The organism is Gilliamella sp. W8145, assembly GCF_016101145.1.
Classification (GTDB): Bacteria; Pseudomonadota; Gammaproteobacteria; order Enterobacterales; family Orbaceae; genus Gilliamella; species Gilliamella apis_A.
This window is the reverse complement of the sequence record NZ_JACFRC010000001.1, coordinates 692,059-807,401: the sequence shown is the minus strand read 5'-3', so window position 1 is coordinate 807,401 and position 115,343 is coordinate 692,059. Positions and strand designations below refer to the sequence as shown.

Here is a 115,343-nt window from a genome sequence, read left to right as displayed (position 1 = left end):
AATGGCCCAACAGTAAATGCAGAAGAAGGGGGAAATGTGACCTTATCCCTGAGTGCAGGCTCGACTGAGAAATGGGAATATTTCGGTGGTTCCTTTGGAATAATCGAACCTGCTTTAAAAGTAAAGTTAAACGGACCACGTTACGATTCAAATGATAAACTATTTAGGCCATCCACTTTTAAAATATATCTTGATAGGGGTAAAACTAAGTTACTGTATGAATTTAGATTAATGCGATGGTACATTCCTCAACCAGTTGTCAATTATGCCAAGAGTACATCGTCTTTCTCTGAAGTTATTGCTGCTCAAAATAAGGCTAAAGAATATTGTAGCAATTTTGGTTTTGGTTATCGTTTAGCTGAAGTCAATGATTATGTCAATACTCTGACTCCAAAAAATGGATGGAATATTGGTATCCCCAATCGAAATGGTACATGGTATTCTCGTCAGTTAAGTTATCGAGATAATGGACAATGGATTGGTGGAATTAATAGCGAATGGGGGTGCATGGTTAATGATTGGAATGCGACAACGCAATATTCACTTCAGTGCTCAGGCTATTCGGGCAGTGATTGGGATTCCTATTATTACTTAACCGCCAGTCAAGCAAGCAATGCAACCGTATCAGCCAATAATGGCAAACCAATCATTAATCATTTGAATTTTGGTATACCGCTTGTGTATGACTTTAACCAATATGGCGATATATACCGTATTGCTTGTGTAACACCTTAGTCTTAAATTTAAAAATTAAGCAAAGTCTATTTGTTAATTTTCTATTTTTTTAACTATAAATAGAACATTCATGGCAACGGAAAAATTGACAATTATTAAATTTATTTTCAAATGAGCTTCAATTTCAATAATATTATAAATATGAAGGTTATACAAAATGTTATGAAATGTAATCATTATTTAGTTTATTAAAGTTGTTTAGTAATGCTTAATTAGTCTATATATAGGACATTGAAATGGGGTTTTGATTTTGTTATTTTGTTGCGTTTTTAAACATGAATAGGAAATAACATATGAAGAAAGCATTAGTAACACTCTCAATAGTTATGTCGTTAACTGGCTGTAAAGTCGAGCTAGCACCAATAGTAAATCTAAGTGACATTAACAGTGAATCGGCTAAAACAGTACAATCAAAATTAATTGTTGAAGTTATGTCATGTAAAAGTTATGAAGATTCAAGACAAGAGTCATCAGATGTAAAGGATGCTAAAGAAGCTATTGCTAAAGTGTTTAATAATGCTAAATATATTGAATGTTATACTGAAAAAATGGATTCAAAAGCGTTATTTGAAATTCCGATTACGGTGGGTGGTAAAAATTCAGTTGATGGTATTCAAATTACCAATACGGATATTGGCGGTGGAATGGTAATTAAAATGTCAGATAATTTAAAACATAATTTTGAACGTCAAAAAAAAGCATCATTTATTGATATAAATCCACTAATAAAAATAACCATAAATAATGACATCAATAAAGATCAAGATATTGTTGTTCATGGTATTTTGGCAAATAATAAAACTTACCTTCCTTATTCATGGTATAATATAAAAGCAAATGAAAATCAAATATTTAATCTATCTGATGTTTCGGTATCTTCGTTGATTCAAAATGGGGAAACGCTGGTATATGAAGATTTTGATAAACGTGTTGAGATAACAAAAGCAGAATAATAAATAGTCAAAAACCCTCATCAGAGGGTTTTATATTATCTTAACTGAATCAGTTTTGACGATCTTTTAGCTCAATTATTAAAATAACCATATGAAAAATATTTAATTATAATTATTTTTGCATGGTAATTAAAATAATTACTGTAACAGGTGAATATTAATAGTAGAAAATTTCCTTTATTTTTTAGCAAAAGCTTTTGATAAAACTTAAATAATCAGAGTTAGTTAACTATTTTTCATAAAATCATGAGCGCCAGCCAGAAATAATAACCACAGTTCCCAATAAAATAATACCCGCGCCAATTAAGTCAAAACTAGACAATTTAACATTATCAACCAATCTAAGCCAAATCATTGATACGATAATATAGATACCGCCATAGGTAGCATAAATACGGCCACTTGCTTCTGGATGTAATGATAGTAACCAAGCAAATAACATTAAACTTAGTATAGCTAATCCCAAAAAACAATGAGATGCTGTTTTTTTGAACCAAATATAGACACAATAGCAGCCAAAGATTTCAGCTAAAGCAGTTAAAAAGAAAAGACTAATAATTTTCAGCATAATGTAATCCTAAAAGAATCAATATAACTATTTTATCATAATGCATTGTGTTACTTGTTGGCAATTTACAGGCATGCATTTATCATTGAAAAGTAATATGCTAAAGATTATTTATTATCGATTGGGGTAATACCGACCCAAGAGGAGAAAAAATTCCTATGTATATTAATGTTACAAGAATGGGATAAGAAAACTAAACAATACCAAAAAGTTTTATTTATTCTTTATGCAGGTAAATAATTATTTAAAATTAATTGCCCAGTGATAAATAAACTGACAACAAATTAAATTCGTCTTTTTAAAAAAGCCTTATAGCAAATTATACCCCAAAAATTGAGAAGAGGGGGGTTTTTAATCACATCTAATCCAATATTGCTTGATCTTTCTGGTTAAAAATTGAATCTACATCAAATTAGGCTATAATGCCGCATCGTTTAATTTTTGTTATTAAAGATGAATATTGGTTTTATTGGCGCAGGTAAAGTGGGTTGTACTTTGGCTAAATATTTTAGTCTTTGTGGTCTGCAAATTACTGGTTTTTATAGTCGTGATTATCAACAAACACAAGCGGCAAGTGAATTTATTGGTAGTGAAGCATATTTAACTTTATCTAACTTAGTAGAGGATTGTGATTGTCTATTTTTGACAGTGCCGGATAGTCAAATTAGTTCTGTATGGCAAGAGCTTAGTCGATTGCCGATTGAGAATAAATTAGTTGGCCATTGCAGTGGTTTGCAGACATCGCAGCTATTTACTATCGATCAGATTGTTCATCCTTTAGCTTTTTCGTTACACCCTTTATCGGCAATTTATGATCGTTTTATCTGCTACAAGGACATGGCTAAGGTATCTTTCACTTTAGAAACCAATAATCCCTTAGCATTAGCTAAATTACAACAGATGTTGTCACCTTTGGTTAATGCGATAGCAATATTATCGGCAGAACATAAAGCACTTTATCATGCGGCTTGCGTTATGCTAAGTAATCATGTTATTGCCTTAGCTCAAGTTGGCAGTGATATGTTGGCTAGGTGTGGTTTAGATCACCACTTTTGTCAACAAGCGTGGCATAATTTATTTTTAGAGAATGCCAAAAATATTTGTAATGTTGGTACGTTAAATGCATTAACTGGTCCGGTTGAGCGTAATGATGCAAATACTATAAAACAACATTTACTCAACTTACCTGCTGATATAAAACCTTTATACCAACAATTATCGACAAAATTACTTAATCTTAGTCGGCAAAAACATCCTAATAGGGACTATCATCAATTAGAACTGGAGCTGTTACCTTGAAAAATACAATTCTAACTTTACAACAACGTAAACAAAATCAACAAAAGATCACCATGTTAACTGCTTATGACTACACAACGGCAAAATTGATGGACGATAGCGGTGTAGATTGTTTATTAGTTGGTGATTCATTAGGAATGGTGATGCTAGGTTATGAAAGTACGGTTTCTGTCACCATGGAAGATATGATTCATCACTCTAAAGCTGTGGCAAAAGGTGCTAAAAACGCATTGGTTGTGACGGATTTACCGTTTATGTCTTACCATGCTTCTGTCTATGATGCTGTACATAATGCTGGTCGCTTGATTCAAGAAGGCAATGCACATGCTGTAAAACTAGAAGGGGGGCGAGCATTTTGTGAACATATTAAGATGATCGCTCAAGCATCGATTCCCGTTATTGCCCATATCGGTTTGATGCCACAATCAATATTAGCATTAGGCGGTTACAAAGTACAAGGTAGGGATTACCAAGCGGCTAAAGATATTATTTTGGATGCTTTAGCGGTAGAACAAGTCGGTGCTGCAGCTATTTTACTCGAATGTGTACCTGCCGATTTGGCTAAATTTATTTCTGAACTTGTTAGCATACCAACGATCGGTATTGGTGCTGGTCATGGTTGTGATGGTCAAGTGTTAGTTTATCAAGATATGTTGTCAATGTATGACGGTGTATCATCTAAATTTGTTAAATCTTTTGCGCCAATTGGTGATCAAATGAAGAAAGCATTTGCCGATTATTGCCAAGAGGTAAAACAGCAACAATACCCAGCATCAATACATGAGTTTGCCATTGATGGTGATATTATGACTCAACTCAAATCTGAATTTTCTAAATAGCCAGAAAGGATAATAATTGTGAAAGTTGTAACAACTATTGATGAAGTTCGTCAGCAAGTTAAATCATGGCGTAAAAACGGTGCAACCATTGGTTTAGTACCAACTATGGGGTATCTGCATGAAGGTCATCAGAGCTTAATGGCTGCGGCTAAACAAGATAATCAAAAAGTGATTGTCACCATTTTTGTCAATCCAATGCAGTTTGGCCCGAAAGAAGACTTAGCCAGTTATCCTCGTGACTTAGAACGCGACAAAAACGCCTGTCAACAAATGGGGGTTGATCTGCTCTTTTGTCCATCAGCCAGTGAAATGTATGATGCCAATTTTAATAGCTATGTGAATGTTAATGGCCTAACTGATGCGCTTTGTGGCAAAAAGCGACCCGGCCATTTTAAAGGTGTTTGTACTGTGGTTACTAAGTTATTTAATATCACGCAACCTGATCGAGCCTATTTTGGTCAAAAAGATGCTCAACAACTAGCTGTTATTCAGCGTATGGTAAGTGATCTTAATGTTGACATCGAAATTATCGGTTGCCCAATTGTGCGTGAAAGTGATGGGCTAGCTAAAAGTTCTCGCAATAGCTATTTATCGCAACAAGAACGTTTAGCCGCTACCTGTTTGTATCAATCAATCGAATGTGCCCAGCAAATGATTCAAACTGGTGAAAAATCAGTACAGACCATCTTAACTGAGATGCAAAATATCATAAATGCACAGCCATTAGCTAAAATTGATTATATTGAATTTGTTGATTATGCAACATTAACCGCGGTTGATCGTTTAAATCAAGATAGTTTATGTGCTTTGGCGGTTTATATTGGTAAAACCAGATTGATTGATAACTTTATTTATCATCATTAGTATTTACTATTCTAATTGTTCATAACGTTAAGACCACTTGCTAACAAGTGGTTTTTTTATACTAATTTCATTGTTATCTGATTTAAATTTGATTTAATCAAACACTTTATTCGTCTAGTAATTTATTGTTAAATCATTTTACGGTAGAATAATCACATTTTTATGCCTTGAATTAGGATTGATAGCTTTATTATGAAAAACACGACTTATAATCCACAAGAAATCGAACAACCTATTTATCAACATTGGGAGGAAAGTGGTTACTTTAAGCCTAATGGTGACAAATCTCAGCCAAGTTATTGTATTGCTATTCCACCACCAAATGTAACTGGTAGTTTGCATATGGGACATGCTTTCCAACAAACTATTATGGATGCGCTAATTCGTTATCATCGTATGCAAGGCAATAACACGCTTTGGCAATCAGGTAGTGACCATGCCGGTATTGCAACGCAAATGGTGGTAGAACGTAAAATTGCTGCTGAAGAAAACAAAACTCGCCATGATTATGGTCGTGAAGCGTTTATCGAAAAAATTTGGCAATGGAAAGCAGAATCAGGTGGTAGCATCACTAAACAGATGCGACGTTTAGGTGATTCGGTTGATTGGGATCGCGAACGTTTTACTATGGATGAAGGGCTTTCAAATGCGGTTAAAGAAGTTTTTGTAAGACTCTACCAAGAAGATCTGATTTATCGTGGTAAACGCTTAGTTAACTGGGATCCAAAATTACGTACCGCAATTTCTGATCTTGAAGTAGAGAATCGTGAAGTAAAAGGTTCAATGTGGCATTTACGTTATCCATTAGCGGATGGTGTTAAAACTGCAGAAGGCAAAGATTATCTAGTTGTCGCTACAACTCGCCCTGAAACATTATTTGGTGATACTGGTGTTGCCGTTAATCCAGAAGATCCTCGTTATAAAGATTTGATTGGTAAATTTGTCATATTACCATTTGTTCATCGCCGAATTCCGATTGTTGGCGATGAACATGCGGATATGACAAAAGGTACTGGCTGTGTAAAGATTACTCCTGCGCATGACTTTAATGACTATGAAGTTGGGCGTCGTCATCAATTACCAATGATTAACATCTTAACTTTTGATGGTGACATTCGTGCTCAAGCTGAAGTGTTTGATACTAATGGTGAGCCAAGTACTGCACACGCAACCGATATTCCGGCACAGTTTCAAAATTTAGAACGCTTTGCTGCGCGTAAATTAGTTGTTGCAGAGTGTGAAGCTCAAGGTATTTTAGAAAAAATTGAACCGCATGACTTAACTATCCCTTATGGCGATCGTGGTGGTGTGGTAATCGAACCTATGTTAACCGACCAATGGTATGTGAGAGCAAAAGTATTAGCGCAACCAGCTATTGCGGCGGTAAAAAATGGTGATATCCAATTCGTGCCTAAACAATATGAAAATATGTATTTTTCATGGATGAATGATATTCAAGATTGGTGTATTTCGCGACAATTATGGTGGGGACACCGAATTCCAGCTTGGTATGATAATCAAGGCAATGTCTATGTTGGCCGTGATGAGGCTGAAGTTCGTCGTGAAAATAATCTTGCAGCAGATATCGAATTGTCTCAAGATGATGATGTTCTTGATACATGGTTTTCTTCAGCACTATGGACATTTTCAACTTTAGGTTGGCCGGAAAAGACTGATGATTTAGCTACTTTCCATCCAACTAATGTGCTAGTGACAGGTTTTGATATTATCTTCTTCTGGGTTGCTCGAATGATTATGATGACCATGCATTTCATTAAAGATGAACATGGTAAACCACAAGTACCGTTTAAAACGGTATATGTGACCGGGCTAATTCGAGATGAAGAAGGGCAAAAAATGTCTAAATCTAAAGGTAATGTTATCGATCCTTTAGATATGATTGATGGTATTTCACTTGCTGATTTATTAGAAAAACGTACTGGTAATATGATGCAGCCACAATTAGCGGAAAAAATTGCTAAACGTACAGAAAAACAGTTCCCGAATGGTATTGAAGCGCATGGTACTGATGCCTTACGTTTTACCTTAGCCGCGCTTGCATCTACTGGTCGTGATATTAATTGGGATTTAAAACGTTTAGAGGGTTATCGTAACTTCTGTAATAAACTATGGAATGCCAGCCGTTATGTACTGATGAATACCCAAGACCATGATTGTGGCTTTAACGGTGGAGAGTTAGATTATTCATTAGCGGATAAATGGATCTTAGCGGAATTTAACCAAACCGTGAAAACCTATCGAGAAGCATTCGATACTTACCGTTTTGATTTAGCTGCTAATATCCTATATGAATTCACTTGGAATCAGTTCTGTGACTGGTATTTAGAGTTAACTAAATCAGTATTGGCAAATGGTGAACAGAATCAGCAACGTGCTGCTCGCCATACCTTAGTAACGGTACTTGAAGCCTTACTACGTTTGGCTCATCCAATCATTCCATTTATTACTGAAGCTATTTGGCAAAGTGTCAAACCACTAATGGCAATCAAAGCTGATACCATTATGTTACAACCAATGCCAGCATTTGATAGCAAATTAGTTGATGATAAAGCGGTTGCCGATATCAATTGGATTAAAGACGCTGTCATTGCGGTTCGTAATATCCGTGCTGAAATGAATATAGCACCAAGCAAACCATTACAGCTATTGATTAGAAAAGCATCACCAGCTGTACATCGCATAATTAGTGACAACGTCACGTTTATCGAGTCATTAGCAAGATTATCAGAAATTGTCTTGTTAGATGAAGGTGAAGTAGGGCCATTATCAGTCACTAAATTGGTTGATGGTGCCGAACTCCTCATTCCAATGGCTGGGCTTATTAATAAAGAAGATGAGCTAGCTCGTCTTGAAAAAGAAATCGCTCGTATTGATGGTGAAATTGCGCGTATTGATAATAAATTATCTAATGCTAGCTTTGTAGATAAAGCGCCCGCGGCAGTCGTTGCGAAAGAGAAAGAAAAACAACAAGGTTATATTGTTGATAAAGCCAAATTGCAAGAGCAGCATGCAGCCATAAAAAGTCTTTAACAACTTGAATAAAAAACCTCTCATATGAGAGGTTTTTTTATCTAATTAAACCGTTAACTAATCTTGAAGTAATCAAAATGGCAATAGCCAATAGTATTATCTGCTTCTGTTGCGGCAAAAATTCCTACTTTAGCTCCCACCCATTTACCTTTTCCTGCAGCGAAGCTAGGTTCAATTGAAATCCAGTCTGTCTCATGATCTTTATAGTAAAATTGACAGATACCATTCAATCCAACTTCGACTTTAAGTTGACAATGCTCAGAAGATAATTGAGTGATAATTTGTTGGTATTCGTCAACTTGACCTGAATCTTTCATCCAGCCATATCGATAATAAAGCTTATACTGTCCATTATCATAACCGATCATAATTGCTGCATAACGTTCACCATAAACGATTAAACCACCCAAATCACCTGTTTGTTTAGCATTCATTCTAAGTTGAGTTTGCGCTGTAAATTGCCATGCTGAAAATTTTTGTAGTAATAAGTTTGCTGCAAAATAGAGTGTTTGCTGTTGATGACGAGTAGGTAATGGATAACAACTTAAGGTTAATCCTTGATCACTTGCTATTAGCCAATCTGGATTAGGATTAGCCTGCCATTGCCACTGTAAACCAAATTTACCATGCTGGAAATCGTCACTGGTTTGTATTCTATACTCTTCTGAGTGATGGGACACAGTTGGTTTTTTATATGATAATACCGGTTGTCCTGTAAAGTCATTATAGATACTCTCACCAATGCGAGGCCAATCATCATCACCCCAATACATTGGCTGTAAATGAACAATACGACCATATAAATGGGCATCTTGGAAATGTACAAACCAGCACTCATTGTTGGCCAATTCGATCCATCCACCTTGATGAGGGCCATTGATTGTCGTATTGCCTTGAAATAGCACATTGCGTGCAGTCCAAGGACCCGTTAAATTACGACTACGTAACACCGATTGCCAACCATTTTCAACACCGCCAGCAGGTGCAAAAATGTAATACCAACCATTGCGCTTATAAAGTTTTGGTCCTTCAAGTGTCGGTAAATCGGCAGTGCCATCGTAAATAATTTGACCTTCGCCGATTAATTTTGACCCATCGTTGGCCATTTCAAACAGCTGCAATTTATGTTTTACACCACAACGACTTTGCGCAAAGGCATGCACCAACCATGCTCGACCATCATCATCCCAAAATGGACAAGGATCAATCCAACCGAGTGCTGATTGTAAGCAGTGTGGTTTGCTCCATTCACTCCAAGGATCAGTGGTATAAGACATAAAAATACCTTCATCAGGAGTACTAAAAAACACCCAAAGTTTTTCATCATGATACCGAATCGATGGCGCCCAAACTCCTTTACCAGGTTGGACTGCATCATAACCGGGTAAGTCCAGTGCATCAAAAACATGATTGATAATTTGCCAATTTACCAAGTCTTTTGAGTGTAGAATCGGTAATGCTGGCATATGGTTAAAGCTAGATGAAACCATAAAGAAATCATCATTTACTTTGACAATATCGGGATCTGAATAATCACCGCAGATAATAGGATTATGATAATAATCTAAACTCATATAATTAACCTTTAATTGTAACTATTACTTATCGACATACTATCCTAGTCATCACTATCTTTATTTCGTTGTCTAGCAAGTAAATCACTTTGAATTTTTTCCATCATTTTGTCATCTAATTTATAAAAACGCATTAACCACCAAAGTAATAAATATGAAAATGCTGGTCCAATAGTTAAAAGACCAATAATGCCCATTGTGGCTAATGGTGTTTGTTCCTCGACACCTGCTTGATAGCCTAATAAACCTAAACAAATTCCGACTAAAGCACCAGCGATTGCCATGCCGAGTTTTAATGCAAATAAATTACCTGAGAAAGATAGACCAGTTGCTCGACGTCCAAATTTCCATTCACCATAATCAGCAGCATTGGCCATCATATTCCATTTAAATGGTTGATACATGGAGTGGAAAAAGCCAATTAGAAAGTAGAGTGGAAAAATAATTGCTAACCACACTGGTGGAACAAAAAACATCACCACGCCAATAACAAATAACGTTAAATTAATATTTTTAAAGAGTTGAATTGCAGTAAAACGTTTAGCAAAATAACCAGCAGCCATTGCTCCTAATATAGTACCAACCACGGATGTTGACACAAAGGCAGATCTCATCGCCGTACCAGCTGCTGAACTGATTCCCCCCAACATCAAGTAAGTTGCATAGTATAGTGTTGCTGAACTACGCATAACGCCAGCCATACTTGAAAAGAAGGTAATAAGAGCCACAATACACCACTGATCATTGCCTAATAAGCATTTTAAATCTTTTTTAACACTGACATTTTTATCTTCAATTGGTACTACTCTTTCTTTAGTGGTTGCAAAACAGAATACTAACATACCAACAGCAATTATGCCCATCACTGTCATGGTTAACTGAAAACCGAGTTGCTTATTTTCTTTTCCTAACCAATCGACTAAGAATAATGTACCGATTGATACCATAAGCCCTGATGCCGATGAAATAGTAAACCGATAGGATTGCGCAGATAAACGATCTTTCTCATCACGAGCAATAACACCACCTAGAGCACAATAAGGGATATTAATAAATGTATAACAAAGCATTAATAATGCATAGGTAATGTATGCATATAAAAGTTTACCTGAATAACCAAAATCTGGTGTTGTATAAGTCATAACAGCTAGTACAGCATAAGGAATAGCAAACCAAATTAACCATGGTCTAAATCGTCCCCATCTTGTTTTAGTACGATCAGCGACCATACCTGTAATCGGATCGATAATAGCATCGAAAATTCGTGTAGCGAGGAACATTATGCCAACCGCAGCAGCAGAAAGGCCATAAATATCAGTATAAAAATAGGTCAAAAACATCGTCACTGAGGAATAGACAATACCACAGGCTGCATCGCCCATCCCAAAGCCGATTTTTTCCATGACTGATAATTTTTTATTATTATCCATCATAAACTCCTTTTAGTTATCAAAATATGATTTGCATAAAACTGTCATTATTTAATTATCGGTTGCGTTAACAACTTATTGAAAAAATAACAATAAATAGAGTTTATAAAATTCATTTTCAAAACAGTATTATGATTTTGCATACCTTAATTACGTTATATGGTTAATGTGATAGATATCACAAATTTATAACGCCATTTTGGACACAAATAATGTAGGAGGTATCGATATTTGACGAGCTTTAATGGTAAGAAGAACTGAATTCTCGAGGCTTATTTTGATAGTATAGATTAATTGAGTTAAGGCATTAAATAATGTATTAAAAAAACCTCTCATGGAGAGGTTTTTTATTAATTACATTAAAATTTATAACCAACACCAAGCATCATCACCCAAGGATCAAGTTTATACTTTGCAGTTACTTTAGTATTGCCCAGATGAGTAGTGGCTTTAGTTTCAATATCAATATAACGGACTTGAGCATTGACTAGCCAATTATCGTTAAAAGTATAATCGGCACCGACTTGAGCAGCCCAACCCCAAGAACTATCCAAATCTAGGCCATGAAAACCTGCTTTTTTGGCTTCGCCACTAAGTTTTTCATCAAAAAAGAAAGTGTAATTGACACCAAGTCCTACATAAGGTTGGAGTTCATAATTACTATCAAGTGGATACCAAACTGCGCTTAATGTCGGTGGTAAATGTTTAATTTTACCTAATTTTGCACCAGCCAATCCGGTAGAATTACCTCCACCTAGTTTAACTTGATGACTAAATGGTGTAGCGCCTAATAATTCGATACCGAAATTATCAGTAACCATATATTGAAAGTTTAGCCCAAGTTGCGTGTCATTATTAGCTTTGGCTTTAAGATCGCTTTTTGCTCCACCAACTTTAACATGATCACTTTTATCTTGTGGATGAACATAGACTGGACCGCCACGAATAATGATTTGATCAGCACTATGAGCGAAAGCTGCTGAACTGGCTAATCCAAATGTGACTAGCATAGCTATTGACGTTACCTTCATTTATTATCTCCTTATGTTACTTATATCTACTGACAATTTAACCAGAAATACGAGTTTAATTATCAGACCTTGCTGAAGTAAAAATCTTAATCAATTGAAGAAATATAGCTAAAAGTAATTAGTGATATGTTATCACTATAATTAGTGTATTGATATGCTGTTGAAATAATTTTCATCTAAATAATTGTTTATTAATTGCATAATTGATTCAGAGTCAATTGGTCGATATTGAATTTGTTTAAAATAACTTTTTGTAAACGAATTTAGGGCTTTCTAAGATGGATTTTAGGCTTTTAAAACCCCGTTCCTCAAATTTTTTGCTTGGTTGAGTTTTGGACGTTTTGTTATTTGGTGGCTATTTATATATGTTGTTTCCGTTTGAATAAAGAGTGTTTAAGTGAATGCTCTTTACCAACTTCCACGGCGACCACGCAAGTGGTCACGATGTGACAGCCTACCGCCTGCGTTCGCTTTTAATGCGTCTATGTTTGTCATGCTAACTTCACTCAGTTGTCAGCACATTGTTGATATCGTTAAATTAAATACTCCAAACTTATTTGTAAGAAATAGATTTTCAGTATTGGTACTAGCTGATTTTTTGATGACGCCATAGCCATTTACCACTAATAAGTCGATAATAAAAGAAAATACTTCTAATAATCCAATCTAAAAACATACCGAACCAAACACCAATAACTCCAAATCCAAAATAGACTCCAAAAATATAACCCACAACAATCCGACACATCCACATACTAGCAATAGCGACCCACATGGTATAACTTGCATCTTTCGCACCTTTAAAACCATATGGTAAAACAAAGGATGAAGCCCAAAAAGGGGTAAATAAGGCATTAAACCAAAGTAAATGTTTGGAGATTTCTATAACTTCTTTATCATTAGTGTAAAGCGAGCTTAATAATCCTGCGAATGGGATCGATAAAAAGGCTAAAAAACAGAGTAATAAACTGGTTAGATGAAAAATAAATTTAAGTTGCCGTGTTGGTTGATAAATTTGTCCCATACCAATACGTTTACCTACAATAATTGTTGATGTTGCACCAAGTGTTCCACCTGGTAAATTAAGCAATCCGGCAATTGAAAACGCAATAAAATTAGCAGCTATAGTTGAGGTGCCCATGCCTGCGACAAAGGTTTGCGTAAGCAATTTTCCGATATTAAACATTACCGATTCCACACTAGCAGGAATTCCAATACTTAAAATATCAATTAAAATTTTGCCATTAAATGAATGAAAATAACTACGGAGGGGAATAAATAACGCCCGACTTGGTTTTATGGTTAAGACTAATAAAATAAAGAACATGCCACAATAGCGTGAAATTGTTAAGCCGATACCTGCGCCAATAAAGCCTAATCCTTGCCAACCAAAAGCGCCGTAGATTAGCACATAACTGATCGTTAAGTTTAAAATGTTCATGATAATGTTTAAGTACATTGGTAATTTGGTATTGCCAGCACCACGTAATGCACCACAACCAACTAAAATAAAGGCAAGAGCGGGGTAGCCTAAAACGGTTAATCTTAGAAAAGTAAGCGTTAATTCCTTCACTTCAGGATCGGCTTTACCTGCAATAATTTCGACAATCCAATAACCAGAGAACTCGACAAACAAAAACAGTAAAATCGAAATTATTACTAACAAAGTAATGGATTGCCTTGCTGCGACCACCGCTTTTTTACGATTATGTCGCCCTAAGCTAAACGCCACCACCACAGAAGTACCGAGTGCAACTGCCATAAAGAATGACATGACAATCATATTAAAGCTTTCCGCAAGACCGACGGCAGCCATCTCGGCCTTACCAATCCAACTCACTAAAAATGTACTAAAAATCCCCATCAAAATGACTGACAAATTTTCAATCAAAATAGGCATAGCTAAAGGGTAAATTTCGCGCCAGAACAGCACATTATTTGAACGTCGTTTTTTATAAAGTTGAAGATTCTTTAATCGACTAACAAGTTGAAAATCCAATTTCAGGCCTAAAATTTTATTTAGAAAATTGAGTATATTATAACGCCTTTATTTGCTAAAAATGAAATTAAGTTTTATAAAAAAATCAAAATTAATAATTATCATTATCAATAGAGGATATCTCTATTTCAAGGCTTATAAATTATAAATAAATTAAGGAATGGAGTTTTTAAAGTCTAAAAATCTTACAAATCTTTTGTTTTCCGGAAGATCTATTATCAACAACCAGATCTTCTTATAGTGTCTAATACATTTGTTAACAAATCATGATTATTTTCATTTGGTTATTTATATATCTTAACAAAATCAGCAAAAACAAAAATTGCTAAAATGAATGAGTTTATTTATTACTTGTGCAGTAATAAAACGCATTTTTATTGAAATAAAACAATCAGAAATAGTAACAATGGATTGAAAATTCTAAAACACAATTGCCTAGAGGCCTGTCTCCAGCAAGTCATAATTTAGGATTATTTAACTGACGAAAGTTAGGTTATTTATTTCAGAATCAAACGTTATTTCTCTTATTTATAGATTATTTATATTTTTTTTAATTTTATTCAACGAATTCAAATTTAGTGCACGATTTTTGAGTTTAAAATCGATATTACATATATAGGGGCTAAGCAGACTATTAAGTATTTCTATAAATTCAGCCTATGCATTAAATGCAGGCAGGTCAATGAAATTCATGCTTGTCATAATCCATATCGTATAACCATCAGTGCAAGTAATAGAGAGATAAAGACTGCGTATGGTCAACCTAATGAGAGTGATTTTATTGGTGGTAGCCATAGTTATCAAAGCGAATCGAGAGTCGTCAGTGGCGTGTTATACTCAGCCAAATTTATATTTTGATAAAGCTTCACAAATGTCTGCGCCAATAGGAGAGATTCGATGCGTAAGGTATCATGGTCGCTTTTGGGATTCAGGGATGTCATAAAATAAATATCGAGGATCTCCATGTATAGGCTCACATGGTATATATTTTTACCTATTGCTAGAAGGAATTAATCCAGATGTAGTCGTATCAGCTAACGGTAAGACGGTAAGATCAATAGAAGGTGGTTATGTAAGCTTATCTTTAAGTGCTGGTCATACGGGTGAATGGCAACATAGTGCAGGTAAAGGTCCTAATCCAAATGGAAAATAGAACCGGCATTAAAGATAACATTTAATAGTCCAGATTATAATTCAGTGGTGAAAAGTTTTTATTATATGAATATAAATTCATGCATCGGTATATTGTACAAACAGAAAAATTATTTTCATAGAAGTGATGCAGATAACTATTGTAGAAGTTTAGCTGATGGTTATCGTTTGGCGGATAAAAGGTTTTTTTCTAATTTCTCATATAGTGGAAACCGATTGGAGATTTCAATTAATTGGAGAGTTTTATTTAAGTGATTATTTACAGTGTCGTGAAAACATATTGTTTAATTGCATATTTAAATAAAATATTTTAAGAAGGGGCGATTCAAAATGTTATGTTGGTTTCGTCTTTTTTTATTAAAAATAAAATACTTAAAAATCAAACTATTATATGATCTTCTCAAAAAGGGGGCATAATAAAATTATACTTTGCCTTTTTACCAACAACATTTATAGCATATTGTGGTCTAGTGCACTGCAGTATAGATAGTTTAAAGAACAAACAATAACATCGATAGGTTTATTTAAGATTAGGCGCTTGTTGCTATTCCAAAAGATAAAGCGCTTGCAAATAATGAACGGTACATAATGTCAATGACAAAAACAATCATAGGCAGGCCACAAAAATGATAAAGGTGTCGAAGGAACAACGCATTGTAATCCGCAAATCGCATTGATTTGCTTATCCTAGTTGAACCGAAACTATCCAAAGTATAATGGTGACAATAAATTCAAATCTATTGAGTACAATAGGGATTTATACGCTACTTATTGGCATAGTAAATAAATTTGCGTGGAAGAAGAATTTGAAAAACAATGATTTTTTTGATATTTTGTTTCCGTTTGTTTTGAATGGAAATGAAACATGAAAAAAATAATTGTTGTCTCTATATTGACTTTACTTAGTTTTAATTCATTTGCTAATGATAATGCAAAAAGACTCACAGAACAGATTTTAAAAGGTGATATTTCCATTTTTAGAAATGAAGGAAATTCAAATATTCGTCATGCGATACCTACTGTAAATGCTTTACAATTAATTAGCGAGTATAACAACAACCAATATAAATATGAAAAGACATATAATAATCAAATTGTTAATATTAAAACTTCAGCTTCAGGCTTAAAAACTGATTTAAGTGGTGAACCCTTCGTCGTGGCAAATGGTAAAAATCAATTTGAATATGTATTGCTAGAGTTGAAAAATAAAGATGATGCGAAAGAAATTAGTGAAGGTAACAAATTAGATTTAATCTGCGTCGGTACTAAAGATAATCTCAGTTTTCCGATATTAAAAAATTGTGTTAAGTCTGACGATTATTTTCAAAAATATTTTGAAGTAACAATGTCAAAAATCAATAAATTAGAAAAAGACGATAAACCGTCATCACCGATAGAGACCTTTTATTTAGCATTATGGAAATTCGATATTCAAAAACCTAATACATTAGACAAATATAAAACATTTAGTGAACTTATGCAGAATAAATCAGATTTCGATGAAGTAACAGCATTAGTTAAAGCGAATATTACAGAAGAAAACCGCACTACTACAATGCCAACACCATGATTTTAGTTAACTACAGATTAGGTCGTTAAAAAATTTACTCAAACCGCCAATAGTGCGGTTTCTTATTGCTCAAATTATTATAAATAACATGCCGTCACAAAAAATTAATTTAATATTTTAGTATAAATGGTATGAAAAGAAAGTGTTAAAGACAGTGAATATTCAAGGAACAAATTCAAAAATCGATAGCTACCAACTTATCAATTTGTTTCATTATATTAAATATAAAGCCAAGTATAGATTTAACGCAAGTATAAATACATATTATTTTGATGCTTTTTTATCGAAAATAAAAGTTTTTTAAATCTGTTTTTTACAAAATAATCATGATCAAATCATGCTCGCAATTTTTTATTTGATGATGATTGATATGACTTATCGTGGTTATATGGATATTAGAAAGAATGCATTCTCAAATAGAATTAATAAAGCCTGCATTATGAGCACTAGATTCGAGTTTTAAAGACTCTTTTTTACTCAATGTCGAACTAGCGCAAAATCAATTATTGAGCGAGAAACAGCGCATATTAAAGCAAAAAATATAATTGATAAATGGAATAATGTTTTGTCTGTAATTAGACAACATTAGTAAAACAACCCTTTTTTTACCGACACTTATAATTCATTTAAAATCAAACAAATATAAATTGGTGTGAAAAAAGGGTTTTTAGTTATAAATTGGTTATTATTCTTTTTCTGAACAAAGTTTATTGTGTATAATGTTCTTGTTCACTGCCGAGTAGGTAGTTTAGAAACAACACCAACACCGTTACCTATATCTCGTGAGGTTCACTGCCGAGTAGGTAGTTTAGAAAAATAACGCGTTTAGTCTATCCGATTTGGTCGAGTTCACTGCCGAGTAGGTAGTTTAGAAATGAACGGGAATCTCGACCACGCCACCTATGCCGTTCACTGCCGAGTAGGTAGTTTAGAAATAGAAATAGCATCTACTGACGCGAGGCGTTCGACATGTTCACTGCCGAGTAGGTAGTTTAGAAATGCAGAGGAAATGGATCGGGCATTAAAAAACGGTTCACTGCCGAGTAGGTAGTTTAGAAATCGCCTGTTATCCCAACCTCGAATAAACTCACGTTCACTGCCGAGTAGGTAGTTTAGAAAAGGATAATCGTTCATTAATAGATGGTTTCTGTGTTCACTGCCGAGTAGGTAGTTTAGAAATTTGCAGCCCCCGTTTCACTGCGCATAACACCGTTCACTGCCGAGTAGGTAGTTTAGAAAAATCATCTTTCTTTAGGCTGCTAAGGGCTAACGTTCACTGCCGAGTAGGTAGTTTAGAAATTCGCAATCCCCGCTACATAGTGAATCTTTTCGTTCACTGCCGAGTAGGTAGTTTAGAAATGCTCACGATATTTATGTTGAGCCGTTTGGCGGTTCACTGCCGAGTAGGTAGTTTAGAAAAATTGAAAGTGAGTTCATTAAAATTCATCGTTGTTCACTGCCGAGTAGGTAGTTTAGACATCCATGCCTCTTATAAATACACCTCGCAAATCGTTCACTGCCGAGTAGGTAGTTTAGAAATAATGAACATGTTTCTAATGACGGCGAGCGGGGTTCACTGCCGAGTAGGTAGTTTAGAAAAAAGGCGTACAAAATGCACAAAGGGCATTTAAGTTCACTGCCGCATAGTTAGTCAAAAAATTCTGTTGAAACAGTTTATTAAAAATGTCTAACTCATGATTTAGGCATTTGTCACTTTTTGACTGCTGCAAAATGATGAAATTTGCATTTAAAAATTTGAGGAAAAGGGTTTTTAATAACCGCAAATTTAGCGAAAAAATTAAATGTTAATTCCGAAAAACAAAATTGTAACTTAAACTTGAACGCTTAAGCAGATCACTATATTATACGCGCCTTAAAATTCATCAATCAGCCAGATACTTGAAAGAGTCCTAATGTTAATTAATGCCAAAGATATTCTTGAAAAATTAAATCCACATAATAAAGTAAACTACGATTCAGTTTTGAAAGAGGTGATTGCTGATTGGCAGTTAGCATCAGCACGACCAAAGTTACTAATTCATAGTTGCTGTGCACCATGTAGTACTTATGTACTGGAGTATTTGGCTCAGTATGCAGATATTACTATTTATTTTGCTAATTCGAATATTCATCCGCGAGTAGAATATGAATATCGTAGTGTTGTACAACAAAAATTTATTGCTGATTTTAATCAAAAAACCGGCAACAATGTTCAGTTTTTAGAAGCTCCGTATCAACCAGCAGAATTTATTAAAAAGGTTGAGCATCTACGTGATGCACCAGAAGGTGGTGAGCGTTGTCATCTTTGTTATAAGATGCGATTAGATTTAGCGGCGATTAAAGCACAAGAGTTGGGCTTTGATTATTTCGCTAGTGCTTTAACGCTAAGCCCGAAAAAGAATAGTCAGAAAATTAATCAAATTGGTTTTGAAATTCAAGAACTTTTTTCGGTAAATTATCTGCCTTCTGATTTCAAAAAGAATAATGGTTATAAAAGATCTATCGAACTTTGTAAGGAGTATGATGTTTATCGTCAGTGTTATTGTGGTTGCATTTTTGCTGCAAAAGCACAAGGGGTTGATTTAAAGAATGTTATTGCCACAGCTAAGCAAGGTTTGGCAAATGCATAACGTTAATTTAGCGGATTTTGTATTTGAAACTCCGTTGAATTTTTATTAGTCAAAAAATATCCAAAAATATCCAAAAATGTCATTTTTATAAACAAATAGATTAAAAATCAGAAAGATTTCGCTATAATAATTCCACAATAAAAATATAGTTATTTAGTAATATTTGTGACCCTTTTATAGGTTAAGTCTGATTTTGCAAATGTGAGTTTGTTTATGCCAAAAATGTATAGACTTGGATTGGATGTCGGATCTACTACAGCAAAATGTGTCGTACTTGATAAGCAAGATAATTTTGCTTATACCAATTATGTTCGCCATAATACCCATATTGTTCCAACAGTTTTATCACTATTAGATGAAATTAAACAACAATTGGGTGAAGATATTGTATTATCGGTCAAGGTGACTGGTTCTGCTGGGATGGGTATTTCAGAAAAAGCCGATATCGCCTTTATTCAAGAGGTGGTTGCCGCATCGGAAGTGGTACAGCGCAAATATCCAGAGGTTAGAACGTTAATCGATATTGGTGGTGAAGATAGTAAAATGATCTTCTTTTTTCCTGACCGCCCGCCTGATATTCGAATGAATGGTAGTTGTGCTGGAGGTACTGGGGCATTTATCGATCAGATGGCGACCTTGCTCAATACTCCAGTACAAGAATTTGATCTTCTAGCAACTCAACATGATAAAGTCTTTCCTATTGCATCACGTTGTGGTGTATTTGCTAAGACTGATGTGCAAAATTTAATTAGCCGTAATGTATCAAAAGAGAATATTGCCTATTCAGTTTTACATGCTGTCTGTATTCAATTGGTCAATACGTTAGCTCGTGGTTATGATATCGTACCCAAAGTAATGTTGATTGGTGGACCGTTTTCGTTTATTCCAACGTTAGGCAAGGCCGCGCTAGATACACTAAAGTTAAATGAAGACCAGATAGTTACCACCGAGCATCCTACTTTGTTGTCCGCTTGGGGCGCAGCGATTCATGCAATTGAACGTAGTCAACTTACACTTACTGAATTTATTGATAGATTAAATGCCTCAACCAAGATTCAAGTCAATCAATCTTTTAGGTTAAAACCACTTTTTAATCAAGCCTTGTCTTTTGATGATTGGCAACAAAAACGCAACTATATTCAAATCCCCCGTCTAGCTTTAACAGCTTACCAAAAGCAGAAAGCGTATTTGGGAATTGATAGCGGTTCAACTACCACTAAAATTACCTTAATTAGTGAGGATGACGAGCTACTTTTTACTTATTATGCGCCTAATAATGGCCACTCAATCACCGCATTAATTAAAGGGTTAACGGTATTAAAGGATGAGATTGCTGCATCAGGTAAAGAGATTATTATTGCTCGCACAGGTGTCACTGGTTATGGTGAGGAACTACTAAAAGCCGCTTTTGCGATTGATGATGGTCTAGTCGAAACAATGGCGCATTTTGCTTCTGCTAAACATATTGAGCCTAAGGTCAGTTTTATCATGGATATTGGTGGTCAAGATATGAAAGCCATCTTTATTGCCAATGGTGTCGTAAATCATATTGAGTTAAACGAAGCATGTTCTTCTGGCTGTGGTTCATTTATTGAAACCTTCGCAAAATCACTCAATTCAAATACAATTGATTTTGCTGACGCAGCATGTAAGTCCAATAATCCCTGTGATCTGGGTACCCGTTGCACAGTTTTTATGAACTCAAAAGTGAAACAGGCACTGCGTGAAAACGCAACAATGGGCGATATTTCTGCAGGGTTGGCTTTTTCGGTGATTAAAAATGCCATTCATAAAGTACTGAAATTACATGATATGCGCAAATTAGGTGATCATATTGTGGTGCAAGGAGGGACGTTTAAAAATCCTGCGGTGTTTCGTGCCTTAGAGCAGTTAACTGGGGCTCAAATTGCTAGTTCAAATATTCCTGAACTCATGGGGGCTTATGGTGCAGCATTAGTGGCAAAAAACCATTATGCGCAACAACAAACACCTTCGCAATTTATTGGATTAGATAATCTACATAAAGCTGAAGATAATAAAGCGAAACCATCACGCTGTAAGGGGTGTGAAAATAAATGTGATATTATGATTTATCGTTTTGCCAATGGTCAGCGTTATTATTCTGGTAATAAATGCGAACGCTTTTTGAGTAATAATCAATATCAAGATAAAAATGCATTTAATATGTTTGATTATAAAAATGCGTTATTATTTGAGCGAACCAATATCCATAATACTGAATCTAAGCTCAATGTTGGTATTCCTCGTGTTTTAGGACAATACGAAAATTTTCCATTTTGGCACACGTTGTTAACCAATAGTGGTATTAATGTAACGTTATCACCATACTCGACGCATGAGATTTATGAAAAGGGCGCAGGTACAGTAATGTCGGATAGTATCTGTTTTCCTGCCAAATTGGTTCATGGGCATATTATGGAACTGATTGAGCAAAAGGTTGATCGTATTTTTATGCCGATGGTGGTGTTTGAATCTGATCAGTTTACTAATGCAGTTAACAGCTATAACTGTCCAATTGTCAGTAGCTATGCTGAGGTGGTAAATAGTGCTATCAATCCTAACCAAAAATATAACGTGCCACTGGATTATCCAGTGATCAATTTCAGTAATCAAAAATTATTGAAAAAGGGCTGTATTAATTATTTAACTTCGCTTGGTATTGCAGAAAAGATAGCTAATCAAGCATTTTCTGATGCATTAGCTGCTCAAGCGGAATATAAAAAATCGCTGTATAGCAAAGCGGTTGAAGTACTGAATAATGCTAAACAAACGGGGCGTTATGTATTTATTTTGGCAGGTCGTCCTTATCATAGTGATAGCTTAATTAATCATAAAACGCCAGAGATCTTAAATGCGCTTGGTTGCGATGTAATAACCGAAGATTCAGTGTTAGGTGCGATCAGCCAATTATCGCCTGAACTGCAAATTTGCTCGCAATGGAGTTATCCAAATCGCTTATATGCAGCAGCTAGTTTTGTTGCTGAACAACCGAAAAATATTCAGTTTGTTCAACTTAATTCGTTTGGTTGTGGCCCTGATGCGATTGTCACCGATGAATGTAAAGCAATTTTAGAGTCTAAAGGTAAAACGTGCACCATCATTCGTATTGATGAGATCACGGCAACAGGTTCGGTGCGATTGCGATTACGTTCGATTATTGAGTCAATCCGTATGAATCACCAACAACCGTTAAAAGTTGTTGAGCGTAAAAAGACGGCTATTTTTGCTAAACAAGATAAACAGAGACGGACTATTTTAGCACCTTATATCTCCGATTTTTATTCACCATTATTACCGCCGATTTTTGCGTTGTCAGGTTATAAACTTGAAACCTTGCCAAAACCAGATAAAAGTTCGGTTGATTGGGGACTTAAATATTGCAATAACGAGATATGCTATCCAGCGACCATTATTGTTGGTGATATTATTAAAGCACTTAATTCAGGTAAATATCAACGTGATGAAGTGGCTATCGGCATTACTCAAACGGGTGGACAGTGTCGAGCGAGTAGTTATCTTTCTTTAATTAAGAAAGCAATGATTAGTAATGGTTTCGAAGATATTCCTATCGTGTCACTCAGTACCGGTAATATTAATGAAATTGAGCAACCAGGTTTTAGAATTAATTGGCTAAAAACTTTACCAACGACGTTTTTTGCGATGTTATTTACTGATTCGATTTCGAAGATGTTCTACTCGATTGCGCCTAGAGCCAAATTTAAACAACAAGCTAATCAATTGAAAGAGCTTTATATTAGAAAATTACAACAACTTATCAATCAACATAAAGGCAAAAAGGCGATCTTTGCGTTGTTAAAAGAGGCGGTAGAGCATTTCAATCAAATCGAGACATTAAATAAAGATTGCCCACAAATTGGTATTGTTGGTGAAATTTATGTTAAATATAACAGTTTTGGTAATCAACATAGTGTTGATTGGCTAGTTGATCAGGGTATTGAACCTGTTATTCCGCCAATGATTGAGTTTTTTGCACAATGTTTTGTTAACTATGATAGTAATGTTGACAATTATATTGTTAACAAGAGTTTCGTCGCTTATTTTGTTCACTTTTTTGAAAAGGTAGCGCAAAAGTATATTGATCAAACTAATCAGATTTTATCTGATTTTAAACACTATCAACCATTTCATAATATTCGTGATATGGCGAAAAAGGCAGAAGAAATTTTAAATTTAGCCAATCAATATGGTGAGGGTTGGTTAATTCCTGCAGGAATTATGACCTTTGCTGAGCATGGCATCAATAATGTTATTAGTTTGCAACCATTTGGCTGCATTGCTAATCATGTTGTTTCTAAAGGGGTTGAGAAACGTATGCGTGATCTTAATCCAAAATTGAATCTACTTTATTTGGATTTTGATGATGGCGCAGGTGAAGTCAATGTACTCAATCGTTTGCATTTTATGGTAAGTTCATTAAAGTATGCTCAATTACAAAGAATTGTATAATTATATATTAAGGATCGATCTGTGTTTTCTATTTATCAATTAAAATCTCGCTTTCAAACATTGCTTCGTCCTTATGTTAATTCGCTTTATTATTCACGAATAACCGCCAATCAAGTCACGTTAGCTGCTTGTGCTGGATCGATATTGATTGCTTTATTAGTTGGCTTTTTTGCAGATCATCAATGGCTGTTTTTGTTAATACCCGTATGGATGTTTATCCGGATGGCTCTTAATGCTATTGATGGTATGTTAGCCAGAGAATATCGTCAGAAATCCAATTTAGGAGCCTATTTAAATGAGATTTGTGATGTGATTTCCGATTGTGCTCTGCTGTTAATCTTTACTCAAATAAATCAAGTTAATACCAATTTAATGATATTAGTAATCTTGTTATCATTTCTAACCGAATACGCAGGCGTACTAGGTGTGATGATTGGTAGCTCTCGACGTTATGATGGACCTATGGGGAAAAGCGATCGAGCTTTAGCTTTCAGCCTAATTAGTTTAGGAATTGCAACCTATTTATTGCCTCTTGAATGGCTAAATGTTCTATTGTGGTTTATCACCTTTTTGTTATTAATTACTGTGATTAATAGAGTGAAAAAAGGATTGCAAGAAGCGAAAAATAATAAGGAATAAGGAATAAGGAATGCGTGAACAGCAGCAAAACACATTTATTAGTCATGATGACTGTCAATTATTTTATCGTTATTGGCCTGCAGTCGATAGTGATACTAAAACGCCTTCAAAAGCAATTGTACTTTTTCATCGTGGGCATGAACATTCTGGACGAATTGCTCATTTAGCTGAAGAGCTGGAATTACCTGATTTCCATATTTTTGCTTGGGATGCGCGAGGAAATGGCCAATCTGATGGTCAACGTGGTGATGCGGTAAATTTTGCCACTCTGATAAAAGATGCCAACTGTTTTATACAGCATATCATTAAAGAATATGCGATTGAAATGCAAGATATTGCTATTATTGCACAAAGTGTTGGTGCAGTAATTGCTGCTGGTTGGGTGCATGATTATGTACCGAATATTCGCGCTTTAGTTTTAGGTGCTCCAGCTTTTAGCGTTAAATTATATGTGCCATTAGCGGTACCTGGACTTAAGTTATTATATAACTTGAAAGGCAATTTCTTTGTAAATAGTTATGTCAAACCGAATTTACTAACTCATGATGACAGTCGAGCAGATTCTTTTAATAAAGATCCTTTAATTACTAAACCCATTTCGGTTAGATTACTGCTTGATTTGTATGCGGTAGCGGATCGAATTGTTAAGGATGCCAACGCGATCACTGTTCCTACACAGTTATTAGTTTCTGGTTGTGATTTTGTGGTGCGACGAAAACCACAACAGGCGTTTTATGATAATTTAGGAACCAATCAAAAAGAGTTTCATATCCTACCAAAATTTTATCATGATACCTTTGGTGAAAAAGATCGTTATATGGCAATTGATAGAGCAAGGCGATTTATTCAAGGTTGTTTTGCTAATCAACCCAATGTTCCAAAGTTAACTAATGCCGATTGGGTAGGTTATACTCGATCCGAAACCGATAAGTTAGCTTTACCACCTTCGGGTTGGCTTAAACCATGGTATTGGAAGTTAGTCAAAGCGACCTTGAAATATGCTAGTAATATGTCGGATGGAATTAAACTAGGATTTGAAACAGGTTTTGATTCCGGTAGTACACTTGATTATGTTTATCGAAATGAGCCATCCGGCACTTCAAAATTGGGGCAATTTTTTGATTATCTCTATTTACAATCTATTGGTTGGCGAGGGATTCGACAACGAAAAATTCATCTTGAACTGCTCTTAAAGCAAGCTATTGAACTGTTACAACAACAATCTACTGAAGTAAATATTGTTGATATAGCCGCAGGGCATGGTCGATATATTTTAGAAACCATTAATCAAATCGCTAATAAACCTAATTCGGTTTTGTTGCGCGATTATAGTGATATTAATATCCGTGATGGACAAGCACTAATTGAGCAACAAGGTTTAAGCGACATCGTTCGTTTTGAAAAAGGCGATGCATTTAACCGTGAGCAACTCGCACAATTATCTCCGCAGCCTAATTTAGCTGTGGTATCAGGATTGTATGAATTATTTGGTGATAATCAACTGTTACAGCAATCTTTATCTGGCTTGGCTGATGCAATTCCACAAGGTGGGTATTTACTTTATACCAATCAACCTTGGCATCCTCAATTAGAGTTTATTGCTAGAGCGTTAACTTCACATCGAGAAGGGCAACCATGGATCATGCGACGCCGAACACAGATCGAGATGGATCAGTTAGTTGCCGAAGCAGGTTTTAGTAAAGTGACCATGTTAGTAGACCAGTGGGGGATTTTTACGGTATCACTGGCACAACGAACTTCGCATTGATTATGTTAAAACTCTTTAGCCGACTTAATGTCTATAAATGTGTATGGTTAGCCGGTTTATCAGTATTCTTTTTTGCTAGCTATAATTTTGCCAACTGGCTATCATCTCAACGTGAGGATGTAACAAGTCTATTTTTTAGTTGGGAATATTCTATTCCACTTTGGTCATGGACGATAATTCCTTATTGGTCTATCGATCTGATGTATGGATTAGCTATTCTTTTAACATCTTCTTGGCAATCACTTAAAAATCTTGGTTTACGGCTGTTAACGGCACAAGTGATTTGTATCACCTGTTTTCTAATTTTCCCGCTTAAGTTCTATTTTGAACGCCCAGCTTTGGATGGATTTTTGGGCTTGATGTTTGATATTTTAATGGGATTCGATAAACCGTTTAATCAAGCTCCTTCATTACACATCACATTATTAGTTATTTTATGGCAATTTTTTGCTCAATATTTTCGGGGGATTGGACGTTATATATTACATGCTTGGTGTTTTTTAATTGCACTTTCGGTTTTAACGACTTGGCAACATCATTTTTTCGATATTCCAACTGGATTATGGGTAGGGTGTTTTTCTATTTGGTTATGGCCCGATAATATGACGACGCCATTAAAACATCGACCATTAACTAAAAACTATATTTGGGCGATGATCTATTTTTGTTTATTCCTACTGTCACTCACTATAGCTATTTACTTTTCTGGCTGGGCACTCTGGTTGTTATGGTTGGCTGGTGCCTGGTTATTGATTGCAACTAATTATTTGTTGTTTGGCACCTCCGGTTTGCAAAAACAGCAAAATGGTCATTTTAAGTTAGCCGTTTATCTGCTCTATTTGCCATTTTTTGCTATTATGTGGCTCAATTCAAGGTTATGGACAATTAAACATCCAACTGATGATTTGATTATTGATGAAGTTTATTTAGGTCGCATTCCATCCTCAAAAACGCTAAATCAAAATCATTTTATATCGGTTGTCGATCTTTGTGCCGAGTTGCCAATTGGATTTTTTAACGGTAACTATAAGCTTATTCCTGTTTTAGATATGACCCCCTTATCACAACAAGAGTGTCAGCAGGCTGCACAAGCTATCGAATATTATCGACAGCAGGGTAAACTATTAGTCTGTTGTGCTTTAGGTTATTCGAGAAGTGCAACTGCAGTTATTGCATGGTTATTGTGGACTAAAAGAGCTAATACTCTGCAACAGGCGATAGGAATAGTAAAAGAACAGCGGAATTCAATTGTAATTTCTAGCCAGCAACAACTGATTTTATCCAATTGGTTGGTTAACTTTAAAGATGAGATAGCGATATGTTGAGTAGTAATAATAGGTCGCAAAATAGTGTAACTAAAATAGATATAGTAACGTTTTGTTGTTTTTTATCGATAAGTAAACATATTGATCTTTTTTCGATACTATTAACCATATTAGCTGCTATTGTCGCTTTGATTCATATTTCTCTAACATCGTTAACTATCAGTTGTCTAATCATTTTTATTCTAGGTTTAATGAGTAAGTATTATGCAATAAGGATAGATTTTGATAGAAAATTGTTTGAATATTTATCTGAGCATGTTGATCATTTACCAGAAGAGCTGCTAGCTATGGACATAGCATTAGCCAATTTGCAACTAATCAAACCTCATCAATCATCAAGAACGCTGTCTGAACGGCAAAAAGGGATTTTATCACTGTTTAAAAGGCAGGTAGTACTATTTTTATTACAAAATTGTTTAATCGTTTTTATAATGATTAATGCTATTATCACAAGTTAATAGATTACCACCACAGCAATATAAGGAGCGCTGAAATGTCCCATTTCCAATATGATACACTATTATTATTTTTGGGCATCGGCTTGTTTTTATTAGTGGCAACAATTATTGGTCAATTGTTAAAATATCGTCTTACATCGCCTAATAGTGTTATCGATAATTTAAATACTCGCATCAATGCGTGGTGGGTAATGGTTGCCATTATTGGTTTAGCATTTTGGTTTGGACAACTGGCAGTAATTTTTTTGTTTTTTGTTATTTCAGCTTTAGCATTGCGAGAGTTTCTTATTTTAACGCCTATCAATCACTCTGATTATTTTGCCCTAATATTTGCTTTTGCAGTTGCTTTACCCATGCAATATATTTTGGTCGCCTTAGCATGGTATGGTTTATTTAGTATCTTTATTCCTGTTTATGCTTTCTTGTTTCTGGCGATATTTGCCACAATAACTGGTTCAACCGCTAATTTTTTGGCGAGAATAGTCGATGTACAATGGGGATTAATGATTACGGTATATAGTATCTCGTGTGTGCCAGCATTATTAGTATTAGATATCGAAAATTACCAAGGCCGTAATCTATTACTCATTGCTTATTTAGTATTAATCGTTCAGTTATCTGATGTGTTGCAGTACGTATTTGGCAAATTGTTTGGTAAACATAAAATTAGCCCAAACGTATCACCATCAAAGACGATTGAAGGCTTTATTGGTGGTGTTTTATCTGCTAGTTTTATTGGTGCCTGTATGTGTTGGATCACTCCGTTTACTTTTATACAATCAGGACTTATTTCTTTAATGATCACTTTGTTAGGATTTATGGGTGGTCTGGTTATGTCTGCTATTAAACGCGATCGTGGCGTAAAAGATTGGGGTAAACTAATAGGTGGTCACGGTGGAATACTTGATCGTTTTGATTCTATTTGCTTTGCTGCGCCGATATTTTTTCATATCGTAAGATATTTTTGGGCAGTTTAGTTTTTAATGTGATGAAAAATATTAGCAAAACTATCAGATAATCAAATAATTTCAAAAATTGATGCTAAAAAAGAGCAAAAAAAGTTAATTTATGATATAAATACATGCATTGTATTAACGTTAGAAATATGTAAGGACTATAATATGTTAAAAGAGCAAATGGTAGTAAAAAATTCAACTGGTTTACATGCACGCCCAGTAACAACGCTTGTTAAATTAGCTGGCCGTTATAAATCATCAATTGAACTTGTTTATAACGACAAAGCCATTAAATTAAAAAGCATGATGGGTTTACTTGGTGCTGGCGTTAAAGGTGGTTCAACTGTTGAAATCATCTGTGACGGTGAAGATGAACAAGCAGCAATGGATGAAATCCGTGAATTATTTGCTACAGGTTTTGGTGAATAATTTTAAGCGATTTTAACTTAGCTTATTTTATTTACTGAGAAATGAAAATTCCGTCGACCTTGGTCGACGGAATTGTTTTAAAAGGGCATCAACTAAATACTTTTAAGTAGACCTAATAGATTACTAATCTTTGATGATTGAATCCAATTCTGTATGATCAATAGAAGGCAATGATTTGGTAAAACATCGAGTTAAATAAAGCAAATAACAAAATCCAATTACTAACCAAATTAAACCTACCGTCATCGCTGTCGTTTCAAGACTGGTCCATAGCCATAACGAAAGTGATACGCCAATTGCTGGCATTAATCCATATTTTAAAAGCATTGGTACTGTTTTTTCCGTACCACTTAGGTAGCTTTTGATTACGCATAGGTTAACGAAGGTAAAGGCTACTAAGGCGCCAAAACTGATCATTGAAACGACTAAACTTAAATCAAGTACCAAAGAGAGTAGTGAAAAACAGGAAACAAAAATAATTGATAAATAAGGTGTTCGAAAACGAGGATGAATTTTATAGAAGATCTGTTTTGGTAACACACCTTCACGCCCCATTGCATAAAAGATTCGTGACACACTAGTTTGTGCGGTCATTGTAGAGGCAAATACACCTGTCAAATAAGCGGTTTGGAAGAAATTATACATAAAATCATTACCGTATTTGCCAAGTATACTGGTTAGATGACTTATGCTATCAACTTTACGCATTACATCTAAACTGGCAGTATCTTTATTATCAACAAAATCTGTCCATTGTGGGTAAGCTAAATGTGCACAATATGAGACAACTAAAAATATACAACCAGCAATCAATACGGTGCCGATAATTGCTCTTGGTAAGGTTTTTTTCGCATCATTGGATTCTTCTGCTAGTGTTGCTATAGCATCAAAACCTAAGAAGGCAAGACATAATATGGCAGCTCCAGAAAATAAACCACTAAAATCATCGGTTGTGACGGATATTGGTTTTAACATTGTTTCAGGTGTCAAATGAACATTTGTCAATGTCAAAATAATAAACAATACGATGAATAATGCTTGAAAGAAATTCAAAGTAATATTGGCCCAATTAATTAACTTGATTCCAAGGTAATTTAATACACTTACACCTATAATCGATGCCAATACATATACATAAGCTGGAATACTATCATATAGTTCATGTAGATAGATCCCTAAAACCAAATAATTTAATATTGGTAAAAATAGGTAATCAAGAATTTGTGCCCAACCAACTAAGAAACCTGCTTTTCCACCAAACGTTCGTTGTACATAGGTATAAGCCGAACCAGCAATAGGCAGTTTATTTGCCATTCGGCAATAACTTAATGCTGTGAAAAAGATCATGGCAAGGGTGATGATATAGGCTACAGGCAAGTGTCCATTACTGACAACGGTAACTTCCCCATAAGTGGTAAAGATCCCTAAAGGAACCATATAAGCTAAACCAAATGCAATCAATGCAGGTGTGGTTAAAACTCGTTTCATTTTTATTGCGGACATGATTTAATTTGCTCCTCTGTCCCAAAAAACAATAAAAAACTACTAAGTATAGTTTTGCCTTTTTACCCGCTTAAAGCGGCAGGGAATTCTCCCACATTATTATAATTATGCAAGCTAATTTTTAGTAAAGATCATAAGTCCGCGTAATTTGTGAGCTTTTTTTGATAAAAAAAATAAGTCAGCTTGTTAATTGTGTTCAATAAATACCAAAGTTGAATAATTTAATTGGCTATTTGATGGCTTTATTGTTGTTTGAAAAATGCATTTTCCAATCGATTGTTGCACAGGTTTGATGTTGATTAGTAATAAAAAAACACCCTGCTAATGGCAGGGTGTTATATTTTTTTAAAACAATAGGTTAGTTCAATTATGCTTGTAGGTAAACTGTTTTGCCGCCCACAATTGTGGTTAATACTTTGACGTTTTGTATATCTGTTGCCGGAATGGTAAAAGGATTACGATCTAAAATAATTACATCAGCAAACTTACCTTTCTCAATAGATCCGATATAGTCTTCTTGTTTTAAAACATAAGCAGCACCGATGGTCGCACAGCGTAGTACTTCAAGTGCTGTTAAATTGCGATCACTGTTTAAACGTGGATGTTCAGCATCAATCTGTCTAGTCATAGCTATTTGGAAATCATACCATTCATTAAGCGGATCAATTGGCCAATCACTACCAAAAGCACAAGTTACTCCAGCATCAATATATTGACCGTGTGCTTCTAAACCATTATAACGTTCAGCACCAAATAATGTTTTATACTGTTCAATCATTGCAGAACTACAGCCGGCCCACTGGAATGAAAAAACAACATTTGCATTTAATTGTTTATAACGGTCAAATTGATGCATCGCACTAAGTTCATTATGAGCTGTGCTTGGTCTAATATCTGCATTGGGTAGTGCTTTACGCATTTTTTCAATCGCATTAAGCACCACTTCAATGGCTCCTTCGCCAACGGTGTGCATGTGTGGATGAAAGCCTGCCCGTGATGATTCTAAAATTAATGCATCAAGCATTTCTATCGAATAATATAGGTCACCATAGCGATCTTTTTCATTTTCTAATTGATAAGGTTGTAATAAACGAGCTGTCATTAATGGAGCTTGCATTACACCATCGACAAATAATTTGGTATGAGATACTTTAATTCCTGGTTTTGGTTGCCAGTTTTTGTCATTATAATGCTCAGCAAATTGTTTAACGCGATCAATAACTGCCGGAATATCTTCTATACTACCAACATCATCAGGTGGTAATTCTCGGGCACCAAATAATCGGATTGACAGTTGGTCTTGTTGTTGTAATTTTAGAAATGCATCAGCTTGGGTTTCTGTTATCCGCGCATCCATTACCGCTGTTACACCTTGCTTATTTAATTCTTCTTGTGATAATTTAGCAATGTTTACTGCTTGTTCGTCGGTAAGTTTGGAAATACTGTCAAATGCACGCATTGCAGGGGCATCTTCTAATATACCGTTTAAATCACCATCCTGAGTACGCCCAATTTTGCCATCAGATGGTTCAGGTGTATTACGATCAAGGCCAAATTTTTCTAATGCAATGCTGTTGGCAACTAGCGTATGACAGTCATTTGAAAATAGAATGATAGGACGCTGAGTATTAAGTTTATCTAAATCGAATCGAGTAATATCTGTACCAATTGGTAAAACTTCTTGGCGCAACCAGCCTCGAACTTGTAACCAACTACTACTATTGTGAACGGAATCATTGTCTAAATATTGTTGAATAATGGCTAAAGTATCATCTACAGTTAAACTCTGGTAATTTAGATTACATGAGGATAATTGCATGCCGCCCCAAAAGGTATGTAAATGGGCATCAATAATCCCTGGCATCATAGTTTTACCTTGTAGGTCATAGATTATCGTGGAATTATCAACATATTGACTGTTATTTATCTCTTGCGTGCAGCCAATTGCAATAATATAGCCATTTTGAATTGCAATCGCTTCACAAACTGTATCGTGTTGGTCAGCAGTATAGATGTAACCATTAATATAAATAACATCGGCTTTTGCCATTATTTTTGATTCCTTAAAAAAGATCTGAAGTTAAAGGTGAACGATAGCAGATTTATAAAAAATTTGTCAAATGCAATAATTTTCTTTATTGTGTGTCAAGATTATGTTACAACTAACATATTTAGTTACAGCGTCACAAGGTGAACCGATGAAATACCAGCAGTTAGAAAACCTTGAATGCGGTTGGAAGTGGCACTATTTAGTAAAAAGGCATTTGGAAGGGGAGCTTATCACTCGTTATATTGAAAAGAGTGCTGCTCAACAAGCCGTAAATGAATTATTGTTATTGGAACACAGACCGACTGCGGTTATTGATTGGATTAAGCAGCATCTAAATCCAGATTTAGATAATCGTATGAAGCAAACCATTCGAGCACGACGAAAACGACATTTTAATGCCGAACAGCAAAATACACGTAAAAAGTCTATTGATTTGGAATTTCTAGTCTGGCAACGATTGGCTAATTTAGCTAAGCGCCGAGGATGTACGCTGTCACAAACAATTACACAACTAATTGAAGATGCAGAGCAAAAAGAGCAATATGCTAGTAAAGTATCGACAATTAAAGATGATTTACTGTCATTACTTGATGTCAATATAGACGGTAAATAACTTAAACTACAGGATAAATAGGTTTAATTATGGGAAAATCCCTTGTTATTGTGGAATCACCAGCCAAAGCAAAAACGATTAATAAATATCTTGGCAAAGATTTCGTAGTTAAATCAAGTGTCGGACATATTCGCGATCTTCCAGTGAGTGGTAGTAGTCAACGCACTGAAAAAACAAGTAAAGATAAAGCCGAGAAAAAAGTTAAACGATCGGAAAAACAAGTGTTAGTCGATCGTATGAGCGTTGATCCTTACAATGGCTGGCAAGCGCATTATGAAATTTTACCTGGCAAAGAACGAGTGGTTGCCGAACTTAAAAAGTTAGCCAAAGATGCCGATATGATTTATCTCGCAACCGACTTGGATAGAGAAGGGGAAGCTATCGCTTGGCATCTAAAAGACGTTATTGGTGGTGATGATAATAAGTATCGTCGAGTCGTATTTAACGAGATAACCAAAACGGCGATTAAAAATGCTTTTAATCATCCAGCCATGTTGGATATGGATCGGGTTAACGCTCAACAAGCAAGACGATTTATGGATCGTGTGGTTGGCTTTATGCTATCACCACTACTTTGGAAAAAAGTCGCTCGTGGCTTATCAGCAGGTCGTGTTCAATCAGTTGCGGTACGCTTAGTGGTTGAACGTGAGCGAGAAATTCATGCATTTATTCCTGAAGAGTATTGGGATCTTTATGCTGATTTAAAAACTGCTCATCAAGAACAATTAACAATGCAAGTAACGCATTATAAAAATGATGCGTTTGAACCTAAAGATCGTGTTGCTATTGATATTGCTTTGGATGAATTAAATAAAAGCCAATATCAAGTCACTAATATTGAAGAAAAACCGACTAAAAGTAATCCAACAGCGCCGTTTATTACTTCAACTTTGCAACAAGCGGCAAGTACCCGTTTAGGTTTTGGTGTTAAAAAGACGATGATGTTAGCACAACGCCTATATGAAGCTGGTTATATTACTTATATGCGTACCGACTCTACTAATTTGAGTCAGGATGCGTTAACCATGGTTCGGGATTACATTGGACAAAACTTCGGTGAGAAGTATTTGCCTAAATCAGCTAACGTTTATAGTAGTAAGAAAAATTCGCAAGAGGCGCATGAGGCAATTCGTCCATCAGACGTGAATATTATAGCGGATAGTCTTGGCGATGTTGAGGCTGATGCAGCTAAATTATATCAATTAATTTGGCGTCAATTTGTGGCTTGCCAAATGACATCAGCCGAATACAACTCAACAACTATTACAGTTAAAGCGGGTGATTTTACCTTAAAAGCTAAAGGTCGAACCTTGCGTTTCGATGGTTGGACAAAAGTGCAACCACAATTAACTAAAAATAATGAAGATAAGATGTTGCCAGCCGTATCTATGCAAGATATGTTGGAATTAATAGGCTTAGATCCTAATCAACACTTTACTAAGCCTCCCGCTCGTTACAACGAAGCTTCATTAGTTAAGGAACTTGAAAAACGAGAGATTGGTCGTCCTTCTACTTATGCAACGATTATATCAACTATTCAAGATCGTGGTTATGTACGATTAGATAATCGTCGTTTTTATGCGGAAAAAATTGGCGAAATTGTTACAGATCGCTTAAGTGAAAATTTCAATGACTTAATGAGTTACGATTTTACAGCTCGCATGGAGCATGCACTTGATGAAATTGCCAATAAAAAGCAAGAATGGCGTGAAGTTTTAGATCAATTTTTTGATGATTTCAGCCAACACTTAACCATTGCAGAACAAGATCCTGATCGTGGAGGTATGCAACTTAATCCACTAGTTTTAACACCAGAAATTAAATGCCCTAATTGTGGTCGTGAAATGGGCATTAAAACTGCTGGTACCGGTGTATTTTTAGCGTGTTCTGGTTATGCGTTACCTCCTAAAGAGCGTTGTAAGCAAACAATTAATTTAATTCCCGAATATGAAACATTAAATATTTTGGAAGAGGCAGAGACAGCCGAAACTGACGCGCTAAGAGCACTTAAACGTTGTCCTAAATGTCATACGGCTATGGACAGTTATTTGCTCGATAATGAGCGTAAATTACATATTTGTGGTAATAATCCAATCTGCGATGGTTCATTGGTTGAAAAAGGCACATTTAAGGTAAAAAGCTATGAAGGTCCAATTATTGAATGTGAAAAATGTGGATCAGAAATGCATCTTAAATCAGGCCGTTTTGGACTTTACATGGGATGTACCAATCAAGATTGTAAAAACACTCGTAAGATCTTAAAAAATGGTGATGTAGCGCCACCTAAAGAAGATCCTGTTGATCTGCCTGAGTTAAAATGTACTAAGTCAGATGCACATTTTGTATTACGAGATGGTGCTTCAGGTATCTTTTTAGCTGCACATAATTTCCCAAAATCAAGAGAAACTCGTGCACCACTAATTGAAGAACTACAACGTTTTAAAGATCGTCTACCCGAAAAATTTATTTATTTAACGCAAGCGCCGAGTCAAGATCCAGAAGGTAATCCAGCTATTGTGCGATTTAGTCGTAAAAGTAAACAGCAGTACGTTACTTCGGAAGTCAATGGCAAATCGACTGGCTGGGTAATGCAATACGTTGATGGTAAATGGGTTAATAGTAAAAAATAGGTAAGAACACCTGATGATTTATGTAAAATCGCTCAGGTTAAGGAATCGTTTTAGTATAAAAAGCTGTTTTTTGTTTGTGCTAAAGTGTGAAAGGAATTACCTTACGATTTCCCTCTTTTTGACTTTTTATATAGTTTTAAAAAGGGGGAAAGGTATACAGTTAAAGGAGCCTTTGTCATGAAGTTGCAACAACTGCGTTATATTGTTGAAGTCGTCAATAACGATCTTAATGTGTCACTTACCTCTGAAAAACTGTATACTTCTCAGCCAGGGATCAGTAAACAGATCAAATTATTGGAAGATGAACTTAATGTGCAAATTTTTACTCGTGTCGGTAAACATCTTTCCGAAGTTACCCCCGTTGGTGAGAAGATTATTGCTTTAGCTAAAGAGATTTTAACTAAATCGCAAGATATTAAAATTATTGCTAAAGAATTTAGTCAGCCTAATCAAGGCTCATTAACCATTACTACAACTTATACTCAAGCTCGTTATACTTTACCAATTGTTATTCAGCAATTCATGCAACAGTATCCAAGTATAACGCTCCATATGGAGCAAGGATCATCTCCGCAATGTCTTTTACAAGCGCAAACAGGCCAAGCTGATTTTGCTATCATAACTGATTTATCTGAACTTAGCGATGATATGATTGCCATACCTTGCTATCATTGGAACCAAGCTGTGATTGTAATGAAAAATCATCCATTAGCTAAAAGCAGTTTAATTACTATCGATGAATTGTCTAAATATCCTTTAGTCAGTTATGATTTTTCTAATGATGGGTCTGATTTGAATCAAGCTTTTATCAAAGCTAATCAAATTCCTAACATTGTTTTTAGTACCACTGATGCGGAACTGATTAAGACTTATGTTAAGTTAGGGGTAGGCGTTGGCATTGTCGCTAAAATGGCGGTTAATGAAAGCTCTGATAGTGATTTTGTCGTACTTAATGCTGGACATATATTTCCATATAGTACCACTTATATTGCCTTTGCTCGTTCGCTATTTTTACGCAATTATATGTATGATTTTATTAATCAGTTTTCGGCACATTTAAATAGGCAAACAGTTGATAGACTTATCTTATGTGAAAATAATGTGGCAGTACAGGCTATGTTTAATGGGATCAAGTTACCAGTTAGGTAGTAGGAAAATCTTTTGCTTATAAATTTTAAACACCAAGCACAACAGATTGTGCTTGGTGACTAATGTTATTTATGTCTAGCTTTTAAAATAGCAATGACATCTTGCATTGAGAGATTTTGATCTTGTAGTAAGACCAATAAGTGATAAATTAAATCGGCTGATTCATTTTTTAACTCTTCTTTGTCGTGTACTGTAGCTGCAAGTGCAGTTTCAACACCTTCTTCTCCCACTTTTTGGGCAATACGCTTCGTACCATCATGGTAGAGTTTTGCCGTATAAGATGATTTAGGGTCAGCATTTTTACGAGCACCAAGTAATTGTTCTAAATCGTATAAAAATCCCCATTCAGTTTGGTTATTGTTAAAACAGCTATTTGTTCCTGTGTGACAAGTAGGACCAATTGGATTAACTAAAATAAGTAGGGTATCATTATCACAATCGGTCGAGATACTTACTACATTTAAAAAGTTACCTGATGTTTCACCTTTGGTCCATAAGCGTTGTTTGGTACGTGAATAGAAGGTTACTTTGCCACTCGTTTGTGTCTGAGTTAATGCCTCTTGATTCATATAACCAAGCATCAGTACTTCACCAGAAACATAGTGTTGTATGATAACCGGCATTAAATTATCAACTTTTTGCCAATCAAGTTGTTTAGTGTCTATTTGCATTTGGAAATGTTGAGTTAACATAATCGGATTTCTACTCCATGTTGAGTTAAATATTGTTTAAGTTCACCAATATTAATTATTTGTTTGTGAAAGACGGAAGCGGCTAATGCACCATCAACATTGGCTTCTTGAAAAGCTTGCAAAAAATGCTCCATCATACCAGCACCACCAGATGCAATCAGTGGTACATGACAAACTTCTCGAATTGTTTTGAGTTGTTTTAGATCGTAACCATTACGGACACCATCTTGATTCATCATGTTTAGCACTATTTCACCTGCGCCGCGTTTTTGTACTTCTTGCACCCAATCAAGTGTATTCCATTTGGTCGCCACAGTGCGCTTTTCATCGCCGGTAAATTGATAAACATGATAACTATCGGAATCTTTATCATACCAAGTATCAATCCCTACCACGATACATTGCACTCCATAACAATCAGCTAACTCCGTGATTAAACTCGGATTAGCTAACGCAGGAGAGTTGATTGAAATTTTATCAGCACCGAAAGTTAAAATTTGTCCTGCATCTTCAACCGTTTTTATACCACCAGCGACACAAAAGGGGATATCTATTACTTCAGCGACTTTTGCCACCCAACTTTTATCAACTACTCGACCGTCGGAGGAGGCTGTAATATCATAGAATACCAATTCGTCAGCCCCTTCTTCGGCATAGCGTTTGGCTAATGGTACAATATCACCAATGATTTCATGATTACGAAATTGTACACCTTTTACAACTTGTCCATCACGGACATCTAAACAAGGTATTATCCTTTTTGCCAACATGAAATCGCCTCCTGAACTGTAAATTTACTTTCTAATAATGCTCTACCAACAATAACGCCGGCAACACCACTATCTTTTAATGCTTTAACATCATCTATTTGGCCAATACCTCCAGAAGCTTGAAACGCAATTTGGGGATATTTTTGGCTGATCTCTTGATAGAGTTTTACATTAGAGCCACTTAGCGTTCCATCTTTGGAAATATCTGTACATAGTACATGTTTCAAGCCATAGGGTAGATAATCATCAATCACTTGTTCCAATGTCTGTTTAGAATCCTCTTGCCAACCATGGATAGCGACGTTTTTGTTACCTTGTTGGTCAATACGAACATCTAAGGCTAATACCAATGATTCAGGGCCATAAGTATCAAACCATTTTTTTAACAAATCAGGCTGTTTAATCGCTGTTGAGCCAATAACTACTCGAGTTGCACCTGCGGATAATAATGCTTTAACATCTTCTTCTGTCCGAATTCCACCACCAATTTGTACTGGAACTTGTACACCATTAATCAGGGATTTTATCAATGAGATTTGTCGAGCTTTCGGATCTTTAGCTCCAGTTAAATCAACCAGATGTAATAGTTTCGCACCTTGCTTTTGATAATCTTGTAGACGAGCTAAGGGATCATTACCATAATCTCGTTTTTGATCATAATCACCTTGATGTAACCGCACAACAGTACCATCAATTAAATCAAGCGCGGGAATAATAATAGGATAAACTGCCATAGTTACATCTCCAAAAAGTTTTTGAGCAATTTTGCACCGGCTAAGCCAGAACGCTCTGGATGAAATTGCACACCGTAAAAGTTGTCTTTTTGTACGGCAGCAGTAAAGCTTTCGCCGTAATTGGTTTCTGCGATAGTTGATGAGCATAATGGTAAGGCGTATCCATGTACAAAGTAAAAGTAAGCACCATCAGGAATATCTCTAAATAGATGATGTCCGGCTTTGGGATTGACTTGATTCCAGCCCATATGTGGTAGTGGTAATCCACAATCAGGAATTTGTACTACTTTTTCGTGAATAATACCTAAGGTATCGACATGACCTTCATTACTATAATCAGCTAAAAGTTGCATACCGAGGCAGATACCTAATACTGGTTGAGTACAGACTTTGATAAGCTCAATTAAATTACGTTCTTCTAATTTTTGCATTGCAGCAGAAGCTGAACCGACACCTGGTAAAAACAGTTTGTCTGATTCGAGTACGGTATCAGGATCAAGGCTGATAATTGGATTATAGCCTAATCTCTGTATTGCATATTTGACTGAGGAAAGATTAGCACAGCCAGTATCTAGAATGACAATTTTCATCTATAACACTCCTTTCGAGCTAGGTAATCTATCACTTTCAATTTTAATCGCCTGTTTGAGTGTTCTGGCAAAGGCTTTAAATAAGCTTTCGATACGATGGTGGTCATTATCACCGGTTGTTTCAATGTGCAAGGTAATTGCCATAGTATAACTTAGAGAATAGAAGAAATGTTCAACCATTTGTGTACTCATATCGCCAACTTTCGGATCACTGAATTGTGCTGAAAACTTGAGGTAAGGCCGACCTGAAATATCCATTGCACATTTTGCTAAACACTCATCCATTGGAATAACTGATGCATAACGAGTGATACCTCGTTTATCGCCAAGTGCTTTTTTTAGTGCTTCACCTAAGGCAAGACCTGTATCTTCAATAGTGTGGTGATCATCAATATGTAAATCGCCTTCTACTTGAATGTTTAATTTGATACCACCATGAGTGGCGATTTGGTCAAGCATATGATCAAAAAAACCAATGCCAGTATTAATTTGACTGCCACCTTGTCTATCTAACCAAACTTCAACTAAAATTTTGGTTTCTTTGGTATTTCGTTCGACTTTGGCATAACGATCTGCAGTGGTTAAACGTTGGGCTATTTCATTCCAATTAAGTGATTTTGGATTATAGTGTAATCCTTTTATTTGCATATTTTCAGCAAGTTGCATATCTGTGACCCTGTCACCGATAACGTAACTATTTTGTTTATCTAACTTACCACTGGTTAAATAAGGTAGAACTAAAGTGATTTTCGGCTTACGACATTCACAATTATCTTGAGGAAAATGAGGGCAGATCAGTACATCTTCAAAGTTAACACCTTGTGATTCGAATATTTGCATCATTAAATTATGCGGTCCATCAAAATCAGCTTGCGGATAACTACTGGTTCCTAATCCATCTTGATTGGTAACCATAACCAATTTGTAACCAGCAGCTTGTAGTTTTAGTAGTGTTGGGATCACATTAGGTTCAAATGCAAGTTTTTCAAAACTATCAACTTGATAATCAATAGGGGGTTCAACTATTAATGTTCCATCACGGTCGATAAATAAATATTTTTGTAACATACTTGCTCCTATTATATCGCTTTGAGTGCTGTTATTACTGCTTCACATTCTGCCTGTGTACCAATCGAAATTCGAATAAAACCATCTTGGCCAATTGATTTGCTTTGATCACGCAAAATAATGCCTTCATCCCATAATTTGCTAAATACCTCTTTATTGCTTTGGAATTTAACACATAAATAATTAGCTTCGCTAGGATAAACTTTTTCAACGATTTCTAAAGCCGAAAGTTGATTCGCTAATTTCTCTTTTTGATTATTGAGATTGATAACATGTAACTTCATGGTATTTATACCATCTTTACTTAATGCTTGGGTTGCTATATCAGCAACCGGTGTTGCTAAAGGATAAGGTGCAATGACTTTCTGTAAAGCATCTATTACTGGTTTATTTGCTAAAGTAAAGCCGCAACGTAGTCCTGCTAGTGCAAAAGCCTTCGATAAAGTTCGTAAAATAACTAAGTGAGGATAATTTGCAAGCCAGCTCACAACTGTTGAATTTGGAGAAAACTCAATATAAGCTTCATCAATAATCACTAAAGCGCGATTTTCAGCTAGTTTAAGTAAAGTTTTAATATCATCTTGGTCTATCAAATTACCAGTTGGATTATTAGGTGAACATACATAGATCAATTTAACATTGTCTAGATTTTGTTTAATTCCGTCTAAATCGAGTTGCCAATTAGATTTAGTTGGTACGGTTTTGGTTTTTATACCTAGTGTTTCGGCACTGACTTGATACATACCATAAGTTGGAGGGCAGTAAAGCACTGTATCGGTTTCAAGTTCACAAAAAGCTCGCATTAATAATTCTATTGCTTCATCGGCCCCCCGACTAACAATCACTTGCTCTGGAGTGACACCCGCATATTGCGCATAACGATTAATCACTTGTTCGGGTTGTGCTTCAGGATAGCGGTTTAAGTTTTGCTCAGTTAACTGAAAATTGGGTGCAACAGGGTATTCATTGGCATTTAGCCATACATCACCATTACCACCTATACGCCTAGCTGATTGATAAGGAGTCAACTTTTGTACGTTCTTTCTGACTAATTGATTAATGTCCATTTTATTCACCTATTTTTCAGAATCTGAGTTAAGTTTAGCTAAACGAATAGTTACGGCATTTTTATGGGCGGTAAGTTGCTCTGCTTGAGCCATTAGCTCAACAGCATTACCGATTGCTTGCAAACCTTCAGCAGTCAATTTTTGTACTGTCATACGTTTTTGAAAATCAGCTAAACCAAGGCTCGAATAAGTCGCTGTATAACCATAAGTAGGTAAAACATGATTAGTACCCGATGCATAATCACCTGCTGATTCAGGTGACCAATCACCTAAAAATATCGAGCCAGCGCTATTAATTTTATCAACTAATTCATCAGCATTTTGCGTTTGAATAATTAAATGTTCCGGTCCATAGCGATTACTAATATTCACACATTCTTCTAAATCTTTAGTAACAATAAGTCGGCTTTCTTGTAAAGCTTTTTCTGCGATCTCGTGGCGTGACAGTTGTGCTAGTTGTTTATCTACTTCAATTGAAACAGCTTGAGCAATTTTTTCATCGGGTGTTAGTAGTACTACTTGAGAGTCTGGACCATGTTCAGCTTGAGAAAGTAGATCAGCGGCAATAAATGCTGGATTAGCAAAACTGTCTGCAATCACCAATACTTCTGAAGGTCCAGCTGGCATATCTATAGCTGCACCATCTAGCCTTTGACTAACTTGACGCTTCGCTTCAGTCACATAGGCATTACCTGGGCCAAATATTTTATCAACTTTTGGTACTGATGCAGTACCTAATGCCATTGCAGCAATTGCTTGTGCACCACCTAGCTGATAAATCTCGCTCACTCCACATAGTTCTGCTGCATATAAAATTTCATCAGCAATAGGTGGTGGTGAACATAAAATTACTTTACGGCAACCAGCAATTTTAGCTGGTATTGCTAGCATCAATACGGTAGATAATAAAGGTGCCGAACCTCCTGGTATATACAGTCCTACCGAATCAATTGGTCTGGTGACTGACTGACATTTGATGCCCGGCATCGTTTCCACAGTTATAGTTTGTCTAACTTGTGCTTGGTGGAATTTTTCGATGTTACTTACAGCTAATTGCATCGCTTGTTTTAATTCTGGTTTAACACGGCTTGTCGCAGTTTTTATTTGATCTTCTGTTAATTTGATTTGCTTAATTTGTACTTTATCAAATTTATTACTTAATTCTTTTAGGGCTTCATCACCATTTTGTTTTACTTGCGTTAAAATATCTTTAACCGCGTGACTAATAGAATCAGAAGCAGCTATAGCAGGGCGAGTCAGTAATTCTGCTTGTTTTTCTTTTGAACATTGTTGCCAATATGATAGTTTCATTTAATTACTCCATCATTTTTTCAATTGGTAATACAAGGATTGAGCTTGCGCCTAAATCTTTCAATTTTTCCATGGTTTCCCAGAATAATGATTCAGTACTCACCATATGTAGAGCTACCCGATTTTGTTCACCCGTTAATGGTAAAATGGTTGGGTTTTCTGCGCCAGGTAATAATGATACAACTTGATCTAAAACGGCTGTTGGAGCGTGTAACATAATGTATTTGGATTCACGAGCTTGAATTACCCCTTGAATACGCGTCATCACTTTGTCGATTAATGCTTGTTTCGTTGGTGACATTTCACCTTCTCGTTGAATTAAACAAGCCTTCGATTTATAAATAACTTCAATTTCTTGTAGACCATTAGCTTCAAGTGTGGCCCCACTAGATACTAAATCACAAATTACATCAGCAAGCCCTGCTCGTGGTGCAACTTCAACAGAGCCATTAAGTAAACAGGTTTTGAAATTCACATTATATTGTGAAAGATAACGTCGGAGTAGGTGAGGATATGTGGTTGCAATACGTAAATTATTTAAACATTCTGGGCCACTGTAAACAAAATCACGAGGAGCAGCAATTGATAAGCGGCAGCCACCAAAATCAAGACGACGCAAGGTTTTATATTGTGGATTTTCACCTTCAGCTTGTCTGTCAAGAACTTCTTCTTCTAACACATTCTCACCGACAATACCTATATCGACAACACCATCAATAACTAGTCCAGGAATATCGTCATCGCGAACGCGTAAAATATCAATTGGCATATTTTCAGCAAAAGCAATTAAGCGTTGTTCTTGCAAATTGATTTTTATGCCACATTGCGCCAATAATTTTTTCGACTCATCGCTTAAACGTCCCGATTTTTGCATTGCTATACGTAAACGTGAATTATCCAACATATTATTCTCCAACTTGTTTAAATAAATTTATAAACCACAAATAAAAAACCCTCGGAAGACTGATCTTCCGAGGGTTCTCTAAATGCTTTTGCGATATCACCGGAAGACCTTTTGTCTTCCAGCACCAATCGCCCGAAGACTATTCAGGAATGATGGTGATGATGATGTTTAGTAACGAAAACACAAAAACAATTCATAAAAAATAAAACCTTTAAATTTAACTGTTGTACAACATATAACACAAATGACTAACTCGCAACTTATTTTTGTCGATTTATTAAAAAAATATAAAAAATTGAAATTTTTTAATTATCTATCTTATTTATTTTTGTCATGTTTAAATAACAGAAATAGATTAAATTATAAAATTTGTTTTAATTTATGGCTGACCTTATATCGGCCAAAGTTCGAGATTTTTGTTAAGAAAGCATCTAATGCATCATTTTCAAAACAGCTAAGAATCATATAACAACCGTCACCAGTAATCTTATAAAACTCAGAAATTTCATTAACAGATTTTACTAATTTTTCAAAAGATTCAAATTGATTTGAGTTCATGTAAATAGTGATAAATTGTAATTGATGTTTTGGTTCTTTGATTGTGAACTGTTCTATAATATGATTATTTAGCAACTCTTGTACGCGTTGCCCTACAGCTTGACTTGATAAGAATCCTTCTCGCCGATCTCTCGCCAGGATTGACGACTATTTTGTCTTAATTGATTTAAGATAGCGTGGTCTTTTTTATCCATATTTTCAATTTGAAAGCAAACCGAGATTTATTACTTCAATTTGCTATGTCATTTAGAGGTTGATTATTTCAAAATAATAACACAAAACATTACAAAGGAGAGCAAAATGACTCAAGCATTGATGATTATTGATGTACAAAATGATTATTTTCCCAATGGAAAATACTCATTAAACAATACCGAACAGACATTGCAATGTACCTTAAAGCTACAAAATTATTTCCGCCAAAAGCAATTACCGATTATTTATATCCAGCACGTTAACCAAGATGCTAATGCTGTTTTCTTTGTTAAAAATAGTTATGGTTGTCAGTTACATCCTAAATTACTTCCTATTCAAGAATATAATGAATTTGTGATTGAAAAGGCTTATCCGAATAGTTTTTATCAAACACAATTACAGCAGAAGTTAAAGCAAGCAGAAATAACCCAGCTGGTCATTTGTGGCATGATGAGTCATATGTGTGTTGATTCTACAACTCGTTGTGCATATGAACTCAATTACCAACCAATTTTAATTCATGATGTTTGTACTACCCATGATCTTGAATTTAACGGTAATATTATTTCATCGTCAGATGTTCATAATAGCTTTATGTCGGCATTGATGCGATTTGCAACAGTAATGAATATTGAATCATTCATTGAAACAAATTAATAAGTTAAAATACTTTTTCTTAATTTTTGAGGATTAATAAAAAATCCTCATTTTTTGACATAAATATTTATCCGTGATAATCCTAACTGAAAGGAATTTTGTTATAGCTAGTTTTATAAATTGGATTTTATATGGCTCATCCTGCTAATCATATTAATAGTTATATTTTTTGGGGTTTTTCATGCTACCAATTTTTTATGGTATTTATACATTTTCGTTAATATTTGTATTTGTACGGATACATTGGATTATCATGGCCCATACTAGATGCAAATGATTTAAATGAAGCAAATTTATTTGAATTTAATGATTGGCTAGAAGCAATAAAAACTTATCGGCACCCCCTATAGAAACAATAAACCATTATTAATATTTGATTAAATCATCGATGTTTTAATATTTATTAATTAATAGGATTTAAATATTTATGCTATTTACCCAAGTCGCAAATTATTACCACTTAGAACTCGATGTTTGATTGACTTTTTAATTATTGAATTAAAAAATTTACAATGGTGAAAATTGATAAATAAAATATTTACTTAATATATGTAAGTGGATATTATTGTTTAAGTTTTATATCGTCAATTACTATAAAATACACAAAATTTGATTTAATTTAGAATAGTTGTCATAAGGAATATGAAATGGGTATATTTTCTCGTTTTTTTGCTAAAAAAACAGAATCAAAACAGATGGATAATTCGATTGTCCCAAATCCTGATATTGAAAATGCCGTTAGCTTAAGTATCGTATTTAGCGGTGCGCTTAACATTAATAACGACGAATTATTAGCAAAACTTAAATCGATTAATCCGACCATAAAAGATATTCGATATGAAACGCCGTTCGGACAACTTGAAGAAGGTATGTGTATTTTAGTAAGTTGGGGTAAACATGTTATTAGAATATTTGGTCTCAATGCGCCTTATCCTAAAGCTGTATTAGAAGCATGTGTTACTCCTGCTAGTTATAGTCAAGAAATAAAACAACAAGTTTATGAAAGTGATAGTCATTTATTATTATATTATGTTGGCTATGAACAAGATGTATTAGAGCAGTACTTAGCTTTAACTCGTTTAGTAGCATGCTTTGAACAATTTAATGCGTTAGCAGTAATTAATGAAGATGCTCATACTTCATTACCAGTTAATTTTATTAATTCACTAGCTTCGGAAAAAGATGGTTTATCCACTTTAGGGGAATGTTTACCTTTATTGTTTTGTGGTTTTGTTAAATATGAGATAGAAAATATTAAAGGGATTTGGATGCGTACTTATGGTGCTAATAAATTTGGTTTACCTAATTTTGCTGCATTAGCCAATAGTTATGAAGAAAGTGAATATTATTTTGATATGTTTAGTAACATTTTAAATTATTTGCGACAAAGTCAAGCAATAATGAATCCTGGCGATACCATGGAAATGGGGGATAATCGTATGATGTCATTACGAGCGCCTCAAGATGATGAGTATTTCTTAAAAGATCAGGGTGATCTTTTAGTAATTGAAATTAATAACTAATTTTATATTATTCGAGTTTTAGGAAAGGTAATAAATATTTGGCTTTACCTTTCCTAAATACTTAGCATCTTATTGTTGAATCGTTTGTGGATATTTTTTACCAGCTAAAACACTAAATCGCCCAGTTCCTAATAATGCCAAACTAAAAGCGGTTAATGACATAAAAGCTGGATACTCCCAACCACCACCAGGATTGGTAAATGACCAACCATTAGTCCAATGTACAATGGTTATTATTGCTAGTTGAAAAAAAGCAATTAGCGCTACTGCACGGGTTAAAATACCGAGTAACAATAGTGCGCCACCACCAATTTCAAAAACGATAACGATATAAGAAAAAAAGCTAGGAAAGCCAAGAGTATGAAAATACTCGGCGGTACCTTCAGGGGTTAGAACAAGTAGTTTGGTAAAACCATGGGCTAAAAACATCATACCTAAAGCAATTCGTAATACAAATGCAGCTACATCAGTTTGATATTCTTTCATTTTGGTTTCCTATATTAAGTTAGCAAAATAACAATAATGAAACTCATAAAGATTTCTTAAAAACGTTATTACTCTTTTAAAACATAGGATACTGCAATTAAGATTGTCTCACAGTTAACAATCAATAGTAAAGTAATAGACAATTATCATCAATTTTTATAACTGAAAATTAAGATGATATAAGTATAATTTGCTTATGTTTGTGAATAGAAAAAATAGCAGTGCGACGAGTCGTCGCACCGTTATTGCTTACTTATTGTTGGTGTCGAATAGACTTAAATCTTTCTGTTGTCTGAGTTAATGCTGTTTCTGTAGGCAAACGTTCCATTGAACTTGCGCCGTAAAAACCATTACAATCAGGACAATTTTGTAAAATATATTCTGCATCTTCAGGGGATGAAATAGGTCCACCATGGCAAAGTATAATAATATCTGGACGAATTGCTTTAGCTGCTTTAGCCCATTGATTGATTAAAGGTACACAATCCGCAAGTTTTAATGCGGTTTGGGCGCCAATACTACCACCGGTGGTTAAGCCCATATGTGGAACTAAAATATCCGCTCCAGCTTTGGTCATATCAATAGCATCTTGCTCACTAAATACATATGGTGTAGTTAACAGATCTTTTTCATGTGCTTTGCGAATCATCTCAACTTCTAACGCATAGCCCATACCTGTTTCTTCAAGATTAGCTCTAAAATTACCATCAATTAAACCGACAGTAGGGAAGTTTTGTACGCCAGCAAAACCGGTAGCTTTAATTTGATCTAAAAACTGATCAAATTGGCAGAAAGGATCGGTGCCATTTACACCAGCTAAAACAGGAGTATGTTTTACAACCGGTAATACTTCTTTTGCCATATCCATAACAATTTCATTGGCATTGCCATAAGCTAATAAGCCAGCTAGCGATCCGCGACCCGCCATACGATAACGACCAGAATTGTAAATTACAATCAGATCAATACCACCAGCTTCTTCGCATTTCGCCGATAATCCTGTACCAGCTCCTCCACCGATGATAGGTTGACCTTTAGCAATCATATCATGGAATTTTTTTAATAATTGAGCACGTTTACTACTCATAATTTTCTCCATTACTTTATTTAATTATATTTTTAAATTCGTTAATAACTAAATTACAAAATTCTGGTGAATTAATATGATGCGAGGTTTTTATTAACCGTCGTTTTTCAGTTTGAATAAAGACTTTTTCAAACTCATCTATGAAAGCTTGATCCGCTTGCGGTGACCAAAAATCCCCATTTTCAATATCAAGTGCAGAAAAACCACTTTCAGGAATAATAAAAACGACTTCACCTTGACATTTATTTAGTTTAGTAGCGATCCAATTTGCCATGATTTTATTCTCTTCTGGCGTGGTTCGCATTAAAGTAACTTGTGGATTATGAGGATAAAACAGACGATCTCGATATTTTTCTGGAATAGTATCTGGGCTACCGAAATTAACCATATCAAGGGCACCACATGATCCAATATATGGAACTTGACTTCTTGCAATGGCTTCAAATCGATCTTCATCACAAGCAAGTACTCCATCAAATAGATGATCACAAACTTCAGTGGTCGTAATATCAAGTACACCTTTTAATAAATGGCTATCAGCTAATTTTTCCATTGCCTTACCGCCACTACCCGTTGCATGAAAAACTAAGCAATCGTATTTATCATTTAATTTTGCTGAAAGTGATTGAACACACGGGGTAGTAACACCGAACATGGTTAATCCAATTGCTGGCTTATCTTCAACTTGTTCTTGCGTTTTAAATAACACTGAACCTGCGATAGAATTAGCTGCATTGGCGAGTACTTTTCTTGAGATAACATTTACGCCAGCAATATCTGTAACGGAATAGAGCATGGCAATATCACTTGCACCGATATATCCTGATATATCACCTGAAGCCATAGTTGAAACCATCAACTTTGGTACGCCAATAGGCAGTGCTTGCATAGCTGGAGTGATTAATGCGGTACCACCCGAACCACCTAAACCGAGTATAGCGTCAACATCATTTTGCGCTATTAAAAATTGTTTAAATGCATTAGCCATTGCAACGATAGCCTTTCCTCTATCGGTGACAAAAACAGCTTTTTCACCCTCGGGATGATATTTAGCAACAGTGCTAGCACTAATATCAGCAATGTGATTAAAAGAATGTGGTTGCTTAGTGGAGATATCAACGATTTTACTTTCAACATTTCTTTTACTAAGTAAATGTTTGACGTAAACAATCTCTTCTCCTTTTGTGTCTAGTGTCGCGACCAAGTAAACCATATTATGCGATGCCATTTATTTCTCCTTAACAGATAAAATAGAACTCGATACTTCTTACTCAACTATCAGCGATTACTACTTTGACGATTATAAGCTAAAAATGAGACATTAGTCTCATTTTTTTTAAATTTTTTTAAAAATTTTTTTAATATTATAGTTATGTTAAAAAAAGTTGTATAATTTACAAAAGTTTACTAATTGGCAATAAATAAAAATATGAATATAGATAGCTTAATGATTTCTAAGAAATATTCTGGAGCCAAAAAAAGAACTTACGATCGTCTTATCGAAACTGCGATTGAGGCTTTAGAGCAGGGTAAAGAGATATCTATCACTGAATTATCAGATAGAACAGGTATTTCTAGAGCTACTGCTTATCGCTATTTTCCGACTAAAACCGATTTAATATCAGCGGCTGTTGAACAATCACTTAGTCCAATATTCTTATGGCAATCAGATAAAGAAAATGTCGAAGATCGGATAAATGATTTTTTAGCTTTTGCTTTGCCACAAATGTTAAAACATGAGGGAACATTACGCGCAGCTTTAAGCCTCTCTTTAAAACAATGGGCAGATGAACGGTCACAATTAACTGAAAAGACTAAAAAACTTGTGCGAGGTAATCGTAAGGAAATTCTTACCAATTTATTACAGCCACTCAAAGCACAATTATCTGACGATCTTTTTGATAAAGTTATCTACTCAATTTCAATCATATATGGTTCTGAAATATTCATGGTGTTAAAAGATATTTGGAACTTTGACAGTGAGCAAGTAATAGATCTTTCACAATGGATTGTTAAAGCTATCATTAATCAAGCTAAACAAGAAGTGCAAGATGAATTGAATACTGAATCTTGATTGTTCTAAATTCGGTTAAAATTTTTTAATTACATTTTAGCAATAGTTTTAACTAAAATTATAACTTATATTTAAAATACAGTAAGTTATGATACGCTAGTTTAATTTATGCATTAAGTATAAATAAGTCTAATACAGAGTAATCTTAAATTCCCTCTTTTCGATAACAATATTTAACCTATTATCAATTTTAATCTTAATTAGAATAATAAATACAGTGTCTTATTAGGTAAGTTTAAAAATATTTTTAATAACAGCATTCAATTGATTAGAAACTTTAAAGTCTTGTAGCGCAATTTACCATTATTTTCTTAAATAAAAACCAATATTAGTTTGCCAACCTTTTGATGGTTTTAATGTTATTCGTTTGTTAAAAAAGTGATTAAAAACTTAATCCAACATTTAATAAACTTTTTAAAAGCTCGCTTATTCTTTCACAGTAGTAAACAATTTAGTTTATCAGGTGATTTAACATTAATGATCGGATAATAAATAAAAAAGACACTGCTAGATTAGATAGTGTCTTTTTATGATAATTGAAGTTAGTAAAGAAAATAATTAAATTGTATGCCAAATACTTTTATATTTGAAAGGTTAATTTTCAAATTAGTGGTATTGAACAGATTGCTGACTTTGCTCATCGTGAACTAAGAATAAACAAGTATCGCTGGTTAAAACGGCTTGTTCTATACGTTGTTTATCTTGCTCATTAAGATCGTTAATACAAGCAACCACATAACTACAGGTTTTACTTTGTAATGCCTTTTCAATAGTCGAGACTAAATTATTATTAGTTAGGTTAGCTAAATGTACGACTTTTTGTTTATCAAGCCCAGCAATATTCAGCCATGAACGTTTTAACATTGGACGATCTGATAGCCATAATTGCCATTTCTTTTCTTTATTGAACGAACGTAATAAAGGTCTCTGCTGTTGCAACACTTGTTGAAAAGGTGTTTCAAAATTGATAGCCATAAGTTGTGGTGATGAATGTTCAATAAGCATAATAATCTCTACACTGTTTATTTACACAGTGTATATTAATACAGTATTTTGAGGTTGTAAATACCGTTTTGCTCATTTTTTATATTATTATAGTGTAATATATCTTCATGAACGAAAATATTGATAGGTCAAAATCCCTAAAAACGTCATTAATACTGAACCTGCAACATGAATAGCGATGGTAGTTAATCCCCAACCAATACGTCCTTCTTGAAGAAAATTGACAATCTCAGCTGAAAAGGTGGAGAAAGTCGATAATCCACCACAAAAACCAGTAATTATTAACAATCTCCATTCAGAAGATAGGGTAGAGTGATTAAAAAAGGCAATGGCGAAACCAATAATATAACCAGCAATTAAATTAGCAACTAATGTCCCTAACGGAATAGTAAAAGCAATCACATTTAACTTTAACGATAAAAACCAGCGTAATAAACCACCAGCAACTGAACCGACCGAAATTGCTAAAATAAGTTTTAACATAAATGGTAAACCTTTAAATCATTAATTAACCATGATCATATCAGTAGACTAATAAAATGGGTATCTTTTTGCTGAGTAAATTATTTCATTTATTAGCTAGGCTAACCAAAATCATTTGATTGTAATCATTATTATTTTTTATTGGTTTGCGTTAAAATAGCTGATAATAATGATGAATTATAAAGGTTAAAATAATGTTTACAGGAATCGTTCAAGGTGTTGGTCAAATTATTGATATCATCGATCAAGATAAATTACGTACTTATAAGGTAAAATTACCAGCAAAATTAACACCGAATATCGAAATTGGTGCATCCATTGCTAACGACGGATGTTGTTTAACCGTGACCGATTTTAAAGATGATTGGGTTACTTTTGATATTATGCAAGAAACGTTAGCCTTAACAACTCTCGGTAGTAAAAAGTTAAATGATTTGGTAAATATTGAACGAAGTGCAAAATATGGTGATGAAATTGGTGGTCATGTAATGTCAGGTCATGTATCTTGCCGAGCCACCATTATTGACATCCAAAAAACAGCAACTAACTGTCAAATGACGTTAGCCATGCCAGAAAAATTTATGAAATATGTTTTATATAAAGGTTTTATTGGTATAGATGGTGCAAGTTTAACGGTAGGAGAAGTAAAAGATAATCAATTTAATATCCATCTAATTCCTGAAACATTAGCGATTACCTCTCTAGATAGTAAAAAAATTGGTGATGAAGTAAATATTGAAATTGACTCACAAACTCAAGCTATCGTTGATACGGTGGAAAGGGTATTAGCAACGAAAAAATAAAGTTAAGCTAATTTGTACCTAAATTGGCTGATAGTGTACTGATTGTTAGTTAATAATGGTTTATTGTTAAACATTCATACGTTAATAAAAAAGGAAACAACATGTTTATAGCAAAACACTTTAAACCATTATTATTAAGCTTGGCGATGCTTGCACCTTTTAATTGTTTAGCCGATCAATTAAAATTAATCATTCCAGAATTAGCTAAAGATGGATTTACTAGTAAATTTATTTCCAATCAATTTGGTTGTACTGGCGATAACATCTCACCGCAAATTGAATGGCAGAATGTTCCAACTAATGCTAAAAGTTTAGTATTGACCATGTATGATCCTGATGCACCGACGGGATCCGGTTGGTGGCATTGGCAGGTGGTAAATATTCCTGTGCAAAGCCAACTTATTACTGAATCAGCTGGTAATCAACCTAAATTGTTACCTAAAGGTAGTCAATTAATTCGCAATGACTATGGTACGATTAATTATGGTGGTCCATGCCCACCGGAAAACAGCAATCACCGTTATCAGTTTACACTTTATGCTCTTGATATTGACCGTATTGATGTGACTGATCAAACAACACCCGCGATGATAGGATTTATTGCAAATGCACATCAAATAGCCAAAACAAGTATCACTTATCATTACACTCGTTAGGCAATAATTAATAGGTTAGACTAAATTGGATTTTAAATTAATCGGGCAGATTATTCATATAACTCAACATGGTAACCATAAGTTAAAATATATTGAAAACAGTCAGCCGTTACTGGTATATGTTATTAGTGGTGAAAAATTAGTTGAGTGGAATGGTGAAACACTTAGTGTTAAAGCAGGGCAGATTATTGCTATTCCTGCGAATACCATTTTGAATATGACTAATTTGTCGATTAATAATACACCTTACCAAGCAATATGTTTTAGTTGGTATGATGAATTACTAAATCAATTTGCATCTTCTAATAAACAAATTATTCCTAAACCCCTTAAAAAGATTAAAGTCGAAACTGATTTAAGAGATAATTTTATTAATCGTTTATCACAAATAGAATCTGAATTGATAAATAGCTCAGTGAACGATTCTAGGATGAATTTGATGTTAGTTAAACATCTATTTTTAGAATTATTAATCAGGTTATCCTCAATAGGCATTGTTTTTAAAGCCAATAATAACACTAGCATCAGTTACCAGATAAGACAAATGATTAGCCAACAACCTGATAAAAAATGGAAACTAAGAGTTATCGCTGATCAATTTGCAATGAGCGAATCAACTTTAAGGCGTTATTTAGCTCGAGAAGGGCAAAATTTATCACAAATTATTTTAGATGTACGTTTAAATTATGGGTTGGTCTTATTACAAACTACCCAAAAATCAATATTAACTATTGCTCAATCAGTTGGTTATGATAGTGGTTCTCGCTTTACCCATTATTTTAAAAAACGCTTTGGCATTTCGCCTAAGATGTTACGTTCTGAATAAGTTTCTATCTTAATATCCACCAATTATTGGTTATCTACATTAAAACAAATACCCCATCTTAAGCTTGATATTCAGTCAATCTCATTATTTTACATTGATTAAGATCACATTCTATTCCAGATTAATCTGGAAAAAAATGTAATCGTCTTATTTATTTAACTAACTATACTTTAAATCATCAAGTTATGAATGTATTGCAACAACAATTAGAAAAAGGAGTTGAGTAATGGAACGACAAATCAAATTACTTAAACTACTTTTTAGCCAATCGGAATTTAAACCGGCTGCTTTTTTTAGTTCAAAATTATCAATTTCAACTAAAACTGTATATTACGATATTGAAAAACTAAATGAACAGTTAATAACGGTACCGAATACGGATATTCGAATCGAAAAGTCTCCCCGTAAAGGGCTAATGCTAGTAGGTGAAAAAACGGATGTTGAGCCGATTATTAGCTATTTAGAACAAAAAAATAGTCATAGCTATTTCAATCAAAAATCACGACGCTTAAGCCCTGAATATCGTCGATTAGATATTGTCAAACGCTGTTTGCTTAAAAGCGAATCAGTATCATTGGAACAATTATCTGATGATTATTTAGTCAGTAAAACATCGTTACACAAAGATATTGAATTTATTAATCGGGCTCTTGAGCAAGAAAATATTCTATTAAATGTCACTCATAAAGGAATTTGTATTGACGGTAATGAAAATCAAATTCAACGAGCGATTAAACATTTCTTATCTTTGTATATTCATAAACAAGATGATTATTATCTCAATCAATTGATGAAATCATTTATTGGCGATAACTCTTTTGAACAGATAACTCAGTTATTATTTGAACGTTTTGAATCAGTAGTCGTACAATCTTCAGAGCATTATTTATCTTCATTACTGATATCCATCACCATTCAGCTAAAAAGATTGTGTTTAGGTTATTCAATTCCGGAAGAGAGTGATTTCTTATTTAATCATATCCGATATATGCAATCTTATTTGATTGCCTCGGAACTGGCTAAAACGTTAGAGTTAACTTTTACTGTGACGTTTTCGACTAATGATATTAAATACCTAAGTAAATTGTTTTTTGCTCATCGCATTATTGATGAAAATGTCATTGTTGATGATAGTTTTTATGAGCAAATTATTCGTAGAATTATCAAAAAAATAGGCGATATTGAAAGTGTCGATCTATCTGGTGATGGCAAATTATTTCACTCATTATTGTCGCATTTTCCACCGATGATTACTCGGTTACAAAAGCAAATTCGTATTATTAATCCAATATTAGATGAAATAAAACAGGAATATTCGAAATTATTTAGTGTGTTATGGTATGCACTTTCAGACTTAGAACGTAAATTTGATATTCATTTAAATGATCATGAAATTTCATTTTTATTGATTCATTTCCAAATAGCCTTAGATAAAGCCGCTGATGCCAATAACATCGTTATTATTTGTCAATATGGATGTTCATCATCAAATTTAATCTTAAATAAAGTCCGCAAATTTTTGCCATCTAAAGATAATATTGAAGTGTATTCTGTGGCTAAACTGAATTCAACTAAGCTTAGTAATGTCGACTTGATCATCACCACTCTTGATATCAAAAATATTAATAAACCGATGGTCAAAATATCATCTTTGTTGAACAAACAAGACTATCAAAATATTATTCAAGCTTACGCTAACTATGTCTTGAATAAGCAATCCGATTTTTCAGACAAAGGTAATTATTACCCGTCTACCGCCAAATTTGTCAATGCGGATTTAATTGAATTAAATGTTGATATTCAACATAAAAGTGACTGCCTTAATTTGCTGATAAGTAAGTTAGAAGATAAAGGTTTAGTGACTAAAAACTATCGTGACTCAGTTTTATATCGAGAAGAAATCGGCGACACTTCAATCGAAAACGGTATTGCTTTACCGCATGGCTCGCCAATGTTTGTTATTAAATCGAGTATCTCAATTATGACCCTCAAACGACCAATAAAATGGGGCATGATTGATGTCAGTATTATTATCATGGTTAGTCTTTCCGAAGACAATATCAATAGCATTAATGATGTTTTTACCGAAATTTATGAAATTGTTTCAAATAAACAAGCAATTTCGTCCTTAAAAAATCTCACAAATTTTAAACAACTTAAACAATTTTTGGATAATCAAAGAGGAATCAAGAATGTACTTTGATCAACATTTATGCCTATTTAACATTGAGGCAAAAACCAAAGAAGAAATCTTAACCACAATGGCACAAATGTTATTGTCACATGGCATTGTTAAACAAGATTATTTAACAGGTATTTTAGAAAGAGAACAGCAATACCCTACTGGTTTATTAGTTAATTCGATTGGTTTTGCAATTCCCCACACCGATTCCTCAAAAGTGAATCAATCGCAAATTTGTTTTGCATCACTAAAAAATCCGGTGATTTTTTCTGGTATGACCGATGATAAAGAGCAAATACCGGTCAAATTTATTTTCATGTTAGCAATGAAAGAGCCACATGAACAAGTTGAGAATTTACAAAATTTAATCGGCTTATTTCAAAATGAGGAGCAAATAAAATTATTAGAACAATGTCAATCAACTAACGAATTTATCTCTATTTTAAATAGCGCTGGTGTTAAATAGGATGGATTATTTTTATTAAGGAGTTACAAATGGATAGTGTCATTAATATTTTTCAATGGCTAATAAATTTAGGTGGGGTCGTTTTTTTACCTATCATCATTTTTATTATCGCCTTGTTTTTCAGAGTTAGCTTTTCCAAAGCGATGATGTCTGGTATTACCGTCGGTATTGGTATTGTCGGTCTTGGTTTAGTTATTGGTTTATTATCAGATACGTTAGGTGTTGCGATTCAAAAAATGGGTGAGCAATATGGAACGTCATTAAGCATCATGGATATTGGTTGTGGAGTAGGTGGCCCGTTAGCATTCTCAACCACATTGGGATTATTACTCATTCCTGCTTCATTAATTATTAACTTTTTATTTATTTCACTCGGTTGGACTAGAACGTTAAACGTTGATATCTGGAACTTCTGGTTTGCAATTTTCCTCGGCTTAGTGGCTTATTCAGTAACCGGTGAATATTGGGTTGGTATTATTGGTTGTATCACTGCAGTAATGTTGCAATGGTTTTTAGCTGATCTTTTACAAAAACCAATTAGTTCCTTCTTTGGATATCCGGGTATTGCCGTTACTCACCTTATGGCATTATCAGGGGCAATTGTTGCAATTCCATTAAATTGGATATTTGACCGCATCCCAGGACTAAATAAATTAAATGCTGATTCAGAAACATTAACCAAACGATTTGGGATTTTCGGTGATACAGTGGTAATTGGTTTAATCATCGGTATTGTTGTTGGCATCTTAGCTAATTACGATGTTCCACAAATTGGTAAATTAGCGATTTCAACTGCTGCAATCATGAAAATTATGCCGAAAATGGTGGCAATGTTTATGGAAGGCTTACTTCCAGTTGCTGATGCTGCTCGTGAATTTACCAGTAAAAAACTCAATGGCAAACAAGTTAACATCGGCATGGATGCTGCGTTAACTGTTGGTCATCCTGCGGTAATGGCAACTGCGTTAATTATGGTACCTGTTTCATTATTATTAGCCTTAATTTTACCGGGTAATAAAGTACTACCTTTTGGTGATTTAGCTTTCTATGCCTTTGGCATCTGTTTAATGGTACCGTTTTTCAAAGGTAATATTATTCGTTCAATTTTAGGTGGCACCATCTATTTGGTCGTCTGCTTATATATGGCAACATGGCTTGCACCAGTTATTACTGATGTATTCCATTTGGCTAATTACGATGTAGGTACTGCTGGTATTGTTACTGTCATTTTATGTGGATTATGGCCAGTAACCTTATTCGTACTGTTATTAACTCATCTTGGTTTTATTGGTTTAATTGGTTTAGCGCTAGTTATTCTTTGCTTACTTATCTATATCAACAAAATCAAAAAAATTGAAATGTATTAAAAGGAAATAATCATATGAAGAATTTACTTATTATGTGTGGTGCAGGGCATGCAACTTCGACTATCGCAGTAAGCAAAGTGAATAAATGGCTTAGTGATGAAAAATTAACAGATCAGGTAAAAATTTATCAATCTAAGATTGCTGATGAACTTAATAAGATTGACTCTTATGATGTGGTTGTAAGCACAACTATTGTACCGGATTCAATTAAAGCGAAAGTAATTAATGGATTACCACTACTTACTGGTGTTGGATTAAATGAATTTTTTGCTGAATTGAAAAAGCGTTTAGCTATTTAATTTAAATTCAACTTTAAGTTTTGATAATGATCGCCTCATTTATTTTGTGAAGCTTAGCTACAAAGTAGATGGGGCTATAATAAGGAATAAACTATTATGAATATTATTCATCATGCCATTGAAATCAACACGGTTGCAGGTAGGCATTCATACCACGATATTACTGAGCAATTAAAACAGTTTGTAAAGCAATCCAATATCCAAAATGGTCAATTAACGATAGCTACTAGCCATACAACATGTTCACTTTTTTTTGAAGAATGTATGCACGATACTAATTTTTTTGGTGATGAATTTCTGCAAGTTGATATCAACAATACATTAGAAAAAATTGCTCCACGGATGACCAGCGAAAATCAATATAACTCACCGGGTCCAAAGCATGTTGAATTTGGTTTAAGTCTTAGTGATCCTAATTATCCAGCTGAAAAATGGGTTATGTTAAATACCGATGCTCATATCAAATCATCACTGTTTGGTCATTTTTCAATAGTATTAATTATCAAAGATGGCCAGCCGTTATTAGGGCAGTTAGGACGAATTTATTTTGTCGATTGGGATGCACTACGTGAAAGGAAACGTAATGTTAATTTTATGCTGATGGGTCGTTAATAAAAGGAGATAATTATGATACTGTCTCCATCACTATTTAATTCTGATCTTTATCGGATCAAAGAGACTCTAGAAAGTCTACAAACTTTAGGTATTCGCCAACTACATATTGATGTAATGGATAATCATTATGTACCCAATCTAGGCTTTAATGCTAGTTTTGTTAAAAATCTAAAAGCGCATACTGATTTTATTTTAGATTGCCATCTAATGGTTGAAAAACCTGAATTAGCCATAGTTGATTTTATTGATGCTAAAGCTGATATTATTACCTTTCATTATGAAGCAACGGCGCATCATTCATATATTATTAATAAAATTAAAAATAGTAATATTAAAGTCGGTATAGCTATAAACCCTTGTACACCAGTTGAAAATCTGAAGCTGTTATTACCTCAGGTCGATCAGGTTTTAGTCATGACGGTCAATCCTGGCCAAAAAAATGAAAGTTTTTTACCTTTTACGTTACCAAAAATAGAACAATTGAAAAGTATAAAACAAATCGGTAATTATCATTACGATATTCAGGTTGATGGCAATATTAGCGATCAAAACATATCTTCATGTGTTACGGCTGGCGCAAACAGTATCGTATCGGGGGGATTTATCTTTAACAATAATCCGCTTGAAAGCAACATAGAAAGATTAAAAGCGGCAATCAAATAGGGAAATAATAATGGATACCAAAGATGTATTATCAAAAATATTAACTGAAATATCAGCACAAGTAAGCTCCATCAATGAGGAACAACTTAGCCAATTTAAAAATGCCATTATTGCAGCAAAACACATCTTTCTTGCTGGGACCGGTCGCTCTGGGTTAATGATTGGGGCATTTGCTAATCGATTAATGCATTTGGGCTTGAATGTTAGCTTGATAACTGAAATTAGTAAACCAAAAGCAAATGTCGGTGATTTATTAATTTTAGGATCGAGTTCCGGTGAAACCAAAAGCTTAATTGCTTATGCTAATCAAGCAAAAGCACTTGGCGTTAAAATAATACTATTTACTACCAATGGTAACTCTAGCTTAGCTAAGTTAGCGGATAATATTGTGGCAATTCCAATAAAAGTGCTTGAACTAAATCAACCGATGGGCAGTACGTTTGAACAACTATCATTACTCACTTATGACAGCATTGTTTACAGTCTAATGACAGAATTGCAACAGACGCCAGAATTAATGAAAAACCGTCATGCTAATATTGAATAGAATACAAACTAAACTTACACCCTTGAGATAAAATTCTACTTATTACAGTAGTTCCAATCTTAAATGGGAACGATAAATATTTCATTATTAAATTTGAGCCAAAAAATTTTGAGGAAAGCACTTTTTTGAAGCAAAAAATTTGAGGAGAGGGGTTTTTTAGGTTATAAAATTCTTAATTATATAACAAAACACCGTTAATTTATCTTATCGATTTAATTAACGGTGCTGATTTATTTGTCTATAGCTATAAATGTAAACTATCGATTATACTTAATTAGCTGCTTTTAAATAGTGAGCAATTTGTGCAATATCATTTGGAGTCGTTTGGCAGCAGCCACCAATTAATTTTGCCCCTAACTTGATCCAGACTGGCAATTGATTATCAAAGGTACAATTATGTTGATGATCTTTGTGCCATTGTTTAGTGGTTGGATCATATTGCTCGCCTGAATTAGGATAAACAATTAAGGGTTTCGTCGTTAGTGTTTGTAATTCAGTTAATGCTAGAGAGACCTTTTCTAAGGCAATGCAATTAATACCGATACTAACCACCTGATCAATCTGATTTAGATAATCAATCACTTCGACAAGTGGAGTTCCATCACTAAGGTGATTGGCATCTTTTAACGTTAACGAAAACCATGCTGTCATTGTTGGATATTGTAGTAGCAGTTTAGCTAACGCTTTTATTTCAACAAAGTTGGGTAGGGTTTCACAAGCTAAAATATCAACTTTTGCCTCAATGAGTGCTTGCATTCTGGCCTGATGAAAATCGATAAATTCATTTTCACTGAGTTGATAATTGCCAGTATATTCTGAACCGTCTGCCAAATAGGCTCCGTAGGGCCCTACCGAACCAGCGATAACTAATAACTTATCTGACTTAATTTGATCTAGATATTGCTGCTTGGCTTGTTGAGCTAGTGCTACACTTTGTTTTATCAAATTTATTGATTCGGCAAGTGATATCCCTTTTTGGGCAAAACCTAATGGTGTCGCTTGATAGCTAGCGGTAATAGCACAATCCGCCCCTGCATTAAAATAGTCATAATGAACTTGTCTAATTAGATCGGGTTGATCAATTAATACTTTAGCTGACCATAAGCTATCATTAAGATCACAACCACGGCGCTGAAGCTCACTTGCTAAAGCACCATCAATAATTACGTAGTTATTTTGGTTTAATAACTGCGAGAGAGGATTTTCTTTTGACATTATCGATTTACTCGTTGTTGATAAGCTCGGGTAATATGATAGGCGATATAGCAAACCACTACAAATGGAATACCACAATAAAGGGCAATCCGTTGTTCAGGATCGAAAGCCAGTCCAATACAAGCAATTAAACATAATATAAACCCTAAAATTGGCACTAATGGATAAAGTGGGGCTTTATATTTTAGTGATCGTATTTCAGATGTTGAGAGTTGTTTTCTAAAAAAGTAGTGTGAAGCACAAATACTTAACCAAACAGCAACAACGGCAAATCCTGAAATTGCCGTTAAGCCTACAAATACAGTATCGGGAGCAATAACACTGGAGAACAAAGCTAATAATCCTCCAATCATACTAACGGCAATAGCAGTAGTTGGTATACCTTTTGGATTTAATTTACCAAAGCATTTTGGCAATGTACCTTGATTAGATAGCGACCATAACATGCGACCAGATGCATATAATCCAGAGTTAGCTGCGGATAAAATGGCCGTTAAAATGACAAAATTCATAATGTCAGCAGCATAAGGAATACCGATACTTTCAAATACTTCAACAAATGGGCTTTTAATAACGCCAGCTTGTTTCATTGGTAATAGGGCAGCTAATACAAAAATGGTACCAACAAAAAAGATAATCAATCGTAGAATAGTCGTTTTGATGGCTAGTGGAATGGTTTTTTCCGGTTGATGGGTTTCGCCAGCGGCTATACCGATAAGTTCTGTTCCTGAAAATGCGAAATTCACTGATACCATGGTCATTACAATAGGAATAATACCATTAGGAAACCAGCCATGTTCGGTAATATTGTGCAAAAATGGAGCAGGTAGGTTATTTTTCATTGGAATAAACCCAAAGATAGCCGCACTACCAGCGATGATAAATACAATAATAGTAATTACTTTAATAATAGAAAACCAAAATTCACTTTCGGCAAAAAATTGTGCGGTAATAATATTTAATAAGAAAATCACTACACAGAAAACTAAACACCAAACCCAAACTGATACTTGTGGGAACCAATATTGCATACATAAACCAGCTGCAGTAAAACTTGAGCCTAATGCGACAGTCCAGGTTAACCAATAGAGCCAAGCAACAGTATAGCCGGTTGCAGGACTAATAAATTTTGATGCATAAGTATGAAATGCGCCAGTTTCAGGCATCGCAACGGCCAGTTCTCCCAAGCAAAGCATAACTAAATAGACAACAATTGCACCAATTAAATAAGCAATAATAGCACCAATAGCGCCAGCAGTAGCGATGATATACCCAGTATTAAAAAATAATCCAGTTCCAATAACACCACCTAGTGATAACATGATTAAGTGGCGTGTCTTCATTGATCGTTTAAATTGATTTTCAGGCACGGCAGAAGTGTTTTTGTTCATATAAGTTTTGGCTCATTAAATTGTGTTTTAAATGGTATTCCGCCTGATGATAGGCGGAATTTTTTAGATTAGAAGTTTAAATTGTTTAGAAATTCTTGTTTGCTAATTTTATTGCCATTGATAGTCACTTGATCGTTTGATTTTAAGTAATCAAGTTCGCTAAATATACCAGAGGTATTACCTTTTTTAAAGGTGACTAATGGCGATCTGCTCAGTGCCATTTGTGTCATTAATTGTAAATTATTGCTTGCTCTTTGTAGCTGATTATCGGTTATTTGTTCTGACTCAGGAGCTTCTATTTGTGACATAAATCTCGCTATTACAGCAAATGGTGCTTCAAGATTTATTGAAAGTTGGTTAATTTTGTCAATGTCTCTATCATAAATTGTCATTTGGTTAAGGTTAGCAATATCAACTAATGCACTAAAATTGAAATCACCAGAAGCATTGTGCCAATGAAATTTTTTAATGTCTATTTTAGTATTGGTGATGTTTGAGTTATTAGCTGAATCTAATAACCAAGATATTTGCTCAAAATTGTCAAAAAATGATTTATCTAACCCTTGAACATTAAGTTCAAAAGTACCATTTCCCATTTGTTGCTTGCCGTAATTAAAAGCATCAATTGCAATATCCATATTACCTTCAAGGCCAGTTGTTTTATTGGTGAATTTATAGTCCATTGCAAAATTTTTAAGCGCAATTGTTGGTTTATCGGTATTAGCCTTTAAATTAACAAATAAATCATCAACACTATTTTGTGCTTCGAAGAAATAATTTTTATAATCAATTTTATTATCAACTTTTAAATTTTTTAGTTTAATCTCATCACCATCGTGTCTTTTATAATTTAAATTATCAATAACCAATGAAAAAGAAGGTGTTTCAAATCCTAGGTTACCAGACACACTATAATCAATTTGGCCTAGTTCGAGTTTACCTTCAAGAAATTGATAATTAGGATCTTGATCACTCAAAACAATCGGTTGTGTTGTCAGGTTAATGGTTAGATTATCAGAATAAGATAAATTGATATGTCCTTTTGCAAATGGTTTGTTACCAGCAAGTTTCCATAAAATTGGGTTAGATTTTTCTGTACCTTGATACTCAAGCCAAGCCATTTGTGGCGAAAAAGTACCTTGTTTCAAGGCGGCTAGCGGGAATGGTCCATGATGGATGATAACATCTTCATCATATAGCGTGATAGTCGAGGATGCACTTGCAGATTCAGCGATAATTTTTATATGTGTTTTAGTTGAAAAAATACCCTTTTCATCATTGGAATGGGTGATTTGTACTTCAACATCATTTTGTAAACTATTAACTTGTTTTGTTAGATGTTTTAATGTGTTATCTAATTCAGCTTCAATTACATTGCCTGTATGCCAAGCTATACCAACATAACCAAGGCCTAATATTGCAATAACGCCAATAGCCAGTGTACTTTTCTTCATGTTTACTCTCTCAATTTTTCTACTTTTAATTATTTTTTAATATAACTTACTTTCATGATTTTTGATTAAAAAATGATGTATCGCCTTTTATTGATTATTCGAAAAGATCTAAAACCTCACTTTTGTTATAAATTTGACCATTAATATTAGCCTCGTTACTGTCTTTAAGTATATCAATATCGATAAATAAACCTTGTTCTTCACCTTTGCTAAATTTAAATATCGCAGAATCATCGAACATATATACCAAGTTTTTTTGGACTGTTTTTTTCGATTCGTTAAACTGTTCCTCAGTGAGCTCACTATGGTGAGGATCATTATATTGGGCATAGCTGTAGGCAATTACATTAAGGGGGGCATTAACATGCAATGAAAGATTATTAATGCTATCTAAAGGATTATTTTGTTTATAAATATCTTCAAGCTTTGCGATATCAAGTGATCCTTTAATATTTACATCACCATTAACATTACGCCAGTTTAAATTTTTAAGCTCAAATTTACTGTTAATGGGTTGATCATAGTGAGTTTCTTCATCGATAAATTCTTCGCCAAATATCTCTTTATCTAAACCTTGATAATCAATATCTATTTCTGCTTTACCTAAATTTTGTTGTCCATATAAGATTGAATCAACACTGCTAATGAATGAGCCATTAAGAACTCGAGTATCACTTAAATCAGTTTTTTGTTTGATAGATAGTTTGTTTAATATGATGAAGGGGCGTTCATCATCTGACTCAGGAATTAGGGTAAATTTATCAAGATTAGCATTTAAGGTAATATTTTGATTGATGGAATCAATAGTTCCACTTGCCTTTAAATTCTCGATTGAAATGGTGTCATTATCAGTTTCGGCATAGTCATAATCATCTAGATAATAAAGATAAATATCTCTTAAATTTGTTTTTAAAGAATCTAAATGCAAATTATAACCAATCATAGTTGACTGTTTTTCGCCATCAAGATCAATGTGAAGCTTATCTAACGTAAGATAGTAAACGGTTTTTTGAGTATGAAATTTATCTAAATCTAGTGTTATCGAAGGGATAGCTGAGTCCATATTACTAATAAATGTAAAACTACCTTTGCCTAATTGGTATTCAAATTTAACATTATCTTCAGTTTCTCTATAATGACTGATTTCCTTGCTAAAAAGCTTTACAATCATATTTTCACTATAATCCAAACTAATATAGCCGGTAATAAAGGGTTGATTATCATTAGTCTTCCATGCGGAAGGATTGGATTCTTTGCTAGTTTCAAATTCCACCCAAGCCATTTGTGGTGAAAAAATACCTTGCTTTAAAGCGGCAAATGGGAAAGGACCATGATGAATAGTGAAATCCTTATCAGCTAGTGTAAATACCTCAGCAAAACTACCATCTTTAGAGGATAAGGTCATATTAATATGGGTTTTGGTTGAAAATAGCTGTTTTTTATCATTAGAATGGCTGATGTTAATTTTAAATATATTTTGGCTATTATTAAATTGCTCAGTAGCTAGTGTTAACGATTTATCTAAATCATTTTCAATCACGTTACCAGTATGCCAGGCAATACCAACATAACTTAAACCTAATACAGCAATAACGCCTAAAGCCAGTGTCTTTTTTTTCATTTTTACTCTTTATATTCTGTTATATTTTTTAGCTAGTTTTCTTGATGCTCGGCAAAATCCGCTAATAAATTTTTAATATAATCAATACGATCTACTCGCTGTAAATCAGATTTAAGCAATTTTAATCGATTTGTACCTTCTAGGCGATAATTTTTTGGCGATTTTTGAATCGTTTCGATTAAATAATCTATTGAAATTTTGTTGTTAGAACCAAATTCTATAAAGCCGCCTTTTTCACCATATTCAATTTTTGTAATGCCCAATTTACTTGCTTGATAGCGGATTTTAGTTGTTTTTAATAAAAATAGCACCGGATCGGGTAATTGACCAAAACGATCGCGCATTTCAACTTGTATATCGGTGAGTTCATCTAGGTTTTCAATACTCGCAATTCGTTTATATAGTGATAATCGGGTATTAACGTCTGGGATAAAATCATCCGGAATTAGGGTTGGTAATCGTAATTCAACTTCAGTTTGTTGATTATTAAGTAGTGATTCGAGGGTAGGCTCTTTCCCCTCTTTAAGCGATTTAACCGCATCATCGAGTAATTCAATGTAAAGATTAAAACCTATTGTTTCAATTTGACCACTTTGATCACTACCGAGTAATTCACCGGCACCTCGTATTTCAAGATCATGGGTGGCTAAAGCAAACCCAGCACCTAAATCTTCTAAAGTAGCAATAGCATCAAGGCGTTTTTTAGCATCTTTAGTTAATAATTTTGGATGTGGCGTCAATAAATAAGCGTAAGCTTGGTGATATGAACGCCCAACTCGACCTCGTAATTGATGTAACTGAGCAAGACCAAATTTATCAGCACGATCGATAATAATGGTATTGGCATTGGGAATGTCAATTCCAGTTTCGACAATAGTGGTACACACTAATAAATTGAATCGTTGGTGATGAAAATCATTCATAACTCGCTCAAGATCACGTTCATGCATCTGACCATGACCTATAGCAACACGAGCTTCAGGCACGAGTTCAGATAGTTTTTCGGCCACTTTTTCAATATCCGAGACATCATTGTGTAGATAATAAATCTGACCTCCACGCAAAATTTCTCGTAGAATTGCTTCACGAATGACTAAATCATCAGATTCTCGAACAAAGGTCTTTACAGCTAATCGACGCGCAGGCGGTGTGGCAATAATTGATAAATCACGCATACCACTCATTGCCATATTTAGGGTACGTGGAATAGGGGTGGCGGTCAAAGTGAGTATATCGATATTGGCTCGCATTGCTTTGATTCGTTCTTTTTGACGAACACCAAAGCGATGTTCTTCATCAACAATTAATAAGCCTAAATCTTTCCATTTTACATCTTCTTGTAATAATTTATGGGTACCGATGACGATATCGATTTTACCTTCAGCAAGTTCCTGAATAATGGCTTGCTGTTGTTTAGCGGTTTTGAATCGAGACAAACTTTCGATACGGATTGGCCAATTGGCAAATCTATCACAAAAACTTTCATAATGTTGCTGGGCCAGTAATGTTGTCGGTACTAATACGGCGGTCTGCTTATGGTTGATCACAGCTAAGAATGCGGCACGAATAGCCACTTCAGTTTTACCAAAACCAACATCACCACAGACTAATCGATCCATTGCGTAAGGTGAGCACATATCGCCAATAACCGCACCAATGGCATTTTGTTGGTCGTCGGTTTCTTGATACGGGAAAGCTTGGCAAAACAGCTCATATTGTTCACGATCTTGTTTAAATTCAAAACCGGGTTTACTTTCTCGTTCAGCATAAATATCAAGTAATTCAGCGGCAACATCACGTACTTTTTCGGCTGCCTTTTGTCTTGCCTTACTCCAGGCATCAGTGCCTAACTTGTTTAGTGGGGCATTATCTTCATCACCGCCAGAATAACGGCTAATTAAATTTAGTGATGAAACAGGAACATAGAGCTTAGTATCATTTGCATAGAGCAGTATAAGGTATTCGGCAGTGATACCACCAGTTTCTAATGTCGTTAAACCCGCATAACGACCAACACCATGCTCTAAATGTACCACTGGTTTACCGGGTGTTAATTCGGCTAAGCTACGAATTAAACTATCGGTATTGATTGCCTGTTTGCTCTCTTTTTTTCGACGAATAACCCGACGACCTAATAGTTCATTTTCTGTGATAAAAGCGAAATTTTGTTGCTGATCGATAAAGCCTTGTTCGCTGGCTCCTATCATCAAAAAGAAGCGATTTTCGGCATTGGCTAATTGATCAAGTTGTGAGATGGATGTTGGATGTATTCGCATTCGGCCTAAGATTTCTTGCAATGCATCTTTACGGCCTTCCGATTCAACAGAAAAGATAATTTTACCTTGGAAATCTTGACTAAATTGCTCAAAATGTAAATAAGGTTGTTTTTGCTGAATTTGGATCGCAATCTCTGGCAATAAACTAAATGGTAAATTAATGTTTTTGTTCGAATCAATAATTTCAGAATGTGATACTGTAATTCGAGGGTATTGTTTAAAATGGGCAAAGATTTCATCGGTTTTTGACCAAATTACCGCTGGCGTTAACAATGGTCGCATTGGATCGACTTTGCGACTTTCATAACGTTGGGTAATATCTTGCCAATATTTATTAGCAAATTGTTCAATATTTGCTGTGTTAATGATCAACGTATTGGATAAAAAGTAAGAAAATAATGGAGTAAGTGGCTCGTTAAAAAATAGTGCCTGCCAATATTCGATACCTGTAGGTAAAATATTTTTACTGACTTGTTGATAGATACTTTCAGGATCAAGTCTTACTTCAAATTGCTCTCGCCATTGACTACGAAATAATTCGATGGATGTTTTATCGAATGGAAACTCATGGGCTGGAAGAAGTTGAATTTCATTAATTTCATCGAGTGTTCTCTGACTTTCAACATCAAAAGTGCGAATACTATCAATTTCGTCATCAAAAAAGTCGATACGATATGGCTTCTCACTGCCCATTGGGTAGATATCAAATAGCGCACCGCGAGTAGCATATTCACCATGCTCCATAACTTGACTGACTGAACGATAACCGGCATTTTCAAGTTGTAATCGCAGACTTTCACGACTTATGGCTAAGCCTTTCTTCATCATAAATACATGCCCACCTAAGTAGTTTTGTGGACACACTTTTTGCATAAGAGTATTAATTGGTAGGATTAAGGCACCCTTAGTTAAATGGCCTAGCTGATAAAGACAAGATAGTCGCTCGGAGACAATATCTTGATGCGGCGAAAAACTATCATAAGGTAGTGTTTCCCAATCGGGAAAAAAAATCGATGGGAAAGTTGAAAATTGTTTCAACTCTTCATGAAGACGAGTTGTTTGTTGCATGTCATCTGTAACAATCACCACTAAACCATCGTGCGCAGCAATAGCCTGTGCACAAAATTGGGATAAGGAAGAACCAACTAGTTGACCGACTTGTTTTACTTCACCTGATTTTTTAGGAATGATGTTAGAAATATTGTATGTTTTTGACATGTTAGAGTAATAGATAATTGCGACAAAGTTAGCCTAAGATTATAACGTAATTATATGGTTGTTTTCTATAACTGTTTAATCCTGTATGATAAGCAGTTAAAATTTAACTGGTTAAACTTTATTGAAAACTTTAGGTATTTTATAACTATTATGTCAAAAATATTTCGTCCATTAGTATTTTATATAGGTTTACGCTATGTATACGGGCAAAAAACCGATGGGTTTGGTCGCTTTGTTTCTTGGTTATCTATGATTGGCATTATGCTCGGTTCTATCGGTTTGATTGTGGTTTTGTCGGTAATGAATGGATTGGAAGATCAGATGCAAAATAGTATCTTAAAGTTTTTCCCCCAAGCGCAAATTACTTCAAAAACCGGAAGAATCGATACAACTGTCATTCATTCGAAACAATTTGAAAATATCCCTGGCGTTGAACGAATTACGCCAATAATTACCGGTGATGTGGTATTACAAAGTCAGCAAAGTATTACGGTTAGTACCTTAATGGGTATCACCGTAGAGGATCATGATCCAATAGAAAATTATGTTTATACAGGTTCAATCGATTCATTACAAGCGGGTAGCTATAATGTGATACTGGGACAGACATTGGCTAATCAACTCGGTGTTTTGGTTGGTGACAAAATTCGCTTAATGGTCACCGATGCTAGCCAGATAACGCCAGTTGGACGCATTCCTTCACAACGTTTATTTACTATAAGTGGTTTATTTTCGGTCAATCATGATATTAACCAAGCGTTAATCTATATCAATCAATCTGATGCCAAAAATTTATTACGGTATCCAGCGAATAATATTAGTGGCTGGCGATTATTTTTAACACATCCACTGGAAATCGCATCAGTAACTAACCATTCGTTACCCGATGATTTAGTTTTTACTGATTGGCGAGCTAAACGTGGTGAATTGTTTCAAGCAATCAAGATGGAAAAAAATGTAATGGGTTTATTAATTAGTTTGATTGTGATTGTGGCAGCTTTTAACATTATTACTTCATTAAGTTTGTTGGTTATGGAAAAACAAGGGGAAGTCGCGATTTTAAAAACGCAAGGCTTGTCACGTTTTAAAATTATGCTGATTTTTATTATTCAAGGTGCGAGTTCTGGTGTCATTGGTACCTTACTCGGTAGTGCCATAGGGCTGTTACTTGCTTCATATCTCAATGAATTGATGTCAGTGCTTGGATTATCCTTTGCTGGTATTGAATTACCTAGTTTGGTTGAGCCTTCACAGATAGTATTTATTATTTTCGGATTACTTATGTTATCACTAATTTCCACACTTTATCCTGCGTATCGTGCAGCCAATATTCAACCAGCGGAGGCTTTACGTTATGAATAATTTACAGCCACTTCTTTCAGCTAAAAATCTTTATAAAACCTATAAAGAAGGCAAAATGGTTACTGAAGTACTAAAAAATGTTTCATTTGATATTTATCCGCAATCATTACTCGCTATTATTGGTAGCTCAGGATCAGGAAAAAGTACTTTATTGCATCTATTAGGTGGATTAGACAAACCAACTTCAGGTGAAATTATATTTAAATCACAACAGCTTAATCGGTTATCAGAACAAGAAAAAGCACATTTACGTAATCAAGAAATTGGTTTCGTATATCAGTTTCATCATCTACTTCCTGACTTTACCGCATTGGAAAATGTGGCGATGCCGTTATTAATTGCCGGTACTTCACCAAATGAGGCTAAAAAACGGGCTATGGCAATGTTAGAGTCGGTGAATTTAGTTAAACGGGCTAATCACCGCCCAGCAGAGTTATCTGGTGGTGAACGTCAACGAGTGGCAATAGGCAGGGCTTTAATTAATAATCCTGCTTTAGTGATGGCCGATGAACCAACTGGTAACTTAGATAAATCGACCGCTGACGCCATTTTTGATCTGTTAATTAAACTTAATCGAGAACATGGCACGGCATTTTTAGTTGTTACCCATGATTTAGTTTTAGCGAATAAACTTGATCAACAATTGATTATGAGTGATGGCCAGTTGTCTACCAGTAATTCTGTGAAATAAAGCTGAACGGATAATTAAATATGAATTTATCATTAATTACAGCCATTAAATTTCGTAAAGGTCGCCGTAAAAGTGGCATGGTTTCGTTGATATCAATTATTTCAACCTTGAGCATTGCGATTGGTATTGCTGCATTGATTATTGGTTTAAGCGCTATGAATGGTTTTGAACGAGAACTCAACGATCGGGTGTTATCGGTAGTACCACATGGTCAAATTTATTCACAATATGGCAACTTAGATAATTGGCAGCATGTTCAAACCGAGTTACAAGAGAACAAAAATATCTTATCGGTGACGCCTTATGTTAGTTTTACCGGATTGATTGAAAATGGAAGTAAGCTTGGTGCTGTTGAAGTACAAGGATTTGATCCAGAACAAGAACAGAAAATCAGTTCATTACCCAACTATGTCCTTAATAATAGATGGCAAGATTTTAAGGCTGACAGCCAGCAAATCATTTTAGGAGCAGGATTAGCTAAATCATTAGCGGTTAATGAAGGGCAGTGGGTTACCTTACTTATTCCTGTATCAAACAATCCTGAGCAACTTAAGCCCCCTCGGCGTGTTCGTTTGCAAGTACACGGTATTTTAGATCTAAGTGGTACGTTAAGTAACAATGTTGCTTTATTGCCATTAGCTGATTCACAACAGTTACTTGCTATTGGTGACAGTGTCACGGGGTTGATGATTAATGTTGATAATGTCTATCAAGCTAGTGCTATTATTGGTCATGCAACATTAAATCTTGAAGAAGATCTTAGTTTTAATAGTTGGGAACATACCTTTGGCTTCATGTATCGTGATATTCAAATGATTAGACAAATTATGTATTTAGCGATGATTGTGGTTATTGGTGTGGCTTGCTTCAATATTGTGTCGACGTTGGTTATTGCGGTAAAAGATAAACAACGTGATATTGCTATCCTTAAAACACTTGGGGCGACTAATCGCTTAATAAAACGTATTTTTATTTGGTATGGTGTACTTTCAGGATTAATCGGTAGTGTGATTGGTGTATTGCTTGGATCTATATTGGCATGGCAGCTTTCTAATATTATGGCAGCGGTTGAATCAATGATGGGACATAAGTTTTTAAACAGTAATATCTATTTTGTTGATTTTTTACCATCAGAAATTCATCTTTTGGATGTCATCATGGTATTTATTACGGCCATGCTGCTAAGTTTGATTGCCAGTTATTATCCAGCGCAAAGAGCTTGTAAAATCGATCCGGCTCGCGTGCTAAGTAGCTATTAATGATAATGAAACATAAACAAGGCGCAATATCAGATTTGCGCCTTATTTTTAATAATATTGATAGCCACTTATCAATTGATAATGCTGATAGCCCCAATATAAAAGTAAAGATGACATTATTAATATCGTGATAATTAATAGTGTGCAGATCTGTTTTTGATAGCGGAATTTTTCTAAACAAACACTAATTAGTCCGCCTAAAATAAGGCCAGTGATAGCTCCACCAATATGTGCCATATTATCAATAGAAGGTAGCAATCCTAACCCAAAGGTCAGTAATAAACTGACTACGATTGATTTGATTGGCATCTCTTGTAAGTCAGTACGATTAATTAAACAATACGCAAGTAATGCCGTAATAATTCCTAAAATTGCACCTGATGCGCCACAACTAATGACATTATGATTAATAGTGGCAACATCACTGGCTAAACTACCAAATAATCCTGATAATAGATAAATGCCAATAAAGGCTAATGGTGGTAGCAAGCGTTCTAGAATAGTGCCAATACTCCACAATGCTAACATATTCATGGCAAGATGGGTTAAGCTAACATGCATAAAAATATTAGTAAATAAGCGCCAATATTGACCTGAAAAAGTTAACTGAGCAACATCAGCACCCCAATCAATCAAGAATCTATTTTGACTAAATGTTGAGAATCCCCGATCATCGAGTAGTCGAGAAATAAAAAAACAAGCTATATTAATCAGTATTAAAATACTGGTAATTTTTGCTTGATTATAGATCGATTGAACATTTTTTAAGATAGACATATGCTAAAGTTTCCGTTGAAAACGCACATTAAATTGGATGATTAGTTTAATCAAATCGTTTACCTAAAATAACCAAATCACGTTTAATACCATCAAGTTCAGCAATTTTGGGGAGTAATGCCCATTGTTGATAATGCATTTTTTCGAATAGCTTAATGCTTGGAATATTATGGCCAAAAACATAGCTCAATATAGCGTCAATACCCACTTGTTTGGCAAATGACTCAATTTCTCGAACAGCAGTTTGACCAATTTTTTTGCCTCTAAAATCTTGATGAATATATAGGCTTATCTCAACTGTTTTATCATAAGCTGGACGACCATAAAAAGATGACAAACTGACCCAACCACAAGGTTGATTTTGATATTTGATTAACCAAAGTGGACGTTTTTGCGGATTATGCTGTTCAAACCATGCAATTCGGCTTTCAACCGACACCGGCTGCAAATCGGCCGTTACCTGACGACTGGCAATAGTCGAATTATAAACCTCCACGATAAAAGGTAAATCATCTAAAGTCGCATTAACATAAGTGATCATAGGAATAAAAGAGTTATGGTTAATTGTACTTCATTGTAATGGCTTTGCTATTAGCAAGCAATATTTGTTAAAATAGATCGAAATATGAAAAATTACAAATTTGTAGCAATAACTTAATCAAAAAAGATTTTCCGTAATGTTTTTATTATTGCTTAATTTTTTCTTAACAAATGTTTACATAAAAAATTATTGCATATCATTAATTTTATATTAATATTCCTTGCACATCTTTAATGATTTTAGTTTGATGTTTATTTAAACTAATAAACATGAAGTTAGATATTTATCTAATTGTTTTAATTGAAAATTAAGCGTAAATTACAGCAGGGACTAGCGAAAATATGTTAAAATGTGGTCTTAATCGGGCATCGGGCATCGGGCATCGGGCATCGGGCATCGGGCATCGGGCATCGGGCATCGGGCATCGGGCATCGGGCATCGGGTTTATTATTAACACAGAAATGTTTTTATATCCATTCAATAAAAAGTGTATCAAATTGTTTACAAAAATCACTTCAACAACATATATCGTTAAATAATTTATTATTCTATTCTTTTAAGCAATTTTCTGTACCAAAGTGGCTTCTTATTTTCTTATATCTATCTATGGTGCCTAATTCTTATGGTTTAAGTAGTTTTACAGTCAATGTTATTCAAGGAAATAGCCCTAAGGTTGTTAATTTAAAAACAGCCTCAGATAAGCTTGGTTTCACGGTAAATGGTGTATTTTATAGTGAATCAACAGGTAATATAAAAGAAGGTGAAATTAAAGAGTTTGACGGTAATTTAGATCTAAATCAATTTATTGTAAAACAATATAATTATCAAACGTTAGACAATAAAATTAATTATCAAGATTTAGACGGTGATGCTATCGATCCAACGCAGCCCTTTTTAATGACGGCAACTGTGTGGCAATGGTTTGATGCTAATGATAATAAAATAACTGCCAAAGATAAAACTGAGTTAACAGACTGTGGAGAAGATTACTCATTTCCATTAAGGTTAGAGATAAGTAATCAAGTGCAAGCACTTTCACAATATGGTCAGCCAAGAAAAAGTGATTTTGTCACAATAAAAAAAGTATACAAAATCTCATTAGCATCGAAGCTTTGTTATGTAAAACCTTATGCGATAGAAAGAAATCCTAGAAATCAATGGTTAAGCTTTGGTAGTAATAATAGATTTATCAGATGGAATGATCCTAATTATACATCCAGAACAGCTGCTGGTGGCGGTTATAATTCAGATTATGTGCCAAATTTAGGGTTTAAAATCAATCCTACTGAATCAGGAGGTAAAAAATTTCCTACAACCGGATTTGAGGGTGCTAAATTTCAGTTGATTTTTACTCGTCCAGTAAGTGATTATACATTTACTATTACAAATAACCCTGGAGAACAAGTAGTCGTCGATGAAAAAGGCTATGTTACTTTAAATGGTAAACCTAGTGGATATGTAACTGTTCGAGCTACATTAAAACAAGATTCAAATGTCAAACATGACTATACTTTTAATCCTACTAGTGTATGGGTAAATCCAGTTAAAGGTTTTTTTGATTGGTGGAAGCCTGCAATCCAAATATGTGGTGAGGATCAATTATTATCATACAAAGAACTAACTAATGCTCCTCAATATAATATGAATGATACTCAAAATACTGCTAATGGTTATACACGAGCAATTGGTGAGGGTCTTTTTCCTGAATGGGGATATACAGTTCGTACATCTTATCCTGACTCTGGTTGGGAGAAAGCCAATGATAGATATTGGACGAAAGATCGTTATTATGGTAGCAATTATGGTAATCATGTTGATGTTAATGCAGGAACAGGGCTAATTGGTGTTGATGCGGAAAGATCGAATGCACCTGGTTATCTTGTTTGCAGATAATTACTGATTGTTATATTAGATTTTTTATGAGCATTATAAGTTTATAATTATAAGATAAATCGTTAGAACTCAAGTTTGAAAAAGAAAGTCGCCCAGTCACCGGCGTGATGACGCGATTAGCGTTATCACGCCGAAAAAAACAGAATAAAAAATGAACATTAAAATTAATGACAAATTAGAAATTAGTCAAAGACAAGGTTTTTTAAGCCTCATTGATGAAGGTTCTTTTTTAAGAATTTATAATCAATCGGCTTTTATTGTTACGCAAATATTGCAACATAATTTTAAAATATCAGCACATACGATTGGAAAATTCCAACAATATCATTTTGTTTATTGTGCCTTTCCAAAAAGGAATTTACATTTTCATTTTGAAAATATTCGCAAAACTGCTTGGGGGTATGAATTAACTGGTGAATATGACTTAGTTGATTATGATAATTGGTTTAAGCAGTTTTTTGTTCAAACGCATAAAAATTTAAATAGAAATATCACTGCTCAACAATTAGATTCACATTTAACTTCTGGGCATTTGTTTTCAAATGAGCGAAGCGTAGAAATTGAAGGTAAGCCTATATACCTAAATCCTGAACAAATCATGTTCTTAAGAAATTGGCAACGTGGATATAATAACAATATTGTTATAGAAAACTTTATTGAAAGTTTGCAACGCAAATTACGATAAATACCAATTTATTAAAAAATGAAAATTTTGAGGAAAGGGGGTTTTTGCAATCCTAATGAAGCCATTCTATACATTAACCTCGCTTAAAATAATTTATTATTGCCTGATTAACTGCGGTGATTTTTAAATCTTTACGCCAAATCAGATAAATATTTATTTTTAATCTTTTATCTTGATTTGAGATCAATTTTTTATAGGTAACTCCTTCAACTTTAGCTTGTGCCATTGATTGTGGTAGAAGCATCATTGCTTTACCTAATGCAACCTCTAGCAGCATAGATAAATTATCTGCAAGTTCGGCTCGACGAGATAGTGGATGGGCGAGTTTATTGAATACTTGTTCACATTGATCGTAAAAAAAAGGATTTACTTGTTGTTTAAACCAAAATAATGGTAAATCATTGACATCATCAAGATTTACTTTGTTTTGTTGACAACATGGATGACTTGCCGGTAATACTAATGTTACTGGTTCTTGATAAATGAGTAATGAGTTTTCGCTAAAATCTCTAGTTGGGTAATCGGAGACAATTGCAAAATCAATATTGCCTTTTTGTAGTTCAAGAAGTAGCTCTTTCGAAGTATAGTTATGCTTATATATTTTAGTCTCATCTCTAAATTCTGACAAAAATAATTTAAAGAAAGGAATATAATCAAAAGATAAGGTTTTTGTTGTCCCTACCGTGACCTTTTCAAGAATACTTGTCTTAGTTGCTTTAGTGATAGAGCAAAGATCATTTAATAATTGTGTTACTTTTGATTTTAATATTTCCCCTTCTTTGGTTAATACAACGCTGTGTGAGTTTCGCAAAAATAATGTGCTTTGTAACTTGTCTTCTAAATTTCTAATTTGAGTTGAAAGAGGGGGTTGACTAATGCCCAGTTTTTCAGCTGCACCAGTAAAACTGAGTTCTTCACAAACAGCAATAAAATATTGTAATTGTTTAATCGTTGGTAATCTTTTGCTATAGATGTCCATAAATTTTACTATCCCTAATAAACTATTTCGCTGAGTTGTAAACGTTTGTGTCATTTATCTATCTAAATTAGATTATTATTATGAATGATAACTTTGTTTTTTGCATTTGTTTATATGATTTTTTCTGCGATACGAATTTCGTATAACAAAATATGTATTTCTATATTGCTGTATTGTTAGATAACCTCTCTCAAGTTTAATCAATTAGCAATTGGTATTTTGTTCATGAAATCCATCTCTACAGAAGAGCCAATACAGACAAAACCGCGTTTAGTGCTGTCAGCATTATTAATTGTGCTGTTAGTCGGATCGGTTTATATAAGTCAACTTATCTTTCAAGAGATCTCTCAAACTTATGATATCGATATTTTGGCCGCCAGAAATGTATTCAGCTTATCGTGTTTTTTTTATGCTATCTCGTTTTTTATTTATGGCCCTTTATCGGATAAAGTTTCAACCAAGTTGTTAGTTTTGGTTGGCAGTATTGGAACTGTTTGTTGCCTAGAGTTATCTGTGATTGTAGATAGTTTCAATTTATATTTGGTGGTTATGTCATTGATCGGATTTTTTGCCGCAGCGGTTCCGGCAGCATTGTTTGCTTATACAGCTAAAAACACGCCTAATCATAAGTTACCGCAAGCAATGGGTATTATGATTTCAGCTTCAATTATAGGTATTATTTTTAGTCGAAGTTTGGTTGCTATGTTAACTGATTTTTGGTCTTGGCAAGTTGCCTTTGCCATATATGCCGGTTTGATAACGATCGCATGTTTTTTTGTTCCTTTCGCGATAAAACAATCAAGCCATCAATCTTCAACCACCAGTGTAATTGGTACATATTTGACGGCAATTAAAATATTATTTGATAAAACAGTGATAATATTTCTATCTGTTGGTTTTCTACTTTTCTTTGTTTATTTAGGATTATCTTCACTACTCACTTTTTATCTAAAAAGTGCACCTTTTTCTTTATCTGCAACAGTTTTGGGATGGCTTAATTTTGCTGGGCTTAGTGCGATTATTGGCACCATAATTACGAGTAAATTATTACGGGTTATAAATGAACGCTATCTTTTAATCATTTATTTGTTAGCTGTATGTGTAACGGTTGTGACTATTGGTTATAGCTCAAGGTTATATGTTATTGGGTTAGGGATTTTTAGTTTGTTTTTGTTTGTATTTGGTATTCAACCATTAGTTATTGCCATGCTTAATAAAAATGTACCCATTAATTCACGCGGAGCTATTTCATCCTTATATTTACTTTCTTGTTTGGCAGGAGGCAGTATTGGTACCTATTTATTAGGTATCGTTTATCAAAATATGGCTTGGAATGGCGTGATAGCTATTTGTGTCTTATTGACAATTGTTAATCTAGTTTTAGCGTTAGTTGGTATTCAACTTATCAAAAGTAATCATAGAAAATAAAATTGTAGGTATTAATTATTAAGGAGACTCATCATGAAAAAAAGATTGTTACAATTTTCACTATTTATATTTTGTTGTTTTTATGGAGCATTCTGTATGGCTGATTTAACTAAAATTTCTTCAAGCTTTAGTGCACCAACAGGCATTGCGTTTGATAGTAAGGGATTAATGTATGTAACCAATTGGTCAGGTAACTCAGTTACGAGAGTCAAATCAAATGGTGAAACAGAGACTTTTTATTCAGGTATATCTTCACCAGCTGGTATCGTTATTGATGCAGAAGATAATGTTTATGTTTCATCATATGGCGATGATTATATTGTAAAAATTGATAGTAATGGTAAATCAGAAAAAATATCTGATGGTTATCATACTCCTACTGGTATCGCTTTTTCTAATCAAGGCCAATTACTCATTACTAATCGTTCAACTGGTGAGATAGTTTCTCTTGATCTTAAAACTAAGCAAAAAAGCATTATTGCTCGTGGATTGACCACACCAGTTGGTGTAACTCAATTAGCTGATAACAGTTTAGTTGTTTCACAATACAGTGGTCGTTTAACCATGATCAGCCCAAATGGCACTAAAACTGAGCTAGGTTCGGATTTTAATCGCCCAGGTGTTGGTATTGTTACAGTTGCACCAAATGTTGCCGCCGTTATTGATAATGGTGCTGGAATGGTTCGACAAATTGATGTAAAAACTAAAAAAGTATCGACCTTAGTTGGCAATTTATCTGGAGCAGTAGCGTTAGCTTATCATAATGGTAGCTATTATATTGGTACTTGGGGTGACGGTACTGTATATGAATTGAAAGATAAATAAAATTATCTTCAATATTTTAATAAGTTTTACAAAGATATTAGCTAACAATAAATATTAATAGGAGAATTAACTACATAAAATTATAAGGGAATTTCTATATGCGATAGAAAAGTGAAAGAGATAATTTACAACTAATCGTGATGTTCTATAATAATTCTGTTTATCATTAAAATAAATCGTATTAGGAATATCAATGAAACAACGAGTAAAAGAACCTTATTATGCTTTCGATCCTAAAGAGGCGCATTTTTTGTTTGAGCGTACAATTAGATTTGAATCACGAGCAGAGCTTTTGGCAAAAATTTCCCGAATAATACATCGTATGTATTTTCCTAAAAAGGCAATAATCACTTTTTTTGCTGTGATTGTTGCCTTTATCCTCGCCATTATAGTAACTTATATAATTAATTTATTCTCGCCTTCTTTTGCCAACAAAGTTGGAAAGTATTTGACTGTAATTCCTTTAATTGACATAGGAATTTTAGTCTATCTTGTAAATCATTATTTCAATATATATTTAGAAATACGTTCAGTTAAGAAGCTTTATAAAAAAAATCTTGAATGGCCTGTTGAATGTTATTGTGCTTATTTCCAAGAAGGTATCTACATAAAATCGATCGATATGGAAGGTATTTTTTATTGGGACGATTTTATGGCTATGGGGTATAGCAAGGATGCACTTGTTTTCCATTTTTGTCCAGCAAGAACCCCAAGTGGAAAATTTTTCAAGCAATATTATCCTCGATTAGATAATGTTTATATTTTTATTGATGGTGATGAACAAGTTAGGTCGTTAATAGCTGCTGTAAATAAACATTATAAAGGTTTAGTAGCGTTTAAATAATCAAACCGAAAATTTAACTCTCTTTTAGCAAGTTTTTGACCAGTAATATTGAGTTTTACTGGTCAAAAATAGTTAAATTTTACAAGAAAACGACCAAAAAAATAATTCCAGCTCTTTCTGTCATGTTCATCCATTTTGAATCTATCTTTATATTGGTAGGGAACACGATGCAATATCTAATAGGTCACTAAAATCAAGCGGTTTATCCCTATGTGTATAGGGAACACTCTAATTATAACCATTTGTTTTATAATTAAAATACTCAGTCTACAATTTCTACCAATTTTTTTGTTATATTTGACTGTGTGTTTATACAGGTATTTTAAGTCTTGATAATCACTCTACCGCGAGTAATATCGCTAATATTTTTTTTGAGTATAGCTAGATTATCTAGTGTGATAGCAATACTGACAGTTACGCCTTCAGCATCAAAATCTTGTTGTTCAATGAGTGCATCCAGTTCTTTTAAACGGTTTTCGATAATTGGCCATTCATTGTAATAGCAGTGAAATTGCAAAGAAATTCTAGTGATAAGTTCAATTAATTCTGCTTGTTGTAAACAATGACTAGCCGAACCACCGTAAGCCCGAATGAGTCCACCTGTACCTAATTTGATACCACCAAAATAACGGGTAACTACCACTACCACCTGATCACAATCTTGACCTTCGATGGCAGATAAAATAGGGCGGCCTGCGGTACTGGTTGGTTCACCATCATCATTAAAGCGATATTGTTGACCAATTTTCCATGCCCAACAATTATGTGTTGCATTTGGATCACTGACGCTGTCGATAAACTCAGCTGCCTGTTGAGCATTAATAATTGGAGCCGCATTGACAATAAAGCGGCTTTTTTTTATCTCTTCGGTTAATTGGTTAGGATTTGTTAATGTATAAGACATACTAATTCTGGTAAAATCGTTTTATTGCAACTCATAATACTCAGCAGAATTGAAATGTCTATCAATTTAGCACAATTAAAACATTCACAACAACAACTAGCCGAACAGGTGAGGCTGGTTGATGAATTTAATCCAGCAATCAAGTTAATTGCTGGTACAGATGTTGGTTTTGAGCAAGATGGAACAGTAACCAGAGCAGCGATAGTGACATTGACTTTCCCTGATTTTGATGTGGTCGAGTATCATATTGCTCGATTAGCGACAAGTTTTCCCTATATTCCGGGATATCTATCTTTTCGAGAATACCCAGCATTGTTAAATGCATGGCAACAGCTTAAACATAAACCAGATTTACTATTAGTTGATGGTCAGGGGATAGCGCATCCAAGACGTTTAGGAATTGCTAGTCATCTTGGTTTATTGTTAGATATGCCAACTATAGGTGTCGCAAAAAGCAAATTATGTGGGCAATATCAAGAGCAAGCAAAAAAAGCGGGTAATGTAACCCCTTTGCTAGATAAACATGAGCAAATTGGTTGGGTATTGCAGAGTAAAAATAATTGTAATCCGTTATTTATTTCAGCAGGACACAAAATTAGTCAAACTAGTGCATTACATTGGGTAAAACAGTGTTTACGAGGTTATCGATTGCCTGAACCAACTCGCTGGGCTGACGCAATTGCATCGAATAAACCATTATTTAGAAAATTTAAGCATGGCAAATAATCAATTACCATTAAAACAAGGTGGATTTACCTTTAGACGTTTTTTTGTTGCTCACGACAAAAGTCCAATGAAGGTGACAACTGATAGTTGTTTATTAGGTGCATGGGTACCAATTAAAGGTGATATACAACATGTTTTAGATATCGGTACTGGATGTGGCGTAATTGCCTTAATGTTGGCTCAACGTTTAGAACATCAGGCATGTCAAATTGATGCAATTGATATCGATATGCAAGCAGTATTGCAATGTCGAGAGAATAGCTTAAATGCAGGATTTAAAAATATTAAGCCATTAAATATCGATGTGAATCAATTTAGGACCACTGAGCAAAGATGTTATGATTTAATTGTCACTAATCCTCCTTATTTTCAGTCTGCTGTAGAGTGTCGTAGTACAGAACGGCAATTAGCCCGTTATACTGAAAGTCTCAACTATCAGCAACTTATTGATGTAGTAAAACGATTATTAAATCCGCAAGGGTTGTTTGGTTTGGTTTTACCTTATCATCTTACTGAACAATTTAAACAATTAACTGCGTTAAACCAGTTATATTTATGTCATGAACTGCAAGTTAAATATACAGCGAATAAAGATTATTCATTAGTACTGATGGCATTTTCATTTAATCAGCATGCTAGTGTTGAACGTCAATCACTGGATATGCGAGATGAAGAAGGGCGTTATTCCCAACAATTTAGACAACTGTTGGCCGACTTTTATCTATTTCGTAAATAACGCCTTAATTATTGATTAATGAGGAATGATATAAAAATAAACAATGGCTATAATGGCAAGTACCACTATAGTTATGGCATAAATTTTATCATGTAAATAGCTAAACGCTGATAGTTGTCTTTGCTTTCTGGCATAAAGATAAAACAGTAGCCCAACACTATATAAGATCATTGATAGTAGTAAATATGATACGCCACCAGCATAGATCAACCAGAATCCATATAGCGAGCCAAATGCACCAATGAAAATGAGATATTTTCTAGGTTGATGTATTGCTAATTTAAACATAAACAGTGCTGAAAGTAGATAGGGGATAAGCACCATAGATGTTGATAATTGAATCAGCGTGTTATAACCAGATTCATAAAAATGAGCAAGTATAATTAACAAGCTAATTAAGCTGGTTGTTAACCATAAAGCATTAGCTGGTGTGCTGTTTTTATTAAGTTTACCAAAGCATCTAGGAACTGTATGTTGTTTACCTTGACCGGCTAAAAATAACATTTCTGCAGCTAACATTAACCATGATAATAATCCACCACTTACTGAAACTATCAAACCAATATTAATAAATGTGGCGCCCCAACTACCAACGACATGTTCAATGACTAGTGCCATTGACGGATTTTTCATTTGTGCGAGTTCATGTTGTGGCACAATGCCTAATGAAAGAACGGAAACACAAACTAATAAAAGACTAGTAATGGCAAAACCAAAAAAGGTGGCTCGACTTATACTGATTATATTTTTCGCTCGTGCAGCATAGACAGTAGCACTTTCAATCCCCAAATAAACCCATACAGTATAAAGCATAGTATATTTTACCTGATCAATGATTGAACCTAATTGTGGTGTTCCCCAAAAATCAGTGTTAAAAGTTGAAATTTTAAAGGCTAAAACAACACAAACGATAAATAAACCGATAGGTACAATTTTAGCTAGCGTTACTAGGCAATTAAGTAAAAATGCTTGGTAAATTCCGTTAATGACAAAAAAGTGCATAATCCATAAAAGGATAAGTCCGGCAATAACGGCAGGAATTGTCGTACCATTACCAAAAAATGCAAAACAATCAAAAGAGCCTAATGCACTAAATAAGATAACTAAATAGCTAGTACAAGACATCCAAGCTGATATCCAATAACCCCACGCGGCATTAAAACCGATATAATCCCCAAATCCTTCACGAACATAACCATATAAACCTTCATTAATTTTGTAAAACCGAATAGAAAGATATTGAAATATTCGTGTCAGCATAAACATGCCGAATAATGTTACGGCCCATGCGATAAGTATCGCACCGGCACCGGCACCTTCAGCCATATTTTGTGGTAGGCTAAAAATACCACTACCGACAATACTTCCCACCACCAGTAATGTGAGAGGAAGTATGCCAAGCTTTTTTCTTACTGGTGTATTCATATTGTTTTCTTATTTAGTTGGTTTAATTTTTGTGGTTTTTTAAATTAAAATCGCAATGACATACAGCTTACTCCACCATCGATTTTGCGATATTCTGAAGTATCAACTTCAATGACCTGATAACCGAGTGCTTCAATTTTTGCTTTAGTAATAGGATAACCAGCTGGCATTATCACTCGTTCATTGACCCATATACAGTTAGCGGCATAGCTTTCTTGTTCAGGGATCTCAATGATATTGAGATGTTGAAATTCTGGCTTAGTAATAAATTCACCTGCCGCTAATAAGTTATTGTGTTCCAAATAGGCAAGTCCCGTTTTTAAGTGTAATACTTTTTCTAAAGTGACGACTGAACCAGTTAAACCGTATTTTTCCAATATTGTAATCATTTGGTTTGCACCTTCTTGATTGGTTCGAGCGGAAAGACCAATGTAAAAGTGATTCTCAACCATCATGATGTCACCCGCTTCTACGGTGCCTGGTGCCTTAATATATTCAACTTTATTTGGATAAAAACGACTAACCGCCTCAGTAATTAGTTCTGTTTCAGCTCGACGAGATTCGGCTCCTGGTCTAGTAATGATTACGCAATGAGGTGTACAAAGGGCAACATCTTCAACAAAAACTGAATCAGGAAATTCTTCACTGGCTGGCAGAATGGTGATATCGACATCGCATTGTTGTAATGCTCGAATGTAGCTGTTATGTTGATCGAGCGCTTTTTGATAGTCAGGTTTGCCTAGATTAGCTGACGTTAAGCCATTAATTAATGATTTCGCCGGTGTTCTAGCAATGATATGACTAAATTTTTTCATCTTATAAATTCCTTGTAATAATTATGCAGTAATTTTGCATAATAATTCATTAAAAAAACAAAATCAAGCTTTTTGATTAGCTTATAGGTTTGTAATATGCATTTTTATGCTATTTTGTTGATCAGAAATATTGAGAGGAATTTATAAATGGTGAGTAACAACAATTAATTGTTTATATTTAAAATAAGCATCGCTAATATGAGATTAGAAGTAGGGCGAATTATCGCCCGATAATATAAAGATTATTCACCAGCAAAATCGACTAACGTATAGCAGTTGATTCCCATAGCGGTTAATTTGGTTTTACCCTGTAAATCAGGTAAATTGATGACAAAAGCGGCATCTTCAGCGATCCCTCCCGCTTTTTGAATTAATTTAGCGGTTGCTGCAACGGTCCCTCCTGTTGCTAGTAGATCGTCAATAATCAATACTCGCTCATTAGGTTTTATGGCATCACAATGCATTTCTAAAGTATCGGTACCATATTCGAGTTGATATTCTTCTCTATAAACGTGACGCGGTAACTTATTCGGTTTTCTAACAGGCACAAAACCAACACCTAAGGCTAAAGCAAGAGGGGCGGCAAAAATAAAACCACGCGCTTCGGTGCCAACAACTTTATCAATTTTTTTATCTTTATAATGCTCAATTAAAAGATCGATTGATGTTCTGAAGGCGATTGGGTCTTCTAATAAACTGGTAATATCCCGAAATAAAATCCCTTGTTTAGGATAATTAGGTATAGTAATAATACTATTTCTGATAAGTTCAAGTTTTGATTGAGTCATATTAAATGTTCTCTAACTATTCTCTTTAAGAGCAAATAATATTTTATTATATACCTATGCGGTTTTGACTGGCAATAAACAAACAGTTAACACACCGTAAAATCTAGAGATTGGTTAGTTTAAGTACGAATAGAAATATTTTTAAACGATAATTTTATCTCGGTTATGATTTTACTTTTTACAAACTTTTACAATTAAATACATTAATTAGACAGTTTATTTGGCAATCGGTGAATAATTGAATAAACTTTATACAGGAAGGGAAACACTATGAAATTTATCAAAATATTTGCCATGTTGGGGCTTTCTATTTGTAGCTTATTAAGCTATGCAGAACAAAACAGTGGGGTTAAACAAATTCAAGTTCGTTCAGAATTGTCTTCACCAGTTATAATGGAAGGCCATCCAGAAAAAAATTACTTAAAAGTCTCATTATCAGGCCAAAAAATTGATACCAATAAACGCGTTCCTATTAATTTAGCGATTGTTATTGATAAATCAGGTTCAATGGGTGGGGAGCGCATCGAAAAAGCGAGAGAAGCAGCTATTTTTGCGGTTAATTTATTGAACGAAGAAGATACGCTATCTATTGTTGCTTATGATAATGAAGCAAAAGTGATTGTGCCTGCAACCAAAGTAAAAAATAAACAAAAAATTATACAATTAATTAATAAAAATGTTTTTGCCGGTGGAGGAACAGCTTTATTTGCTGGCTTAAGTAAAGGTATTAAGCAAGTTGAAAATCAACTGACAAAAGATAAAGTTAATCGTATTATTTTGCTATCTGATGGTCAGGCTAATGTTGGTCCAAGCTCAGTAAATGAGCTATCTGAATTGGCTATTATTGCCGCGAAAAAGAATATTGCTATTACCACTATGGGGATAGGTTCTGATTATAATGAATTATTAATGTCATCGATCGCAAGTTATAGTGATGGAAATCATGTGTTTGTAAATAATTCTGCCGATCTCGAAAATGTGTTTGTTCACGAATTTACTGATGTAATGTCAACTATTGCTCAAGACGTTGTGATTACTATTCAATTGAAAGATGGTGTTAAACCTGTGCGTTTACTTGGTCGAGATGGCGTGATCAAAGAGAATCAAGTCACGGTTAAAATGAATCAATTGTTTTCCAACCAAGAAAAGTATGTATTGTTAGAAGTGATACCTGATGAAGGTAAAGTGGGTCAAAATAAAACTTTAGCTCAAGTTGATTTGAAGTATGATAATTTATTGGTAAATAAGATTGAACATCAAACGCAATCGGTTAACATTGCGTATACCAATAATCAAAAATTGGTCGAGGATTCAATAATCCAAGATGTCTTAGCAGAGTCAGAAATTCAAAAAGTGACAATTGCGAATGAAAAAGCATTAGAGCTCTATGATCAAGGTATGCAAGAGCAAGCAGAAATGATGCTTATAGAAAATAGCAGTAGACTTGCATCATTTTCAGACATAATCGTATCACCTTCGTCAAAAGCGAGATTAGATGGCCAAATTGAGAAAAATAATATTATGGCTGATGCCGTTAAAAATCAGAATAGAAATGTTTCTCGTAAAATAATAACTCAACAACAGTTTGAGTCAAAAAGTAATGTAATTAAAAAATAGTTATGAAGAAATTAACAACGATTTTATCTTTATTGATATTAATGACATTTATAAGTTATTTAGGTTGGCGAAGCGTTGAACATGAGGTTTTATTAAGAGAAAATAATGAAACCTTACTCGCTAAAAGTCATATGAATAATATCAAATTATCGATTGAATCGTTGTTGAATCAACGTCTATCTTATCTTAATAGTTTGGCATTACAAATTGATAATGACTATGGTAAAGCTGAGGATTTATTAGAAACGGAAACGGATTTTAAGAATATTTTTATCATCAACAAAAATAGGATTTTATTTTTAAGTGATTCTGATGATTCTCAATGGCACAATCTGGTTGAATCAATTGCATTAGATAATTCTGTTTTGATCAATCAACAAGATTATTCAGAACAATCTCAACCAAGCTCTGGTTGGTATCAAATATATAACCACTTAATTTATTGGACAATTCAATCGGATAATATTATTGGTTTTGAATTTTCCAATATAAAGTTTTCATTTGATGTTATCAGTTTATTAGATACTTATGATTCTGATGATAATTTTAAATTATCCGATGGCGATAAACAGATATATAGTAATGGTGAAAAATTCGATAATGAAATTTCTCTAAGGCTTAATTATCCCCTACAAAATTGGCATTTAACCTATTATTATTCTTCACCAAACTTAGTTAATTTATATTTATTAGGTTCAGGCGTTATAGGATTATTTTTTATCGTTTTGCTTGGGCTTATTGGTTACGGTTATCGAGAATATACCCGAACACTTCGTTTAGCAAAACAACAAGTAAGTTTTGTTGGGCAGGTTTCGCATGAGTTTAAAACGCCTTTAACCAATATCTCTCTTTATTCAGAAATGTTATCTGAATATTTAGAAGATGAGCCAGCGCCTGTTCCTGATTATCTGCATATAATTAGTGCAGAAAGTAAACGACTTACGCGATTGGTGCAAAATGTTTTAACTTTTAATAAGCCAAGTCGTTTAAATATAAAACAAGTAAATTTAACCATACTAATTAAACAGATATATCAAACTTTTAAACCTATTTTAGAGGCTAAATCATTACAACTGAACATCACTACTCTTGAAAATGATTGTATAGTTGATACTGATGAAGATAGTGTCATGCAAATTCTCAATAACTTTTTGAGCAATGCCGAAAAATATGCTTTTAATGGTAAACGAATTGATTTATCTTTGACCAGAAAAGGAAAACTGGTCACAATTACTGTTCGTGATTATGGAGATGGTATTGCCAGCCATCTATTAAAACAGATTTTTGAACCATTTTATCGAGTCAATTCATCGATAACTGAAGGCGTTTCGGGTACAGGAATCGGTTTGACGATTGCCAAGCAGTTAGCTAGTCAGATCCACGGAGAGATTAAAGTTTTGAATCATAATCCGGGAATGGCATTTTCACTGATATTAATGGAGTAGTAGAATGAAAATTTTAATTGCTGAAGACGATAAGCACATTCTTAATGGCATGTCAGATTTGTTAGAAAAAGAGGGCTACATTATTATTAAAGCTGTTAATGGTAAAGTTGCGCTGGAACTATTCAATCAATACCAACCCGATTTTATTATTTTAGATATTATGATGCCCGAGCTTGATGGCTATTCTGTTTGCCGTGCAATCCGTAAATTAAATGAAGATGTGCCAATTTTATTTTTATCCGCTAAAGATGAAGAAATCGATCGGGTTATTGGTTTAGAACTAGGTGCTGACGATTATATGAATAAACCTTTTGGTATTCATGAGCTTAGAGCAAGAATTAAGGCTATTGCTAAACGTTATTTAAAATCTAAACATCGAAATCTTTCTAAAGAAGATTATTTTCAATTTGGCGATTTAAATGTATATCCTACCGAATTATACGCTAAAAGAAATGATCAGATTATTGAATTAACTTTACGAGAAATTAAGATTTTAGAATGTTTATATCAATATAAAAATCAAGTTGTTACTCGAGATATGCTTTTTGATTATGTATGGGGATATGATTTTTTACCTAATAGTCGAACTCTTGATCAACATATTTCAAAATTGAGAAAACAAATAGAAATTAACCCAAGCATACCAACTTTAATAAAAACGGTACATGGAATTGGTTATAGACATTAAATTTGCTATACACTCTATTGAGCTGATTTTTCAGCATGTTAAGTCATCATCTCAAAAAGAGATGACGTTATATTGAGCAAATAATTCTGATTAGATGAGACTTGACATAAGGTATCACAGCAATTTTTTTCTATAGCTTTTACAGTATCATCTAATTGAGATTTGCATATTGATTTATAATTATAATTTTTGATAATTATCGATGGTTACGATTTTTATTTTCATGTTCAATTAACCATTTTTTTCTTTCTAATCCACCGCCATAACCAATTAGTTCTCCATTCGATCCTATTACTCGATGACAAGGGACAATAATCGCCACTCTATTATAACCATTGGCATTGGCGACAGCTCGAATTGCTTGTGGATTATTAATTCTTTGTGCTTGCTGTTTATAAGTGGTCAATTCTCCATAGGGAATGTGTTTTAAGCAATCCCAAACGGTTTGTTGAAATAGGGTGCCAGGTGTATGTAAGGCAACGGTAAAGTTTGTTCTTGTTCCTGAAAAATATTCGGCAATTTCAACCTTAGCTTGTTTGATATGTTCATTTTCGCCAAAAATAATCTTCATTTTAAGTAGGCTTTGTAGTTGTTCAAATTCTGTTTCTAACATTCTTCTATCTACAAACTCTAATAAACAAATTCCTTGATTTGTTGCACAAATAAACATAGGACCTAAAGGGGAGGTTAATCTATCGATTAAAATAACGTCTTGCTGTTGGTTTGCTGAAGGTGACTTTTTCATGATTTTTTTATAAGTATAACCAAAACCACTTAAGGAATTGTAACCAGTATCAAAGGCAGTATTAATAACATTTTTTCCTGATTTTAATTCTTGAAAAGCACTGTTAATTCGATACATTCGTTGATAAGCATGAAAAGTAATTCCGTAATGTTTTTTAAACCAACGGCGAAGAGTTTCAGGACTTAGTTTATTTTGTCTGAGCTGATAATCAGTGATCTTTTGTTTAGGATTATTATTAATTAATGCTAGGGCTTTAATTATTTCATCTGGTGCTTGATTAGCATTTTCGGTTGGTTTGCATATTTTGCAAGGTCGATAACCGGCATCAAGCGCTGATTTGAATGAATCGAAAAATTCAACATTGGCAAATTTTGGTTTTCTTGCTCGGCAAGTTGCAATACAAAATACCGAAGTGGTTTTGACTCCGACATAAAAGATCCCAATATAGCTATGATCTCTTTCAAGTAAAGCTCGGTAATAAGTCTCTTTTTGATTAGGGTTAGTTATTAGCATTTTATTCTATCTTGTCTAAGTTTCGGTAATTTATGAACTAAGCTTATTAAAAATGCTATTCGTTGCGCAACCGAAAAATTGACAACTATTTTTATTCACTTTCTTCGTAAATTTTTTAGCTGTTTAATAAAAATAAATTGCTAAAATGACCATTATCAATCTAATATTGATACATCACTTGTTATCACTCAAGATTTTTATTATTTAATAGTCATTCCTTCGTTCATTGTTGTTAATATTTTTTGTAAATACTTAATATTTAAATCTGTTTTTATGACCAATTTTAGTACTAATTGCTTCTATTGCCTTAGGCATTTATTATTTTGGAGAGTACTATGCTTAGTTATCTTGATTTCGTTATTATTGCTTTAAAGTTGTTGGTTGTATTTATCTGTATTCTGTTATTTTTAAAAATAACCGGCAAAACTTCATTATCACAAATGTCGAGCATTGATTTTATTGGAAATATGATTTTAGGTGGCATTGCTGGCGGGATTATCTATAACCCCAAATTAACCATATATGATTTTATTGTCGTTCTGTTGATGTGGACGGCAATTATGTATAGCTCTAATTATTTAAAAAAACGCAGTCAAAATGCTAAGGCATTTATTGTCGGTAATCCAATTATATTGATGGATCAGGGTAAATTAAAATTGGACGCTTTCACCTCAATTAATTTAGATCTAGCTAGTTTTGCTGTATTGCTTAGAATGAAAAATGTTTTTACTATTCATGATGTTGAAAAAGCAATTTTGGAACCGAATGGGCAATTATCTATTGTAAAAAAAGGTGACAAAGATATATCGGTTATTGTATTAGAAAATGAACAACCAGTAGATGATGTTTTAAAACAAATTGGTAAAGATGAAAAATGGTTAAAATCAAACTTAGCAAAACAAGGTTATAAGAGTTTCCAAGGGCTTTATTGTGTGGAATATTATGATCATCGACTTTTTGTAATACCTAATGATGCAGTAAAATGAGTTTATGTTTTTATAACTAACCACTGACCATATAAATTTAAATCACTTATATGGTCAATGATTATTGCTTTAAGAAAATTATTTAATTCGCGTATAGTGGTGATATGTTTAATGATTTAGCAATAAAGCTTTTTACGGAGTTGGATTTAAGTTCGCTCTGTATTGATAACGCATGTTGCTTTGACTCACAACGTGTAAATACACAGGCGCCGGTGCCAGTTAATCTGGTTGGCGCATATCGCGATAACTGCTGAATATGGTTATCAATTTCAGGGTAACGCTGACGCACTACAGTTTCACAATCATTACTAAAATCATCAATAGAAATTGACATCAGTTGTTCAATACTACGCTTAGGTGTATTTCGTGGTAAATTTGGATCATTAAACACCGTAACCGTTGAAATTTCTATATTAGGGTTGCTGACTAAATACCAATATTGAGGTATATCAACTTGTTGCAACTGATCACCAATACCTTCTGCAAAAGCAGCATGACCATAAATAAAAATAGGTACATCGGCACCGATTGTACTACCTATTTTCATCAAGGTAGTTTGCGACAGATGTAAACCCCATAATTGATTTAACGCAACCAGTACTGTCGCTGCATTTGACGAAGCGCCACCAAGTCCACCGCCCATGGGGATCATTTTATCTATGGCAATATCTGCACCAAGCTTATTAGTGTTTACATAAGATTTTAAACGCTTAGCGGCTATAATAATAAGATTTTTATCTGCTGGGATATTATCAAATTGCGTTAATAGATTAATTTGCCCATCATCACGAGTCGTAATGGTCAATTTGTCGCAAATATCAATAAATTGAAACAAAGTTTGTAAATCATGATAATTATCTGGACGTCGTCCAGTTATATATAAAAAAAGATTTAATTTAGCTGGTGATAACCATTGAGTCATAATCATTATCCGTTATCGTAATATCCAATTGCTAATTTTCAAACGAATTAATTCATCATCATGAGAAAGTTCAATAATAGCAGGTAAATCAATTTTTTTATTTTTATAGGTATAAGTAGCGTAGCTGCTAATCTTTAGTGACCATTTATTGTTATTTTGCATAAATGAGGTGGAGGATAATCTACCTGAGCTGTCAATTTTATCAGCTTGGCTATCATCAGAAAAACCTTTCAACCAATTATGTAACGAATTGAGTGGGATATTAATATTGGATATTTTCTTCATTAATAGTTCCACATTAACATCATGGTAGCGAACGTTGTTGTTATCAATTAATTCGGCGTAATTAGGTTCAGCTTTTAAGGTTAAAATATTTGTGCCAATTGGCGTAGTTAATTTAACGTCATAATAATTTTCAGATTGCTGTGTAATAATAAAACGGCCATAACTTTTAGTTTTCGTTCCTATATGAGCAATACTACCATTAACTTGAAATGAATTAATTTGTGCAAGAACTTGTTTATGGTTTTGCCATTGCTGTTCTACAGATACATTAGTTTGATATTTTGTTGTTTGGCATGCACTAAGTATAAACGGCAGAATGAATATGAACACATATTTAATTTTAGACATAAATTAACTCTTTAGTTGTGTATGGTCAAAAGTAAGGCGTATTATAGCTGATAATTAGTTGAATAAGAAAAGGTAACTGAAATTAACCTTTATTATTTTTTTTAGGTATAATGAGTTCTTAATAAAAACTTTACAAACTATTACAAAAGAATCAATGCAATGTCTATTACTGTATTAGGTGTCAATCATAAAACAGCACCCGTTTCTTTAAGAGAAAAACTGGCCTTTTCTAATGAGGTTATTGATAAAGCATTATATAGTTTATATCAGCATCCTTTAATTGCTGGCTGTGTCATCCTATCAACCTGTAATCGAACCGAAATTTACTTAAGTTATGATCATGAAAGTGATTTTCTGCGGGTAAGACAATCGGTTGAAAATTGGTTAGCACAATATCATGGTATTGATTTGGCTTTATTTAAATCATCATTTTACTGTTATGATGGTCGGCAAGCAGTTGAACATCTTATGTCGGTAGCTTGCGGCATTGATTCATTAATTATTGGTGAACCGCAAATTTTAGGTCAAGTTAAACAAGCATATAGTTTTTCACAGCAAAACAATTGTTTATCAGCGGAATTGGAAAAACTTTTTCAATCCATTTTTCATGTAGCTAAAATTGTTCGTACTGAAACGAATATTGGCGCCAATACTGCATCGGTTGCTTATGCTGCCTGCCTAGTGGCTCGTGATGTTTTTACTGATACCTCTGCATTAAGTGTGATGTTAGTCGGAGCTGGTGAAACAATTGAACTAATTTCACGTTATCTCAAACCTCATGGTTTTAAACATGTCATTGTTGCCAATCGAACTCGAGACAAAGCATTAAAATTAGCTTCATTTATTGAGGCTGAAATTATTTCATTACCTGATATAGCTAATCGGCTGAAAGATGTTGATATTGTTATTAGCTCAACTGCTAGCCCATTGCCTATCATTGGCAAGGGGATGGTAGAGCGCACTATGCATGATCGAAATAATAAAAAGATGTTATTTATTGATTTAGCTGTACCTCGAGATGTTGAGTCAGAAATAAGCCAATTGGGAGATGTGCATCTATTTACTGTCGATGATCTACAACAAACGGTACAAAATAATCTTGAGCAACGTGTAATCGCAGCCAATGAAGCCAAGTACATAATTCAAGAGCAAGCAGAGCAATATATTGATTGGTTAAAAACACGCCATGCGGTAGAGTATGTTAAACAGTACCGTAATAACGCTCAAACCATTAAACGTCAATTAGAATTAAAAGCATTAAATGCGATTAAACAAGGCGCCAATATTGATGATGTTATTTTTGAATTTTCGCACAAATTAACCAATAAATTAATCCATGCACCAACTCGAATACTGCTGGATGCTGCAACGCATGACTGTGATGATTGTTTTAAAGTCTTAAGCAAAGGATTAGGACTAGAAGATAATTAATTTTTGATTGAATCTACAAAGGATGATGTAGTTATTGGACCAAATTGAATTTTTTGACATACCAAGCCCTTGCCAAAGAGTATGTCAAATGGATAGGCAAGGGTATTGTATAAAATGCTATCGTTCTCGCGACGAAAGATTTAATTGGCTAAATTATTCTAATTATCAAAAACAAGAAGTTTTGCGATTATGTAGACAAAGGGCCATAAGACGTTATTATCAATTCTTGCAGCAGCAACGACAACAAAATAATCAAATTACTTTTTCACAAATCGATTTTAATTTTTGATATTTAAACATCTATTTTTCTATAACTTGTAATCCTGCTCAACTCGGAGTAGCATTTTTAAGTATATTATTATGGTTTTGTATTAATTACCTTCGCTAATTAATGGGGATAGAAAATATGAAAATGTGTATTGCATGTGGTATGCCCATGACGGCTATTGCTGATTATCCTCTGCATGATATGTCAAAAAACTACTGTAAACATTGTGCTCATAGCGATGGAACAATGAAATCATTTGACGAAAAATGGCACGAGGTAACACTTAAATATGCTAATAATCATAATATTGATTATGGTGTTGCCAAAGAGACCGCTTATACAATTTTAAAAAAATTACCAGCCTGGAAACGTAGATGGTAGTAGAATTTTTAGGCAACTAACAGCATTTAGAATAATATCTGTTGCAGATATTGCAAAGCTTAGTATAATTGCCAACGTTTACTTTTTACACTTCTAATGCCAGTGTGGCGAAATTGGTAGACGCAGCGGATTCAAAATCCGCCGCCCTTAAAAGCGTGTCGGTTCGAGTCCGACCACTGGCACCAATAAAATCAATTAGTTAATTCTCATTCTTTCGTAAGTCAAATATCAAAAAAATTTTGAATGGCGGTAAAATGGCGAGTTATTTTTCTTTTGAAAATTTTTAACCAACCTTAAATTCATCAATCATATTTAATTTCTCATATCAATATTCATTTAATAAATCTATTAATAGTTAGCAGATATAGATCCATTATAATTAAAGCTGCTAACCGGTTAGCCAATGATCTCAGTAAAAAGGGGGAATTGATTGGAAAGGTGGCTATTTGGGTGAGGGTGCTTTTGAAATAGTAAATCAAACAGGATTATGAAGTGCCATGATATGGGATCAAGGTAATAAGGTTGGTCACTAGGGGAGTTATTAAAGGAACAGATAAAGTTAGTAATGTTTTAATTCATTATCCTTGGAAAAGCACTACTTATAAAATGACTCAATAAGAATTTAAGAAGGTATATAATGAGATCGCAGTTTCTATTTTAATCCATGTTGATGATAGTTTTATTCCATCAGGGATAGATCTATATGAGTTTATGAAATGGCACCCTGAATACTAGAAAAATAGAGCGAATGAATTTAAAAAATAGGTATATTATGAGTACAAAAGTTGCAAAAGATTTCGGTATTTTTTTAAAGAAACAATTTTAGAGGCAAAAGAAAATTGGTAATTGTTTTTGATCCTATTATGGGCGCTTTAACGCCGACTCTGCTGAAGCAAAATTGGTTAACAATGATGGAGTATAAGAATGGACCTGATGTAAGCATTCTAACCAAACTAAATAATAAAACTCTATCAATTTGGTGAATTAATAAATTCTATTGTCTCAAGAGATGGTAAAGATGGTAATAAATAGTGAATTTAGTAAACAGTTATTATTAGAAAGGGAAAGATTTGAAAATCCTCCAGATCATACTGTTAAAGCTATAGGGGTTGGTATAGCTAGGTTTATTATTCGTTGTAATAATAATGCTGATGAAGTGTTAAACTTAGCTAAACGAGTGTTAGTGATAGTAAACTATAATTCAGAGTTAGTTTGGCCTTCTTTTGAATTATGGAAAAAAATATTACCTGATATATTTATTAATCATTGTGCTAAAGAATTAACTGAAGAAGAAGTAAAAAATCAACAAATATATTGGGATAGCTTAAGTTATGAGCAAAAAATAGAAGAAGCTAAAAAAGATGAAGCATGGACTTTATCTAATTGGTTAGCATGGCTAGAGCCTGATTGTAGAGAGTGGTTTTGGTGGAATGCTCATAAATTTGATGGTGAAATTGAAAATACACATTTTTTAATCGAGGTTACAGCATTAGATGATCCTTTTTCATCAGGTGCATTGAAATGGTTATTTAGAGCTTGTGGTGCAATTGATGTCGTATGTACAGATGATCTTTAGTTTATGCATCTGTCATCTAGTTCTGCGAGACTAGTCGCAGAACTGAACTAACTATTTATCCACTCAGTGATCTAGTTCACAAATTGAACAATTAACTCGTCTTTTTAAGTGGTAATGGTGAATGGTCTGTGTTGGATCAGAATTTACCCAACTAGAGGGTTTTAAAGATAATCAGTGAAGAGTAACATCCTTTGTTATAGTTATCTTTTTTACACATAATTCCCAAAGACTATGACCACTTCATTCATATTCTAATATCAATAAGACGGTATAGACTCCTCAATTGTTTTTACAAATAAACCTCAATAAACTAAATCAAAATAACCATAATCTAAAAAATATAATCACCAATTAGAACTGTTACTAGTAATGACAGTTTTTCACCGACCAGTAGCCAACCAACCGTTTATGACCATAACGATGAAGCCTCGAATATTACGCACTCGGCAATCAGTGACGGTGAGTTAATCATTCGTGACCAAGATAAGCAAACACAAGATATTAATGAACTCAGTCATGATACCGAAAATGCCCATAGTAAGCTCAAACCTATCTTTAATAAAGAGAATGAACAGACCAAACAAAACATTGTCACTAGCTTACAAGAGTTAGCGTCACAGGTTAAAGAGCTTGAACGCACCATTCATAAAGATGCCGATAAAGACTCCCAAGATGGCAAAATGGGCAATGACTTTAGTAAAGGCGTTGACTCAGCCGTAGCAATTATTACCGGCATTATCACCGGCGGCCTAGCCGGCGCTAGTGCACCATGGTTAGCTGAGCAGATAAAACTGCATACAGGCGATAATGAAGCTGCAAGGTTAATTGCGCATTCCATACTCGGCGCAGTGGTTGCGGAACTACAAGGTAATTCAGGACTTGCCGGCGGAGCCGGTGCAGTAATAGGTGAAGTTGCAGCAGATATCATCCGTAAACAACTGTATGGAAAAGAAGTCAAAGATTTAACCGAAGAGGAAAAAGAAACCATCAGTGCACTATCTCAACTAGCCTCCGGCCTTGCGGTAGCTGCCGGAGGTGGTAATATTGGCGATGCTAGTGCAGCAATTAGTAGCAGTAAAAATGCAGTTGAGAATAACTCGATGGGACCATGGCATGGTGGTGATATTATCGGTTTATCACCAGAAACAGGAGCGAATTATGATTCAATAGTTCATGCTTCAGCAGCAGGTTATTTAACTCTCGAGGAAGCTTTTCAGATCATAGATGATATGAACTCGGGTAAATACATGTATGATCTTTTAAGAGAGAATTTAAAACAATTTCCAGAGGATCTTGCTATTTTGGTAACGCCGTATGGAGATTATATTGCCTTTGGGGATGCTGATAGTTGGGGGGACTATACAATAGCAATTGCCGGAGTGTTACCTTTTGTAAAATATATCAAGGTAGCAGGAAAAGTTGTTAAGGTTGAAACTATAGCAGCACAAGCTTTAGTAAAAGAAGCTGAGGCAGCATACAAGGCAGGTAATGTAGCAGAAGGCAATCGATTAATGAATCAGGTTGCTAGTCAATCTACACAAGTTGAAACAACAGTTGTTAAAAATAGTACACTTACAAGCAAGATGCCATCAAATCGGGGTTCTCAGGCAGGTAGTGGAGTGGAAAAACCAATAAAAAAGATCCTGTCGAAAATGCTTATAGTCATTGGGATAAACATAAGTTAGAATTTCCAGAATTCCAAAATGCAAAACAATATGTAGATGCGACACATAATTTTGTTAACAATCCACCAGCTGGCACGCTAGTTATTACTAGAAAAAATGGCGATACAGTTTTTTACAATCCTAGCTCTAATATTTTTGCTGTAAAAAATGCAGATGGTACGCCTAAAACAATGTTTAAGCCTAATCCGGCTGAACATGGATATAAAACTAATTTGGAGTATTTTAATGTACAAAAATAATAATGAAGCATATATCTGTCGTGTTTGCGGCCTTAAGCAAAATGAACCTCAATGGGGAATTGATGAACAAACGCCAACATATAATATTTGTGATTGTTGTGGCGTGGAATTTGGGTATGAAGATTGTACTTTGATTGGAATTAAAAGTTATAGAAAAAAATGGTTAGATAGCGGGGCAAAATGGAATTGTAAAAAGTGCCAACCAAATAGTTGGTCTCTAAATGAACAGTTAACTAATATACCTAAACAATATCAATGAAATATTAAAAATAATAAATATTAATCTAGTTCTGTGACAGTGCTCGCAGAGCTGGATTAATTATTCATCAACTCTGAATCTACTTCGCAATTTCAACAATCAACTTCCCTTTTTTAGCTGTGATGGTGACGGGTTGCCGGCCATTGAGGCTGTAACTGACCGTTATGCAGTGCTTCAGCGATGGTTTTACCGTTTGGGTTTGGGTAATGGTGTTTTTTAGCGTAGAATGTGTCTTAGCCATTAGCTCTTTTACACATAATTCTTGCAAACTCTGACCAGTTCATTCATATCCTAATATCAATAAGATGGCATAAACTCCTCAATTATTTTTACAAAAAAATCTCAATAAACTAAATCAAAATAACCATTATCTAGAAATATAATCATCAATTAGAACTGTTACTAATAATGACTGTTTTTTAACTGACTAGGGTGCAACCAATTTTTTATGACCATAACAATGAAGCAAGAATAATAAATAGAAATTTATAACAAAACAGGTAAAACTTCTTATACAAATCAATTATTATCTTATAAAGTACCGCAACAACAAGTACTTTGCTTATTGATAGTAGGGTGGTATCGAAAAGAAAATAGTTATGTAAACTCGAACTTGACGAACAGAAAAATAAACTAAATTGGGATGGTCCAATATAAGTACAATATATTTAATAGAATGTTGAATTTTCATTAAAAATGATAAGGTAAAGAAATGATGTCAATAAAAATTGGTTTTACAGGTGGCATCCGCATAGTTGAATTAGTTACAGACAGCGATATTTGATGCATATTTTAAAGCATTTTATGAGAGTATTGAATGTGCTATAAGAAATTATGAATGGTTCAAATCAGATCCCGATTATAAATATTAATCAGTAATGGTAACAATTTCTACCATTCCTTATTGTATGAGCTACAGTAAGATCCCTTTATCTGTTTTCGATAATTTACAATCGGACGAGAAACCAATTTGGTGGACTGGCAAAATTCCTAAAACCACAACGTAGTTACTTTTATTTTACCTCTCATCCCTCTTTTCCTCAAAATTTTAAGGAAAGTAGTTGATGTTTTACATCATAATTTATTATGGCATATATTTAAATGCTATAACAATATAACTATTTATTATTATTCAAATAGTTATTTATTACTATAATCAAGTACATCCTAATGATATTTCTCAATATATCTATTTAAATAGAAACTTACACAAGGATGGAAAAATTATGCGCTCTTTCCTGTCTTTTTATAAAAACATTTTTGCCGTGGTTATTGGCGTTGTTTTTCTTTTAATAACTCCTTTATCAGTAGCAAAAATTGATAATGATTCAAATGTGCTAAGAATTGGCATTGATTTGACCTATGCGCCTTTTGCTTATCTGGAAAATAATCAAGCTGAAGGTTTTGACCCTGATTTTATGCGTTTGTTAGCACAAAAGTCTCATAAGATAGCTGAGTTTAATGATACTCGAATTGAAAATATTATTATTGGACTGGAATCAGGCCATTATGATGTTGTAGCTAGTGCTCTATATGTTAATGGTACACGAGCTAAACAAGTTGATTTTATTCCTTATTTACAGACTGGTGGTGTGCTATTAGTTCGACAAGATGATAAATTTAATCCACAAACCTTAGAAGATTTATGTGGTAAGAGTGTATCGTCTATGAAAGGGGCGGCATGGATTGAAACAATGAATCAGATCAGTGAGACATATTGTAAATCTCAACATCTTCAGGCCATTATGGTAAAAGAGTACCCAAGTGCTCCAGAAGCTTCTCAAGCGCTCCTTTCACATGGTGTTGATGTGCAATATGAAGATGCTGCAGTGGCAAATATGGTGATCAAACAACTAAATAACAGTTTGAAAATCACTAGCAAAAATATGATAAATCCTGTTCTGATTGGTTTGGCTGTGCGCAAGAATGATACGGAGTTCAAGCAATATTTGCTCGATCTTATTAAATCGGTACGACAATCGGGCGAATACGATCTATTGTTAAAAAAATATAATTTAGCTTATCCCAATCAAACATTACTACAAGATAACATCGATTTTATTGCTACCGATTTGGCAGGCAATTTAAAACAAATTCAGAATGTTGAACAGAAAGGCTTTAATTGGAGTTATTTTTTTAATGAGTTGATTAATCCTAATTTTGCAAAAGCTAGTTGTACTGTTATTTCTTTAAGTGGTTTGGCGTGGCTAAGTGCTTTAGTTTTTGGACTATTATTAGCTTTGGGTAATCGCTCAAAGCGCTTAGTATTGGTAAAAATAACCGCATTTTATATCTGGTTATTCAGAAGTTTACCATTATTAGTTTTGTTAATTTATATCTATAGTTTACCTAGATTTTGGCAAGCAAGTAGTGTTGTATTATCTAATCCTTTTTGGGCAGGGTTGATTGCATTAATTCTCAGTGAAAGTGCCTATATGGCTGAAATTCATCGTGGGGCGTTACAAGCAATTTCCAAAGATCAAATTGATGCAGGTAGAGCCTTAGGTATAAGGTACTGGTCAATTCAAGCTAAAATCGTTTTCCCTCAAGCACTGAGAATAGCCTTACCACCACTAACAAATCAATTTGTTACCATTATAAAATTAACATCGTTAGTATCGGTTATTTCATTAACTGAAATTTTATTAGTTGGTCAACAGCTTTATACCCGTAACTTTTTAGTTATTGAAACGCTAACTATTGTTGCGATTTATTATGTGGCTATAGTGACTATAGTAACTTGGCTAATCAAGCGTTTTGAAGTCTCTTTGGATGTTACAAAACGTTCCAACATTGCGACAATTGAAGCAAATGAATTTAAGTCAATTTCTCATAAAGAGAATAATCTTTTATCAACAAGTAAACCAAGTAAGTATGTGTTAGAGTTGCAACATTTGTCTAAAAATTATGGTAATACAAAAGTTCTAAAAGACATTAATTTAGATGTCAATTGGGGGGATGTTATATCGATTATAGGTCCATCAGGTTCAGGCAAAACAACCCTTATTCGAACCATTAATGGTTTATCCGACTTAGATGAAGGAACGATTAAATTTGAAGGAATTCCCTTTATTAATGGCGGACAAATACATGATAAACAATTCTATAATCGAATTGTGCATTTAGGGATGGTATTTCAAAATTATAACTTATTTCCCCATAAGACTGTTTTAGAAAACCTACTGTTAGCGCCTGAATATCATGGTAAGGATTTAGCGATAACGAAACAATTAGCTTTAGCTTTATTAGATAAAGTTGGGATGTTAGACCATGCTTATAAATATCCGCATCAGTTATCTGGTGGACAGCAGCAAAGGGTTGCAATTGCTAGGGCATTGGTTATGGAACCAAGTATTATGTTGTTTGATGAACCTACATCAGCCCTCGATCCTGAATTGGTTAATGAGGTTTTACAAGTTATTGCAAAACTGGCAACAGAAGGGATGACTATGTTAATTGTTACTCATGAAATGTCTTTTGCATTTAAAGTTTCCAATCGTATCCTCTTTATGGAAGAAGGACAGATTATTCATGATGATGCGCCTAATGTTTTAAAAAATAGTGATGATAAACGTTTACAACAATTTCTTAATCAGAATGAACGTTGATAATAAAAATTTAAACTTAAAAAATAATAGTTAGAATGATTGAGGTATAAGTGATGCAAGAATTTCCCGAAATAGGTATTTTACATCGTCGTAAAATTGAAGCAGAAATAATAAAACCTATATATGAAATATTAACACGCGATTATGGTAAAGAGGTCGCTAAGGCGGTTATTGGCGAAGCGGTTGCCCAAGCAGCAGTTGAATCTGGAAAAGAGTTTGCTGCAAAGGAGCCCAATGGTACTAGCGTTGAAAGTTTTGTAGCCTTACAACATCTGTGGGAACAAGATGATGCTTTAATAATTACTGTCGTTGAAAACAGTCATGAGCGATATGACTATAATGTCCATCGATGTCGATACGCAGAAATGTATCAGCAAATGGGATTAGCTGAAATTGGTTTTTTATTATCCTGTAATCGCGATAGTAAATTTATCGAAGGCTATGCTCCGCAAGTTAAATTAGATCGTCCTCATACTATTATGATGGGTGATGGTATTTGTGATTTTCGTTACTGCCTAAGGGGCAAAAATAATGAGTAGTTTACAACCCAAAATTAATATTACACGCCTTGAAAAATTGCTTGATGATTTTGCTCAAATAGGCAAGACTAAAAATGACGGTGTGACACGTTTAACATTAACGAGTTTAGATAAACAAGCCCGTGATTTACTTATTCAAATTAGTCAATCTGCTGGTTTTAAAGTTCAAGTCGATGCGATAGGTAATATTTTTATACGTCGAGAAGGCCTTAAAGATTTACCAGTAGTGATGACCGGTTCACATGGTGATAGTCAACCAAAGGGTGGCCGGTATGATGGGATCTATGGCGTATTAGCTGGTTTAGAAGTTTTACTAACGTTAAATGATTATAATATTCAAACTAATCACCCTATAGAACTAGTGATGTGGACTAATGAAGAAGGTTCACGTTTTGCGCCAGCCATGATGGGATCAGCTGTTTTTACTGGCAAGCTGGATCTTGATCAAGCTTATGCGATAAAAGATCAAGATGGTATTACGGTTAAACAAGCATTAGAAGATATTGGTTATTTGGGTAATGCTAAAATAGCCAATCACTCAATTAAAGCCATTATTGAAGCTCATATTGAACAAGGTCCTATACTTGAACAACAAAATCAAACAATTGGTATTGTAAAAGGTGCGTTTGCCCAACGTTGGTATGAAGTCACATTGACGGGTTTAGCTGCCCATGCAGGAACAACGCCAGTCAATATGCGCCAAGATGCGGTGGTGGGATTATCTGAATCTGTGACCGCTTTAAACCGACTGGCATTACATTCAGATAGCAAAGATATTAGGTTAACCGTGGGGATGATTACTGTCAACCCAAATTCTCGTAATGTAGTTGCGGATCATTGTTTTTTTACTATAGATCTACGACATTATGATTCTGAATTATTGGCAAACTTTGAAACGCTTATCTATGCTCAATTATCTGAAATAGCTGAGAAATTAAATTTAAAACTGGAAATAAAAAAAGTGCTTAGCATGCCATCTATCCATTTTGATCTAAACTGCATAGCGTCAGTTAGAAAGGCGGCAATAAAAAATAATTATTCGGCAATTGAAATGGTTTCTGGTGCAGGTCATGATGCTTGTCATTTGAGTAGCATTGCGCCGACTTCAATGATATTTATTCCTTGTATCAAAGGAATAAGTCATAATGAAGCTGAATCGATAACTACTTTCTGGTGCAAAGCCGGAGCAGATGTTTTATTGGATACTTTATTAGAATTATCGCAATAAACGATATTATTTTCCTCTAATAAAGACATAATTTGACTATTTCAATTAGAGCCATTGTTTACAAGATTAAAGGATTAAAAATGAAAAAAATAATTTATTTTGTTTTGGCTATTTTCATTATTGGATGTGCTCCTAAAGATTCGGTTCGAATGGTTCCACCCAAAGAGTATGATAGATACAATACAGGTATAAAAATCAAATATTGTGTGTTTAATACAGATAAAAATCAATGTAACGAATATATAGGTAAAAATGATCTCTATATTTTTGTTGGTAAAAAAAATGATTATAGGCAATATTATACATATTTTAATGACATACTTTTAACTTATCCTAAAATTGAAGCTGCCCAAATTGACGATGCAATAAAAGAACTTGTCAATTTTTTAAAATGGGCAAATTTACCTGCACAAGAGCGTTCTTTAAAACAAAAAGAATATGAAGATAATATAAAATTAGGCGTATTAGGTAGAAAATATTTAATAAATAATAATATTCCTTATATATCTCAGACCCTTATTGATAACGGTATTTTTGGCTTATTTAAGTCTGAAAGACGTTATTTAGTCGATGAAGTTACAACTAAAAAAATATTAGTTCAATTACTAATTTGGAAAAAATTCATTCAAAAAACGAATATTCCCTTAGATAATAAAAAATAATCTCAATTAATTATTTTAAGTGAATAAATGAATTAATATATTTTCATAAGGTCGTATACTCGACCTTATAAGAAGTAATAAAGTTTTCGTACTTCGATATTCAGTATTTCAATGCTTTTAATATCAGTTTAAATACAATTGAACTTTTCTCGTATTTACGTTCGGATGACTAATCTAACGAAGATATAACCCATTACAATTAGATTAGTTTTTCCATTTTCAGTCAAACAATTGATAAAAAACTAGAAATGTTTGTGCAATGTTAGATGTTTCTTTCACTTTTTATTTATAAAAATTTTTTTAAGCTCCCTTAATTTAATTAATTGTTTTTTAAATCAATCAACCAAGTAATAGGAGTAAATAATGGTTAAAAATGTTAAGAACAGAAAACTAACTATCTTTATTTCAACGCTGTATTGCTCTTTGTTTTTTTCTTCATCGTTATTTGCTTTCCAAAAAGGTTCAACAGAGGATTTTTTAGGCCATGAAGTAGGGATTACTTATCACACTGCCGAGCAAGCGGTGAGTAGTAAAGAGTATTTACCTGTTTATCCAGAAGAAGGGACACCTGAATTTGAAGCAGATAAAATAGCTTATTTACATGGTTATAACCTTAAAGGTACAGAGCGTTGGCAACAAGCGATACAGGATGCTGATTTGCATATTGCGAATGTGGCTAAAATATTTTCTCAATCGCTCGGTATCACAATTTCGCCAGAGACTACGCCTACTTTATATAAAATGTTTGGCGATCTATTAGTCGATTCAGCAGACAATGCGACTAAAACTGCCAAAGAATTTTACATGAGAAAACGTCCATTTGTCTATTTTGGTAATCATTCTTGTCAACCGATTGAGGAAGAAGATCGATTACGTCAAAATGGATCTTTCCCATCAGGTCATACAGCTTATGGTTGGACATTAGCATTAGTTTTAGCTCAAATTGCTCCTTCACATGCCGAAACAATAATAAAACGTGGTTATGAGTTTGGTCAAAGTAGAGTGATTTGCGGTGCTCATTGGCAGACAGATGTTAACGCTGGTCGTATAGTCGGTGCTGTAGAATACTCAAAATTACAAACTATTGCAAAATTTCAAGAAGACCTTCGCAAAGCTAGCGAAGAAATTAATCAACAATATAGTTTATTAAAATAAGTAGTCTATCTCCCCTGAGTGAATAAAGAATCTAGTTTATAATAGGCTTAGGGGAGCACTATTATGAATTTTTAAAGTTATCTAACTCTATATTTTTCAATAAAATAATGGAACTATATATTTATACTAGTTAAGATAATCATTCTAGCTATATTTGATTTGCAATTAGTATTTAAAATGAAAAAAATAAATTTATTATTATCTGTATTTGGTTTTTTATTGCCCTTGACTGTCATGGCAGTAGAAGTTAATGATGTAACTGGAATGACACCAGTTCAAGTTGCTGCAGTTGTGCAACCAGAATCTACTCAACAAGTTGTTGATATAGTTAAAAAGGCTAGCGGGCCAATTAGTATTGCTGGTGGTAAATATAGTATGGGAGGACAAACCGCAATTCAGGGCGCCGTACAAATAGATACTCGCAAATTAAATCATGTCATTGATTTTAAACCTGAACAAAAGTTGCTAACTATCGAGACCGGTGCCACATGGCATCAAGTCCAAGCGCTTATAGACCCTTATGATTTATCTGTAAAAATAATGCAAAGTTATGCTAATTTTAGTATTGGTGGATCATTAAGTGTTAATGTTCATGGCCGTTATATAGGTGAAGGACCTATAATTCTTTCGGTAAAACAATTTAAAATTGTGTTAGCTGATGGCAAAGTAGTAGTAGCTAGTCCTGAGCAAAATCAAGATATATTCTATGGTGCTATTGGGGGTTATGGTGGCTTAGGTATAATCACCGAAGTGACTTTACAACTTGCAGATAATGTTAAAGTCAAACGTTTTAGTAAAGCTATGCCAATTACCAACTATTATCAATATTTTACCCAACATATTCGTTCTGATAAAAAATCGATATTCCATAATGCGATAATTTATCCACCAGATTATAAAAGAGTGAGATCCGTTACTTATAAACAGACTGAAGAACCATTAACGATTTTGCAACGATTAAGATCTGATGATAAAAAATCGCATAATCTGGAAAAGCCAATCAAAATTGTATCTTCCTCGACTACTGGTAAAAATTTACGTAAATTATTTGATGATTTTTATTACATAAAAAAACCAGTAATATGGCGTAATTATGAGGCTAGTTATGATGTCTCGTATTTACAACCGATAGCGACTAAAAATAAAAGCTTTGTTTTGCAAGAATATTTTATACCGGTTGAACAATTTGATCACTTTTATCCAAAATTAGTCACTATTTTGAAAAAATATAAAGTTAATGTTATTAATATTTCTATTCGTCATGCCAACCAAGATAGTGGTTCATTACTGGCTTGGGCAAAATCGGAAGTATTTGCTTTTGTGGTCTATTATCAGCAAGACACTGATGAATTGAGCAAACAACATGTTGGTAATTGGACAAGGGAATTAATAGATGCTGTTTTGGAAAATCAAGGAAGTTACTATCTACCTTATCAATTACATGCGACAACAGAACAATTTCAAAGAGCATATCCACAGGCTGAGCAATTTTTTAAACTTAAAGCTCGTTTAGATCCACACAATAAATTCAGTAATATGTTATTGAAACGCTACCATATTCAAACCGTTCAATAACATAGTGCCAGCAAGATAATTAGTTATTTTTTGTTAAATAACTAATTATTTAAGCTGATATTATCTAATATCGATAAAGTTCAATACATTGTTTAACATAAGAAAAAAATTTATTTTTAAACTTATTTAAGCTTTATTTTAATGTACTATACAACGAATATTAAACATAAAATTATTTGTAGATTTTAATATTTATTTTTCATGTCATTTTTTATCAACCATATTGAAACTAAACTAGTTTTTTAATGCTTCTAATACTAGTCTAAATACATTTGAATGCCCTTTGCGACTTGGGTAATAAATATAAAAAGGTTCATATGTAATTGAATATTCAGGTAGTAATTCTATAAGTTGTCCTGATGCTAATTCATTTTTTACATCCGGATAACCAATCCAACTAATACCTAAACCATCAAGAGTAGCTTGTTTTCTTAAATGATTATTGATTGTGAAGTGAGAAATAGGGTGATATTGAATAATATTACCTTTATCGGCAAACTCCCATATCGATTCCATTTCATATTGGGTTGAAACTTTTTTGCCAATTAATAAATGTTGATCTAAATCATTTATCTGTTTTGGTCTTGTTCTCTGATGCAAATAATCAGGACTAGCCACTAAAGCCATTCGCAATGGATCTGATATTTTTACTGCTATCATCTCTTTTGCCAAATCATTACCGATTCGGCAGCCCATATCGAAACCTTGTTTGACAATATCAACTAAGTTATTGTCACATTGAATTTCAATTTTAATTTGTGGATAGCGTAGTGAAAATTGGCTTAATTTAGGGTATATAAAATTTTCAATAGCAATATTCGATGCATTAATTCTAATGGTACCCGATGGAGTATCAAGGTAATCACCAAGAGCAGCAACTTCTTCATTAATTTGTCGATATAAAGGGAATATTTGTTTATAAAGTTGTTCTCCTGCCTCTGTCAATGATAGGCTTCGAGTCGTGCGATTAAATAGTCGTAAACTCAGACGTGTTTCTAAGTTTCGCATGCTATGACTTAGTGCTGAGGACGAAACACCTAAAGATTTAGCTGCACCAACAAAGCTTTTTGCTTTAGCTATAGTAATAAAATAGTTTAGTTCATTATAGTTATACATCGGATATAAATAGAAAATTAATGAATTTAATTCATGATACTATAAATGAATAATACGTTTATCTCAATAAAAGTTAACGATAAAATAATCATAATTAAAATTGAATTTTAACAATTTATTAAATTATTCAATCTATTATTAACTAGTAAGGTAAAAAGTATGGATTATATAAAATTAGGTAATTCTGATATTGAAGTCTCACGATTTTGTTTAGGATGTATGAGTTTTGGCGATCCTGCTAGTAAAATGCATGATTGGACACTTAATCCAGAACAAAGCGAAACAATTATTAAACATGCCTTAGATCTAGGAATTAATTTTATTGATACAGCAAATACATACTCTAGTGGTACCAGCGAAGAATATGTAGGAAGAGCGATTAAACGAAATATAGCTCGAGACAAAGTAATTCTGGCTACTAAAGTCTATTTTAATGAAGGGCATTTATCTAAAACAGCAATTGAACGAGAAATTGACAGTTCCCTGAGGCGATTAGGTACCGATTATGTCGATTTATATATTATCCATCGTTTTGACTATAGTACACCAATTGAGGAAACTATGGCTGCATTACATCGTCTAGTACAGAGTGGTAAAGTACGAGCATTAGGTGCTTCTGCGATGTATGGTTATCAATTTTATAATATGCAATTAGTCGCCAAACAAAATGGTTGGACGCCGTTTGTTTCGATGCAGAATCACTATAATTTATTATATCGTGAAGATGAAAGAGAATTAATTCCCATCTGTAAGCAATTCAATGTTTCATTAACCCCTTATAGCCCTTTAGCTGCAGGGAGACTCTCCCGATTAGAATGGCAGACCAATACACTACGTAGTAAAACTGATAAAACGGCTGTTGCTAAATACGATAGTACCCAACAAATCGACATGAATATAGTGAAAAGAGTTAATGAAATTGCGCAAAAATACACTGTAACCATGACTCAAATTGCTCTTGCATGGCAATTTGCCAAAGGCGTTGCTTCACCAATCATTGGGGCAACTAAAATTCAATATTTGGATGATTCGGTAGGGGCATTAAAGGTTTCATTAAATAAGGATGATATTGCTTATCTTGAAGAACTTTACTTGCCTCATCGTATTGTCGGTGCACTTTGATTTGTTGCAATCAACAAGATTAAATTTACTGACAAATATTATTGGGATATTTGTCAGTAACTGTTACTAAATTTTTCCTAAATTTAAATATTTTTGCATCTCCTCTTTCGGTACCATTCCGCCGCCAGTTGCCCATACTAAATGAGTTGCATTTTGTAGTTGCTGATGGGTAAATTGCATACGTTCTAAATATTTCGAATTGTTAGTTACAATGACGGGACCTTGCATACCTGCTAGAGCAGAAGGTTCAAGTTGCATGTTTTCGGTTTTATCCAGTAATACTAACAAATCATACATATCCTGATCAGACAGGGTGTAATATCCATCTAAGAGACGTTGCATCGCTCGTCCAACAAATCCAGAAGGCCGACCCACAGCCAAACCATCTGCGGCAGTAATATTATCAATGCCGATCTCTTGTACCGAAATTTTGTCATGTAAACCAGTATAAACCCCTAGTAACATACACGGTGAATGGGTCGGTTCAGCAAAAATACAATGTACGTTATCACCGAATGCCATTTTTAAACCAAAAGCAACACCGCCAGGGCCACCACCTACACCACATGGTAAATAGACAAAAAGAGGATGATCTTTATCAACTTTAATTCCCAACTCATTGAATTGTTGTTTCGTGCGTTCACCTGCGACTGAATAGCCTAAAAATAGGGTAGTAGAATTTTCATCGTCGATGAAGAAACATTTTGGATCAGATTCTGCTGCTTTACGGCCTTGTTCAACGGCAACACCATAGTCTTGTTCATATTCAATAACATTAACACCATGATCTCGTAATTTCTTTTTTTTCCATTCTCGGGCATCTGCCGACATATGTACGCTAACTTGAAACCCGAGTTTAGCGCTCATTATGCCAATTGATAAACCAAGGTTACCTGTTGAACCTACCGCAATACGATATTGACTAAAAAACTGTTTAAACTTATCAGAATAGAATTTGCTGTAATCATCATGTTCTGATAATAATCCATTTTCAATAGCTAGTTTTTCAGCATAAGTTAAGACTTCATAAATACCGCCGCGAGCTTTAATTGAGCCAGAAATAGGTAAATGACTATCTTTTTTCAAATAAAGTTGACCGGCGATAGCAACATTATATCTGGCTTCAAGAGCTTTTTTCATATTAGTAATTTCAACTAACTGTGATTCAATAATACCCTTGGTTGTTGCTGTTTCAGGGAAAGCTAATGCTAAGTAAGGTGCAAAACGATTTAAGCGTTCACTCGCTTTTTTTATATCAATTTGATCAAGTCCAACATAAGGAAGGCCTATTGCTAAAGTTGTGGTATCAGGATTAAACCAACTGCATGGTTGAAGCTGAATTAACTTTTTTACTAACGGTTTATCGGCTATAAGTGTTTGTATCTCTATTTGATTCATATCGCTCCTTGAAAGATATCTAAATAAAATTAGATAATAAAAAAGTAACCATTAATGCCACTACTGAAGCAATGAATGTTGCAGAGGTGTAGTATTTCAGCATTTCAGTCATTGTCGCACCACAATATTGCTTAACAAGCCAAAATAACGAATCAGTAACTATGGTACAACCAATAGCACCCGAACCTATAGCCAGTGTAATGATTTCCGGACTGATATCAGGATAAAGGATTAGCATCGGTGATACGATTGCTGTGGCGCCCATCATAGCAACCGTTGCTGAACCTACTGCCGCATGCAAAATTATTGCTACTAGCCATGCCAATAAAATTGGATGCATATCTAAGAGAGATAAAATACTCGCTAAACTATCACTCAAGCCACTCGCTTTTAAAATACCATTAAATGCACCACCAGCGGCGATAATTAACAAAATATTGCCAATTGTTGAAAAACAATCTTCAGTTTTATTGAGTAAGTCGGCCATTTTCATTTCACGTCTTAGACCTAGCATATAATAGGCAACAAATGCAGCAATAAACATAGCGGTAATAGGATTACCGGTAAATTCTAAAACAGTATAAATTGACGTGTTTTTATCCATGTTTAACTCCGCAATTGTTTTAATCAGCATGAGAAAAATGGGTAATAAAATTATAAGTAATGTTGCAGCTAATGAAGGTAATTCTTCTGCAGTTCTTATTTTTAAATCGGAAAATTGTTCCGGTACTGCTTTAAATGGAATTCTATTTTTGATCATTCTTAAAAAAATAGAACCTCCGGCTAATGATGCGATTATTCCAATAATTAATCCATATAAAATTACACTACCAATATCAACGCCTAAAGCATTAGTGACATACAGTGCAGCTGGATGAGGTGGAACAATACAATGAACCGTCATAAGTGCAGTACATAATGGAATTGCTAACATTAACAATGATGTTTTGGTTTTTTTAGCAATTGAAAAGGCTAATGGTATCAAGAGTACAACGCCGACCTCAACAAATAATGTTATACCGCAAATCATGCCAATCAATACCATAATAACATCTGGTGATAACCAGCGGCATTTTTGTAAAGTAATACCAATGCGTTCAGCTGCACCTGATATTTCTATCATTTTACTCAGAATGGTACCTAAACCAATTACTGCAGCTAAAAAACCGAGTGTACCACCAATACCATCTTCAATAGAAGCAATCATATTTAATGGCTTCATTTTCATCAATACACCAACATAAAAGCTGGATAATAATAAAGCTAAAAATGGATGAAGTTTAAATTTGATTATACTTATTACAATTAATAAAATACTTGAAATTAAAACACCTAACTCCCAAATCTGTGAATCCATAATGTTTTCCCATTTCAATGAAAGTAAAAATCAGCGCGTATTAGATTTTATGGGGAGATAACTGACAAATGATAATTAATCATCTTCACATGAGTAATACTCGGTTGAATAAGCATTATGCTGTAAGAAAGTAGTAGTTATTAATTTAATTAATTGTATTTGATTTGTCATTTTTAGTTAAATGTTAAAAAAATTAGGTAAGTAAGGATGTGCAATGTTGGATGATGATCGTTTTATTACCACTAATCGATTGGTATCAGGATATCAATTAGCAAAATTTCACACTTTTGAAGCTGCTGCACGTTATTGTTCTTTTATGCGTGCAGCCGAAGAGTTATGTATTACCCCAAGTGCCGTTAGTCATCAAATTAATAAACTTGAAGAAGAATTAAATTTTAAGTTATTTAACCGGTTTCATCGCCGGATTGAGCTAACTCAAAATGGTAAGAATTTATTTAATATTTTAAAAAAATCTTTGGCGATACTAAATAGAGAAATATTTGAAATAAAGAGTCAAGAATTGATGGGACAACTAACCATTTATTCGCGTCCTTCCTTTGCAAAAGAATGGCTTGTACCGAAAATATCTGAATTTAATAAAAAACATCCTTATATTACCTTGAATATTTTAACCGGCAATGGGGTAGTCAATTTTAATCGGCACTGTGTTGATTTAGCAATTTATTATGATGATTTGCAACATGAAGATTTGGATGTTTATCACATAATGAATGAAACAATTATGCCGATATGTAGTCCTACATATGCTGAACACTATCAACTTAATGAATGTGTTGAAAATCTAAAACATTGTCTAATATTACACGACAATCAAGCTTGGCGATATGATTCTAACTTCGATGAATGGCAATCTTGGGGCAAGCACTTTAATATTGATATTGATTTTGAAGATTTGCCGACGATGTTATTTGATCGATCCGATTTAGCTATCGTCGCTGCAATTAATCATTCGGGTATTGCCATGGGAAGAAAAAACATAATTAACAAATA

At 34.1% G+C, this 115,343-nt stretch carries 100 protein-coding genes, 1 tRNA gene, 2 pseudogenes, 1 CRISPR repeat array and 1 other annotated feature (2 of these 105 only partly in view); of the genes and pseudogenes, 63 read left to right on the top strand and 40 right to left on the bottom strand.

The window, feature by feature from the left end; all coding sequences use genetic code 11:
• Both H3T80_RS03625 and H3T80_RS03620 read left to right on the top strand, forming a co-directional pair.
• Positions 1–735, top strand: the final stretch of a protein-coding gene (locus tag H3T80_RS03625) for a hypothetical protein (RefSeq protein ID WP_198200073.1). The gene continues 1,101 nt to the left of window position 1, outside the view; the window shows 735 of its 1,836 coding nt (coding positions 1,102–1,836); its start codon lies beyond the left edge, outside the window; the stop codon is at positions 733–735.
• A 293-nt stretch (positions 736–1,028) separates the two neighbouring features.
• Positions 1,029–1,688 carry a hypothetical protein gene (locus tag H3T80_RS03620; RefSeq protein WP_198200072.1) on the top strand — a complete coding sequence of 220 codons (660 nt, stop codon included), beginning with the start codon at positions 1,029–1,031 and terminating at the stop codon, positions 1,686–1,688.
• Between the two features lie 244 nt (positions 1,689–1,932).
• Here the strand turns inward: H3T80_RS03620 and H3T80_RS03615 are convergent, their stop codons facing one another.
• The gene (locus tag H3T80_RS03615) at positions 1,933–2,256 is read right to left on the bottom strand and encodes a YnfA family protein (protein ID WP_086364555.1); all 324 of its coding nucleotides are present in this window, start codon (positions 2,254–2,256) and stop codon (positions 1,933–1,935) included.
• Between the two features lie 453 nt (positions 2,257–2,709).
• On the opposite strand from H3T80_RS03615, the gene H3T80_RS03610 reads away from it, so the two are divergent.
• The 4 genes from H3T80_RS03610 (at position 2,710) to H3T80_RS03595 (ending at position 8,309) form a co-directional block, all read left to right on the top strand.
• A complete protein-coding gene (locus H3T80_RS03610; RefSeq protein ID WP_198200071.1) occupies positions 2,710–3,555 on the top strand; it encodes a Rossmann-like and DUF2520 domain-containing protein in 846 nt (281 codons plus the stop codon).
• A complete protein-coding gene (gene panB / locus H3T80_RS03605) occupies positions 3,552–4,394 on the top strand; it encodes a 3-methyl-2-oxobutanoate hydroxymethyltransferase (RefSeq protein ID WP_198200070.1) in 843 nt (280 codons plus the stop codon). The genes H3T80_RS03610 and panB overlap by 4 nt, the downstream gene beginning before the upstream one ends.
• Positions 4,395–4,412: 18 nt before the next feature.
• A complete protein-coding gene (panC, locus tag H3T80_RS03600; protein WP_198200069.1) occupies positions 4,413–5,258 on the top strand; it encodes a pantoate--beta-alanine ligase in 846 nt (281 codons plus the stop codon).
• Between the two features lie 192 nt (positions 5,259–5,450).
• Positions 5,451–8,309 (top strand): valine--tRNA ligase, encoded by a 2,859-nt coding sequence (locus H3T80_RS03595; RefSeq protein ID WP_198200068.1) that lies wholly within the window; start codon positions 5,451–5,453, stop codon positions 8,307–8,309.
• A gap of 53 nt (positions 8,310–8,362) precedes the next feature.
• Here H3T80_RS03595 and H3T80_RS03590 read toward each other — a convergent pair whose 3' ends face one another.
• The 4 genes from H3T80_RS03590 to H3T80_RS03575 form a co-directional block, all read right to left on the bottom strand.
• The gene (locus H3T80_RS03590; protein ID WP_198200061.1) at positions 8,363–9,883 is read right to left on the bottom strand and encodes a glycoside hydrolase 43 family protein; all 1,521 of its coding nucleotides are present in this window, start codon (positions 9,881–9,883) and stop codon (positions 8,363–8,365) included.
• A 44-nt stretch (positions 9,884–9,927) separates the two neighbouring features.
• Positions 9,928–11,313 carry a glycoside-pentoside-hexuronide (GPH):cation symporter gene (locus tag H3T80_RS03585; protein ID WP_198200060.1) on the bottom strand — a complete coding sequence of 462 codons (1,386 nt, stop codon included), beginning with the start codon at positions 11,311–11,313 and terminating at the stop codon, positions 9,928–9,930.
• 359 nt (positions 11,314–11,672) lie between these two features.
• On the bottom strand, positions 11,673–12,344 hold the full coding sequence (locus H3T80_RS03580) for an OmpW family protein (RefSeq protein WP_198200059.1): 672 nt from the start codon (positions 12,342–12,344) through the stop codon (positions 11,673–11,675).
• Positions 12,345–12,930: 586 nt separating this feature from the next.
• Complete coding sequence (locus H3T80_RS03575) at positions 12,931–14,343, bottom strand: EmmdR/YeeO family multidrug/toxin efflux MATE transporter (protein WP_110447746.1); 1,413 nt, start codon at positions 14,341–14,343, stop codon at positions 12,931–12,933.
• Between the two features lie 997 nt (positions 14,344–15,340).
• On the opposite strand from H3T80_RS03575, the gene H3T80_RS03570 reads away from it, so the two are divergent.
• The 10 genes from H3T80_RS03570 (at position 15,341) to H3T80_RS03525 (ending at position 29,758) form a co-directional block, all read left to right on the top strand.
• Complete coding sequence (locus H3T80_RS03570; RefSeq protein ID WP_198200058.1) at positions 15,341–15,496, top strand: hypothetical protein; 156 nt, start codon at positions 15,341–15,343, stop codon at positions 15,494–15,496.
• Between the two features lie 864 nt (positions 15,497–16,360).
• Positions 16,361–17,065 (top strand): hypothetical protein, encoded by a 705-nt coding sequence (locus H3T80_RS03565; protein WP_198200057.1) that lies wholly within the window; start codon positions 16,361–16,363, stop codon positions 17,063–17,065.
• Positions 17,066–17,792: 727 nt separating this feature from the next.
• Positions 17,793–18,724: a CRISPR direct-repeat array (repeat unit 28 nt; unit sequence GTTCACTGCCGAGTAGGTAGTTTAGAAA).
• Between the two features lie 254 nt (positions 18,725–18,978).
• Positions 18,979–19,695: an epoxyqueuosine reductase QueH gene (locus tag H3T80_RS03560; protein WP_110447749.1), complete on the top strand. Its 717-nt coding sequence runs from the start codon at positions 18,979–18,981 to the stop codon at positions 19,693–19,695.
• Between the two features lie 213 nt (positions 19,696–19,908).
• Positions 19,909–24,183: an acyl-CoA dehydratase activase-related protein gene (locus H3T80_RS03555; RefSeq protein ID WP_198200054.1), complete on the top strand. Its 4,275-nt coding sequence runs from the start codon at positions 19,909–19,911 to the stop codon at positions 24,181–24,183.
• Positions 24,184–24,204: 21 nt separating this feature from the next.
• Positions 24,205–24,822, top strand: a complete 618-nt coding sequence (locus tag H3T80_RS03550; protein ID WP_198200052.1) for a CDP-alcohol phosphatidyltransferase family protein — start codon at positions 24,205–24,207, stop codon at positions 24,820–24,822.
• 10 nt (positions 24,823–24,832) lie between these two features.
• Positions 24,833–26,590, top strand: a complete 1,758-nt coding sequence (locus H3T80_RS03545; RefSeq protein WP_198200050.1) for a bifunctional alpha/beta hydrolase/class I SAM-dependent methyltransferase — start codon at positions 24,833–24,835, stop codon at positions 26,588–26,590.
• A 2-nt stretch (positions 26,591–26,592) separates the two neighbouring features.
• Entirely contained in the window at positions 26,593–27,915 is a 1,323-nt protein-coding gene (locus H3T80_RS03540) for a phosphatase PAP2/dual specificity phosphatase family protein (RefSeq protein WP_198200049.1), read from the top strand.
• Complete coding sequence (locus H3T80_RS03535) at positions 27,909–28,373, top strand: hypothetical protein (RefSeq protein ID WP_110447754.1); 465 nt, start codon at positions 27,909–27,911, stop codon at positions 28,371–28,373. The genes H3T80_RS03540 and H3T80_RS03535 overlap by 7 nt, the downstream gene beginning before the upstream one ends.
• A gap of 35 nt (positions 28,374–28,408) precedes the next feature.
• A complete protein-coding gene (locus H3T80_RS03530; protein WP_198200048.1) occupies positions 28,409–29,350 on the top strand; it encodes a phosphatidate cytidylyltransferase in 942 nt (313 codons plus the stop codon).
• A gap of 144 nt (positions 29,351–29,494) precedes the next feature.
• Positions 29,495–29,758, top strand: a complete 264-nt coding sequence (locus H3T80_RS03525) for an HPr family phosphocarrier protein (RefSeq protein ID WP_034913021.1) — start codon at positions 29,495–29,497, stop codon at positions 29,756–29,758.
• Positions 29,759–29,881: 123 nt separating this feature from the next.
• Here the strand turns inward: H3T80_RS03525 and H3T80_RS03520 are convergent, their stop codons facing one another.
• Together H3T80_RS03520 and H3T80_RS03515 are read right to left on the bottom strand one after the other, a co-directional pair.
• Positions 29,882–31,261, bottom strand: a complete 1,380-nt coding sequence (locus tag H3T80_RS03520) for an APC family permease (protein WP_198200047.1) — start codon at positions 31,259–31,261, stop codon at positions 29,882–29,884.
• A 367-nt stretch (positions 31,262–31,628) separates the two neighbouring features.
• On the bottom strand, positions 31,629–33,311 hold the full coding sequence (locus H3T80_RS03515; protein WP_198200046.1) for an amidohydrolase: 1,683 nt from the start codon (positions 33,309–33,311) through the stop codon (positions 31,629–31,631).
• A gap of 148 nt (positions 33,312–33,459) precedes the next feature.
• Here H3T80_RS03515 and matP point away from each other — a divergent pair, with 148 nt between their 5' ends.
• The 3 genes from matP to cysB all read left to right on the top strand — a co-directional run bounded on the left by matP (position 33,460) and on the right by cysB (position 37,703).
• Complete coding sequence (matP, locus tag H3T80_RS03510; RefSeq protein ID WP_110448052.1) at positions 33,460–33,924, top strand: macrodomain Ter protein MatP; 465 nt, start codon at positions 33,460–33,462, stop codon at positions 33,922–33,924.
• Positions 33,925–33,953: 29 nt separating this feature from the next.
• Positions 33,954–36,554, top strand: coding sequence for a type I DNA topoisomerase (topA, locus tag H3T80_RS03505; protein WP_198200043.1), 2,601 nt, complete (start codon positions 33,954–33,956; stop codon positions 36,552–36,554).
• 177 nt (positions 36,555–36,731) lie between these two features.
• Positions 36,732–37,703: an HTH-type transcriptional regulator CysB gene (gene cysB, locus H3T80_RS03500; protein WP_198200041.1), complete on the top strand. Its 972-nt coding sequence runs from the start codon at positions 36,732–36,734 to the stop codon at positions 37,701–37,703.
• Between the two features lie 65 nt (positions 37,704–37,768).
• On the opposite strand, the gene hisIE is transcribed toward cysB, so the two are convergent.
• From hisIE to H3T80_RS12350, 10 genes are all read right to left on the bottom strand, one after another.
• A complete protein-coding gene (hisIE, locus tag H3T80_RS03495) occupies positions 37,769–38,368 on the bottom strand; it encodes a bifunctional phosphoribosyl-AMP cyclohydrolase/phosphoribosyl-ATP diphosphatase HisIE (RefSeq protein WP_086320729.1) in 600 nt (199 codons plus the stop codon).
• 20 nt (positions 38,369–38,388) lie between these two features.
• Positions 38,389–39,165 (bottom strand): imidazole glycerol phosphate synthase subunit HisF, encoded by a 777-nt coding sequence (hisF, locus tag H3T80_RS03490; protein ID WP_198200033.1) that lies wholly within the window; start codon positions 39,163–39,165, stop codon positions 38,389–38,391.
• Entirely contained in the window at positions 39,147–39,884 is a 738-nt protein-coding gene (gene hisA / locus H3T80_RS03485; protein WP_198201123.1) for a 1-(5-phosphoribosyl)-5-[(5-phosphoribosylamino)methylideneamino]imidazole-4-carboxamide isomerase, read from the bottom strand. Before hisA ends, hisF begins: the two co-directional genes overlap by 19 nt.
• Positions 39,885–39,901: 17 nt before the next feature.
• Complete coding sequence (gene hisH, locus H3T80_RS03480) at positions 39,902–40,489, bottom strand: imidazole glycerol phosphate synthase subunit HisH (RefSeq protein WP_086363954.1); 588 nt, start codon at positions 40,487–40,489, stop codon at positions 39,902–39,904.
• Positions 40,490–41,557: a bifunctional histidinol-phosphatase/imidazoleglycerol-phosphate dehydratase HisB gene (hisB, locus tag H3T80_RS03475; protein WP_198200032.1), complete on the bottom strand. Its 1,068-nt coding sequence runs from the start codon at positions 41,555–41,557 to the stop codon at positions 40,490–40,492.
• 11 nt (positions 41,558–41,568) lie between these two features.
• Entirely contained in the window at positions 41,569–42,624 is a 1,056-nt protein-coding gene (hisC, locus tag H3T80_RS03470; RefSeq protein WP_232350086.1) for a histidinol-phosphate transaminase, read from the bottom strand.
• Between the two features lie 9 nt (positions 42,625–42,633).
• Positions 42,634–43,935: a histidinol dehydrogenase gene (gene hisD, locus H3T80_RS03465; protein ID WP_198200030.1), complete on the bottom strand. Its 1,302-nt coding sequence runs from the start codon at positions 43,933–43,935 to the stop codon at positions 42,634–42,636.
• Between the two features lie 4 nt (positions 43,936–43,939).
• Positions 43,940–44,839 carry an ATP phosphoribosyltransferase gene (hisG, locus tag H3T80_RS03460; RefSeq protein ID WP_198200029.1) on the bottom strand — a complete coding sequence of 300 codons (900 nt, stop codon included), beginning with the start codon at positions 44,837–44,839 and terminating at the stop codon, positions 43,940–43,942.
• Positions 44,840–44,878: 39 nt separating this feature from the next.
• Positions 44,879–45,004: a sequence feature (His leader region), on the bottom strand.
• Between the two features lie 195 nt (positions 45,005–45,199).
• On the bottom strand, positions 45,200–45,397 hold the full coding sequence (locus H3T80_RS12355; RefSeq protein ID WP_370548259.1) for an Lrp/AsnC ligand binding domain-containing protein: 198 nt from the start codon (positions 45,395–45,397) through the stop codon (positions 45,200–45,202).
• Between the two features lie 92 nt (positions 45,398–45,489).
• Complete coding sequence (locus tag H3T80_RS12350; protein ID WP_198200026.1) at positions 45,490–45,591, bottom strand: AsnC family transcriptional regulator; 102 nt, start codon at positions 45,589–45,591, stop codon at positions 45,490–45,492.
• A 106-nt stretch (positions 45,592–45,697) separates the two neighbouring features.
• Between H3T80_RS12350 and H3T80_RS03445 the strand changes: the two genes are divergently transcribed.
• Both H3T80_RS03445 and H3T80_RS03440 read left to right on the top strand, forming a co-directional pair.
• A complete protein-coding gene (locus H3T80_RS03445) occupies positions 45,698–46,249 on the top strand; it encodes a cysteine hydrolase family protein (RefSeq protein WP_198200024.1) in 552 nt (183 codons plus the stop codon).
• 647 nt (positions 46,250–46,896) lie between these two features.
• Positions 46,897–47,772: a DUF4261 domain-containing protein gene (locus tag H3T80_RS03440; RefSeq protein ID WP_198200022.1), complete on the top strand. Its 876-nt coding sequence runs from the start codon at positions 46,897–46,899 to the stop codon at positions 47,770–47,772.
• 69 nt (positions 47,773–47,841) lie between these two features.
• On the opposite strand, the gene H3T80_RS03435 is transcribed toward H3T80_RS03440, so the two are convergent.
• From H3T80_RS03435 to H3T80_RS03425, 3 genes are all read right to left on the bottom strand, one after another.
• Positions 47,842–48,258, bottom strand: coding sequence for a DoxX family protein (locus tag H3T80_RS03435; protein WP_110447771.1), 417 nt, complete (start codon positions 48,256–48,258; stop codon positions 47,842–47,844).
• Positions 48,259–48,511: 253 nt separating this feature from the next.
• Positions 48,512–49,345 carry a phosphoenolpyruvate hydrolase family protein gene (locus H3T80_RS03430; RefSeq protein ID WP_086364579.1) on the bottom strand — a complete coding sequence of 278 codons (834 nt, stop codon included), beginning with the start codon at positions 49,343–49,345 and terminating at the stop codon, positions 48,512–48,514.
• 16 nt (positions 49,346–49,361) lie between these two features.
• On the bottom strand, positions 49,362–50,573 hold the full coding sequence (locus H3T80_RS03425; RefSeq protein ID WP_198200020.1) for a Tm-1-like ATP-binding domain-containing protein: 1,212 nt from the start codon (positions 50,571–50,573) through the stop codon (positions 49,362–49,364).
• A gap of 201 nt (positions 50,574–50,774) precedes the next feature.
• Between H3T80_RS03425 and H3T80_RS03420 the strand changes: the two genes are divergently transcribed.
• Positions 50,775–51,419: a TetR/AcrR family transcriptional regulator gene (locus tag H3T80_RS03420; RefSeq protein ID WP_198200017.1), complete on the top strand. Its 645-nt coding sequence runs from the start codon at positions 50,775–50,777 to the stop codon at positions 51,417–51,419.
• Between the two features lie 606 nt (positions 51,420–52,025).
• Here the strand turns inward: H3T80_RS03420 and H3T80_RS03415 are convergent.
• Together H3T80_RS03415 and crcB are read right to left on the bottom strand one after the other, a co-directional pair.
• Positions 52,026–52,424 carry a cell division inhibitor SulA gene (locus tag H3T80_RS03415; RefSeq protein ID WP_110447774.1) on the bottom strand — a complete coding sequence of 133 codons (399 nt, stop codon included), beginning with the start codon at positions 52,422–52,424 and terminating at the stop codon, positions 52,026–52,028.
• Positions 52,425–52,529: 105 nt separating this feature from the next.
• Positions 52,530–52,907 carry a fluoride efflux transporter CrcB gene (crcB, locus tag H3T80_RS03410; protein WP_086357986.1) on the bottom strand — a complete coding sequence of 126 codons (378 nt, stop codon included), beginning with the start codon at positions 52,905–52,907 and terminating at the stop codon, positions 52,530–52,532.
• A gap of 194 nt (positions 52,908–53,101) precedes the next feature.
• Between crcB and H3T80_RS03405 the strand changes: the two genes are divergently transcribed.
• The 10 genes from H3T80_RS03405 (at position 53,102) to hxlB (ending at position 61,331) form a co-directional block, all read left to right on the top strand.
• Complete coding sequence (locus H3T80_RS03405) at positions 53,102–53,710, top strand: riboflavin synthase subunit alpha (protein WP_110447775.1); 609 nt, start codon at positions 53,102–53,104, stop codon at positions 53,708–53,710.
• Positions 53,711–53,811: 101 nt separating this feature from the next.
• On the top strand, positions 53,812–54,366 hold the full coding sequence (locus H3T80_RS03400; RefSeq protein ID WP_198200015.1) for a YbhB/YbcL family Raf kinase inhibitor-like protein: 555 nt from the start codon (positions 53,812–53,814) through the stop codon (positions 54,364–54,366).
• A 25-nt stretch (positions 54,367–54,391) separates the two neighbouring features.
• Positions 54,392–55,192: an AraC family transcriptional regulator gene (locus H3T80_RS03395; RefSeq protein ID WP_110447777.1), complete on the top strand. Its 801-nt coding sequence runs from the start codon at positions 54,392–54,394 to the stop codon at positions 55,190–55,192.
• 226 nt (positions 55,193–55,418) lie between these two features.
• Positions 55,419–57,395 (top strand): transcription antiterminator, encoded by a 1,977-nt coding sequence (locus H3T80_RS03390; protein WP_198200013.1) that lies wholly within the window; start codon positions 55,419–55,421, stop codon positions 57,393–57,395.
• Positions 57,385–57,840 (top strand): PTS sugar transporter subunit IIA, encoded by a 456-nt coding sequence (locus H3T80_RS03385; RefSeq protein ID WP_086364284.1) that lies wholly within the window; start codon positions 57,385–57,387, stop codon positions 57,838–57,840. Before H3T80_RS03390 ends, H3T80_RS03385 begins: the two co-directional genes overlap by 11 nt.
• Before the next feature lie 29 nt (positions 57,841–57,869).
• A complete protein-coding gene (locus tag H3T80_RS03380; RefSeq protein ID WP_198200012.1) occupies positions 57,870–59,207 on the top strand; it encodes a PTS galactitol transporter subunit IIC in 1,338 nt (445 codons plus the stop codon).
• A 14-nt stretch (positions 59,208–59,221) separates the two neighbouring features.
• Entirely contained in the window at positions 59,222–59,506 is a 285-nt protein-coding gene (locus tag H3T80_RS03375; RefSeq protein WP_034901958.1) for a PTS sugar transporter subunit IIB, read from the top strand.
• 96 nt (positions 59,507–59,602) lie between these two features.
• Positions 59,603–60,118, top strand: coding sequence for a YjbQ family protein (locus H3T80_RS03370; protein WP_086357980.1), 516 nt, complete (start codon positions 59,603–59,605; stop codon positions 60,116–60,118).
• A gap of 15 nt (positions 60,119–60,133) precedes the next feature.
• Positions 60,134–60,784, top strand: a complete 651-nt coding sequence (locus H3T80_RS03365) for a ribulose-phosphate 3-epimerase (RefSeq protein ID WP_198200011.1) — start codon at positions 60,134–60,136, stop codon at positions 60,782–60,784.
• 10 nt (positions 60,785–60,794) lie between these two features.
• Entirely contained in the window at positions 60,795–61,331 is a 537-nt protein-coding gene (gene hxlB / locus H3T80_RS03360) for a 6-phospho-3-hexuloisomerase (RefSeq protein ID WP_086360713.1), read from the top strand.
• A 270-nt stretch (positions 61,332–61,601) separates the two neighbouring features.
• Here hxlB and mmuM read toward each other — a convergent pair whose 3' ends face one another.
• The 5 genes from mmuM to mfd all read right to left on the bottom strand — a co-directional run bounded on the left by mmuM (position 61,602) and on the right by mfd (position 70,506).
• Positions 61,602–62,546: a homocysteine S-methyltransferase gene (gene mmuM, locus H3T80_RS03355; RefSeq protein ID WP_198200010.1), complete on the bottom strand. Its 945-nt coding sequence runs from the start codon at positions 62,544–62,546 to the stop codon at positions 61,602–61,604.
• Entirely contained in the window at positions 62,546–63,937 is a 1,392-nt protein-coding gene (gene mmuP, locus H3T80_RS03350; protein WP_198200009.1) for an S-methylmethionine permease, read from the bottom strand. The genes mmuM and mmuP overlap by 1 nt, the downstream gene beginning before the upstream one ends.
• A 68-nt stretch (positions 63,938–64,005) precedes the next feature.
• The gene (locus H3T80_RS03345; protein WP_198200008.1) at positions 64,006–65,391 is read right to left on the bottom strand and encodes a YdgA family protein; all 1,386 of its coding nucleotides are present in this window, start codon (positions 65,389–65,391) and stop codon (positions 64,006–64,008) included.
• Between the two features lie 94 nt (positions 65,392–65,485).
• Complete coding sequence (locus H3T80_RS03340) at positions 65,486–67,012, bottom strand: DUF945 family protein (protein WP_198200007.1); 1,527 nt, start codon at positions 67,010–67,012, stop codon at positions 65,486–65,488.
• Positions 67,013–67,044: 32 nt separating this feature from the next.
• Positions 67,045–70,506, bottom strand: coding sequence for a transcription-repair coupling factor (mfd, locus tag H3T80_RS03335; RefSeq protein ID WP_198200005.1), 3,462 nt, complete (start codon positions 70,504–70,506; stop codon positions 67,045–67,047).
• A 159-nt stretch (positions 70,507–70,665) separates the two neighbouring features.
• Here mfd and lolC point away from each other — a divergent pair, with 159 nt between their 5' ends.
• The 3 genes from lolC to lolE are packed head-to-tail and all read left to right on the top strand — an operon-like array spanning position 70,666 to position 73,818.
• Positions 70,666–71,868, top strand: coding sequence for a lipoprotein-releasing ABC transporter permease subunit LolC (gene lolC / locus H3T80_RS03330; protein WP_198201121.1), 1,203 nt, complete (start codon positions 70,666–70,668; stop codon positions 71,866–71,868).
• Complete coding sequence (gene lolD, locus H3T80_RS03325) at positions 71,861–72,559, top strand: lipoprotein-releasing ABC transporter ATP-binding protein LolD (RefSeq protein ID WP_110447785.1); 699 nt, start codon at positions 71,861–71,863, stop codon at positions 72,557–72,559. The genes lolC and lolD overlap by 8 nt, the downstream gene beginning before the upstream one ends.
• Positions 72,560–72,579: 20 nt before the next feature.
• A complete protein-coding gene (gene lolE / locus H3T80_RS03320; RefSeq protein WP_198200003.1) occupies positions 72,580–73,818 on the top strand; it encodes a lipoprotein-releasing ABC transporter permease subunit LolE in 1,239 nt (412 codons plus the stop codon).
• A gap of 48 nt (positions 73,819–73,866) precedes the next feature.
• Here lolE and H3T80_RS03315 read toward each other — a convergent pair whose 3' ends face one another.
• Positions 73,867–74,595 carry a rhomboid family intramembrane serine protease gene (locus H3T80_RS03315; RefSeq protein ID WP_198200001.1) on the bottom strand — a complete coding sequence of 243 codons (729 nt, stop codon included), beginning with the start codon at positions 74,593–74,595 and terminating at the stop codon, positions 73,867–73,869.
• Positions 74,596–74,641: 46 nt separating this feature from the next.
• On the bottom strand, positions 74,642–75,136 hold the full coding sequence (locus H3T80_RS03310) for a GNAT family N-acetyltransferase (protein WP_198199999.1): 495 nt from the start codon (positions 75,134–75,136) through the stop codon (positions 74,642–74,644).
• 351 nt (positions 75,137–75,487) lie between these two features.
• Between H3T80_RS03310 and H3T80_RS03305 the strand changes: the two genes are divergently transcribed.
• Both H3T80_RS03305 and H3T80_RS03300 read left to right on the top strand, forming a co-directional pair.
• On the top strand, positions 75,488–77,029 hold the full coding sequence (locus H3T80_RS03305) for a hypothetical protein (RefSeq protein WP_198199997.1): 1,542 nt from the start codon (positions 75,488–75,490) through the stop codon (positions 77,027–77,029).
• Positions 77,030–77,180: 151 nt separating this feature from the next.
• Positions 77,181–77,714 (top strand): hypothetical protein, encoded by a 534-nt coding sequence (locus tag H3T80_RS03300; RefSeq protein ID WP_198199995.1) that lies wholly within the window; start codon positions 77,181–77,183, stop codon positions 77,712–77,714.
• 73 nt (positions 77,715–77,787) lie between these two features.
• Here the strand turns inward: H3T80_RS03300 and H3T80_RS03295 are convergent, their stop codons facing one another.
• Positions 77,788–78,747, bottom strand: a complete 960-nt coding sequence (locus tag H3T80_RS03295; protein ID WP_198199993.1) for a LysR family transcriptional regulator — start codon at positions 78,745–78,747, stop codon at positions 77,788–77,790.
• Positions 78,748–78,918: 171 nt separating this feature from the next.
• Here H3T80_RS03295 and H3T80_RS03290 point away from each other — a divergent pair, with 171 nt between their 5' ends.
• From H3T80_RS03290 to H3T80_RS03280, 3 genes are all read left to right on the top strand, one after another.
• On the top strand, positions 78,919–80,121 hold the full coding sequence (locus tag H3T80_RS03290; RefSeq protein ID WP_198199992.1) for an MFS transporter: 1,203 nt from the start codon (positions 78,919–78,921) through the stop codon (positions 80,119–80,121).
• Positions 80,122–80,154: 33 nt separating this feature from the next.
• Positions 80,155–80,946, top strand: coding sequence for a hypothetical protein (locus tag H3T80_RS03285; protein ID WP_198199991.1), 792 nt, complete (start codon positions 80,155–80,157; stop codon positions 80,944–80,946).
• 193 nt (positions 80,947–81,139) lie between these two features.
• Entirely contained in the window at positions 81,140–81,790 is a 651-nt protein-coding gene (locus tag H3T80_RS03280; protein ID WP_198199990.1) for a hypothetical protein, read from the top strand.
• A gap of 322 nt (positions 81,791–82,112) precedes the next feature.
• Here the strand turns inward: H3T80_RS03280 and H3T80_RS03275 are convergent, their stop codons facing one another.
• The gene (locus tag H3T80_RS03275; protein ID WP_198199989.1) at positions 82,113–82,694 is read right to left on the bottom strand and encodes a YigZ family protein; all 582 of its coding nucleotides are present in this window, start codon (positions 82,692–82,694) and stop codon (positions 82,113–82,115) included.
• Positions 82,695–82,754: 60 nt separating this feature from the next.
• Here H3T80_RS03275 and nfi point away from each other — a divergent pair, with 60 nt between their 5' ends.
• Positions 82,755–83,420 carry a deoxyribonuclease V gene (gene nfi / locus H3T80_RS03270; protein ID WP_198201119.1) on the top strand — a complete coding sequence of 222 codons (666 nt, stop codon included), beginning with the start codon at positions 82,755–82,757 and terminating at the stop codon, positions 83,418–83,420.
• Positions 83,410–84,156, top strand: a complete 747-nt coding sequence (locus H3T80_RS03265; protein ID WP_198199988.1) for a tRNA1(Val) (adenine(37)-N6)-methyltransferase — start codon at positions 83,410–83,412, stop codon at positions 84,154–84,156. The genes nfi and H3T80_RS03265 overlap by 11 nt, the downstream gene beginning before the upstream one ends.
• Positions 84,157–84,171: 15 nt before the next feature.
• On the opposite strand, the gene H3T80_RS03260 is transcribed toward H3T80_RS03265, so the two are convergent.
• From H3T80_RS03260 to apt, 3 genes are all read right to left on the bottom strand, one after another.
• On the bottom strand, positions 84,172–85,581 hold the full coding sequence (locus H3T80_RS03260) for a basic amino acid/polyamine antiporter (RefSeq protein WP_198199987.1): 1,410 nt from the start codon (positions 85,579–85,581) through the stop codon (positions 84,172–84,174).
• 44 nt (positions 85,582–85,625) lie between these two features.
• Positions 85,626–86,396, bottom strand: a complete 771-nt coding sequence (gene ddaH, locus H3T80_RS03255; protein ID WP_198199986.1) for a dimethylargininase — start codon at positions 86,394–86,396, stop codon at positions 85,626–85,628.
• A 242-nt stretch (positions 86,397–86,638) separates the two neighbouring features.
• A complete protein-coding gene (apt, locus tag H3T80_RS03250) occupies positions 86,639–87,184 on the bottom strand; it encodes an adenine phosphoribosyltransferase (RefSeq protein ID WP_086320681.1) in 546 nt (181 codons plus the stop codon).
• Positions 87,185–87,454: 270 nt separating this feature from the next.
• Here apt and H3T80_RS03245 point away from each other — a divergent pair, with 270 nt between their 5' ends.
• From H3T80_RS03245 to H3T80_RS03235, 3 genes are read left to right on the top strand one after another with little or no spacing between them, the layout of a single operon-like run.
• Positions 87,455–88,801: a VWA domain-containing protein gene (locus tag H3T80_RS03245; protein ID WP_110447802.1), complete on the top strand. Its 1,347-nt coding sequence runs from the start codon at positions 87,455–87,457 to the stop codon at positions 88,799–88,801.
• 2 nt (positions 88,802–88,803) lie between these two features.
• Positions 88,804–90,246: a cell wall metabolism sensor histidine kinase WalK gene (locus H3T80_RS03240; RefSeq protein ID WP_198199984.1), complete on the top strand. Its 1,443-nt coding sequence runs from the start codon at positions 88,804–88,806 to the stop codon at positions 90,244–90,246.
• A 4-nt stretch (positions 90,247–90,250) separates the two neighbouring features.
• Positions 90,251–90,934: a response regulator transcription factor gene (locus tag H3T80_RS03235; protein ID WP_086320679.1), complete on the top strand. Its 684-nt coding sequence runs from the start codon at positions 90,251–90,253 to the stop codon at positions 90,932–90,934.
• 196 nt (positions 90,935–91,130) lie between these two features.
• Here the strand turns inward: H3T80_RS03235 and H3T80_RS03230 are convergent, their stop codons facing one another.
• A complete protein-coding gene (locus H3T80_RS03230) occupies positions 91,131–92,192 on the bottom strand; it encodes a bifunctional transcriptional activator/DNA repair enzyme AdaA (RefSeq protein WP_198199982.1) in 1,062 nt (353 codons plus the stop codon).
• Positions 92,193–92,527: 335 nt separating this feature from the next.
• On the opposite strand from H3T80_RS03230, the gene H3T80_RS03225 reads away from it, so the two are divergent.
• The gene (locus H3T80_RS03225) at positions 92,528–93,178 is read left to right on the top strand and encodes a DUF421 domain-containing protein (RefSeq protein ID WP_198199980.1); all 651 of its coding nucleotides are present in this window, start codon (positions 92,528–92,530) and stop codon (positions 93,176–93,178) included.
• 82 nt (positions 93,179–93,260) lie between these two features.
• Here H3T80_RS03225 and ispE read toward each other — a convergent pair whose 3' ends face one another.
• Both ispE and lolB read right to left on the bottom strand, forming a co-directional pair.
• Positions 93,261–94,103 (bottom strand): 4-(cytidine 5'-diphospho)-2-C-methyl-D-erythritol kinase, encoded by an 843-nt coding sequence (ispE, locus tag H3T80_RS03220; protein WP_198201117.1) that lies wholly within the window; start codon positions 94,101–94,103, stop codon positions 93,261–93,263.
• A 9-nt stretch (positions 94,104–94,112) separates the two neighbouring features.
• Positions 94,113–94,733 carry a lipoprotein insertase outer membrane protein LolB gene (lolB, locus tag H3T80_RS03215; RefSeq protein ID WP_198199978.1) on the bottom strand — a complete coding sequence of 207 codons (621 nt, stop codon included), beginning with the start codon at positions 94,731–94,733 and terminating at the stop codon, positions 94,113–94,115.
• Between the two features lie 159 nt (positions 94,734–94,892).
• Here lolB and hemA point away from each other — a divergent pair, with 159 nt between their 5' ends.
• The 15 genes and pseudogenes from hemA (at position 94,893) to H3T80_RS03150 (ending at position 109,339) form a co-directional block, all read left to right on the top strand.
• A complete protein-coding gene (gene hemA / locus H3T80_RS03210; RefSeq protein WP_198199977.1) occupies positions 94,893–96,164 on the top strand; it encodes a glutamyl-tRNA reductase in 1,272 nt (423 codons plus the stop codon).
• 34 nt (positions 96,165–96,198) lie between these two features.
• Positions 96,199–96,453, top strand: a complete 255-nt coding sequence (locus H3T80_RS12345) for a DUF1289 domain-containing protein (RefSeq protein ID WP_110447809.1) — start codon at positions 96,199–96,201, stop codon at positions 96,451–96,453.
• A gap of 117 nt (positions 96,454–96,570) precedes the next feature.
• Complete coding sequence (locus H3T80_RS03200; RefSeq protein ID WP_110447810.1) at positions 96,571–96,813, top strand: zinc ribbon domain-containing protein; 243 nt, start codon at positions 96,571–96,573, stop codon at positions 96,811–96,813.
• A 98-nt stretch (positions 96,814–96,911) separates the two neighbouring features.
• A tRNA-Leu gene (locus H3T80_RS03195) sits at positions 96,912–96,998 on the top strand.
• Between the two features lie 833 nt (positions 96,999–97,831).
• Complete coding sequence (locus H3T80_RS03190; protein ID WP_198199973.1) at positions 97,832–98,389, top strand: hypothetical protein; 558 nt, start codon at positions 97,832–97,834, stop codon at positions 98,387–98,389.
• A 680-nt stretch (positions 98,390–99,069) separates the two neighbouring features.
• On the top strand, positions 99,070–100,074 hold the full coding sequence (locus H3T80_RS03185) for a VENN motif pre-toxin domain-containing protein (protein ID WP_198199970.1): 1,005 nt from the start codon (positions 99,070–99,072) through the stop codon (positions 100,072–100,074).
• Positions 100,014–100,313 (top strand): annotated as a pseudogene (locus tag H3T80_RS12340) (hemagglutinin); the annotation flags it as partial. The gene H3T80_RS03185 and the pseudogene H3T80_RS12340, both read left to right, overlap by 61 nt.
• Positions 100,300–100,572: a hypothetical protein gene (locus H3T80_RS03180; protein ID WP_198199969.1), complete on the top strand. Its 273-nt coding sequence runs from the start codon at positions 100,300–100,302 to the stop codon at positions 100,570–100,572. The pseudogene H3T80_RS12340 and the gene H3T80_RS03180, both read left to right, overlap by 14 nt.
• 1,226 nt (positions 100,573–101,798) lie before the next feature.
• A pseudogene (locus H3T80_RS12335) lies at positions 101,799–102,575 on the top strand (transporter substrate-binding domain-containing protein); the annotation flags it as partial.
• Positions 102,576–102,665: 90 nt separating this feature from the next.
• Positions 102,666–104,180, top strand: a complete 1,515-nt coding sequence (locus H3T80_RS12330; protein ID WP_370548257.1) for an amino acid ABC transporter permease/ATP-binding protein — start codon at positions 102,666–102,668, stop codon at positions 104,178–104,180.
• 53 nt (positions 104,181–104,233) lie between these two features.
• On the top strand, positions 104,234–104,719 hold the full coding sequence (locus H3T80_RS03170) for an L-2-amino-thiazoline-4-carboxylic acid hydrolase (protein WP_086363667.1): 486 nt from the start codon (positions 104,234–104,236) through the stop codon (positions 104,717–104,719).
• The gene (locus H3T80_RS03165) at positions 104,712–105,947 is read left to right on the top strand and encodes a M20 family metallo-hydrolase (protein WP_198199965.1); all 1,236 of its coding nucleotides are present in this window, start codon (positions 104,712–104,714) and stop codon (positions 105,945–105,947) included. Before H3T80_RS03170 ends, H3T80_RS03165 begins: the two co-directional genes overlap by 8 nt.
• Before the next feature lie 80 nt (positions 105,948–106,027).
• Positions 106,028–106,609, top strand: coding sequence for a hypothetical protein (locus H3T80_RS03160; protein WP_198199964.1), 582 nt, complete (start codon positions 106,028–106,030; stop codon positions 106,607–106,609).
• A gap of 363 nt (positions 106,610–106,972) precedes the next feature.
• Positions 106,973–107,764: a phosphatase PAP2 family protein gene (locus H3T80_RS03155; RefSeq protein WP_198199962.1), complete on the top strand. Its 792-nt coding sequence runs from the start codon at positions 106,973–106,975 to the stop codon at positions 107,762–107,764.
• A 177-nt stretch (positions 107,765–107,941) separates the two neighbouring features.
• Entirely contained in the window at positions 107,942–109,339 is a 1,398-nt protein-coding gene (locus H3T80_RS03150) for an FAD-binding oxidoreductase (RefSeq protein ID WP_198199960.1), read from the top strand.
• Between the two features lie 234 nt (positions 109,340–109,573).
• Here H3T80_RS03150 and H3T80_RS03145 read toward each other — a convergent pair whose 3' ends face one another.
• Complete coding sequence (locus H3T80_RS03145; RefSeq protein ID WP_198199958.1) at positions 109,574–110,455, bottom strand: LysR family transcriptional regulator; 882 nt, start codon at positions 110,453–110,455, stop codon at positions 109,574–109,576.
• Between the two features lie 159 nt (positions 110,456–110,614).
• On the opposite strand from H3T80_RS03145, the gene H3T80_RS03140 reads away from it, so the two are divergent.
• The gene (locus tag H3T80_RS03140) at positions 110,615–111,577 is read left to right on the top strand and encodes an aldo/keto reductase (RefSeq protein WP_198199955.1); all 963 of its coding nucleotides are present in this window, start codon (positions 110,615–110,617) and stop codon (positions 111,575–111,577) included.
• 66 nt (positions 111,578–111,643) lie between these two features.
• On the opposite strand, the gene dsdA is transcribed toward H3T80_RS03140, so the two are convergent.
• On the bottom strand, positions 111,644–112,975 hold the full coding sequence (gene dsdA, locus H3T80_RS03135) for a D-serine ammonia-lyase (protein ID WP_198199953.1): 1,332 nt from the start codon (positions 112,973–112,975) through the stop codon (positions 111,644–111,646).
• 19 nt (positions 112,976–112,994) lie between these two features.
• On the bottom strand, positions 112,995–114,332 hold the full coding sequence (gene dsdX / locus H3T80_RS03130; protein WP_198199946.1) for a D-serine transporter DsdX: 1,338 nt from the start codon (positions 114,330–114,332) through the stop codon (positions 112,995–112,997).
• 214 nt (positions 114,333–114,546) lie between these two features.
• Between dsdX and dsdC the strand changes: the two genes are divergently transcribed.
• Positions 114,547–115,343, top strand: partial view of a DNA-binding transcriptional regulator DsdC gene (dsdC, locus tag H3T80_RS03125; protein ID WP_198199938.1) — the 5' portion only. The gene runs 166 nt beyond the window's last position; only the first 797 of its 963 coding nucleotides appear in the window; it begins with the start codon at positions 114,547–114,549; its stop codon lies beyond the right edge, outside the window.

Coding starts and splice junctions, on each gene's coding strand:
- mfd (WP_198200005.1), bottom strand. CDS start 70,506: ATGTCAAAAACATACAATATTTCTAACATCATTCCTAAAAAATCAGGT.
- H3T80_RS03430 (WP_086364579.1), bottom strand. CDS start 49,345: ATGAGTAGTAAACGTGCTCAATTATTAAAAAAATTCCATGATATGATT.
- H3T80_RS03415 (WP_110447774.1), bottom strand. CDS start 52,424: ATGCTTATTGAACATTCATCACCACAACTTATGGCTATCAATTTTGAA.
- H3T80_RS03160 (WP_198199964.1), top strand. CDS start 106,028: ATGAAAAAAATAATTTATTTTGTTTTGGCTATTTTCATTATTGGATGT.
- hemA (WP_198199977.1), top strand. CDS start 94,893: ATGTCTATTACTGTATTAGGTGTCAATCATAAAACAGCACCCGTTTCT.
- H3T80_RS03515 (WP_198200046.1), bottom strand. CDS start 33,311: ATGGCAAAAGCCGATGTTATTTATATTAATGGTTACATCTATACTGCT.
- H3T80_RS03555 (WP_198200054.1), top strand. CDS start 19,909: ATGCCAAAAATGTATAGACTTGGATTGGATGTCGGATCTACTACAGCA.
- hisB (WP_198200032.1), bottom strand. CDS start 41,557: ATGTTACAAAAATATTTATTTATCGACCGTGATGGAACATTAATAGTT.
- lolE (WP_198200003.1), top strand. CDS start 72,580: ATGAATTTATCATTAATTACAGCCATTAAATTTCGTAAAGGTCGCCGT.
- H3T80_RS03390 (WP_198200013.1), top strand. CDS start 55,419: ATGGAACGACAAATCAAATTACTTAAACTACTTTTTAGCCAATCGGAA.
- H3T80_RS03580 (WP_198200059.1), bottom strand. CDS start 12,344: ATGAAGGTAACGTCAATAGCTATGCTAGTCACATTTGGATTAGCCAGT.
- hisC (WP_232350086.1), bottom strand. CDS start 42,624: ATGGACATTAATCAATTAGTCAGAAAGAACGTACAAAAGTTGACTCCT.
- H3T80_RS12355 (WP_370548259.1), bottom strand. CDS start 45,397: ATGAACTCAAATCAATTTGAATCTTTTGAAAAATTAGTAAAATCTGTT.
- H3T80_RS03375 (WP_034901958.1), top strand. CDS start 59,222: ATGAAGAATTTACTTATTATGTGTGGTGCAGGGCATGCAACTTCGACT.
- H3T80_RS03380 (WP_198200012.1), top strand. CDS start 57,870: ATGGATAGTGTCATTAATATTTTTCAATGGCTAATAAATTTAGGTGGG.
- H3T80_RS03310 (WP_198199999.1), bottom strand. CDS start 75,136: ATGATCACTTATGTTAATGCGACTTTAGATGATTTACCTTTTATCGTG.
- H3T80_RS03275 (WP_198199989.1), bottom strand. CDS start 82,694: ATGTCTTATACATTAACAAATCCTAACCAATTAACCGAAGAGATAAAA.
- H3T80_RS03150 (WP_198199960.1), top strand. CDS start 107,942: ATGAAAAAAATAAATTTATTATTATCTGTATTTGGTTTTTTATTGCCC.
- H3T80_RS03340 (WP_198200007.1), bottom strand. CDS start 67,012: ATGAAAAAAAAGACACTGGCTTTAGGCGTTATTGCTGTATTAGGTTTA.
- lolD (WP_110447785.1), top strand. CDS start 71,861: ATGAATAATTTACAGCCACTTCTTTCAGCTAAAAATCTTTATAAAACC.
- H3T80_RS03400 (WP_198200015.1), top strand. CDS start 53,812: ATGTTTATAGCAAAACACTTTAAACCATTATTATTAAGCTTGGCGATG.
- H3T80_RS03165 (WP_198199965.1), top strand. CDS start 104,712: ATGAGTAGTTTACAACCCAAAATTAATATTACACGCCTTGAAAAATTG.
- H3T80_RS03590 (WP_198200061.1), bottom strand. CDS start 9,883: ATGAGTTTAGATTATTATCATAATCCTATTATCTGCGGTGATTATTCA.
- H3T80_RS03280 (WP_198199990.1), top strand. CDS start 81,140: ATGAAACAACGAGTAAAAGAACCTTATTATGCTTTCGATCCTAAAGAG.
- apt (WP_086320681.1), bottom strand. CDS start 87,184: ATGACTCAATCAAAACTTGAACTTATCAGAAATAGTATTATTACTATA.
- H3T80_RS03445 (WP_198200024.1), top strand. CDS start 45,698: ATGACTCAAGCATTGATGATTATTGATGTACAAAATGATTATTTTCCC.
- H3T80_RS03260 (WP_198199987.1), bottom strand. CDS start 85,581: ATGAATACACCAGTAAGAAAAAAGCTTGGCATACTTCCTCTCACATTA.
- H3T80_RS03200 (WP_110447810.1), top strand. CDS start 96,571: ATGAAAATGTGTATTGCATGTGGTATGCCCATGACGGCTATTGCTGAT.
- H3T80_RS03595 (WP_198200068.1), top strand. CDS start 5,451: ATGAAAAACACGACTTATAATCCACAAGAAATCGAACAACCTATTTAT.
- topA (WP_198200043.1), top strand. CDS start 33,954: ATGGGAAAATCCCTTGTTATTGTGGAATCACCAGCCAAAGCAAAAACG.
- H3T80_RS03440 (WP_198200022.1), top strand. CDS start 46,897: ATGGGTATATTTTCTCGTTTTTTTGCTAAAAAAACAGAATCAAAACAG.
- H3T80_RS03235 (WP_086320679.1), top strand. CDS start 90,251: ATGAAAATTTTAATTGCTGAAGACGATAAGCACATTCTTAATGGCATG.
- hisG (WP_198200029.1), bottom strand. CDS start 44,839: ATGTTGGATAATTCACGTTTACGTATAGCAATGCAAAAATCGGGACGT.
- H3T80_RS03315 (WP_198200001.1), bottom strand. CDS start 74,595: ATGTCTATCTTAAAAAATGTTCAATCGATCTATAATCAAGCAAAAATT.
- H3T80_RS03265 (WP_198199988.1), top strand. CDS start 83,410: ATGGCAAATAATCAATTACCATTAAAACAAGGTGGATTTACCTTTAGA.
- H3T80_RS03385 (WP_086364284.1), top strand. CDS start 57,385: ATGTACTTTGATCAACATTTATGCCTATTTAACATTGAGGCAAAAACC.
- H3T80_RS03190 (WP_198199973.1), top strand. CDS start 97,832: ATGGTAATAAATAGTGAATTTAGTAAACAGTTATTATTAGAAAGGGAA.
- H3T80_RS03145 (WP_198199958.1), bottom strand. CDS start 110,455: ATGTATAACTATAATGAACTAAACTATTTTATTACTATAGCTAAAGCA.
- H3T80_RS03585 (WP_198200060.1), bottom strand. CDS start 11,313: ATGGATAATAATAAAAAATTATCAGTCATGGAAAAAATCGGCTTTGGG.
- H3T80_RS03345 (WP_198200008.1), bottom strand. CDS start 65,391: ATGAAGAAAAGTACACTGGCTATTGGCGTTATTGCAATATTAGGCCTT.
- H3T80_RS03290 (WP_198199992.1), top strand. CDS start 78,919: ATGAAATCCATCTCTACAGAAGAGCCAATACAGACAAAACCGCGTTTA.
- H3T80_RS03225 (WP_198199980.1), top strand. CDS start 92,528: ATGCTTAGTTATCTTGATTTCGTTATTATTGCTTTAAAGTTGTTGGTT.
- lolB (WP_198199978.1), bottom strand. CDS start 94,733: ATGTCTAAAATTAAATATGTGTTCATATTCATTCTGCCGTTTATACTT.
- hisD (WP_198200030.1), bottom strand. CDS start 43,935: ATGAAACTATCATATTGGCAACAATGTTCAAAAGAAAAACAAGCAGAA.
- mmuM (WP_198200010.1), bottom strand. CDS start 62,546: ATGTCAAAAGAAAATCCTCTCTCGCAGTTATTAAACCAAAATAACTAC.
- H3T80_RS03560 (WP_110447749.1), top strand. CDS start 18,979: ATGTTAATTAATGCCAAAGATATTCTTGAAAAATTAAATCCACATAAT.
- H3T80_RS03285 (WP_198199991.1), top strand. CDS start 80,155: ATGAAAAAAAGATTGTTACAATTTTCACTATTTATATTTTGTTGTTTT.
- H3T80_RS03535 (WP_110447754.1), top strand. CDS start 27,909: ATGTTGAGTAGTAATAATAGGTCGCAAAATAGTGTAACTAAAATAGAT.
- H3T80_RS03610 (WP_198200071.1), top strand. CDS start 2,710: ATGAATATTGGTTTTATTGGCGCAGGTAAAGTGGGTTGTACTTTGGCT.
- H3T80_RS03435 (WP_110447771.1), bottom strand. CDS start 48,258: ATGAAAGAATATCAAACTGATGTAGCTGCATTTGTATTACGAATTGCT.
- H3T80_RS03615 (WP_086364555.1), bottom strand. CDS start 2,256: ATGCTGAAAATTATTAGTCTTTTCTTTTTAACTGCTTTAGCTGAAATC.
- H3T80_RS03180 (WP_198199969.1), top strand. CDS start 100,300: ATGTACAAAAATAATAATGAAGCATATATCTGTCGTGTTTGCGGCCTT.
- H3T80_RS03230 (WP_198199982.1), bottom strand. CDS start 92,192: ATGCTAATAACTAACCCTAATCAAAAAGAGACTTATTACCGAGCTTTA.
- mmuP (WP_198200009.1), bottom strand. CDS start 63,937: ATGAACAAAAACACTTCTGCCGTGCCTGAAAATCAATTTAAACGATCA.
- H3T80_RS03240 (WP_198199984.1), top strand. CDS start 88,804: ATGAAGAAATTAACAACGATTTTATCTTTATTGATATTAATGACATTT.
- H3T80_RS03545 (WP_198200050.1), top strand. CDS start 24,833: ATGCGTGAACAGCAGCAAAACACATTTATTAGTCATGATGACTGTCAA.
- H3T80_RS03185 (WP_198199970.1), top strand. CDS start 99,070: ATGGGCAATGACTTTAGTAAAGGCGTTGACTCAGCCGTAGCAATTATT.
- H3T80_RS03525 (WP_034913021.1), top strand. CDS start 29,495: ATGTTAAAAGAGCAAATGGTAGTAAAAAATTCAACTGGTTTACATGCA.
- cysB (WP_198200041.1), top strand. CDS start 36,732: ATGAAGTTGCAACAACTGCGTTATATTGTTGAAGTCGTCAATAACGAT.
- H3T80_RS03295 (WP_198199993.1), bottom strand. CDS start 78,747: ATGACACAAACGTTTACAACTCAGCGAAATAGTTTATTAGGGATAGTA.
- H3T80_RS03620 (WP_198200072.1), top strand. CDS start 1,029: ATGAAGAAAGCATTAGTAACACTCTCAATAGTTATGTCGTTAACTGGC.
- H3T80_RS03420 (WP_198200017.1), top strand. CDS start 50,775: ATGAATATAGATAGCTTAATGATTTCTAAGAAATATTCTGGAGCCAAA.
- H3T80_RS03565 (WP_198200057.1), top strand. CDS start 16,361: ATGAAAAAAATAATTGTTGTCTCTATATTGACTTTACTTAGTTTTAAT.
- H3T80_RS03530 (WP_198200048.1), top strand. CDS start 28,409: ATGTCCCATTTCCAATATGATACACTATTATTATTTTTGGGCATCGGC.
- H3T80_RS03370 (WP_086357980.1), top strand. CDS start 59,603: ATGAATATTATTCATCATGCCATTGAAATCAACACGGTTGCAGGTAGG.
- H3T80_RS03140 (WP_198199955.1), top strand. CDS start 110,615: ATGGATTATATAAAATTAGGTAATTCTGATATTGAAGTCTCACGATTT.
- hxlB (WP_086360713.1), top strand. CDS start 60,795: ATGGATACCAAAGATGTATTATCAAAAATATTAACTGAAATATCAGCA.
- crcB (WP_086357986.1), bottom strand. CDS start 52,907: ATGTTAAAACTTATTTTAGCAATTTCGGTCGGTTCAGTTGCTGGTGGT.
- H3T80_RS03405 (WP_110447775.1), top strand. CDS start 53,102: ATGTTTACAGGAATCGTTCAAGGTGTTGGTCAAATTATTGATATCATC.
- H3T80_RS03300 (WP_198199995.1), top strand. CDS start 77,181: ATGAACATTAAAATTAATGACAAATTAGAAATTAGTCAAAGACAAGGT.
- dsdX (WP_198199946.1), bottom strand. CDS start 114,332: ATGGATTCACAGATTTGGGAGTTAGGTGTTTTAATTTCAAGTATTTTA.
- H3T80_RS03520 (WP_198200047.1), bottom strand. CDS start 31,261: ATGTCCGCAATAAAAATGAAACGAGTTTTAACCACACCTGCATTGATT.
- dsdA (WP_198199953.1), bottom strand. CDS start 112,975: ATGAATCAAATAGAGATACAAACACTTATAGCCGATAAACCGTTAGTA.
- H3T80_RS03365 (WP_198200011.1), top strand. CDS start 60,134: ATGATACTGTCTCCATCACTATTTAATTCTGATCTTTATCGGATCAAA.
- H3T80_RS03155 (WP_198199962.1), top strand. CDS start 106,973: ATGGTTAAAAATGTTAAGAACAGAAAACTAACTATCTTTATTTCAACG.
- H3T80_RS03425 (WP_198200020.1), bottom strand. CDS start 50,573: ATGGCATCGCATAATATGGTTTACTTGGTCGCGACACTAGACACAAAA.
- H3T80_RS03540 (WP_198200049.1), top strand. CDS start 26,593: ATGTTAAAACTCTTTAGCCGACTTAATGTCTATAAATGTGTATGGTTA.
- matP (WP_110448052.1), top strand. CDS start 33,460: ATGAAATACCAGCAGTTAGAAAACCTTGAATGCGGTTGGAAGTGGCAC.
- H3T80_RS03245 (WP_110447802.1), top strand. CDS start 87,455: ATGAAATTTATCAAAATATTTGCCATGTTGGGGCTTTCTATTTGTAGC.
- hisF (WP_198200033.1), bottom strand. CDS start 39,165: ATGTTGGCAAAAAGGATAATACCTTGTTTAGATGTCCGTGATGGACAA.
- H3T80_RS03170 (WP_086363667.1), top strand. CDS start 104,234: ATGCAAGAATTTCCCGAAATAGGTATTTTACATCGTCGTAAAATTGAA.
- hisH (WP_086363954.1), bottom strand. CDS start 40,489: ATGAAAATTGTCATTCTAGATACTGGCTGTGCTAATCTTTCCTCAGTC.
- ddaH (WP_198199986.1), bottom strand. CDS start 86,396: ATGAAAAAATTTAGTCATATCATTGCTAGAACACCGGCGAAATCATTA.
- H3T80_RS12350 (WP_198200026.1), bottom strand. CDS start 45,591: ATGGATAAAAAAGACCACGCTATCTTAAATCAATTAAGACAAAATAGT.